We start from the raw sequence: 114397 nt of genomic DNA, 5'->3' as shown, positions 1-114397 counted from the left end.
CGGCGCCTGATTGAAGCCAATCTGCCATTGACACCCGAGGAGGCCGCCCGCTTTTGGCCCATATACGACCAATACTGGAAAGAACTCTCGGCGCTGACGGCACGGCGGGAGGCCTATTACGTCGAACTGGGCAACAACTTCGACTCGATGACGGATGAACATGCGAAAAGAATCGTGCTGGAGCACATCAGCCTCGAAGAAGAGCGTTACCGCTTGCTGAGAACGTTTTTCCCGAAATTTGCAACGGCGATCCTGGCCAAGAAGGCGGCCCGTTATTACCAGATAGAAGCCAAGATCCAGGCGGCGGTCAATGCCGAAATCGCTGAACGCATTCCCCTGATCAAATAGAACCCGTGCGGAACCCTCTGATGTCACCCCTCGGAGCCGCCGGACTCGCGTTGACCGCCACGCTGGCCGCCGGATGTACCTCGCTCGGAAACCCGTCTCCCAAAACTCGGACTGGCGCGGCGACCGTAGCCACGGAAGCCCCCCGGACCGAGACAGCGACCGTGGTCGCTGCCGATGCGACCTTCGCATCTTCGTACGCGGCGTTCCGGACCTTCGCCAAACAACACGTAGCGGCGATGGAAGCCCGCCGGCGAAACGCCGACCCGGGAACGAAAACGGGTCGAGGGAATCCCGCTCCTGCCGAAGCCGAAGCTCCGGCGGCTTTTGCCCGCCCCCCCTCCTACGAACCCTTCGAGACTTATGGCAGCCAACGTGCCGAGGCAGTGACCGAAGCGTTTTTCAAAGGCCGCTACAACCGTTCCCGCGCCCGCTTGCCCGAAAACGTCGAGAAATGGCGCTCGCAACCCGACATCGACAACCCCGGCCCGGACCTGGCCAACTTTCCCAACAGCGCATTCACCCTTCCAGCCGGACACGCCTATGTGGAATTCGTGCCTTTCACCTACTACGGCACTTCCCGGTCGAACCCTGCGCAGTACAACACGGAATTCCTGCTGCGCTACGGCCTGACCGACGAAATCGAGCTTCGCCTGTTCGGCAATGGTGTCACCTGGCAGGGCGGCGGCAATTCTGCCTGGGGCTTTGCACCCATCGCCTTCGACACCAAGATCAATGTCTGGTTGGAAAAGCCGGATTATTTCCTGCCGGCTCTGGGGATAGAGGCCTACCTCCAGACCCAGTGGCTGGGCTCCGCACCCTTCGATTCGGGCACCCAGCCTTCGATCAGCTTCAATTTCGACCAGTCGCTGCCGTTCGACATCGACCTGGAATACAACCTGGGTGTGACGCGCACCCAGCAAACGCCGGGTCAGGACGAATGGGAATTCGTGTTCCAGTGGGCCTTGCAACGCGACCTCTTCGACAAGGATTTCGCCGTCTTCATCCATGGCTACTACAATGCCATGACCCTGCCGCGGCTCCCCAGCTCACAGGCCGCCGTGACCGACGACCAGACCCAGGATGCCGTGGGCGCCGGCCTGATCTGGACGGTCGACAGCCGTTTCGCGATGTGGGCACAGAGCGCCGCCGGCACCACCCGGAACTCCCCCTCCCTGATCAGCTCGGTGGGCCTCGCCCTCACCTTCTGACTCCTGAAGCCAGGCCGGGCAGTGCGGCCAGTTTCGACCGGACCCTGCCGGCCTGCCCAGCACGGCCGGTGTCGAAGTCGCATTCTGATGGCGGTCTGACATGCCCAGGGAGAACGGGGAAAACCTCGGTGATGGCGCAGGCTGGCTTTGATCGTCCCCCTCAGGCGACCCGACCCCTGAGCTGGTAGCCAAACTCCCGGCCAACCGTGCCGCCCTTGCGCACCCGCACCGCGCAGTATTTGAGCTCGGCGATCTTGGCGTAAGGGTCCAGCGCCTGATTGGTGAGACGGTTGGCGGCGGCTTCGTAGTAACAGAAGGGGATGAACACGCTGCCCCGGGGGATGCCTTCGTCGGCCCGGGCGAACAGGGCGATCCGGCCGCGCCGCGACTCCACGGTCAGCACATCGCCGGCCTCGGCGCCGATACCCTCCAAGTCGAGCGGATGGACACTGACGGTGGGCACCGGCTCGATGGCATCCAACACCGAAGCGCGCCGCGTCATCGAGCCGGTATGCCAGTGTTCCAGCTGGCGGCCGGTGATGAGCACCAGAGGATAGTCCGCGTCCGGCCGTTCATCGGCCGGGATGATGTCGGCCGGCACGATCCTGGCCCGTCCGGAAAGAGTGGGGAACCGTTCGGTGAAGATCACCGGCTGGCCCGGATCCGTCTCGCTGGCACAGGGATAGGTGACATGGCCTTCCCGCTCCAGACGCTCCCAGCTGATGCCCGCAATCGACGGCATGGCCGAGCGCATCTCCTCGAACACCTCCCGGGGCCCCTGATAGTTCCAGTCCAGCCCCAGACGGCGGGCGATTTCCTGGATGATCCACAGATCCTGGCGGGCCTCGCCCGGCGGCGTCACGGCCTGACGGCCGATCTGCACGATGCGGTCGGTATTGGTGAAGGTGCCGGTCTTTTCCGCATAGGCCGAGGCCGGCAGGATGACGTCGGCAAAATAGGCCGTCTCGGTCATGAACAGGTCCTGGACGATCAGGTGCTCCAGGCTCGCCAGACCCTCCCGGGCATGGTTGCTGTTGGGATCGGACATCGCCGGATTCTCGCCCTCGATGTACATGCCCTTGATCCGGCCGGCACAGGCCGCGTCGATGATCTCCACCACCGTCAGGCCGGGCTGGCCGTCCAGGGGCACGCCCCACAGTCTTTCGAACTTCGCCCGCGCCGCCTCGTCGTCCACCCGCAAATAATCCGGGAAACACATGGGGATGAGGCCGACGTCGGAAGCGCCCTGGACGTTGTTCTGGCCGCGCAGCGGATGCAGGCCGGTGCCCGGCCGGCCGATCTGGCCGGTGACCATGGCCAGGGCGATCAGGCAGCGCACGTTGTCGGTGCCATGGACATGCTGGGAGACCCCCATGCCCCAGAGGATCATGGAGGCCCTGGATCGGGCGTAGAGACGGGCCACCTCGCACAGGGTCCGGGCATCGATGCCGCAGATGGGCGCCATGGCCTCCGGCGAATAGGCGAGGACGTTCTGCTTGAGCGCCTCATAGTTCTCGGTGCGCAATCGGACGAAGTCCTCGTCCACCAGACCTTCCGTGACGATGACGTGCAGCAGGGCATTGAGCATGGCCACGTCGCTGTCCGGCCGGAACGGCAGGTGATAGGCCGCATGGCGCGCCAGTTCGGTGCGGCGCGGGTCCATGAGGATCAGCTGGGTGGTGCCTTTCTTCACCGCGTTCTTGATGAAGGTCGCGGCCACCGGATGGTTGACGATGGGATTGGAGCCGATGACGACCACCACTTCGGCGTGCTGCACGTCCGCTACCGGATTGGACACCGCCCCCGATCCGACCCCTTCCAGCAGGGCGACCACCGAGGAGGCATGGCACAGCCGGGTGCAGTGATCGACGTTGTTGGTGCCGAAGCCGGTGCGGACCAGCTTCTGGAACAGATAGGCCTCCTCGTTGCTCCCCTTGGCCGAGCCGAAACCGGCCAGGGCATGTTTGCCGTGTTCGGCGATGATGCGCTTGAGGCCGTCGGCGGCGAAGTCCAGCGCCTCCTCCCAGCTCGCGGGACGGAATGCGGCCAGCGGGTCGGCCGGGTCCAGTTCGCCCCGGGGGTCCTTGGCGACACCCGGTTTGCGGATCAGGGGCTGGGTCAGGCGCTGGCGGTGGGCCGGATAATCGAAGCCGTAGCGCCCCTTGACGCACAGCCTTCCGTGATTGGCGGGGCCGTCGCGGCCGGTCACCTTGACGATCTTGCCGTCCTTGACGTGGTAGGTGAGCTGACAGCCGACGCCGCAGTAGGGACAGCCGGAATCCACCCGGCGGTCGGCCTCCAGCAGGGCGGCACCGTTGCCGGGGGCAAGCGCGCCGGTGGGGCACACCTGCACGCATTCGCCGCAGGAGACGCAGCTGGACAACCCCATGGGATCGCCCTGATCGAACACGATGCGGGCATGGCTGCCGCGGTAGGCGTAGCCGATGACGTCGTTGACCTGGGTCTCCCGGCAGGCGCGGACGCAGCGCGTGCACTGGATGCAGGCATCGAGCTGGACGGCGATGGCGGGATTGGAGCGGTCCGGCGGCGGCGCCTCCCGGCCGGGAAAGCGTGAGCCGGACACCCCCAGCCGCTCCGCCCACTGGCGCAATTCGTCGTCGCGGCTGCGGGAGATCTCGGGCTGGTCGGCGAGCAGCAGTTCCACCACCATTCTCTGCGCGGAACGGGCCCTGGGACTGTCGGACCGGACCTCCATGCCCTCGCCCGGCATCCGGCAGCAGGAGGCGGCGAGCACCCGCTCGCCCTCGATCTCCACCACGCAGGCGCGGCAATTGCCGTCGGGGCGCAAACCGTCCCGGTGGCACAGGTGCGGGATCTCGACCCCATGACGACGCGCCGCCTGGAGGATAGCCTCTCCCGGCCGGGCGCCGATCGGCCGTCCATCGAGCTTGAAGACGATCTCGTCGCTGGGGTTCATCGAAATTCCTCCGGAAAATACTTCATGGCGCAGCGCAGCGGATTGGCCGCGGCCTGGCCCAGTCCACAGATGGACGCATCGCTCATGGCGCCGGCCAGTTCCTCCAGCAATGGCCGATCCCACTGGGGCTGGGCCATGAGCGCGGCGGCCTTGGCGGTGCCGACCCGGCAAGGGGTGCACTGGCCGCAGGATTCCTCGGCGAAAAAGCGCATGGCATTGAGCGCCAGGTCGCGGGCCTTGTCCTGCGTGGAGAACACCACGACGGCGGCGGATCCTATGAAACAGCCGTAGGGGGTGAGGGTATCGAAGTCGAGGGGCAGATCGCCCAGGCTGGCGGGCAGGATGCCCCCGGAAGCCCCGCCCGGAAAGTAGCCGTAGAATTCATGCCCCTCCGCCATGCCGCCGCAATACTCGGCGATCAGTTCGCGCACACTGATGCCGGCCGGGGCCAGGTGTACGCCGGGTTTTCGCACCCGGCCGCTCACCGAGAACGAGCGCAAGCCCTTGCGATCGCGCCGCCCATGGCCGGTGAACCAGTCCGGCCCGCGTTCGACGATGTCCCGCACCCAGTACAGCGACTCCATGTTGTGTTCCAGGGTCGGCCGGCCGAACAGGCCGACCTGCGCCACGAAAGGGGGACGCAGCCGGGGCATGCCGCGCTTGCCTTCGATGGACTCGATCATGGCCGACTCCTCGCCGCAGATATAGGCTCCGGCGCCCCGCCGCAAGTGGATTTCCGGCAGCGGCCCGGGCACGGCCTCCCACAGTTGCTGCAATGCCTGCAGCAATATCTGCCGGCAGCCGGCGTATTCGTCCCGCAGATAGATGTAGATGGATTCGATGCCCACCGCCCAGGCGGCGATCAGCATGCCTTCCAGGAAGCGGTGGGGATCGCGTTCCAGATAGTGGCGGTCCTTGAAGGTGCCGGGCTCGCCCTCGTCGATATTGACCGCCATGAGGCGCGGTGCGGGCTGGGCTCTGACGATGCGCCACTTGCGTCCCACCGGGAAACCGGCCCCGCCCAGACCGCGCAGGCCGGAGCTTTCCAGCAGGGCGATGACCTCCTCGGGACTGCGGTGACCGGAACGGCAGTCCTGGTACAGCCGGTAACCGCCATCGGCCCGATAGGCGGCGTAGCTGCGGTAGGCGGCGGGCGCGGGCAGGGTTTGCCCCTGCTCCACCGCGGCGCTCACCGCCGCAGGCGTGGCCCGGTCCACGGGGTTCTGGCCCACCACCGCCACCGGCGCGTGCTGGCAGCGCCCGACGCAGGGCACCGGCTGTATCCGCACGCCCTCCCCCAGGGCGTCTTTCAGCGCCGGCATCAGGGCGTGGGCGCCGGCCATGGCGCAACTCAGGGACTCGCACACCCGGACGGTGAGCGGAGGGGGCGGCGATTCGCCTTCCGCGATCACATCGAAGTGGTGGTAGAAGGTGGCGACCTCGTAGACCTCCGCCTGGGAGAGCTTCATCTCGGAGGCCAAGGCGGCGATGTGGCGGGCGGACACATGGCCGTAGTGGTCCTGGATCTTGTGCAGGTGTTCGATCAGCAGGTCGGCGCGGCGCGGCTCCTCCCCCAGCAATCGTTGTATCTCCTCAAGCACATGGGCGTCGACGGGACGCCCCTTCGGCTTGCCCAGCCTGCGCCTCTGCTCATCCGAGGAAACGGCTTGGTATTCGGGCATAGTTCTGTCTCCCAACAATGGTTCCTGGCGACCCCTGCCAGACAAGAACGCTCAATGAGCGTGACGGAGGGATCGAATTCATGAAGAGTCCTGCTGCCGGCCCGTGGCCCGATTCCGGCCAATCCGGATGGCAGCCTCGGCGCCAACGGCCGTTCCTTCAGCGCCGCTGGCTTGACCTGGCTCGCGGCACTTTGCCTCCGCCGTGTCGAGCGCACCCTCCCGCAGCCGCACAATGCAATCGCCAAAGATCGCCGCGTCAGCCGGATCGTGGGTGATCATCACCATCGGAATCCGAAGGCGCCGCTGCAGCCCGTCGAGTTCGTTCCGCATCGTGACCCGCAGATCGGGATCCAAAGCCGAAAAGGGTTCATCGAGCAGCAGCAGCCGCGGCCCGGCGATCAGCGCCCGCGCCAGGGCGACGCGCTGTCGCTGCCCGCCGGAGAGTTCGTTCGGATACTGGTGCGCCAGATGGCCGAGCTGGAAGGTCTCGAGCCAGTAGTCGACGGCTTCGCGGCGAAATGCCACGGCTGGGTTGAACCAGCCTCTCACCAGCGCGAAGCCGACGTTCTGGCGCACCGTCAAATGGGGAAACAGGGCGTAGTCTTGAAACACATAGGCTGCTTCGCGCCGCTGCGGCGGGCAATCGATGCCGGCGCCGGCATCGAACACGGTCCGGCCATCGAGGCGGATATACCCGGCGTCGGGACGCACCAATCCGGCCATCGCCTTCAAGGTGAGGCTCTTGCCGGAGCCCGATGGCCCGAGAATCACCGTTCGTTGGCAATTCGATTGCAGACGCACATCGAGATGGAACGCCCGCTTACCGGCACGCAATGTCTTTCTGATATCGCAATCGAAGTACATGAGGCAGATTTCCGAGGGAACCGGCTAATATCCCGATCGGCCGGCACCCAGACGGCCAGCCGACAACAGGACGGCGATGCTGACCGCCGAGGTGACGAGTACCAAGCTGTCTGCGACGTGATCCTGGCCGGCCTGGACGGCCTCGTAGACTGCGACCGACAGGGTCTGGGTCTTGCCGGGAATGCTGCCGGCCACCATCAGCGTGGCGCCGAATTCGCCAAGCGCACGCGCGAAGGCCAGCAGCAGGCCAGCGAGGATGCCGCGCCACGCCAGTGGCAACGTGACCCGGAAGAAGATGGCCGGCTCGCTGATACCCAGCACCCGGGCCGCCTGTTCCAACTGGGGGTCGACGGCTTCGAACGCGGCCCGCGCCGGTTTGAACACCAGGGGAAAGGCCACGATCGAGGCCGCGATCACCGCCGCCTGCCAGGTGAAGATCAGATCGATACCGAACTGGCCGTGCAGCCAGGCCCCGAATTCACTCCGCCGTCCGATCATGACCAGGAGGTAGTAGCCCAGGACCGTAGGCGGCAACACCATCGGCAAGGCAAGGGTGGTTTCGATGAGATCCCGGCCGGGAAAACGCCCGCGCGCCAGCAGAAAACCGACGGCGACACCGAATACGAGATCGATGGCCGTGGCCCAGCCGGCAACCTTCAGGGAGAGTGCGAGTGCCGCCCACATGGCCTCCATGAGAGACGTTCCCCGTCTTAAGGTTTCGGAAAACCATGACTGGCCAGGATGGCCTGCCCGTCCGCGGACAGCACGAAGCCGGTGAAGCGCCGTGCTTCCTCGGCATGCGCCGCATCGGCCAGCGGAGCGATGGGATAACGTATGGCCACATCCAGCGGCACCTCGAAGGCGATCCGGACCCTGTCTGCCGCCTCGCCGGCATCGGTGGCGTATACGAAGCCGGCATCCACCTCGCCGCGCGACACGTAATCCAGCGACTGGCGGACGTTCTGGGTAGTGATCGCCTTGGTCGCGACCGCTTCCCACAAACCAGCCTTTTCCAGTGCACGGCGGGCGTAGCGGCCCACCGGGACGCTGTCCGGGTTGCCGATGGCGATCCGGCGCACGGCGGCCTGCGTCAACTCGGACAGATGCCCGAGTGACACGGACTGCCCCCTCGGCACCACCAAGACGAGGGTGTTGGTAGCAAAGTCACGGCGTTCATTGGCGTGTACCAGGCCAATTTTGACCGCTTCGTCCATCGTTTCCTGATCTGCGCAAGCGAACACGTCGACAGGCGCGCCTTTGGCGATCTGTTGCAACAGAACGCCAGAGGCGCCGAAATTCACAAACACCTTGGCGTCGGGATGCATCTCCTCATAGCGCCGGGCCATGTCCTTGAAAGCCTGGGTCAGGCTGGAGGCGGCAGAAACGGTCAATTCGACCGCACCCGGCTGGCCGGCCATGACCAAGCCGGCGACGGCAACGAGCAGCCGAATGATGTTGCGGTGTTCCATGTCGGGTCTCTCGATGTGAGGGTGACAGGAAATGGTTACGTAATATTCGACAGTATATATCGATGTCCGCACAATGGCACCCCCTGCAGGCGGCCGGGCAGCTGGGCTGGCTCCGTCCGGATCAGCGCCGTGCGCCCGGCCCCCGGGGCGGCGATCAAGGCATCGGCCACCCGGGTGGGAAAACAGGCGCCGCCTTCCCAAAGCACGTCCACTTGAGCCGCACGGCGACCGGCCCTGTCGGGCCGCGCCTTCCGAAGGGGAAGCAAAGCTCGAGTCCAAGAAATCCTATATTTCGGGCGCATCTTCATCAACAGGAAATTTCCATTAACTCATTGGTACAGTGTGTGAATTTCACCGGCGCAGGCAAAACGTGAAATTGCGCTTACCGCGCAAATTCTTCCACCTGTACCTGGGGGAAGTTTGCTTTCGGTTCAACCACCGCCACGAAGACCTCAAACCCTTGCTGCTCAAGCTTCTGAAGACCACCCGCATGAATCTCGTCAATCCAAAACCGGTCCGGATTCGTTAAGGAATGACCTTACAAAAACGGGTTGTGTCCCCCTGGACTCGGGACGCCGGGCTCCCATTTGACACGGTGACTCCCTGGCGCCGCTTGCCACGCCTTGCCCCGACTCGGGTCGAAATGACAGAATAGCCGGCCTGATCGCGGCAAAGCGATGAACACTCGCGCAGACCGGGACCGCCCCACGCCCTGCGCTTTCGTTGAGTCCCAAGGAAAACCATTGCCATGAACGAATTCTGGATCGCCCCCTCGATTCTCTCCGCCGACTTCGCCCGTCTCGGCGAGGAAGTGGACGACGTCCTCAAGTCGGGCGCCGACATCGTCCATTTCGACGTGATGGACAACCACTACGTCCCGAACCTGACCATCGGCCCGCTGGTGTGCGAGGCGCTGCGCAAGCACGGCGTGACCGCGCCGATCGACGTGCACCTGATGGTCAAGCCGGTCGACCGCATCATTCCCGATTTCGCCAAGGCCGGGGCCAGCTACATCACCTTCCATCCGGAGGCCTCCGAGCACATCGACCGCAGCCTGCAACTCGTCAAGGACTCCGGCTGCAAGACCGGGCTGGTGTTCAATCCGGCCACACCGCTCAACTATCTGGATCACGTCATGGACAAGCTCGACATGATCCTGCTGATGTCGGTCAACCCCGGCTTCGGCGGCCAATCCTTCATCCCCTACGTGCTCGACAAGGTCCGCGAATGCCGCCGCCGCATCGATGCCAGCGGCCGCAACATCCGCCTGGAGATCGACGGCGGCGTCAACGCCAGGAACATCCGCGAGATCGCCGCCGCGGGCTGCGACACCTTCGTCGCCGGCTCGGCGGTGTTCGGCGCGGGCAAGGCCGAAGATCCGAACCGCTACGACTCCATCATCCGCGCCCTGCGCGACGAACTGGCCCAGGCCCGCGCATGATCGGATTCCGGCCCGAGCTGATCGCCTTCGACCTCGACGGCACGCTGGTCGACAGCGCGCCCGACCTGGCTTGGGCGGTGGACGCCATGCTCGAGTCGCTGGGCCGCGCCCCCGTCGGACTGGAGCGGGCGCGCGGCTGGATCGGCAACGGTGCGGACATGCTGATCAAGCGGGCCATGACGGGAGAGATGTGGCCGGAATCGGAACCCGAGGAATTCCAGGAAGGCATGCGCCTGTTCCTGGAATTCCACGAGGCGCATCTGTGCGAACGGGGCGGCCTGTTTCCCGGCGTGCTGGCAGGGCTCCAGGGCCTGAAGGCCGCAGGCTATGCCACGGCGGTCATCACCAACAAACTGGCCCGCTTCACCGAACCGCTGCTGGAACGGCTCGGCATCGCGGGGTATCTGGACTTCATCGGCTCGGGCGACCAGTTCGAGCGCATCAAACCGGACCCGCTGCCGCTGCTGAAGACGGCGGAGCGGTTCGGCGCCCGGCCCGAACGCTGCCTGATGGTGGGCGATTCCGGCAATGACGTGCGGGCCGCCCGCGCCGCCGGTTATGCGATACTGTGCGTTCCTTACGGCTACCGGGGGGAAGTCGCCACGCCGGAACAACTGGGTGCGGACGGCATCCTGGACTCCATCGGCGAGCTCCCCGCCCTTTTGAAACGACTGACATGACGGCCTTATTCCGATTCGATCCGCAGAAACGATGGCGCAGCGCGGCCTGAAGCACTGAAACCCCGACCGCTACGGCCCCAGGCCGTGCATCGTTTCGCATCGAACCTCCCGAGCTCTCATGACCCCCGAACGATTCCAGGCCTTCGCCGCCCGAGGCTATAACCGCGTCCCGCTGGCGCGGCGCGTCCTCGCCGACCTCGACACCCCTTTGAGCGCCTATCTCAAGCTCGCCGATGGGCCGTATTCCTACCTGTTCGAATCCGTCCACGGCGGCGAGCAGTGGGGCCGCTATTCCATCATCGGCCTGCCCTGCCGGACCTGCATCGAAGTCCGCGACCATGAGGTCACCGTGCTGAAGGATGGCGCCCGCACCGAGACCCTGACGGTCGAAAACCCGCTGGCATGGATCAAGGCTTTCGGCAGCCGTTTCAAGGTGCCGGACCTCGAAGGTCTGCCGCGCTTCACCGGGGGCCTGGTCGGCTATTTCGGCTACGAGACCATGGGCTACATCGAGCCGCGCCTGGCCAAAACCAAACCGGACCCGATCGGCTCGCCCGATATCCTGTTGATGGTGTCGGAAGAAGTGCTGGTGTTCGACAAACTCACCGGCAAGCTGCTGGTCGTCGTCCACGCCGATCCCAACGAAGCCGGCGCCTACGCCAAGGCCCAGACCCGGCTGGACGAGCTGGTGCGTGAACTGCGCAGCCGCCAGCTCCCGCCCGCACCGCCGCGCTCACCGCGCACGGTGGACGAGGCCGATTTCATCTCCGGCTTCACCCGGGAAGGCTTCGAGGCCGCGGTGCGGCGGGTCAAGGAGTACATCGTCGAGGGCGACGTGATGCAGGTGGTGCTGTCGCAGCGGCTGAGCATTCCCTACGCCGCCTCGCCCCTGGACCTCTACCGCGCCCTGCGCTGCCTCAACCCCTCGCCTTACATGTACCAGCTCAACCTGGGGGATTTCCACGTGGTCGGCTCGTCGCCGGAAATCCTGGTGCGGCTGGAGGACGGCACTGTGACGGTGCGCCCCATCGCCGGCACCCGCCGCCGCGGCCGCAGCCCCGAAGAGGATCAGGCGCTGGAGCGGGAGCTCCTGGCCGACCCCAAGGAACTCGCCGAGCATCTGATGCTGATCGACCTGGGCCGCAACGACACCGGCCGGATTTCCGAGACCGGCAGCGTGCGGCTCACCGAGAAGATGGTGGTGGAGCGCTATTCCCACGTCATGCACATCGTCTCCAACGTGACCGGCAAACTCCAGGCCGGCAAGGACGCCTACGACGTACTGGCGGCGACCTTCCCCGCCGGCACCGTCAGCGGGGCACCGAAGATCCGGGCCATGGAGATCATCGCCGAGCTGGAGCCGGTGAAACGTGGGGTCTATTCCGGCGCGGTGGGCTACATCGGCTGGTCCGGCAACATGGACACGGCGATCGCCATCCGCACCGCCGTCATCAAGGACGGGCGGCTCCACATCCAGGCCGGCGCCGGCGTCGTCTACGACTCGGTACCGCGCAGCGAGTGGGAGGAAACGATGAACAAGGCACGGGCCATTTTCCGGGCGGTCGCCCTGGCCGAAGCCGGCGTCGAAGGAGGCGAGAACGCATGAGCACCCGCGTCCTGATGATCGACAACTACGATTCGTTCACCTACAACCTGGTGCAGTATCTGGCCGAACTGGGCGCGGACGTCCAGGTGGTGCGGAACGACCAGATCGCAGCGGAAGAAATCGAGCGTCTCCATCCCGACAAGATCGTGATTTCGCCCGGCCCCTGCACGCCGAAGGAGGCCGGCATCTCGGTGGAGACGATCCACCGCTACGCCGGACGCTATCCCATCCTCGGGGTCTGCCTCGGCCACCAGAGCATCGGCCATGCCTTCGGCGGCAACATCGTCCATGCCAAGCGCATCATGCACGGCAAGGTGTCGATGGTGCGCCACCGCGACGTCGGCGTGTTCCACGGCCTGAGCAACCCGTTCCAGGCCACCCGCTACCATTCGCTGGTGATCGAGCAATCCACCCTGCCCGAGTGCCTGGAAGTCACCGCCTGGACCGAGGACGACAACGGTGGTATGGAGGAAATCATGGGCGTGCGCCACAAGACCCTGGACGTCGAAGGCGTCCAGTTCCACCCCGAATCGATCATGACCGAGCAGGGCCACGACCTGCTCCGCAACTTCCTGCACCGGTAGGCGCCCATGGAAATCCCCGAAGTCCTGGAAACCCTGCTGGCCGGCAAGGACCTGAGCCCCAGCGCGATGCGCGAGACGATGCGCAAGATCATGAGCGGCGGTGCGACCCCGGCCCAGATCGGTGCCTTCCTGATCGCCCTCCGTTGCAAGGGCGAGACCGTCGAGGAGGTGGCCGCCGCGGCCCAGGTGCTGCGGGAAATGGCGACCAAGGTTCCGGTATCGGGCCCCCATCTGCTCGACACCTGCGGCACCGGAGGCGACGCCAGCAAGACCTTCAACATCTCCACCACCGCGGCCTTCGTGGTCGCGGCGGCGGGCGGACGGGTCGCCAAGCACGGCAGCCGCTCGGTGTCCGGCCGCTCGGGCAGTGCCGACGTGCTGGAGGCCGCCGGCATCAACATCGAGCTCACCCCGGACCAGGTCAAGACCTGCATCGAAACGCTCGGCGTCGGCTTTCTGTTCGCCCAGCGCCACCACGGTGCGATGAAATACGCCATCGGGCCACGCCGGGAACTCGGCGTCCGCACCCTGTTCAACCTCTTGGGCCCCCTGACCAACCCTGCCGGCGCGCCGAACCAGCTGGTCGGCGTGTACACCGACCCATGGGTGGAAGGCCTCGCGCGGGTGCTGCAGCAATTGGGCAGCTCACACGTCCTGGTCGTGCATGCCGAGGACGGGCTGGACGAAATCAGCATCGCCGCGCCCACCCATGTCGCCGAGCTGAAGAACGGCCTGATCACCAACTATTACGTACGGCCGGAGCAGTTCGGCTTCAGGCGCGCCGCCTTGAGCGAACTCGCCATCGACACCGTCGCCGCCAGCCTGAAGATGATGCGGGGCGTGCTGGACAACGTGCCGGGCCCCGCCCGCGACATCGTCGCCTTGAACGCCGGCGCCGCCATCTATGCCGCCGACCTGACCGACTCGCTGGAAGCCGGCATCCGCCGTGCCGAGGCCGTCATCGCCGACGGCTCGGCCCGCGCCAAGCTCGAAGCGCTGGCCGCCCTTTCCCGCCAATTCGCCGCGAGCTGAACGCCATGAGCGACACCCCCGACATCCTGAAAAAGATCCTGGCGCGCAAGGCCGAGGAGATCGCCGACCGAACGAAGGTGCTGCCGCTGTCCGAAATGCGCGCGAAGGCCGAACAGGCCGATCCGGTGCGCGGCTTCGTCCGCTCCCTCCGGGCCAAGATCGAAGCCGGACAGGCCGGGGTGATCGCCGAAATCAAGAAGGCCTCGCCCAGCAAGGGGGTGATCCGGGAGGATTTCCAGCCCGAAGCGATCGCCCGCAGCTACGCCGCGGGCGGCGCAGCCTGCTTGTCGGTACTGACCGACCGGGACTTCTTCCAGGGCAGCGAGGACTACCTGCAGCAGGCCCGCGCCGCCTGCGCCCTGCCGGTGCTGCGCAAGGACTTCACCATCGACCCTTACCAGGTCTACGAGGCGCGGGCGATCGGCGCGGACTGCATCCTGCTCATCGCCGCTGCGCTGGACGACGCGCTGATGCGCGATCTGGCCCGGCTCGCCACCTCGCTCGGCATGGACGTGCTGGTGGAAGTGCACGACCGGAGCGAACTGGAACGCTCGCTGCCGCTGGAGCTGCCGCTGGTCGGCATCAACAACCGGAACCTGCGCACCTTCGACGTCAGCCTCCAGACCACGCTGGACCTGCTGCCGCTGATTCCGGAAGGCCGCACGGTGGTCACCGAAAGCGGCATCCTGGCGCCGCCGGACGTCGCCCTGATGCGCGGTCACGGGGTCCACGCCTTCCTGGTCGGCGAGGTCTTCATGCGCGCGTCCGAGCCCGGCGTCGAGCTGCAACGGCTATTCGCTTAGCCCCCCTCACCCCGAACTTTCCGGCCATCGAAGAGGGCTCGCCATGCATGTCACCGTTTCGGAAATCCTCGAACGCTTCCAGCCGGAAGGGCTGATCACGGACCACATCGGCCCCGACGCCGTGATTACCCGGATCGCGCCGATCGAAGACTGCGCCCCCGGCGACCTGGTGTTCATCGACAAGCCCAAATACGTCGGCGACGTACTCCAGCGCAAACCGGCCGCCGTCCTCACCACCCCGGCCATCGCCGCCGAATTCGGCGAATCGCCGGCACTGGCCATCCTGATCGCGCCCAACGTCCGCCTTGCCATTGCGCTGATCAAGCAAGCCTACGCCGACCGCGACGTGCGCGACACCGAATGGCCACGCATTCATCCTTCCGCCGTGATCCACGCCAGCGTGGAAGTGCCCGCCGATGCCATCATCGGCCCCGGCGTGGTCATCGGCGCCGATGTCGTGCTGGGCCGCGGCGTGGTGTTGATGGCCAACGTGGTGATCGAGCGCGGCTCCCGGATCGGCGCGGAAACCGTGCTGCATCCCGGCGTAACCGTCTGCATCGACTGCGAAATCGGCGCCGGCTGCATCCTCAAACCCGGCTGCGTGATCGGCTCGGAAGGCTTCGGGTTCGCCCAGGACGCCCAGCGCCGCAACTACCGCATTCCGCACACCGGCAAGGTCATCATCGAAGACCGCGTGGTGATCGGCGCCAACACCACCATCGACCGCGCCACCTACGGCGCGACCGTCGTCCGCAGCGGCACCATCATCGACGCGCTGGTGCACCTGGGCCATAACGTCGAGATCGGCGAGGACTGCATCCTTTGCGCCCATACCGGGCTGTCCGGCTCCACCCGCTTCGGCAAGCGCGTCATCGCCACCGGCCAGACCGGTACCATCGACCACATCACCGTCGCCGACGACAGCGTGCTGCTGCACCGCGCCGGCCTCAACACCAGTATCAAACAGTCCGGCATGTATGCCGGCGGCCCCGCCCAGCCCTTGCAGCAATACCTCAAGAACATGGCGGTGATGCCGCGCCTGCACGAAATCTGGAGCCGGTTGAAGAAGCTGGAAAAAGCCGTCGCCCAACTCGGTTCCGCCGAATAAAAAAATCCCCGCCGCAGAGGACGGGGATTGGCTCCGGAAGTTTTCCCCGCGGAACGGTCGACTGGCCGCTCCGAAGGATCACGCACATCAAGCCGGATTTACGGCTTGGAGATCGTGATGTTGACCCAGCAGCCCTTGGCCGGCACTTCCCAGACTTCGCCGGTGGTGGTGAGCTTGCCGTCCGCGTCGACGCTCCAGTCGTCCACTTCCAGGACGTTGGCGACGTACAGCATGTAATAGCCCGTCTTCGGCAGGGTGATGGACTTGGTGAACGCCCCGGCGGTGCCGTCGTTCAGGGCCAGCCCTTTGAACGCCGTGGGGTGCATGATGAGCTTCTTCGATGCCACGTACTTGTCGGCATCGTAGCCGGAGTCGACGTAGTACATGGTGTAGCTGTCCGGCTTCATGGGATAGAGCTCGGTATCCACGCCCGCGGGTGCGGTATGGTCGGCCTTGGGCGGCAAGCCCTGCAGGGTCCAGTCGGCGTGCTGAACGATCACGTGGCCGATAACGGTGTCGGAGTCGGCGGGCAGCGCGGTCTGGCCCTCGTCGAGATCCTGGGTGCCGGCCCAGAACAGCGGACCGCCCTCGGGCCGCCAGAACAGGATGAAGCCCGGATGGGCGCCTTTCAGGCTGGCTTCCTGCGCATCACGCTGTACGCTGAGGGTGATCTTGTCGCCGGCCTTGCCGTTGAAGAACGACCACTTGCCGGTATGGGTCCAGCCGCGCCAGATGTCCTGACCATCACTGACCGGCGTGATGGTGTCGTCGTTCCACTTGGTGCCAGTGGTCGGATCGTAGTACGAGGTCTTGCCGATCGCCAGCGAGTAGCTCTTGTTGTAACCGGAGAAATCACGCGGCGGCCCGTAGATGGGCGTTCCCGGCCCCGGCGGCGAAGCGATCTTGAAGTTGATGACCGGGCTGGAGTAGGTGCCCGGATTCTTGAAGGTCTCGACGACTTCCGCCACGCCGGAGTCGCGCCCGTCGCAGTTGGAATCCACGCCGTCCAGCGTCGCTTCGGCGGCGCCCGGATGGATGGTGGGCGCGAAGTCGTTGCAATCGACGTCGGCCGTGGAGCCGTCGCCGTCCCGGTCCAGCGTGTCCAGGCCCGCGGAGTTCGCTGTGCCTTTCAAGGCGATCTTGGACAGCATGGTGCCGTTCTTGGTCGTGGCCTTCGCCTGGCCGGTGACCGGAACGTTGAAGTAGCCGTGCAGACTGCCGATCGCGATGTCGACCGGGAATTGCGGCAGATTGATGCTGGTGTTCTGGTCCTTGTACAGCCGCGCCAAGGCCGGCTCGCCGGTCCATTTCAGCTTGAGCATGATGGCCTTGGCGTTCCAGGTGAATTTGAGCGTACCGCCGCCGGGCACGTTGATCACCGCCATGCCGCCCTTGGCGCCGAACTTCTTCTTGGTGGCGTCGCCCAGGGTGCCCGTTGCCAGGGTCTGGCCCTGCACGACGGCCGACCAGGTCGTGTCCGGGGTGATGTCACCCATGCCGACGTGTTCGTTGAATTCGAAGCGTCCGTCCAGCACCAGCAGCTCGGTGCCAACTTCCTGACCCTTCTTGAGCTTTTCCGAATAGGCTTCCGAATAGCTCAGGTGGGCGACCGCGGTGACGTCGTGAGTGCCTCCGTGGGCGGCTGCGAGTTGCGGCACGGCGGCGATGAGGCCGGCGGCCAGTAAGGAGTAGCAATGCTTTTCGTTCATGGTGTCTCTCATATGGTGTTGCAACGATCCTCAAGATATCAAGGCGTACCCTCGGATCCCTCGATGCTTCCCTGCAGGGCCTGAATCGGCCCCAGCCCCTGGGCGGTGCGGCCTTTCCTGCCCACCGCCGGGATTTCCAGAAATTCGTCGTCGGCCAAGCCGTCCCCGTCGGCATCGCTGACGGACCGATGGTCGCCGGCGTGGCCGTTCGGCACCCGGAGCGCCGGATGGTCGAAAGGCGCCGCCTCGTCCCGCACCCGCTCGTCGGTGAGCGACTTGAGGAAGGCGATGATGTCGTCCTTCGGACCTTGCTCGTTGCCGATGATGTCGCTCAACGTGGGCATCTCGACCGCCTTGTCGCGGCTGGCGTAGTTGCCGACCCTGATATAGAAGTCGATGACCTGATTCAGGGTGAGAACGGAACCGTTGTGGAAATACGGCGCCGTCAGCTCCACGTTGCGCAGCGTGGGAATCTTGAACGTACCCTGGACACCCGCCCGCAGCAGGCTGCTGCTCCCGGCCTCGGCCTTGGCCACTTCCGCGGCGGCCGCCGCCGGGGTCGGGATCATGGCCAGCTTGGACAGAACACAGCCCTCGCTGCCCAGCGGATCGGGCTGCAGCTGGTCATCCGGGAAGCCGTACGGGTCGGACTTCGATTTCTTCACGAATGGCACGGTGAACAGGCACGGCCGGACCTTGAGTTCGTCGAAAACGCCGCCGCCGTTCCCCACCAGCTCCGCCAGATACTGCTGGGCAAACGACAGCGGCTGCGAGGGATTGCTTGCGCTGTTGTTCCCCAGCCCCGGATCGAACGAATAATGGGTGACGCCGGTGTTGACGAAACCCACGTCCATCAGCCGCGTATTGCCCAGCGGATCGTTGGTGCGGTCCACCAGGGTATAGCCGTTCGGGTTGACCTTGACCGCCTTGCCATTCACCAGCCTCACGATCTCCGGGCTGACCGCCGTCGATGCCAGCGGTCCAGTGTGGCAGATGATGCAGTGGGCATTGATGAAATGCTGTAGACCCCGGAGCTGGGCCGCGGTCATGGCCTGCGGGGCATCGATCAGATAGTCGGAATTGGGACAGCCCGTCACTGGCTGCAGTTCATGGCCATCGAAACAGACCCGGACCTTTTCGGAATCCACGGGGGCCTGATCGGAAATCAGCGTACGCATGTAGGCCTGCACCGCCACGCCGAAATACAGGGCGAAGTTGGCTTCCATCAGGGTGTACGGCTCGGCAGACCCGGCCGGCTTGCCGAAGATCGCCCGGTTCTTGGGGGGCGCCTTTCCCGACCAATAGGCGCTGCGGAAAGCCTTCTTGACCAGTTCGGCGTAGGTCTGCGCCAGACCCTGACCGCGCTCCGAGCGGTAGCCGGCGAGCACGCTGTCTTCGGCATGGACTTCCTGGCGCTCCAGTGCCCGGCGCTGCAACAGTTTGCGGCCGACGTCCGGGAAGGTACGGCCGTTGCAGGACATTTCCTGGTTGTTGACAGGCGGCCCTACGGCCTGGGAGGCGAGCGAGGAGTTCTCCAGCCGGAACGGCTTCTTCTTCGGCTTGCCGTTCACCACCACCCAGACGCCGGCACCGCTATCGCGGAGGCCGTCGCCGTTGACGCCGTTGAACACGCTGTTGGCCCGGCCGTCCCAGAACTGGCGGTGAAACAATGCCGCATTGATGACGGTCGGCGTATTGCGCGGCTCGACCTGCCGGGTGCGGATGCCACCGACGTGATAGACGCCGTCGTGCCCGGCCCGGTCGCAGTCGTCCAGCGCATCCCCGGTCCTGTGCACGGCTCGGAATTCGCCCGCATAAGTGCCGGAAGAGGACATGACGTTGTCGGTCTCCGCCGTGAAGCCGGCATCGGCGTCGTTGGGATCGGCCAAGCGGACGAAGGGGAAGTCATTGGCGGTAAGTTCGTAGTTCGGCCCGCCCGCTCCGCCCGAAGCGGTGGGTTTGAAGCCTGCGGCCAGGCCGGGATAAAGCGGATTGCCGCCGGCGTCGGTCAAATGCCGCTTGCCGCCCGGATTCAGCGCGTTTTTCGTCCGCACGTCCGCGCCTGCGTGGAAATGGCAGCTGGCACAGGCCATGCCATCGCTGCCGACGTTCATGTCCCAGAACAGCGCCTTGCCGAGCACCAACAGCGCCTTTTCGTTCTTCACGATCTTGCCCAGCCCCGGAATGGGCGGCGGCCGGACGTTCTTCAAGGAAAAGGGGAAAACCAGCGCTCCGTGGGCGAACACGACCGCCGGGCAGAGAGCAGCAGCCAGGAGCAGGGTCAAAAGGCACGCCGGCCCGATGGCCAGAAGCCTCGAAGAACCGGAGCGCATGGGACGATGGCGTAAAAGTTTGAACATGCCTCGCTCTAAGGCAAATTCGATACCACCTCAAAAAAATATTCATAAACAGCAAGTTAAATTGGATCGGCAAGAAAACGGAGGGACCGATTGCGGAATTTCACACAATTACCGCGTCATCTTGCTCAGCAGGCACTTGCCCCCCGTGCCGAGCCGCCCCAGGCGGACCGGAGAAGGCACAGGATTCTCGGCATTCAAGGAGTGAGTCTCCGTCGTCCGGATTCACCGGCCCGGACACCCGCGCGACCGCGGGCACCGCGCCGATGATCTGGCCTGTCCAAGCAAGGGATGACGTCCTTGCCGCCGCAACGCCCGCGCATCCCAAACCCCCAGCGCGACTCGGCGGGATCGTAGTGCCCCCCCGGGATGTGGCCGCCAGCGGTAGGGATCGAAAAGAAGGTCCCGATCAGTCCGGCCTCGCTAGAGTCGTCCAAAGGCGATCCAGTGCCGGTCACTGATGACCGAGACCCGGCAGGAACCCAGCCCCGCGTGCTCCAGCTGCGCCTTCACTTCGTCCGGGCGGTAGGCGGCGAGCAGGGAATTGCGGAAATCCCGCTGCAATACGGACGGAGCATCGGCCGCATGGCGCCGTACGAGTTCGTCGAGGCGTGCCGGGGTATCGGGCCGCAACAGGTCCATCACGAACAAGGCCGCGCCCGGCCGCCCGTGGCGTTTCGCGGTCTCCCACAGAACCGACGGCACCGCCAGATGATGCAGCAGTGAATTGGAGATGACGGCGTCGTAGTCCCGGCCGGGCAGCTCGGCGCCGGGGAGGTAACCGTGAATCAGCCGGACACGGTCTTGCAGGTGTGCGGCGCCCACCGCGCGCTCCGCCAGCGCCAGCATCGCCGGGGCTCCGTCCACGCCGTCGAGCCGGCAGGCGGGGTGGGCCCTGGCGAACCGCACCAGCACGTCGGCTGGCCCGCAGCCGAGGTCGAGGCAAACGCCGGAACCCGGCTCGCCGGGAAAGCATTCGGTGAACAGGGCGACGAAACGGTCGTGCGCTTCGGAAAAATCCGCTTGCGCATAAGCCAATGCCTGCGCTTCGTCGTCCATCAGTTCGGGTTCCGGCTTTCGATCCATGAGGGCTCCTGTGCGTCTGGCCGCAGTTTGGACGATGTCTTATTCTTGCGCTCCCTGCTGAAGATTTACCATGTTGACCGAAACCTTCAAGCGCTTGGTGCCGGAGACTCCGGCCTTCGTCTACGACCAGACCGCCATCGACCGGACCCTCTCGACCTTTGAAGAAGCGGCCGCAGGGTCCGGCCCCCGTCTGCTTTATTCGGTCAAGTCGTTCCCATTCCTGCCGCTGTTGCGGCGGATCGCGCCACGCGTCGACGGCCTCTCGGCCAGCTCGCTGTTCGAGGCGAGGCTCTGCGCCGAGGCACTGGCGGGGCGGGGCGGTCTGCACATCACGACGCCGGGATTTCGGCCCGGCGAGATCGATGAAATCGGCAGGCTCTGCGATTTCGTGAGTTTCAACTCGCTGGAACAGTTCGACCGCTGGTCGGCCCGAATGGAAGGCACGGCCAGCGTGGGACTGCGAGTGAATCCCCAGCTGTCCTTCGCCCCCGATCCCCGTTATGACCCCTGCCGCCCGCATTCGAAACTCGGAGTTCCCTTCGACAGGCTGGTACCGGCCGAAGTCGGGCGGCTGAAGCGGCTGGAAGGCATTCATTTCCATACCGTCTTCGACTGCGCAAGTTTCGAGCCCCTCGCCGAAATCCTGGCCAAGCTGGAAAACAAGCTGGGGGAACGTCTGAAACGGCTGCGGTGGCTGAACTTGGGCGGCGGTTACCGGCTGGAAGGAGACCTGGGACGGCTGGCCGGGTTTTCCACCCGGCTGCAGCGCGATTATGGCCTGGAGGTCTATTTCGAGCCGGGCAAAGCGGTGATCGGGTCCGCCGGCTATCTGGTCGCCAGCGTCATCGACGTGTTCAACAGCGGCGGAAAGACGGTGGCCGTCCTGGACAGCTGCATCAACCACCATCCGGAAGTGTTCGAATACCAGCGCAGCCCGCGCCTGGCCGAGGTCTGCGAGGAAGGGAGGGAAACGGCGATCCTGGCCGGCGGCACCTGCCTGGCCGGGGACCTGTTCGGCGAGTACGCCCTCCCGACGCGCCCCCGGATCGGGGACCGCCTGGTTTTCGAGGATGTCGGAGCCTACACCCTGGTCAAGGCCAACCGCTTCAACGGCCACAACCTCCCCTCGATCTACCGTTGGGACGGGGAAGCATTGCACCTCGAACAAAGCTACGGCTACGAAGACTACCGGAGGCAGTGGGGGGGCGAGCCCGCCGCTCAGTAAAAGTCCACCGGGTCGACGTCCAGCGACCAGCGCACGCGCCGCTCCGGCGTTTCCTGCAGCCGCGCCAGGGCATCGGTCAAAACGGCGTGCAGCTCCTCGCGCCGGGCGCTCTTGAGCCAGAGCTGGGCCCGGTAACGCCCCGCCTGACGCGGCATCGGCGCGGGCGCCGGCCCGAGCCAATGCACAGCGCCATTCTTTCCATCGGCCTCTTCGCGCAGGCGCGCGAGGAAGTCCATCGACAGCGCGAGCTCCTTCGACTCCGCCCGCCACAGGGCCTGATACCCGAAGGGCGGCAGGCAGGCCGACTCGCGCTCGGCGAGTTCGGCGGCGGCGAAGCCGGGATAGCCGTCGCGCAGCAGCCGCTGAAGCAAGGGATGATCCGGATGCCGGGTCTGGAGCAGCACCGTGCCGGGCTTTTCGCCCCGCCCGGCACGTCCGGCCACCTGCACGATCAACTGGGCGGTATGCTCCGCCGCACGGAAATCGGTGCTGTAGAATCCGGCGTCCACGTCGAGTATCCCGACCAGGGTCACGCCAGGAAAGTGATGTCCCTTGGCCAGCATCTGGGTCCCCAGCAGGATCCCCACTTCGCCCTGCTGCACACGCTCCAGCATCCGCTCCAGGCTGCGGCGACCGCGGGTGCTGTCGCGGTCGATCCGCGCCACGCCGACCTCGGGGAACAGCCGCCGTAAAGCCTCGTCGACCCTTTCGGTACCGACCCCCAAGGGCCGCAGGTCCTCCTGGCCGCAGGACGGACAGCACCCCGGCAGGCCATGCTCGGCGGCGCAGTGATGGCAGCGCAGCCGGCTTTCCCTGGCATGCAGCACCAGGTTGGCGTCGCAGCGCCTGCATCGCGCGACCCAGCCGCAGCCGTGACAAACCAATGCCGGAGCGAAACCGCGGCGGTTGAGGAACAGCAGTACCTGATCACCCGCCGCCAGGGTATCGTGCATCGCCGCGATCAGCCCTTCCGACAAGCCGTCCTGCAAACGGCGCGCGCGGATGTCGAGCACACGGTAGCGCGGAGCGACCGCGGCGCCGGCCCGCGCCGGCAAAACCAGCCGAACGTAGCGCCCTCGCTGAACATTGCGGATCGACTCCAGCGAAGGCGTAGCAGATCCCGCGACCAGCGGAATGTCCGCCATGCGGGCGCGCATCACGGCCACGTCCCGCGCCGAAAAACGGAATCCCTCCTGCTGCTTGAACGAGCGATCGTGTTCCTCGTCCAGGATGATGACTCCCGGCCACCGCATCGGGGCGAACACCGCGGAACGGGTGCCGAGCAGCACCCCGACCTCCCCCTTCTGAAAACCCAGCCAGGCGGCGGCGCGTTCGGTTTCGCTCAAGCCGGAATGGAACACGGCCAGCGGCGCCTCGATGCGCTCGCACAACCTCCGCTCCAGCTGCGGCGTGAGGCTGATCTCGGGCACCAGGACCAGCGCCTGCTCGCCGCGAGTGATGACCCGCCGGATCACCTCGATATAGACCTCGGTCTTGCCGCTCCCGGTCACTCCCTCGAGCAGGAAGACGCCGTACCGGCCGAGATTCGCAGATATCTCGTCGACGGCGCCAAGCTGGGCCGGGTTGAGCTGCAGAGGCGACCCGACAACGGCGGGAATCCGGCGGTCCTGCAAATCCACCCACTCCGCCCAACCGCGCTCGACCAGACGCCGGGCGGCATCCCGCACCGTCCGGCCCGAACCCGCCAGTTCCGCCAGACGCGATGCCGGCAGCGGCCGTTCCCGACCATGCAAGATCTCGAACAGCCTGCGCTGAACCGGCGCGCGCCTGAACGTCGCCGGATCCAGGGCAGCGCCGGCCGGCGTGAGGACCAGCCCGCTCGGGCGGGCCAGCTCAGCCCCCCGCCCTTCCCGTAGATGCACCGGAAACGCCGACTGGATGACCTCCCCGAGCGGATGATGGTAATAGCGCGCGGCCCATCGCAGCAGCTTCAGGTCGGTCTCGGACAGCAGCGGCTCTGCGTCCAGCACCGCCCCCGCCGGGCGCAGACGCTCGACCTCGCAACCGGGCGTTTCCACAACCGCGATGAGATAACCCACGCGGATGCGGTTGCCGAAGGGAACGCTCAACCGGACGCCAGGGAGCAAACTTTCGAGGGGGACGCCCGCCGGCGCGAGATAGTCGAAACAGCGGTAAGCCGGGATGGGAACGGCGACTCTGACGACTGTCTCCATACGCCCTTCCGTCATGATCCGCCGTTAGGCTTGCAACCGGCCATGGTTCACGACCGAAACGGACTTATCCACAAATCCTGTGGATAAGTCTGTGCAAGGGAGCCGGGATAAGCCCGCGAGCCCGCAATTTTTCTGGGGTGATGTCAACCTGTCGAGGTCTTGACCAGCCGGGCACAGCCATCGCAAAAACAAAGGGTTGGATGAATCCCGAGCGAGCTTGCGCGGGCGATCGGCCAGGCGATTTCAACTTCACCGGGCATTTCTGTACACTGTGCATAAGTCGTTGCAGAAACACCCTGATCAGGACCCGATTTGTCAAGATTCATGAACAATTTTTGAAAGCACCAGAGTCGCAGGAGAAGCCATGCACCACCGCCACCTTCAGGTACTGCGCACGGACGCCTCGGGAATGCCTCTCGAATGGATAGGCTACCAGGAAGCCGCCAAGCTCTACTATCTGGAACAGGTCGCCTACGGCTGCGGCAGCATCCTGTTCCGGCTGCGCGGTGGCATCAACGCCAAGACGGGGCAGCGCAGCCGCATCGAGGTGAATTCGATCGTGGCGACCTTCGGCCATGCCAACAGCGGCTACAAGGTCGACATGGGCTACGTGCCGCCGCTCAACAATGCCGCCCTGTTCCGGCGCGACGGCCACATCTGTCTCTATTGCGGCAATCTGTTCCGCCACAGCGAGCTGTCCCGCGACCACATCCAGCCCACCAGTCGCGGCGGTTCGGACACCTGGAACAACGTGGTGACCGCCTGCAAACGCTGCAACAACCACAAAGCGGGGAGGACGCCGGAGGAGGCGAAGATGCAGCTGCTCGCCATCCCCTTCACGCCGACCCATGCCGAATACATCTACCTGCAGGGCCGCCGGGTACTCGCCGACCAGATGGAGTTCCTCAAGGCGCATTTCCCCCGCAAGAGCCCGCTGCACCAACGGCTGAGCTGAAACCGCCCAAGACTCAAGGCGCGGCGGCGATGACGTCGCTGATGCGCGATATCTTCAAGGCGTTGGTGCCACCGGTGCGGCCGGTCAAATCACCTTTGGTCATGATGACCAGATCGTCCATCTTCACCAGATTGCGTTTGAGGAATTCTTCGGCGATCGCCCGGTTCAGCACGTGGTGATCCGAGATGGCGCGCTCGTTGAAAAAAATCGGATACACCCCCCGGAACAGCGTCACCCGCCGACACACCGCCTCATGCGGCGTGAGGGCGAAGATCGGGATGCCGGAACTGATGCGCGACATCCACAGGGGCGTCGACCCCGATTCCGTCAGGGCACCGATGGCCCGGACCGGCAGGTGGTTGGCGATATACATCGCCGACATGGCGATGGCCTCGTCGATGCGGTGGAATTTCTCGTCCATGCGGTGGCTCGATTGGCGCGTCCGCGGGTATTTTTCCGCTTCCTTGCAAACCCGCACCATCGCCGCCACGGTACGGTCCGGAAACTTCCCCGTGGCGGTTTCGGCGGACAGCATCACGGCATCGGTGCCGTCGATCACGGCGTTGGCCACGTCCGAAACCTCGGCCCGCGTCGGCAAAGGATTCTCGATCATCGACTCCATCATCTGGGTGGCCGTGATGACGACCTTGTTGCGGCTGCGTGCCAAGCGGATCAGCCTCTTCTGCTCATGCGGCAGACGGGCGTCGCCGATCTCCACGCCCAGGTCGCCGCGCGCCACCATGATGGCGTCGGAAGCGTCGATGATCCCTTCGATCACACCGTCCTTGATGGCTTCCGCACGCTCGACCTTGGCCACCAGCCCCATGTGGCTGCCGGCCCGGTGCAACAGTTCGCGGGCTTCCAGCATGTCTTCCTTCGAACGCGGAAAGGAAATCGCCAGATAGTCGGCCCCGATCTCCACGGCAGTCTTCAGATCCGCCTTGTCCTTTTCGGTCAGGGCCGGCGCCGAGAGACCGCCGCCGAGCTTGTTGATGCCTTTGTGGTTGGACAGCACGCCGCCGACGGTGACGACGCATCTGACGCGGGTTCCTTCGACCGATTTGACCTTGAGCTCGATCAGACCATCGTTGAGCAGCAAGGTGTCGCCCGCTTCGACGTCCGTCGGAAGCGCCTCATAGGCGCAGCCGACCTGGGTTTCATCGCCCTGATCCGGCGGAAAGGCGGTGTCCAGGTCGAAAGGCTGGCCTTCCTCCAGCACGACCTGGCGGTCACCCTTGAAGCGGGCGATGCGGATCTTGGGTCCCTGCAGATCGGCCAGGATGGCCACATAACGCTGCATGCGCCGGCTGATTTCCCGCACCCGCTCGGCGCGGATGCGGTGTTCCTCCGCCGTACCATGGGAGAAATTCAGCCGGACCACGTCGGCCCCGGCTTTCAGGATTCTCTCGAGCATCTCCGGAGACTCGGAAGCCGGCCCCAGCGTGGCGATGATCTTGGTACGGCGAATTCCCCTCGTCATCGGGCGTTCATCAGGGCGACCGTGGTGTCCAGCATGCGGTTGCTGAAACCCCACTCGTTGTCGTACCAGCTCAGCACCTTCACCAGGTTGCCGACCACCTTGGTCTGGGTCGAGTCGAAATTGGAGGAAGTCGTCGTATGATTGAAATCGCTCGAGACCAGCGGCTGGTCGTTGTAGCCGAGGATACCCTTCAGCTCGCTTTCGGAAGCGGCCTTGAGGATGGCGTTGATCTCGTCCTTGTCGGTTTCCCGGGCCGCGATGAAGGTCAGGTCCACGACCGATACATTGGCGGTCGGCACCCGGATGGCGAAACCGGACAGTTTGCCGTCCAGCTCCGGCAGCACCAGCCCCACGGCCTGCGCCGCGCCGGTCTTGGTCGGGATCATGTTCAGCGCCGCCGCCCGTGCCCGGTACAGATCCTTGTGATAAACGTCGGTGAGCACCTGGTCGTTGGTGTAGGAATGCACGGTGGTCATGAGGCCGGACACGATCCCGATTTTTCCCAGCAGTGGCTTGACCAGCGGCGCCAGGCAGTTGGTGGTGCAGGATGCATTCGAGATGACGGTGTGGGCGGCTTTCAGCGTATGCTCATTGACCCCGTAGACGATGGTCGCGTCGCACTCGTTCTTGTCGGCCGGAGCCGAAATGATCACCTTCTTGGCGCCGGCATCGAGATGCGGCTGGCATTTGGCCTTGGTGCGGAACACCCCGGTGCACTCATGCACGACGTCCACGCCCAAAGCCCCCCAGGGCAGCTTGGAAGGATCCTTCTCGGAAAAAACCCTGATGCGGTCGCCGTTGACGATGATTTCGCCCTCGCCGACCTCCACGGTCCCCCGGAACGGCCCGTGCACGGTGTCATGGCGGGTGAGATGGGCGTTGATCTGGGCATCCCCCAGGTCATTGATGGCGACGATCTCCACATCCTTGCGCCCGGTTTCGTAAATCGCCCGCAGGATGTTGCGGCCGATGCGCCCATATCCATTGATTGCAATCTTAATCGTCATTGCCCTGCTCCAGAAATGCTGAAATAAAGTGAGGATGGGGTCATGCGCGAGAGCCCTCGCACCCTTGGCGACCGGCGGAGTGGGGTGGGGAGAGCAGTCGAGGCCGTCCCGGCCGGACGCCTGCGGGCCTTCGGCGAGGGAGAATCGGGCATTCTCCGGGGAATCTGTCAATACAAAGCGCGGCCAATATAGCAAAGCGCCGCGCCGAGCGTCCAGTTCTTGCCCTTCGCGCACCAAGGCTGATAGCTTAAACCGGGAACCAGCAAGCGACGCCATCCACATGCAGGAAACCTTCCATCGTTCGCGCGAACTCCGACGCGAGACACGCCTGCTCGGCGCCGCAACCTACAACCTCAGCCGGGTACTGCTCGGCCGCCGGCGCCCCGACCCACTGTTCGTCCCCATTCGCAACATGCTCTATCTGGCGGTGGCCGACGACCTCGAGATCGTGTTCGTCGACGGCGCCGGTCCCCGCCACATCCAGATGGCCTGGCAAGCGTTCCGTCCCGGCCGTCGGAGCAGCCTGGACGCTCCGGTGCCCTTCGAGGTGGTGTACTACACGGCCGAGTCGCTCCAAGTACTCCCGCGCCTGCAGAGTGAATTCCAGCGCGCGCTGGCCCACCTGAAAGATCGGGACGACCGGGGACGGCGGAGTGCGGAAGTCGTGCCCCTGGCCATCCACCGCTGATTTCCCCGGCCCGCTTCTTCCGCCGACCGCCATGTCCCGCCCCCCAGCCGCGCTGCCTGCCGCCGCCCTGAATACCGTCATTTCGCCGGACGACCTTCCCTTCGACTCGACCGCCGAACTGGAGCCGCTCGACCACATCCTGGGCCAGCAACGGGCGCAGGAGGCCATCGACGTCGGCCTGGCCATGCGCCGCCCCGGCTACAATCTCTATGTCATGGGCGATCCAGGCACCGGCCGCCTGTCGCTGGTGAAACGGCTGCTGGAACGCCGGGCTGCCGGACAGCCCGCCCCCAATGACTGGCTGTACCTCAACCGGTTCGACAATCCGCGGGAACCGGTCGCCATTTCCCTTCCCGCCGGCATGGCTCGCCGCTTCGCCGCCGACGTCGAGACCTTCGTCGACAGTCTGCTGGCAACCTTTCCGGCAGCATTCGACAACCCGGCCTACCAGCGCCGCCGCACGGCGATCGACCGGGAGTTTTCCCGACGCTTCGATGAAGCCGTGGAAGCGGTAGGCAGGAAGGCGGAGCAACGGGGCATCCTGCTGTTCCGCGACGGCGACGACATTTCCTTCGCGCCGAGGGGAGACGGCGCACCGCTCGACGAAGCGGCTTTCGCCGCCCTCCCGGAAGCAAAGAAGGCGCAGTTCCACGCCCAGGTACGGGAACTCGAGGACGACCTGCACGAAGCACTGCTGGAACTCCCCCAGTGGAAACGGGAGGCCTCTGAATCCCTGCGGGCGTTGAACCGGGAGACCATCGAGCAGGCGGCGGCGCCCTTGCTGGCGCGCCTGAGCGCGCCCTACGCCGGCTGCGCGGCCCTCCTCGCCCATATCTCCGTCCTGGGCGAGCACCTGGACCGCACCGTGACGGAATACCTGCTCGACGACCGCGGCCAGGATCCGCGTGAGGAGGCGATCCGCCGCAACCGGTTGCTGGACCGCTATGCCCCTTGCGTCCTCGTCAGCCACGACCCGGAGGGCGGAACGCCGGTGCTGTTCGCGCCCAACCCGAGCTATCCCAACCTGTTCGGCCGGATCGAACCGCCTGGCGAGCAGGACGCCTCACACGCCCACGCACGGCTGATTTTTCCCGGCCTCCTGCATCAGGCCAACGGTGGCTGTCTGATCGTGGAAGCCGAACAACTGGTCGGAGACGCGGAAGCCTGGCCGGCACTCAAGCGGGCGTTCAAGAGTGGCCAGCTCCGCATCGAACCGCGCCCGGCCGATGCGGCCGGCGGGACGCGGGCGCAGACCCTACTGCCAGCCCCGATTCCGCTCGAAGTCAAACTGGCCCTGGTGGGTACGCGGGATTTGTATTACCTGCTGGAAACGGCCGATCCCGATTTCAAGGAGCTGTTCCGGCTCCCCGTGGACTTCGACGATCACTTTCCCCTCACCCCGGCGTCGATGCTGGCCTTCGCTCGTCTCATCAAGAGCCAGGCGGCGCAAGCTGGTCACGCGGACGTTTCCGCCTGCGGCATCGCCGCTTTGCTGGAATACGGCGCCCGTCTGGCCGAGCACCAGAACCGGCTGTCGGCGCGGATGGGTGACGTCTGCGAAGTCCTGGCCGAAGCCGATCTGGAGCGGCGCCGGGAAGCCGCCGTCACCGTCCGGGCCGAACATGTGCGTCGCGCTCTGGCGGCGCGTGAACGGCGTCTGGACCGGCTGAACCAGGAACTGCTCGATGACGTGATGGAAGGCGTCCTGCTCATCGCGACAGAGGGCGAGAAGGTCGGCTGCGTCAACGGGCTGACCGTACTGGAAGCGGGCGAAACCTGCTTCGCCACGCCGGCCCGCATCACCGCCACGGTCTCCCCCGGCGAACGCGGCGTGGTGGACATCGAACGCGAGGCCGAGCTGGGCCAGGCCATCCATTCCAAGGGCGTACTGATCCTCTCCGGCTGTCTCGCCTTCCGCTATGCGCACGACTTCCCGCTCGCGCTCTCGGCTCATCTCGCCATCGAACAGTCTTACGGCTACATCGACGGCGACAGCGCATCATTGGGTGAGTTCTGCGCCCTGGTGTCGGCGCTGACGGGCATCCCGATCCGGCAGACCCTGGCGGTCACCGGCTCGATGAATCAGCACGGCGAAGTGCAGGCGGTGGGCGGCGTCAACGAGAAGATCGAGGGCTTTTTCCGGCTTTGCCGGGCGCGCGGCTTCACCGGCGACCAGGGCGTCATCATTCCGACCGCCAACGTCCGTAATCTGATGCTCAAGGCCGAGGTGGCCGACGCCGTGAGCGAAGGAAAGTTCGCGGTGTACGCGGTTCACACCGTGGACGAAGCCCTCGAACTGATGACCGGCAAGGCGGCGCGCACCGTGAACCGGCTGGCGGTTTCCCGCCTCAAAGCCTTTGCCGACTGTTCGGAAAAGAAAACCTGAAACATCGTCAGGCCGCCTGCCTCGCCTCGCCGATGTGGGCCAACGCGTCAGGCAGTACCACTTCCATCGATACCGGCAGATGGTCGGAGCAGGCGAAGTCGATCACTTCCAGCCGGTTGACGCGCAGCGAGGGCGTCACCAGGATGTGGTCGAGCATCTTGTGCGGCCGCCAGCTCGGAAAAGTCTTCAGACGGCAGACCGGGTCGTTCAGGTGGGTCGCATCCAGCAGCAGGTCGAGTTCCGGGGTATTCGGCTCGCAGTTGAGGTCACCCATCATCACCACGTAAGGCAGATGGCCGATGAGATCGCTGATGAAGCGCAACTGTTTGAGGCGCGCCCGGCGGCTCAAGGCCAGATGCGCCACGCAGACGTAGAGTGCATTGCGGGGATCACGGCCGAAACGGGCCAGCAGGGCACCGCGCCCCGGCATACCCGGCAGCGGGTAGTCGTGAACGAAGTCGGGACGGATCCGGCTGAGCAGGCCGTTGCTGTGCAGCGCCAGCCGGCCGATCCGGCGGTTGACCTGATTGTGCCAGTAGGCGAAACCCGCATGCTCGGCCAGGTACTGGGTCTGGACGATGTTGTGGCTGCGCATTCCGCCCCCGTCCACCTCCTGCAGGCCGGCGATGTCGAACGGCTCGAGAAGCTGGGCGATGCGGTTCAGGTTAGGGAGGCGCTTGGTCGATGGCCACACGTGCCTCCAGCCTCCCGTGATGTAATCGCGGTAGCTGGAAGTGGAAATTCCGGTCTGGATATTGAAGCTGGCCAGACGGAGCACGACCGGCGCCGTATCCGCGTTCGCCGGTCTGGGAAGCGCCTCCCCGACACGTTCCCGGACTGCCAGAGCCCCCCCCATGGACATCCCCCTTATTTCGCCGGCTTGCCGCTTTCTTTGGCGATCAGGTAGTTGGTGATGGCGATCATATTGGGGTAGGACTTGGCAAGCGAACCGGACACGCGGTACTTGCCGTTCACCACCAGCGTCGGCGTGCCGCTGATGCCGTAACGCGCCCCCATGCCCTCGGCCTGGCGCATCTTGGCGTCCACTGCGAACGACTTGTAGGCCTTCTGGAATGCATCCTTGGTGACGCCGTGTTCGGTAAAGAATTTGGCCTGCTCGTCTTCGCTGGCCAGCGCCAGTTTCTTGACCTGAATGGCCTCATAGAACTGCGGATGCAGCTTGTCCAGGACGCCCAATGCTTCCGCCGTGTAGAACATCTTGGCGTGCGCCGCCCAGCGCTCGTTGAAAACCGCCGGCTGGCGGATGAATACCACGTTGTCCGGCTTGGTCTTCAGCCAGGCGTTCAAGTCCGGCTCGAAGTGATAGCAATGCGGACAACCGTACCAGAAGAATTCGAGGACTTCGACCTTGGAAGGATCCGTGGTCGGCTGCGGCGGATTGATCACCTCGTAGTCCTTGCCCGCGGTGTACTCTTGGGTTTCCGCGGGCGCGGGAGCCGCGGACAGCAGTGAGGAAAACAGCGCCAGAAACGCCACTCCCAGACCGGTGCGCAACATGTGGATGCCTGTATTCACGAATCCTCCTCTGAATCGGGCCGCCCCGCGGCCCGAAGCCCATACGATCGAAAAAGCCCGAAAAGGCCCGGCGATGCCGACCTTCGCTGTCATTTCAGAACCGAAACGAAATCCGAAACCGCGCCGATATCCTCATCGCTCAGTTTTCCCGCGATGTCGCGCATCATCTGGTTCCGATCGTTATGCCGCTCGCCGGTCTTGAACTCGCGCAAGGCCTTGGCGACATAGGCCGAGTACTGGCCGCGCACGGCGGGAAAACCGGCTTCTCCATTGCCCTCGCCATGCGGCCCATGGCACGCCGAACAGGCGGGAATGCCCTTCCCCAGGTCGCCGCTACGGTAGAGGCGTTCGCCGGCTGAATAGTCGCCCTCCTCCTCTTCGATGTGCACGGTGCCCTTGGCGAACCAGGCGCTGAGGTCGGCGATGTCCTCGTCGCTCAGCGGCTCGGCAATGGCCGCCATGGTCGATTCGCCCCGGCTCTGGGATCTGAACTCCTGCAACTGCTTGGTCAGATAGGCGGCATGCTGACCGGCAAGCTTGGGAAAAATCGGCGCATTGCTGTTGCCGTCCTCGCCGTGGCAGCCCGAACAGGTCTCGGCCTTCTTCCTGCCCGCGGCGGGATTTCCCTCCGCGTGCGCCCAGGATCCCGCCCCCAGCGCCAGCACGCCGAAACCGAACGCCAGCGCCTTGATCGTCATTGTTTTCATCAGCGAATTATCTCAAAAAAATGGCGGGCCATGATCGGCCGGCCGCACTCATGACAAAACAGGCGCATCAAATAGGGATCGCCCCGAAAAGTCAACACCGTGCCCCATCATGGCAACCGCAGTGTAGAATGGCCCGATTACGATCGTCCTCTCCCTCGTGAAAATCCCTCCCGTATCCATACGCTACCTGCGCAGCATCCTCGAATTGAAGGACGCCCCGCCGGATCAGGGCTGCGAAGTCGCGTTCGCGGGCCGATCCAACGCCGGCAAGTCCAGTGCAATCAACACCCTGGCCAATGTCGGCGGGCTGGCCCGGGTCAGCAAGACGCCGGGACGAACCCGGATGATCAACTTCTTCTCCATCGACGACGGGCGGCGGCTGGTCGATCTGCCCGGTTACGGCTACGCCAAGGTGCCCGGCGAAATCCACCGGCGCTGGGAAGCGGCGCTGGAGCAGTATCTGCGCTACCGGCAGTCGCTGCGCGGCGTGTTCCTGCTGATGGACGTCCGCCACCCGTTCACCGAGATGGACGAAGTCATGATCGAATGGTGCGCTCACCGGAGCATCGCCCTGCACGTCGCGCTGACCAAGAGCGACAAACTGAGCCGGGGCGCGGCGATGAATGCCCGGCTCATGGCGAAAACCCGCCTTGCGGGCTACGGTTCGCCGGATTTCAGCGTTCAGCTTTTTTCCTCGCTCAAGAAGAGCGGCACCGAGGAGGCATGGGAAGTGTTGGGTCGATGGCTCGACCTGCCGAGGGAGGACCAAGAAAAAACCCCCGGAGCTTAAGAGGGGGGACACTCCGGAGGGCGTGATGACCCGGCCAGGGGGAGCCGGGGTTGCATAGGCTACTCACAAGGGAGACGATGAGTAGAGTTCGCGTCGAATCCAGACGACTTGCTTGTATTGATCACGGCGAAGCGAAAAAGTTCACTCCGTTCCAGTCACCAGGACCCGCCCCATGCCGGGAGCGAGTTCGAACTCGAACTGCACCGGAACGTAATCCAGCCGCCACTCCGGTGAAAGGTCGCGCAACGGCGTCCTTCCCTGAACGTACTGGTAAATGTCGTCGACACGAAAGCACTGACGGTTCCAGGGATCCTTGTTGAACACCAGCAGCGCCTCCTCCCCAGGCTTCCGCCCGGCCTTCCACATCAGCAGGATCGCCGGATTCGGGTACGGCAGGGGCTGCGTGACGCTGTCCTCCTGGAACACCGGACAGCGGGCCTTGACCTCATTGACCGCCCGGATGAAACCGGTGAGATCGCAGGCCGGCGGCTCCCAGTCCTCGGGCCGGGTTGCGACCACGTGCAGCGGCCGCCGGAATCCGAATTCGTAGCCGACCGGCATCATCACCCCGCCGGAGAACAGAGCGGTGAACAGGTATCGCTGCTTCAAGACGTCCACGTTGCCGTGCGCCTCCTCCATGAGCCTGGGCGTGTCGTGGCTCTCGGGAAAACCGATCGAAAGCGCGACCTCACGGGTGAGCTGGTACTGTTCCAGCAGCCAGGGACTGGAGAAATCCCACCACTTGGAGCTGTTGAAAATGGCATCGAAACCGGCCTGGGCGGTCCGCCGCGTCTGGTCCGGGGAGCACCCCAGGGTCTCGGCGACGAACACGGTATCCGGCCATTCCCGCTTGATCTCCCGGATCAGGTACTCCCAGACTTCCGGCGGCAATTGGTAAGCCGCATCGCAACGGAACCCGTTGAAGCCCAGCCGGCACAGGAAGCGCACGATTTCGAGGCAATAGGCCACCAACGCCTCACGCTCGGCCCCCGCCCGAAAATCGAACTGGGCCAAATCCTCCCACACCACCCGGTGGCCGTCCTGGTTGCAGGAGGGATGGGCGATTCGTCCGTTCTCCCTGACGAACCACTCCGGGTGGGCGCCGAGCAGGGGCGAGTCGTAGGCGCAGTGATTGATGACCAGGTCCACCATCACCCTCATGCCAAGCCCGTTCGCGGCCCGGACCATTGCCTGCACCTGCTGTTCCCCGGAAGGCTGCGCCTCGAGAAAAGCCGGATCGATGCCGAAATAGTCCTTGATCGAATACAGGCTGCCCGAACGGCCGGTCTGCTGGATCGGGTTGATGAATATCCAGTCGAAACCCATGGCCGCGGCCCGTTCGAAATGCGGCGTCCATCGGCTGAAGCGACCCGCCAGCCGGGGAAAGAGATTGTAAATCCTCATGGCCGGCTATTTGTCCCGGATATAGTGGTAAATGTTGAGATAGTCCTGCCCCGGATGGTTCCAGGAATAGTCGTAGCGCATGGCATTCTTCATCAGCTCGCGGAAGTGGTCCGGATACTGATAGTAGCAGGCGATCGCCCGGCCCAGCGCCGATTCCAGTCCGCGCTCATCGTAATCGCGGAATACGTAACCGTTGCGCTCATGCAACGGGCGGTGCGAGAAATCCTTGTCGATCACGGTATCCGCCAGACCGCCGATTTCGCGCACCACCGGAATGGTGCCATAGCGCATGGCGATCAGCTGGGTCAGTCCGCAGGGCTCAAAGCGACTGGGCACCACCATCACGTCCGAGCCAGCATAGACCAGATGCGCCAGCTCTTCGTTGTAGCCGATTTCCAGGTGGCAGTCCGGATTGTCGTTGAACTGCCGCTTCAGGCTCCAGAAATAGCCGTTGATCGCCCCGTCGGGACTGGAGCCGAGCAGGACGAACTGGCCGCCTTGCCCTAACGTATAGAACAAGGCGTGGCGGATCAGCTCGATGCCCTTCTGCGGGTCGAGCCGGCCGACGAAGGACACGATGGGTTTCTCGTTGTCGGCGAGCAGCAGCCGGTCGCGCAGCGCCTTCTTGTCGGCATATTTGCCTTCGATCGTGTCCACACTGAAGTGCACGGGGATGTGCGGGTCGATCTCCGGATTCCAGACGTCGTAGTCGATGCCATTCACCACCCCGCCGTACTTCATGTGATGGATGTGCAGGGTCGGCTCGAGTCCGAAACCCTGGCCCTGATCCTTGGCCTCCATCGCATAGCGCGGCGAAACCGTGGTCACGAAATTGGCATAGACGATGCCGCCCTTCATCAGATTGATGGCGTGGGGATTATGGTTGTCGCGAAGGCGGTCATAGTGGAAATAGTATTCCGGCCGGTCGAGTCCGGAGGCGTGCAGCACCTGCGCCCCGGTAACGCCCTGATGCTTGAAATTGTGGATGGTGAAGCAGACCCGGGGATGCCTCATCCCCATCGGCTGATAGATTTCGTACAGATAGACCGGCACCAGTGCCGTCTGCCAATCATGGCAATGAATGATGTCGGGGTTCTTGCCGGCCTTCCAGAGGAACTCCATCGCCGCCCGCGAAAAGAACGCGAAACGGAAAATGTCGTCATGGAAGCCGTACACCGCACCGCGGTTGAAGAAATTGTCCTGGGAGTGCGGCTCGATGAAAAAGCACTTGCGCCCGTGGACGAAGCCGAAATAGACAGAGCAGTGGATGGCTCCACCATACCAGGGCACCCACAAGTCATCGAAGGTGCGCTGCAGACCCCAGATTTGGTCGTAGCGCATGCAGTCGTACTTGGGCAAAATGATTTCGACGTGATTGCCGCGGATCTCCAGCTCCCGCCCGAGTCCGAACACGACGTCCGCCAGCCCGCCGACCTTCGCCACCGGCGCCAGTTCCGGCGTGACATGGACCACGAACAGGGCGGGCCGGTGCTGGATGTGAGGCGGGGGCGACGGCTCCGGCGCAACCTCGGCCCGGCTTTCCGGCATCTCCGCAGCAACCGGAGGCGACCATTCGGGCGCATGGGGGAGTTCGGGCGAATCGTCGCCGGCCGCATCCGCCTCACTCGGGGGAAGCGGGATTCCGGTTTCCACGACAGGGGGTTCGAGAGGGCCGTCCGCGACCGTTCCCGTCGCTTCCGGTACCTCCGCCGCCTCCGGGACCGTTTCCTCGGGCGCCGGTGTACCGGCTGCTGCCGGCGGCGGTGACGGAATTGCGGCGGCCCCGCCTTCCGGCGAAGCGCCCCCGCTGCCGGCGTCTGCCTTGTCGCCCGCCGCGGCATCGGTAGCGGCGGCCCGCGGTTCCGGCTCGGCCGGTCGCTCCGGTACCGGCGGCGGACCCGGGACCGGCCTGCCTACCTGGGGGGATGCTTTCGTCGCCCCGGACTGGGGGGCTCTTGGCGCTTTGGGTTTGCGAGCCATGTGGTCCTCCGGATGGCCTCTGTAGAATTCACTCGGGCAGACGTGGGTCCAGTACCGCCGACACCTACCTCGACCGCTGGTCGACTGTGCATAATACGCTGCCCTCCGCCGAACCTTCACCGGCTTCCTGGAGTACCCGGGCGAATGGACAGTCAACCAAGGAAACACACCATGCCCTCTCGCAAGCTCACCGTCGTCCTGACTTGGTCCGCCGTCGCGCTGCTCGGCGCCTCCGCACTGGGAGGAATCGCGCTAAACCGCGGTGAGTCGGTCAACAGCCTCTGGTTCGTGACCGCGGCGGTCTGCGTCTACGCCCTGGGTTATAGATTCTACAGTGCCTTTGTTGCAACCCGCGTGCTGCTGCTGGACGCCGGCCGCGCCACACCCGCCGAACGCTTCAACGACGGCCGCGACTTCGTACCCACCCACCGGTGGGTCGTGTTCGGCCACCACTTCGCCGCGATCGCCGGCCCCGGGCCGCTGATCGGCCCGACCCTGGCGGCCCAGTTCGGCTATCTGCCCGGCACGCTTTGGATATTGATCGGCGCTGTGTTCGGCGGCTGCGTGCAGGACTTCGTGGTGCTGGTGTGCTCTATCCGCCGCGACGGCCGTTCGCTCGGCCAGATGGCCCGCGACGAGTTGGGCCCCATCGGCGGCTCGGCGGCGCTCGTCGGTGTGATGGCGATCATGATCATCCTGATCGCGGTGCTCGGCCTGGTCGTGGTCAACGCCATGAAGCACAGCCCCTGGGCGACTTCGACGGTGGCGGCGACGATTCCCATCGCGGTGCTGATCGGCCTGTACATGCGCGAGATCCGCCCCGGCCGGGTGATCGAGGCGACGCTGATCGGCGTCACCCTGCTGATCATCTCGGTCGCCGGCGGCGGCTGGATCGACCACCATCCGGCCCTGCGCACCTGGTTCGACTACGACGCCCCCACCCTGGCGCTGATGATCATCGCCTATGGTTTCGCCGCTGCCGTATTGCCGGTGTGGCTGCTGCTGGCGCCGCGGGACTACCTCTCTACCTTCATGAAACTGGGCACCATCACGGCCCTGGCCGTCGCCATCCTGATCCTGCATCCCGACATCAGTATGCCGGCGCTCACCGCCTTCATCGACGGTACCGGGCCGATCTTCGGCGGCAAACTGTTTCCGTTCGTGTTCATCACCATCGCCTGCGGCGCGATCTCCGGTTTCCACGCCCTGATCTCCTCCGGCACCACGCCCAAGCTTCTGGCCAACGAGGCCGACGCCCGCTTCATCGGCTATGGGGCGATGATGATGGAATCCTTCGTGGCCATCATGGCCATGATCGCGGCGACCGTGCTCGACCCCGGCGTCTATTTCGCCATCAACAGCCCGGCCGGCGTGGTCGGCAAGGAAGCGGCCGACGCGGTGGCGACGATCTCGTCCTGGGGCTTCCCGGTCGACGTCGGGCAAATGGCGGCCCTGGCCCGGGAGATGGGCGAGGCGAGCCTGTTCGCCCGCACCGGCGGCGCCCCTTCGCTGGCCGTGGGCATGGCATCCTTGTTCGCCAGCGCGTTCGGCGACGGCCTGCTGGCGCTGTGGTACCACTTCGCCATCATGTTCGAGGCACTGTTCATCCTGACGACGCTGGACGCCGGCACCCGCGTCGCCCGCTTCATGCTGCAGGATATGCTGGGCAACTGGCATCCCGTGCTGGGACGGACCGGCTGGTATCCCGGCGTACTGTTCTCCTCGGCGCTGGTCGTCGCCGGCTGGGGCTATTTCCTGTACATGGGCACCATCGACCCGCTGGGCGGCATCAACAGCCTGTGGCCGCTGTTCGGCATCGCCAACCAGATGCTGGCCGCCATCGCCCTGTGCGTCGCCACCACCATCCTGGTCAAGACCGGCAAGGCTTCCTACGCCTGGATCACCGCCCTGCCGCTGTCCTGGCTGATCGTGGTCACCAGCAGCGCGGCCTGGGAAAAACTGTTCAGCCCCGAACTGCGCGTGGGCTTCCTGGCGCATGCCCGCGACCTGGGCGACAAGCTGGCGGCCGGCCTGCTTTCGGCGGACCAGGCCGCCAAGGCGCCGCAGCTGATCTTCAACGACTATCTGGATGCCACCCTGACCGCGGTTTTCATGGGGCTGAGCTGGATCCTGGCGGCGGACACGACGAGGGTCTGCTACTGCGTGCTCGCCGGGCGCCCGCATCCGCCCAGCAGCGAGTCGCCCCGCATCCCGAGCCGGCTGACGGAAAACTGGGTCAGAGACTGACCGGGCACGGTACGTGCTTGGCGCCCAGCATGGGACATGCAAGCTCACGGTAACGATGACTCGAATCCGCTCGAATAAATTCCGCCTCGTCTTTTCCCTGTTTCTGCTGATGGCCGCGGTGTTCGCCTCCGCCTCTGCCCAGGAACCGGCGGGCGAGAAGCCGCTGGCCTCCCAGGTCAAGGACTGGCAGGCGTTGCTCGACCGCTACGAGAAAACCCTCGCCAAAGGTGAGGTGGATGACGACCGGCTGGTCGAAATCCGGGCCGAACTGGCTTCCCTGCGCCTGGAAGTCCGTTCAGCCGCCGATCTGGCCCGGCCCCTCGTGCAATCCGCCCGAGACGAGCTGGCGGCGCTCGGACCGCCGCCCGGCGAGGGGGAACCACCGGAGGCTGCGGGCATCGCCGCCAAGCGCAAAGCCATTGCCGAACGCCTGGCGAACATGGAAGGCAGCCTGAAAGAAGCCGACCTGGTCATTACCCGCGCCGAAGGCATGACCCAACGGCTCCAAGCCCTGCGACGCACGCGCTTCACCGAACGGGTGCTGAGCCGCGGTCCCTCACCGCTCTCCCCCGCCGTATGGCGCAAGGGAATTCAGGAAATGGCGGAAGGCGCCGCGTCGCTGCGCCAGGACTTCGCAGCATGGCTGACCGGCGAAGGCGCAGCCGCCCAACTCGGCCAAATGCGCTGGCGATTGCCTCTGGCGGTCCTGACGGCCGTGGTCATCGCCTGGCCGCTGCGACTCTGGTTCGTCCGGCGCTTCGGCTACGTCGAGCTTACCGCCGAACCGAGCTATGGTCAGCGGCTCCGCACCGCGCTGGTCACCGGCGTCATCCGCACACTGATCCCCTCGGTGGCCGTCCTGGCGCTCTATCTGGGATTCACTGCCGGCGATCTGGTGTCGGACCGCGTTCAGCGCATCATCGAGCCGTTGGCGGCGATGCTGGTGACGTTCTTCTTCGTCGTGGCATTCTGCCGGGCGGCACTGGCGCCCGGCGAACCGCTGTGGCGACTGGTGGCACTCGGTGACCCCGGCGCCAAGGTCATCGCCCGCATCGTTACGGCCATGACGGCGGTATTCGCCATCGATGCCGTCGTCAACGTCTGGGGCGAGCGGTTCGAGTGGTCCGTGGAACTCATGGCCTTGCACAACTTCGTGACCGGCCTGTCGATCGCACTGCTGCTGCTGGTGCTCCTGCGGCGGCGGATTTGGGAATCCGAGCTCGGCACCGCGCGCTGGCCAGGTCTGCGCTACGCGCTGACTCTGCTCGTCTATGCCATTCCGATCGCCGCTTTGCCGGGTTACGTGGTGCTGTCGCGCCTGCTCGCCATCCAGCTCGTGCTATCGATCGGGCTCTACGTGTTGGTCACCGTGCTGACCAAGATCGGCGACGAGTTCGTCAACCATACGCTGAGCGAACACGCCATCGTCGGCAGGCATCTGCGCAGCAATCTGGAAGTCTCGCCCGAAGGCATCGATGCCCTGAATTTGTGGCTCACCGGGCTGGTCCGGCTGGGCATCGGCCTGGCTGGCATCTTGGCGCTGTTGGTTTTGTGGGGGGCAGGCGGCAGCGACCTCAGCAGCTGGCTGTACGAAGCGGTATTCGGTTTCAAGATCGGGAACATCACCGTGTCCCTGGCCGACCTGGCATTCGGCCTGCTCCTGTTCGGGGGAACGCTGATTCTGACCCGCTTTGTCCAGCGGACCCTGGAACACCGCATCCTGCCCCGCACCCGCATCGATCCGGGCGTGCAGCACAGCATCCGCACTGCCGTCGGCTACCTGGGATTCACCCTGGCCCTGATCACTCTGGTCTCGGCAGCCGGCTTCGATCTGTCGCAGCTTGCCATCATTGCCGGCGCGCTGTCGGTCGGCATCGGCCTGGGCCTTCAGAACGTGGTCAACAATTTCGTGTCCGGCCTGATCCTGCTAGCCGAGCGGCCGGTCAAGGTGGGCGACTGGATCGTGGTGGGGGAGATTCAGGGCTATGTGAAGAAGATCAGCGTACGCGCCACCGAAGTGCTCACCTTCGACAGCGCCTCGGTGTTCATCCCCAACTCCGAGCTCATCGCCCACCCGGTCACGAACCGTACCTATGCCGACAAGGTAGGGCGGATCGTGGTCCCGGTAAGCTTCACCTACGGCACCGACGCGCGGAAGGTCTGCGAAACCTTGATGCGGGTCGCCGCGGCCCACCCCAAAGTGCTGCGTCAACCCGGTCCTTCCGTGTTCTTCAAGGAGTTCGGGTCGAGTTCCATGAACTTCGAAGTCGTCGCCTTCGTCGCCGACGTCGATACCATGAAGTCGGTGACCAGTGAACTCTGCATCGAGATCGACGCCGCCTGCCGCCGCGAGGGTCTGTCCATGCCCTACCCGCAGCGCGACGTGCACCTGGACTTCGACCCGGAGCAATTGTCCTGGCTGCTGGCCAGGCTGGGTGCGCCGCCGCTCAGCCCGGACGCCCCCGGAGCGCCTCGGTCAAATGGGGTCTGATGGCTTCCAGCATGCACTCATGCAGACGCGGACTGGCGGTCAGTACATTGCCGCTCTCCATGTAGCCGTCGCCGCCGGCGAGATCGGTGACGATCCCGCCGGCTTCCTTGATCAGCAGGACGCCGGCCGCGATATCCCATTTCTGCAGTCCCAGTTCCCAGAAACCGTCGAGACGGCCAGCCGCTACGTAGGCGAGATCCAGCGCCGCCGAACCGGCCCGGCGGATGCCAGCGGTGTCACGGATCAACGCCTTCAGCATGCCCAGATAGGCGTCGAGATGGGTCTGATCCTTGAAAGGAATGCCCGTGCCGAGCAAGGCGCCGGTCAGACCGTTCAACTTGGTCACCCGGATGCGCCGGTTGTTCAGGGTGGCGCCGCCGCCACGTTTGGCGGTGAAGAGATCCTGCCGCATGGGATCGTAAATCACCCCGGCTTCAGGAACGCCGCGGTACAGCAAAGCGATGGAGACGGCGAACTGGGGGAAGCCATGCAGGAAGTTGGTGGTACCGTCGAGCGGATCGATGACCCAGACGTATTCGTTGCCCACGCCGCCCTGCCAGCCGCCTTCCTCGCCCAGGAAGACATGGCCGGGATAGGCTTTGCGCAGAATCTGCAGGATTTCCTGCTCGGCCTGGCGGTCCACTTCGCTGACGAAATCGTTCCGGCTCTTGGGCGAGATCTTCAGCGTATCGACCCGGTCGACGTAGCGGACGATCAAATCGCCGGCGGCGCGCGCCGCGCGAATGGCGATGTTCAGCATGGGATCCATAGCGAGCTGCCCTAGTTCTGTCGAAAAGCCCGATAGCCTACCAAAATTCTGATACCATTTTCCGTTCTCCCAGGCAGCCCGAGCGCAAAAACTCGACCGTGCTCTCCGATATCCGCATCGTACTGGTCGAAACCACCCATCCCGGCAACATCGGCGGCGTCGCCCGCGCCATGAAAAACATGGGCCTGAGCGATCTGGCCCTGGTTTCGCCGAAAATCTTCCCCAGCGAACAGGCCACCGCCCGCGCCTCCGGTGCCGACGACCTGCTGGCGGCCGCTCGGCTGTTCGGTTCGCTGAAAGACGCCATCGCAGACTGCCAGCTCGTCATCGGCGCCAGCGCACGCCTCAGAACCATCGCCTGGCCGGAACTCGACCCCAGAACGGCCGCGGCGGAGATCGCCGGCCTGCCGGAGGGAACCCGCAGCGCCATCGTGTTCGGGCGCGAGCATTCGGGGCTCACCAACGGGGAACTGGAGCAGTGCCACTTCCTCCTGCACATCGCTTCCAACCCGGAATTCAGTTCGCTCAATCTCGCCTGTGCGGTCCAGGTCGTCGCCTACGAGCTCTACCTCGCCGCCGGCCAGGGCGGTTCCGGCCGTCGCAGCCCCCCCCTTGCGGACGGCGAACAGATGGCCTCGTTCTTCGACCATCTGGAACGGACACTGTATGACATAAGATTCCTGCACGCGCGCAGGTCATCCCCCTCCATCATGCGCAGGCTGCGCCGCATCTTCAACAGTGCGCGGATCGAAGCCCAGGAGATCCATTTGCTGCGTGGCATCCTGACCGCTGCCCAGCTCAGCGCCGCCGGCGCCGGAACCCCCCATGCTGAAGAAAATTAGAGAAGAGTTCGGTTGCATATTCGCCCGGGACCCCGCGGCCCAGTCGTTTTTCGAGATACTGACCGTCTATCCCGGCGTCCACGCCGTGCTGATCCACCGCTTCAGCCACTGGCTCTGGAACCACGGCCTGCACTGGCCCGCGAGGGTCCTGTCCTATCTCGCGCGCTGGGCGACCGGCATCGAGATCCACCCCGGAGCGACGCTGGGCCGGAGGCTGTTCATCGACCATGGCATGGGCGTCGTCATCGGAGAGACCGCGGTAATCGGGGACGATTGCACGCTATACCACGGCGTGACCCTGGGCGGCACCAGCTGGCAGAAGGGCAAACGCCATCCGACGCTGGGCAACGGCGTGGTGGTCGGCGCCGGCGCCAAGGTACTCGGCCCCATCACGGTGGGCGACGGCGCCCGCATCGGCTCCAATTCGGTCGTGCTGCGCACCGTCCCCGCGGGCGCCACGGTGGTCGGCATTCCGGGCCACATCATCAATCCGGATCGCAGGGCGCAGGAAGCGCAGCGCCTGGCCATCGCCAGCAGACTCGGCTTCGACGCCTACGGCATGACGCCGGACATGCCGGACCCGGTCGCCCACGCCATCAATCACATGCTCGACCATATCCAGGCATTGGACCAGCAAGTCGCGAAGCTCAAGGAAGTGCTGCGGGAACGAGGAATCGACCTGGAAGAAGCCCCTCTGCCCGATCTGGACGACTGCCAACTCGACCCCGGCGAGCCGCAGGTGACCGTCAACAGTTCCCGCACGGGCTGAGCTTGTGCCCCTCGGCACTCCAGACCTGCAAGCCCTTCTCCAGATGGTAGACACGCTCGTAGCCCAGCTCCTGCGTGAGCATCTTCCCGACCATGGCGGTGCGGTTGCCTGAACGGCAGACCAGCACCACCGGCCGGGCGACATCGGGAGCGATGGCCTTGAACCGCCGCAACCAGTCGGCCGCATCGTAAGCCCCTTTGGAATCGAAGAATGTCAACGGCTTGCTTCCTTCGATCAGGCCTGTCTTGCGCCACTCCTCGGGCGTCCGGACATCCACCACCGGCACGCCTTGGACTTTCAGCGTCTCCAATTCATCGGGGGTGATACCGATGAGCTCACCGCCGAGAACCGGGGCGGCCGGTAACGTCAGCGCCAAGATTGCGGCTCGCAGCCATTTGCTCATGTTTGCCTCTAGGGTTTTCAAGGGTCTCTGGCCGAATCAGTTCGGCAGAAGCGAATCACGAATTCCTGTTCTTCCAAGCTGTGGACAAAATGCATTTTTGCGGACCGGCCGGGCGAACGACCCGTTGAGGCCGGCACCCGCCACACGCCAGGAAACGATGCCTATGATCGCCCACAACCATGCGCCAGGAAAACACATCATGCTGTTCCAAAGGGATTTTCTGCTCGATCGATGCCGGTCCATACCCGCCCGACGCCGGGAAATCAAGGTCTTGACGGGCACAGAAGCCGATGCCGACCCAGCCTATGATATCCACAGAATCTGTGGATAACCTTGTGAGCCATTTGTCGGTGACCAACTGCAGCGCGGACTGTTCAACCCGTCCGGCGATTTGCGAAAATCTCGATCAAGCCTCTGTCACACAGCCTTGTCTGAACCCTTTCGATGTCCGACTCCCCTTTTGATTTCGACCGCGACGTCATCGAGACCAGCTTCACCATCCCGGTGCTGGTGGATTTCTGGGCGCCCTGGTGCGCGCCCTGCCGCGCCCTCACACCCGTGCTGGAAGCCGTCGCCGGGCGGCTGGCCGGCCGCTTCGAACTGGTCAAGGTGAACACCGAGGAACACCCCGAGATCGCCCGGCGGTACGGCGTGCGCGGGATTCCCAACGTCAAGCTTTTCGTCGACGGTACCGTCGCCGACGAATTCACCGGCACCTTGCCCGAATCGGCCTTGGAAGACTGGCTGCAGCGCGCATTGCCCAGTCCTTACCAGGCTCGGTTGGAACAGGCCGAGGCACTGATCAGCGCCGGCCGGGCGGCAGAAGCCGAACCGGTGCTGCGCCAGATCCTTGCGGCCGAGCCGGCCTATGACCCGGCCGCCGTGCTGCTGGCCCGAGTGCTCCTCGACACCGACCCGGACCAGGCACTGGAAACGCTCAAGCCCATCGGACCGGACTCCGATCAGAGTGAAGCCGCCGAAGCCCTGCGCACCCTGGCCCGGCTGTTCGGCCTGCTGGAACACCCGGAACGGCTGGCCGAAGCCCCGGCCAAATCGGCCTACCTGGACGCGATCCGGAAGATTCGGGAAGAACGTTACGAGCCGGCACTGGCTCAGTTGATCGAACTCGTGCGCAAGGCCCGCGACTACGACGAAGGGGGTGCCCGCAAAGCCTGTGTCGCCATTTTCCGGCTGCTGGGCAATGGTCATGAACTCACCCGCCGCTACCGGGGCCAGCTTTCCAACGCCCTCTATGTCTAGGTTCGGGACCGGATTCATGACCACCGTGATGCTGATGAGTGCCGCGGTCACGGCAGCCCCGTTACAGCCCCCCGTGGAAACCGGTCCGTTCCGGCCGCCGGAACTGGTAGAGGTCACGCGGCTCGATCCCACGATCCAGCTGGACGTGCGGTATGCCACCTCCAACAACTTCGTCCACAAGCCGGTTTACACCGAACCCCGGGTCTTCCTGCAACGGCCGGCGGCCGAAGCCGTGGTCAGAGTCAACGCCCGGCTAAAACCGCTGGGCTATGGCTTGATCCTGTTTGATGGCTATCGCCCCTGGTCGGTGACACGGACATTCTGGGAGTCGACCAGCGGCATCCAGCGGATGTTCGTGGCCGATCCCCGCGAAGGCTCGCGTCACAATCGCGGCTGTGCCGTCGACTTGAGCCTCTACGATCTGGAAACCGGGCAGGCGGTGACCATGCCGTCCGATTACGACGAGATGACCGAGCGCGCGTACCCCACCTATGAAGGCGGTGCGGCGGCAGCCCGCGAACACCGCGACCGGCTGCGTGCCGCAATGGAAGCCGAAGGCTTCAGCGTTCATCCGCGGGAATGGTGGCATTATGACTATGCCTTGTGGCGGGAATATGCCATCCTCGACGTACCGTTTTCCGCCCTCGGGCACTGAACATTCCTAGCGCCCTGCCGCCCGATCCCAGCGGGGGACCGGACCCGATGCGGCCGCGGCCGGGCGCCGACCATCACTCGAACCGACCCAGGGGACAGCCATGTTTCCGTTGCGTGACATCAACCCGGCCCTGCACCGCCCCATCGCCGTCATGCTGATCCTGCTGGTCAACGCCGGCGCCTGGACGCTGGTACAGGGATTCGGACAGGATCTGCCGCTGGCTCGATCGCTTTGCGAGTACGCGCTCATTCCCGGAGAATTGCTCGGGCTGGCGCCGGTCGGCACCGTGATCCCGGTCAGCCCGAATTTCGCCTGTCAGCTCGAAGGCGATGCATCGGCTTGGACCCTGGTCACCCATATGTTCCTGCACGGCGGCTGGTTCCACATCATCGGCAACATGTGGTTTCTGTGGGTGTTCGGCGACAACGTGGAAGACGCGATGGGACCGCTGCGCTTCGTCGCCTTTTATGTGCTGTGCGGCCTGGCGGCGGCGGCGGCGCAGATCGCCTCCGACCCGGGCGCCGCCGTGCCGATGGTTGGCGCTTCCGGCGCCATCGGCGGCGTCATGGGCGCCTACGCCCGCCTCTACCCCCGCACCCAGGTCATCACGCTGATTTTCCTGGGCTTCTACTGGACTACCGTCGCCATCCCGGCCTTCGCCATGCTCGGCTACTGGTTTCTCATCCAGCTCATCAGCGGCCTGCCCGCCCTCGGCAGCACCAGCGGCGGGGTGGCGTTCTGGGCCCATGTCGGCGGTTTCCTGGCCGGCGTCCTTCTCATCGGCCCCATGCACCGGCCGGATTATCTCATCCGGCGGGCTCAGCAGATGGAACGCAGATTTTTCGACTCAAGGCATTTCTGAAACCCCTGGGAGCGCGCCGAAGCGCCCCTGGTGAACGCAGGGCAGAACCCGGTTTCAGATACCCATATTGCTCAGTGTCACCATCAGGTCGTTGAGTATGCCGGTCAGCCGCGGATGCTCGACTTCGAAGTGCGCGATCGCCTCTTTGAGCTCCGCCACCAGAGGGCCATGGTGCGCTTCGCTACCCTCCCCTTGCAGCCGCTGCTCCAGCGTTCCGATCAACGACTCCAGACGCGCTTTGGAAGATCCGTCGGCCTCCAGCGCCGCCACCTGCGCCCGCAACTGCTCCAAGGTCTCCAAGAGGTCTTTCTCGCTCATTTCCGTCTCCAGCTCCATGATGAGGTGCACGATGCCAGGCTAGTTTACGGGTGCCATGTCCCTTCCGCCAAGGGGACGAACCCCCGTTCGGGCATTGGCGGCTGTATTTACAACAGACGGAGGTGTTGGGTATTCTGAAACACGCTCTTTGGCAGCAAACAGCCGGGATTTTTTCCCTAGGCAGAACTGCCGGCGGACTGTCATCCTATCCGCTGCCGTCCCTGCCAAGGCAGACGATGAAACTTCCCGGTCAATACCCGAAAACAGATAACAGAGAAACGCAATGGATCACAAGAAGACGTCTATCCGGACAACCGCTCTGGCCGCACTGGTGCTCGGCGCCGTGGCCGCTCCCGCCTTCTCGGCTCCCGTCGACCAGGCCACCTACAATGGCTTCAAGATCTACAAGCAGCAGCGTTGCGAAACCTGCCACGGCGCCACCGGCGAAGGCAGCGCGGCATTCCCCAACCTGCTGAACAGCCTCAAGAACCTGAGCAAGGATCAGTTCAAGGAAGTGGTTCTTAAAGGGCGCAACGCCATGCCGCCGTTCGAAGCCAACAAGAAGGTGGCAGAGGGCATCGATGACCTGTACACCTACATCAAAGGCCGCTCGGACGGCACCGTGCCGGCAGGCGAACTCGAGAAACCGCAGTAAGACCGCTCCTTCATCGCCTGCTCCACCCAGCTGCGCCCCGCACGTCGGGGCGCAGCCCGTTCAGACGTCGCTCCCCCCGTCTGCGTCAACGCCTGAACTTGACCGAAGTCCGCGAAGATCGGAGGCGCGCCGGGAGCGATTTCGCCTCGACCGGCTTGCGTTTGGCGTGCGTGGACATCCCCTTCTGCGTCCCAGGGGAAGGGCGCGCAGCCACGACTCTGGCACGATGTCCGTTCGTCTTGCCGGCGGCCGCCCGCCGGGCTTTCTTCGGAACGGCGGAAACCCGGCTCTCTCCTGGACGTATCAGCAAACGGGGCACGTATCCCTGGTCGAAACCGGCGAACCGCACGCTGGATTCCCGCCCTTCGATCTGGGCGAACCCGTCGTCGAGAATGTCGCGCATGTGGGCATCCCGGCGGAATGACGAATTGCCGCCGAACACCACGCCCACCAGCCGGATGCCGTTACGGCGGGCCGATGCCACCAGGTTGAAGCCCGAGGCATTGACGAACCCGGTCTTGATGCCGTCCGCGCCGTAGTAGTTCTCGAGCAGATGATTGTGATTGTGGAAACTCCGCCCCCGATACTGGAAGCGCGAAGTGGAGAAATACGGATAGTACTGGGGAAAATGCTTCAGCAGCGCCTTTCCGAGTCGGTACATGTCGCGCGCCGTCGTGACCTGTTCGGGATCCGGCAGCCCCGAGGCGTTGCGGAACACGGTCTGACTCATGCCCAGCTCGCGCGCTTTTCGCGTCATCATCGCGGCAAACGCAGGCTCCGAGCCGGCCAAGCCTTCGCCCAGCGTGGCGGCGGCGTCATTGGCGGAGCAGGTGACCAGGGCCAGGATGCCTTCTTCCACCGTCAGCGGATCACCCGGCCTGAGTCCGATACGGGACGGGGACCGGGATGCGGCGTAGCTGGAGGCATAGAAGGTGTCATACAAGGAAATTCTGCCCTGTACAAGCGCCTCGAACACCAGGTAGAGGGTCATCATCTTGGTCAGGGAAGCGGGATGCCTGATCTCGTCAGCGTTCCGCTCGTACAGCACCCGATCCGATTCGACCTCCATGACCAGCGCCGAATAGGGAGCGGCGACGGCTTCGCCGGCGACCCACCCCACTGCAACAGCCACTACGACTATCCCTACGAAACGACAAAGACGGCGCGACATCACTCGAGATTTCCAATAAACTGACAAAACGATCCTTTTTCCATTGTCTCCCCTGCCAAGAAAAGGGCAAGACCCGAACGGGAGGGTCAACCCCGCCGCATGACCCTCTGTTTCTCCCGCTCCCAGTCGCGCTCCTTCTCGGCAGCACGCTTGTCATGTTGTTTCTTTCCGCGCGCCAGGCCGATTTCCAGCTTCGCGCGGCCCTGTTTCCAGTACAGCGACAACGGCACGAGGGTATAACCCTTGCGCTCCACCTGTCCGATCAGACGGCTGAGTTCCTCTGCATGCAAGAGCAGCTTACGGCTGCGGGTGGGATCGGGCTGGACGTGGGTGGAAGCCGATGGCAAGGGAGAGAAATGCGCGCCGAACAGCCATGCTTCGCCGTTCTTCAGTATTACAAAGCTTTCCTTGAGTTGCGCCTTGCCCGCCCGCAGACTCTTGACTTCCCAGCCCTCCAGCACCAAACCCGCTTCAAGGCGCTCCTCGATGAAATATTCATGGGTGGCCTGGCGGTTCTGGGCGATGTTGGCGCTTCCTGGGGCGCTTTTCTTGCTGCTCATGACGGTGGGATTCTTCGGTTCGATTCGGTTTGCTATCCTGTGAGGATTTTACCCCACCGGCGCCCATGCTCCGACCCCGAACGAGCGTGTTTCCGCCCGGCCGAGCACTACCAGCAGGAGGATAACCATGACCGATCAACGATTCGTGCACGTGCAATGGTCTTCGCGACTGGCTTTCGTCCTGGCTGCGAGCGGTTCGGCCATCGGCCTGGGCAACATCTGGAAATTTCCCTATCTCACCGGCGAACACGGCGGCGGTGCCTTCGTGCTGGTGTATCTGCTGTGCGTCGCCGCCATCGGCATCCCGATCATGATCGCCGAAACCCTGCTCGGACGGCGAGGGCGGCAGAGCCCGATCAATGCCATGCGGAGCCTGGCCGAGGCAGCCAAGGTCAGCCCGGCCTGGCAGTATGCGGGCTGGCTCGGCGTGATATCGGGTTTCCTGATTCTGTCCTATTACAGCGTCATCGCCGGCTGGGCATTGGCTTACGTCTTCAAGATGAACAGTGCGCTGTTCAGCCATATCACCCCCGAAACCGCGGCACGCTATTTCGACGAATTCCGCACCGATCCGCAGATACAGGTGATCTGGCATACCCTGTTCATGGTAGCCACCGTGGCCATCGTGAGTCGGGGCGTAAACGGTGGCCTGGAGAAAGGCACGCGCTACCTGATGCCGGCGTTGGCGGTCATGCTGGTCGTCCTGGTCCTCTATGCCGTCGGTACCGAAGGACTGGGCCGGGCCGTCGCCTTCCTGTTCCTGCCCGATTTCTCCCGGCTGAGCGGAGAAAGCGTGCTGACCGCCATGGGACAGGCCTTCTTCTCGCTGGGACTGGGCATGGGCTCGATCATGGTCTACGGTTCCTACCTCCCCAGCCACGTTTCCATCGCCCGCTCGACGATCGTGGTAGCAGCCGCCGATACCGCGGTCGCACTGTTTGCGGGCCTGGCTATCTTCCCCATCGTGTTCAGCAATCACCTGGAACCCGGCATGGGACCGGGCCTGATTTTCCAGACCCTGCCGATCGCATTCGGCGCCATGCCGGGAGGCTCTTTCTTCGGTGCCCTGTTCTTCGTCCTCGTGTTTTTTGCCGCCTTGACTTCATCCATCGCCATGATCGAACCGGCGGTCGCCTGGCTGACCGAAAATCGGGGGCTGAGCCGGGAAGCCGCGAGCGCCTGGAGCGGCTTGGCCTGCTGGGGGCTGGGCCTGGGCACCCTGCTGTCTTTCAGTTCCTGGTCGGACGTCCGGTTGTTCGGCAGGAACTTGTTCGAACTGCTCGATTTCCTGACCGCCGACGTCATGCTTCCAATCGGTGGCTTCCTGGTCGCGGTGTTCGCCGGCTGGGTGCTGAGCCGCCGGGATACCGAAGAGGAACTCGAAATGGCCGATTCCCGCGCCTACGAGGCCTGGCGGTTCCTGGTGCGCTACGTCGCCCCCAGCGGGATGGGTATCATTTTCCTCAAGGCGATGGAGCTGATCTGATGACCGACACGCGCCGGCCGATCCGAGTGGAAGTGGCTTATGCCCGACCCGACGTTCAGGTCATCATACCGGTCAAGGTCACAGAGGGCGTCTCCGCGGCGGCGGCCATCCAGACCTCCCGAGTGCTGGAGAAATTCCCGGAAATCGATCTGGCGGTCAACAAGATCGGCATCTTCGGCAAGGTCTGCGGACTCGACCAGATTTTGCGGCCGGGCGACCGGGTGGAAATCTACCGCCCCTTGATCGCCGACCCCAAAGAATCGCGCCGCCAGCGGGCAGCCAGGAAGGACGAAGGAAAAGCCTAGCCGTTGCCGAACCAGCTCTTGATGTGTCCCCACAAACTCTGGTCGCGCTCGATCTTGGGGATGTCGACGTTGACGTCCTTGCTGGCATCCAGGGATGGCAGCTCACCCGGCTTGAAATCCCCCTGCAGCCCCACCAGCTCGTCGTGATCAAACAGAAGCGATATCCGGCGCTGCACGCGCTCCTCTCCACCCGGCTGGTTGGAATAGACGTAGTCCCAGCGGTCATCATGGAACGGGCTCACCGTGAGTGGCGACCCCATGATGAAGGTCACCTGGCGCCTGTTCATACCCGGCTTTAGCTGGTCTACCATTTCCTGCGAGACGATGTTCCCCTGATGAATGTCCAGGTGGTACAGGAAGGGGATCCGGTCGACATAGGTGCAGGCGGCCAGCGGGAGAGTGGCGATCAGGGAGAGTATGGTACGATGTGGGGGCATGACGGAATGAAATCGCAGCCGGGTTCGAGCGGCACCGTGCCGCATCATACCCGATCGAGGATTTTGAAGACATAGCGCGCTCGAACCCCATGGAAACGCAAGACATACGCAACGCCGGCCTCAAGGTCACCCTCCCCCGGATCAAGATCCTGGAAATGCTTGAGGAGCAATCTGACCAGGATCGGCATCTGACCGCGGAGGACGTGTATAAGCGGCTGATCCAGCAGGGCGAGGAAATCGGGCTGGCGACGGTGTACCGGGTGCTGACCCAGTTCGAGGCTGCCGGCCTCGTCAAGCGCCATCATTTCGAAGGCGGCAATTCGATCTTCGAGTTCAACCGCGGCGAGCACCACGACCACATCGTCTGCGTCAAATGCGGGCGGGTCGAGGAGTTCAGTGACGAGGTGATCGAAAGCCGGCAAAAGGAAATCGCGAAAAATCTCGACTTTTCCCTGACCGACCATTCACTCTGCCTCTACGGCATCTGCGCGCATTGCCGCACGGCCGCCACCTCTCCCTGACCTTTCCCAAATTTCCCCCGCCGTGTTCAAGCCGCTCGTCCTCTACATCGGCCTGCGCTATACGCGCGCGAAACGGCGCACCCGTTTCATTTCCTTCATCACGCTGACCTCGGTACTGGGCATCGCGCTGGGGGTCACGGCGCTGATCACCGTGCTTTCGGTCATGAACGGTTTCGAGGCGGAGTTACGCGAACGCATCCTCGGCATGACCTCGCATGCGTCCATTTCCGGCCCGGGCGGTACACTGGGCGACTGGCGGGTCTTGGAACCTGCACTTTCGGAAGACAAGCGCATCCTGGGATGGGCGCCCTACATCGAGGGGCAGGCCATGCTGAGCTCCGAACGGCGCGCCAGCGGCGCGATGCTGCGGGGCATACTGCCGGAGTACGAGCCGCGGGTCTCGGACGTGGCGCACCACATGCAGCTCGGCAAACTCGGCGACCTGGCGCCCGGCCAGTTCGGCATCATCCTGGGCGCCGAGCTGGCGGCCTATCTCGGTGTATCCAGCGGAGACAAGGTCACGGTCATCACGCCCCAGGTCACCGCGACACCGGCGGGCATCCTCCCTCGGCTCAAGCGCTTCACGGTCATCGGCACGTTCCAGGTCGGCATGTTCGAGTACGACCGGAACCTCGCCCTGATCCAGCTCGAAGACGCGGCCCGCCTGCTGCACATGGAGGGCGAGATCAGCGGCCTGCGGCTCAAGCTCGACGACCTGTTCAACGCCCACCGCATCGCCCGCGATCTCGGGCCGAAGCTGCCGGGCGACTACTACGTCACCGACTGGACCCAGGCCCATACCAACTTCTTCCGCGCCATCAAGACGGAGAAGCGGGTGATGTTCATGATCCTCCTGCTGATCGTCGCCGTGGCGGCGTTCAACATCGTTTCGACCCTGGTCATGGTGGTGACGGACAAGCGTGCCGACATCGCCATTCTCCGCACCCAGGGCATGACGCCCGCCAGCGTGATGGGCATCTTCATGGTGCTCGGCACCGTGATCGGCGCCGTCGGCACCGTGATCGGCGGCCTCGGCGGCGTGCTCCTGGCCCTGAACGTCTCCGAGATCGTGCACTGGATCGAAAGCCAGCTCAGTATGAAATTCCTGTCCGCCGACGTGTACTACATCAGCGACCTGCCGTCCAAGCTGAACTGGACGGACGTGTTCCAGATTACCGGCATGGCCTTCCTGCTGTCCTTGCTGGCCACGATCTATCCGGCCTGGCAGGCCTCGCGGGTGCGTCCGGCAGAGGAACTGCGGTATGAATGAACCGGTCCTGGAATGCCGCGCCCTGCACAAGCGCTTCGTCCAGGGCATCCTCGACGTCGAGGTCCTGCACGGGGTGGACCTGCGCATACGGCGGGGCCAGCGCTTGGCCATCATGGGCGCCTCCGGCTCCGGCAAGAGCACACTCCTGCATCTCTTGGGCGGCCTGGACACTCCCACCAGCGGGAAGGTTCTGATGGACGGGATCGATCTGGCCGCTCTGAATGAACGCCGCCGGGCGGAGCTGCGCAACAAGACCTTGGGCTTTGTCTACCAATTCCATCATCTGCTGGGTGAATTCACGGTGCTGGAGAACGTCGCCATGCCGCTCTTGATAGGCGGCGCCTCCGTCGCCAGGGCAAGGGACGCCGCCGCGACGCTGCTGCGCCGGGTGGGTTTGGGAAAACGCATCGAACACAAGCCGGGGGAGCTTTCCGGCGGCGAGCGGCAGCGGGCGGCGATCGCCCGGGCGCTGGTGACGCGTCCGAAATGCGTCCTGGCGGACGAACCTACCGGCAACCTGGACAGCAAGACGGCGGAGCAGGTCTATCAGCTCATGCTGGAGCTCAATCAGGAATTCGGTGTGAGCTTCCTCATCGTTACCCACGACGCGTCATTGGCCCACAAGATGGATGAGGTCCTCCACATGGAGGATGGGCGGCTGGTCTAACCCCGGGCGGGCTTAGAGCTTGTCGGCGTGATGGAGGTGCAACAGCTTCCAGTAGGCGCGGCAGCTCAGGTTCACCAGATAATGGCTGTTCAGCGGCTTGGACCGCAGTTTGCGGAACTCCCAATGCTGCCGCACCGAGCGTCGCCAAAGCCAGCGAATGGAAAAATAGCCCAGTACGGCCCCCAGATTCATGAGCGTGAAACAACCGACCAGCAGCGGCGCCCCCAGGCTCCAGGCGGTTTCGATGCTGAAGAACGCAGAAAACTCGGTGAAGGTGAATGAATCCAGCCCCAGCACCCAGGTCCCGACCAAGTAGGCGAAATAGTACATCGGCACCCAGGTGAGGGGATTGGTGATCCATACCAGCGCCACTGCGACTGGTACATTGGCGTCGAAATAGATGGACAGGATCGCGGCGATGACCATCTGCCAGGGCAGCGGCGGGGTGTACATCGCCCACAGCCCCACGGCGAAAGCCCGCGACACCGAACGCCGGTTCAAATGCCAAAGATTCGGGGCATGCAGTCTTTCCCCGAGGAACTCGAGACTTTTGATCTCCCTGATCCGTTGCCGGTCCGGCATGTAACGCTTGAGAATCTTCTTGGGCATGAGGCGTCTGGTACTGATGAGGTTGTCGGCCGGGGCGGCTATTGTACGTGCTCCGTTGGCAAAGATGAACGCGGGCCGCGGCGGCATGGCGGCGCTGCTGGGCTTCGTCAGTGGCGTGATCGCCGTGCAGACGCTGCCGGAACTGCCGTCGCCGATGCTGCTGGCCGGCTTCGCCATCGCCGCAGCGATCCTCTTCTTCTGCCGCTGGTTTCTCGGTTGCGCGCTGCTGCTGGGCTTTGTCTGGGCCTCGGCGTTCGCCCTACTCCGCCTGCATGACGACCTGCCCCACGAGCTCGAAGGCCGGGACATCCACATCGAAGGCACCGTCGCCAGCCTGCCGGAGCCGAATGAACGGAGCGTGCGCTTCGAATTCGACGTCGACCGGATCCTCGGTCCGGAAGACTCCCGAGTTCCCAGACATCTCCGTCTGACCTGGTACGACGCCGGCCGCACCATCCACGCGGGCGAGCACTGGCGTCTGACCGTCCGGCTCAAACGGCCACACGGCATGCTCAATCCCGGAGGGATGGACTACGAACTCTGGCTGTTCTCCCGGAACATCCGCGCCCTCGGCTATGTGCGCGAGTCCACCGGCAACGTGCTGCTGAAGCCGGCGAACCCATGGCTGCCGGGCGCGTGGCGCCAGTTCTTGTCGGATCGCATCCATGATACCCAGGCCGGAAGCCCTTTTGACGGCGTGATCCGTGCGCTGGTCTTGGGCGCGGAAGACGCCATCGCCCCGCCCCAGTGGGAGGTGCTGCGGCGCACCGGCACCGCCCATCTGATCGCGATTTCCGGCTCCCATATCGGCCTGATCGCCTTCCTGGCTTACGCCGTCACGGCAAGAGCCACCACCCAGCTGCACGTGATGCGCTGCCCACCGTCGGCCCTGGCGGCCAGCGCGGCCATCACCGCGGCAGCCGCCTATTCCGCCCTCACCGGCTTCGCGATACCGACACGGCGGGCGCTGCTCATGATCGCGATCGCCATGGGCGGCATCATCGCCCAGCGCCACCTGCGCCCCGCCCGTACCCTTGCACTGGCGCTCGCCGCCGTCGTCCTGCTCGACCCGCTGGCCGTGACCTCGCCGGGGTTCTGGCTGTCCTTCCTGGCAGTCGCATTCATCCTCTATCTGCTGACCGGCCGCCTGCATCGCCCCGGTCTCGTCGGCGGGCTGGCCTGGACCAACTGGGCTACCAGCCTCGGCCTCGCGCCGGCGCTGTTGTTCTTCTTCGGCCAGATCTCCTTGGTCTCGCCCTTGGCGAACCTGTTCGCCGTACCGGTGCTGGGCCTGGCGATCACACCTCTGGCGCTGTTCAGCGCCCTGGTGCTCCTGGTGTGGCCCGCAGTGGGGGAGGTCTTGATGGGATTCACGGAAACGCTCGTCGCCTGGAGCTGGAAAGCGCTCGAATGGCTCTCCGCCCTATCCTGGGCTCAATGGCAGCATGCCGCCCCGCCGTTTCCGATGGCGCTACTCGCGGCCTTAGGCGTAGCGGTGCTGATGGTCCCGCGCGGCATTCCGGGACGCTGGCTGGGCCTGTTCCTGCTGCTGCCGGCCGCGACCCATGCCCCCGCTCCACCTTCGGAGGGCAGCTATCGGCTCACCGTGCTGGACGTCGGCCAGGCACTGGCCAGCGTCGTGGAAACCCATGCCCATACCCTTGTGTTCGACACCGGCGCACGGCTGAGCGACAGCTTCGACATAGGCACGGCAGTACTGGAGCCTTATCTTCGCAGCCGCGACATCTCGGCCATCGATACCCTGGTGGTCAGTCATGGCGACAACGACCACATCGGAGGAGCCGCCGCCCTGCTACGGCGCTTCCCGGTCACCGTGGCCCTGAGCAGCGCACCGGACAAACTTTTCCATCCCGGCGCAAGAGCCTGCCACGCGGGGCAAAACTGGGAATGGGACGGAGTGCGGTTCGAGATGCTGTGGCCGCCCGCCCCGGGGAGCGCCGAGGGAGCAAACCCGGGCGGCAAGGAAAACGACATCTCCTGCGTGATGAAGATCAGCGCCGCCCAGGGCAGCGCCCTGTTGACCGGCGACATCGAGCGCGACGCCGAATCCGCTCTGGTGAGGCGCCACGGCACCGCGCTGGCGAGCGAGGTACTGCTCGCGCCGCATCACGGCAGCAAGACCTCGTCCAGCCCGGAATTCCTGAGCGAAGTACGGCCATCCACCGTTCTGGTTTCGGCCGGCTACCGCAACCGCTGGGGATTCCCGAGTCCCCAGGTGATGGAACGTTACCGGCGCTTCGGCATCCGGGTGTTCGACACCGCCAGCGGCGGCGCACTGACCGTTCTGCCCGCTGCCGAGGGTCCAGGGACCGAGATCCTTCCCTACCGTCTGCGCCACCGCCGCTACTGGCACGACACCGCGATCAGGACAGAACGCCCTGCCGGCGCAGCTCCTCGATGAGGTCGGCCACATCCCGTCCCTCCACCGACAGCACCAGCCGTCCCTCGCCCGCACCGAAATCGGCATGCATCAGCGGGCACAAACAGATCAGCCCGGCGTGGTTGACGAGTTGCGCCGCCCGGATCAGCTCGGCACCGAAACCTTCGTCCTCGAGCACCGTCGCCGGATGGCCGATGTCGAACAGGGCCCGCTCGAGCCGATAGGCCATCTCATGACGCTGGGGTCCGGTGAGCCAGACAGTGAGGGCCTTCTGGCCGAAGCGGGCGGCGCGCTCCTCGGCGGTGACCTTGCGGAAGCCGGTTTCGCCCTGGACCGGACCTGAAATCATGCCGGCGCCGACGGTGACGTTGGTCAGCCGGTCGATGACGATGAAGGCGCCGGTATCCTTGCAGCGGGCATAGGCGTCGAATGCCAGCGGAACGCTCAATGCCAGCTCGCACAAACCGATCTCGTTGAGATTGAGCTGACCGGCCGGGTGCTGTTCCAAGGTGTTGACGTCGATCCGGTGGCGGATGGCGGCCACCGAGCCGGTGAGGGTCCGGGTGGCGTGCTTGAGGAGGTATTGCTTCCCCGGAATCAGCGGTGCTTCGGTCATCCACACCAGATGCGCCTCGAAGCGGCTGTCGAGGTGCGGCAGGCGGTCCGGATGCACCAGGAGGTCGCCGCGGCTGACGTCGATCTCGTCCTCCAGGGTGAGGGTGACGGCCTGGGGCGGGAAGGCTGCCTCCAGTTCGCCGTCGTAGGTGACGATGGACTGGATCCGGCTGGTCGTCTTGGCCGGCAGCACCAGGACCGGGTCGCCCGGTTTGAACACCCCGGCGGCGACGGTGCCGCTGTAGCCGCGGAAGTCGAGGTGGGGCCGGTTGACGTACTGCACCGGGAAGCGCGGGTCGTCGAAGTTCCGGTCCTGGGCGATCTCGAGAGTGTTGAGCAGATCGATCAGGGACGGCCCGCCGTACCAGGGCATGGCCGCGCTCTTGTGCACCACGTTGTCGCCGTTCAAGGCGGAGATCGGGATGAAGCGCACGTCGTGCAGCTCGAGCTTGTCGGCGAAGGCGAGGTAGTCGGCGCGGATACGGTCGAACACGGCTTCGCTATGGTCCACCAGATCCATCTTGTTGATGGCGACCAGGACATGCCTGATCCCCAGGAGCGACACGATGTAGCTGTGGCGGCGGGTCTGCACTTGCACTCCGTGGCGGGCGTCGATCAGGATGATGGCCAGGTCACAGGTGGAGGCGCCGGTGGCCATGTTGCGGGTGTACTGCTCGTGGCCAGGGGTGTCGGCGATGATGAACTTGCGCTGGGTCGTGGAGAAGTAGCGGTAGGCGACGTCGATGGTGATGCCCTGCTCGCGCTCGGCCTGCAGGCCGTCGACCAACAGGGCCAAGTCGAGTTCGCCGCCGGTGGTGCCGGATTTGACGCTGTCTCGCCGCACCGCACTGAGCTGGTCCTCGTAGATCATCTGGGAATCGTGCAGCAGCCGCCCGATCAGGGTGCTCTTGCCGTCGTCGACGCTGCCACAGGTGAGGAGCCGCAAGAGCTCCTTCCGCTCGTGCTGGGCCAGGTATGCGTGGATGTCGGTGCCGATGAGGTCGGATTGGTGTGACATGGGCGTGATCAAAAGTCGCGGAGCGAATGCCGAATCGCCCTCTCCCTTGGGGAGAGGGCCGGGGCGAGGGAAACCGTCATTGCCATCGGAATCTGCAACGGCATGGGGCACCGATGGTCAGAAATACCCTTCCTTCTTCTTTTCTTCCATGGACCCGGCCTGGTCGTGGTCGATGAGCCGGCCCTGGCGCTCGGAGGTCCTGGTCAGCAGCATTTCCTGGATGATCTCCGGCAACGTGGCGGCGTCGGATTCGATGGCGCCGGTCAAGGGGTAGCAGCCCAGGGTGCGGAACCGCACTTTCTTCCGCATCGGCACTTCGCCGGGCAACAGCGGCATGCGCTCATCATCCACCATGATCAGCATGCCATCGCGCTCGACCACCGGCCGCTCGGCGGCGAAGTACAGCGGGACGATGGGGATGTCTTCCAGGTAGATGTACTGCCAGACGTCGAGTTCGGTCCAGTTGGACAGGGGGAACACACGGATGCTCTCACCCTTGTTGATCTTGCCGTTGTACAGGTTCCACAGCTCGGGGCGCTGGTTCTTGGGGTCCCAGCGGTGATGCCTGTCGCGGAACGAGTACACCCGCTCCTTGGCGCGGGATTTCTCCTCGTCCCGGCGGGCCCCGCCGAAGGCGGCGTCGAAGCGGTACTTGTCCAGGGCCTGTTTGAGCCCTTCGGTCTTCATGATGTCGGTGTGCTTCTTGCTGCCGTGGACGAAGGGATTGATGCCCTGGCGCACGCCCTCTTCGTTGACGTGGATGATGAGGTCCAGCCCCAGCTCCTGCGCCCGCCGGTCGCGGAAGGCGATCATGTCGCGGAACTTCCAGGTCGTGTCCACGTGCATCAGCGGAAACGGCGGCTTGCCCGGGTAAAACGCCTTCATCGCCAGATGCAGCATCACCGCCGAGTCCTTTCCGATCGAGTACAGCATCACCGGCCGCTCAAACTCGCTCACCACTTCCCGAAATATGTGGATGCTCTCCGACTCCAGCTGCTTCAGGTGGGTCAATTTGTGTGCGTTCATGCGGTACGGCCGAGAGAAAAATAGGGTTCGGTGAAACCTGCAAAGAATACCACAACGTGCCTCCGGCTCATGACCGAGCATTGCCGCCGCACGCAACAGGACCATTGACTCCTTCCCGCCGAAGCGCTATATGGCCGCTTGCGGAGCCGGATTTCGACGTCGCGGCCCGATGACAATCACCCTGATATTTTTGGTGCACCAAAGCAAAATATGCCGAGGCGACCTACAGCACGGAGGATGGCATCATGAAAAATTTCGAACAGGTCAGGGATGTTCTGGATCATGGCAAAGAACTCCACGATCAAATACGAGCCTACTACGAAACCTTGAAAAAACAGACGGATCAGTCGGAAATCCGGTTGAAGATGGCTCTCGACTATCTGAGCCGGCACGAAGACGAACAGAAGGAAATGCTGGAGCGTTTCGAGGAAAACGCCCGCAGTGCCCTTCTCAATACCTGGCTGCAGTTCGCCCCCAGCGACCATGTCGAAGAGCTGCTGGCAAAGACCAAACCCCGTCCCGGCATGAGCGTGGACGAAGTGGTGCAAATCGCCTGCGCCTTCGACGACGCCCTCGTGACCCTGTACAAGGAAGCAGCGGCGGAAATGGACGATCCCAAGGCCCGGAACGTCTTCAACAATCTGGCCGAGGCGAGCGAGAAGGAAAAACAGCGCATCGTCCGCGACACACAGCAGATGCTCCACGAAATATGATGCCACGCGCGGAGGGGCCTGCCCCTCCGCCCAAGCCCACGGTTTTTTCTGGTATGATGGGTTCAGATCGGCCGTCAGGGAAACTTTCATTGAACCGCGCGGTCTGACTTGTCAACCCGGGGGCGACATGGCTTCGACGTGGATCGCGAAACCTGAGGTGCATGCCGAGGTGCAGATAACCTCGTAAATCCATCTGCAAACCAAATAAACGCCAACGACGACGTTTACGCACTGGCCGCTTAAGCCGGCCGGCCTCTGATCAGCAGCTCGCTTACAAGCGGCTGGTTGGGGGTAACCCAATTGTAAGCTCGCGCTGAAGTCTGTCCGGGGCCGAAGCGCTAAAACCCAACGGAATCGCCGTCCGTCTTCCCTGCCACTCGGGTAGCGTCCGGCTAAATCAATAGAGTGGATATGCATGTAGAACCGATGGCAGAGGATTTGCGGACGCGGGTTCAATTCCCGCCGCCTCCACCAATATCAAAACCCCAACCGTTCTCGGTTGGGGTTTTTTCTTGCCTGATCGCGCCGGTTCCCGCGTGTTGTTGAGGGTTCCTGCGGAAGCCTGCGGACTTCGCCGGTCAGCCCGTCAGCCAGTTTCGCGCCGTATTCCACTCTCTCCTTGGCATTCCTCGCTCCGACCTCGCTCCCTGAAACTGGCCCGAAGTCCGCAAAGGCCCCAACGCGGCCCCACACAGATCAAAGAGTTACGCGCGGACGAATCAAGCGGTTGGATTGCAGCATTGGCTGCCAGAGGGAACCACGCGCACCCCAGCTAGCTATCGCACTTGCAGTTTGTCAGAAACTCGCATATATTTTCGTACATGAACACGACGACCAAGACTGCCGAGCTGATTCGCGCGCGCATTGAGGCGATGCCGATTGGGGAGCCTTTCACCCCGACGGCATTCCTTGAGTGCGGCACGCGTGCGTCCGTCGATCAGACCCTCTCCCGCCTCGTCAAGGCAGGGTCGATCGAGCGCGTGACGCGCGGTGTCTTTGTGCGTCCCGAGGTTAGCCGTTTCGTCGGCAAGGTTAGCCCCTCGCCGCTGAAGGTGGCCGAGACCGTCGCCAAGACGACGGGTGCCGTCGTCCAGGTTCACGGTGCCGAAGCGGCGCGTCGGCTCGAACTAACCACGCAGGTTCCGACCCAGTCGGTATTCGTGACATCCGGCCCGTCGAAGCGCATCCGCGTGGGGAAGATGGAGATCCGTCTGCAGCACGTCTGTCAGCGCAAGTTGGCCCTGGCGGGTCGACCCGCCGGGCTCGCGCTGGCGGCGATGTGGTATCTCGGCAAGAAGGAAGTGACTCCAGCTCTCGTCGAGAAGATTCGGCGCAAGCTGGGATCGAGCGAGTTCGAGGTGCTGAAGTCAGCCACCAGCTCGATGCCTGCGTGGATGAGCGACGCCATCTTCCGAAACGAGCGGATGGCAGCTCATGCCTGAGTCCTTCCTGCATCTCGAACGAGAAGAGCAGTCCCAAATTTACCGGGCGCTTGCTCCGCAGCTTGCACGCTCACCTGTTGTACTGGAAAAAGATGTATGGGTCTGCTGGGTGCTACAGACCCTGTTCACCATGCCCGATCGACTTCCGATGGCCTTCAAGGGCGGCACCTCACTATCCAAAGTTTTCGGAGCCATCGCACGCTTCTCCGAGGACGTAGACATCACCCTCGACTATCGAGTACTGGACGGAACCTTCGACCCATTTGCCGAAGGGGTCTCGCGCAATCGGCTGAAGAAGTTCAGCGAGGATCTCAAGTCCTTCGTGCGCGACCATGCTCACGGTGTCGTGGCGCCGCACTTCAAGAAGATGCTGGCCACCGAGTTCAGCGCCGACGCATTCCGTCTTGAAATCAACGATGACGGCGAGCAGTTGCGAGTGCACTACCCGACCGTGCTCGAGAAATCCGGAGACTACGTCGGTAACAGCGTCCTGATCGAGTTCGGTGGCCGCAACATCACCGAGCCGAATGAGGAGCATGTGGTGCGGCCCGACATTGCGGAACATGTCGCTGAACTCGAATTCCCGCAGCCGACGGTCAGTGTGCTGTCGCCGGCACGTACCTTCTGGGAGAAGGCGACGTTGATGCACGTCGAATGTCAGCGCGAAGAGTTCCGCACAGGCGCTGAACGTCTGTCACGCCATTGGTACGACTTGGCGATGTTGGCCGACATTGAACATGGGCAAGCCGCTATGGTCGATCGCGCTCTGCTCGCAGACGTCGTCAAGCACAAGAAGGTCTTCTACAACGCGAGCTACGCCAACTACGACGCATGCCTGGCCGGGCAGCTCAAACTGATTCCGGAAGACACCGCACTAGCCGCGTTGCGCGATGACTTCCAGCGCATGATCGGTGCCGGCATGTTCATCGGCGAGCCTCCCACTTTCGATGCCATCGTCGATCGTCTACGCGCGCTGGAAACAGCGATCAATGGGTGCAGCAATGGTTGAGGCAGGCGTCGCTGTTAAAGCTCTGCTGCAAGGCGCCGCGCCCGAACGCAAACAAGAAATTGAGGACCTATGGAATCGCTATACACCCAAGGTCTGCGTAGTCGAAGACGCTCGAGGCGTGAACATCAGCGCCGGCAATGGTCGCATCCAGTTTGACCACAAGACACTCGAAGCAATCTGGCTGCTTGGTTTCAACGGCTGGAGATCGATCGAGACCTACTCTCCAGCGATCATTCTGGCCGGCATCACTGGCGGGGCCCTTGAAGACATACTGCGCGCCGATGACGAGCTTGCTGCTTTCGAGATGGATTACAGGTCTCGTGCAAATTCAGCTCGATCAATTATCGAAGAACAAAGTTCGATTCACGTCACTTGGCCGCAGGATGTGCCGCGTCCTGAATCAGAACGGAACGCTCTCAACAACCATCAAGAAATGGCGGCCTTCGATCTGGTCTGTCTGGCGACCGCCTACGTCTTTCTTCATGAGTTGCGGCACGTGAAATTTCTCAGCGACGGCGACTGCCCCACCGATCGGCGCGAAGAAGAAATTGCGTGCGATGTCTGGGCGCGGTCATTTCTAACCGACAAGGTTGGAAGTTATGCCCAGTCTGTTGGCCAGGCTTTCAGCAGGGTGCTGGATAAGCGATCGATGGGAATCGCCCTCGGTGCAATGATCTTGCACGAAATAACTCCGGAGAGCGCTCGGTGGGGAACAGCGGAATATCCGCCCATTACAGTGCGCATCCAGGCAATGATATCCGGTAGCACGCTCGCCAAAGAGTCACACTTCTGGCTCTTCACGGCGTGCTTGCTGGTCGGGATATTTCGACAAGCACACCGACAGCTCCCGATGTATGCGCCGAGCACGCACGAGCTGGTGGAACAGCTGATAACTGACCTGCAGCCGTAGCATCAACCACCCACTGTCACCGACAATTCAGTCGCGAACTGTAAGTCGAGATCGCTGCTCATCCCACAGCGCTGGCGGATCAACCGCCAGATCAAACAGCGTGATGTGATTCGGCAATGCGTCGTCCAGGATGGCCGCCACGATATCGGGCGCCAGCGTCGTCAGGTTGACCATGCGGCTGACGTAGCTGTTGTCGATTCCTTCCCGCGTGGCGATCTCCTTCAAGGACTTCGCTTCCCCCGATTCCAGCATGGCCAGCCAGCAGTGCCCCCTGGCCAGCGCCAGTTGAATGGAGGTCGGCGCCACGTCCCACGGTCTGACCGGGGCGGTTTCGCCATTCGGCAAGGCGACCAGTTTGCGACCACTGCGGCGTTTGATCTGGATCGGCAGGGACAGGGTCAGTCGGCCATCACTTGCCTCGACGATTTCCGGCTCGCCGGTCTTCTGGATGCGGATGTCGCTCATACCAGCGCCTCCGCTTGTTGCTCGACGGGCTCGGGACGCAGCTCCAGCACCAGCCGTTCGATGCCGTTGGCGCGCAGTCGCACTTCGAGGTCGTTGGGCGACACGATCACCTTCTCCACCAGCAGTTTCACGATCCGGGTCTGCTCCGCCGGGAACAGTTGATCCCAAATCGCGTCGAGTCGGGTCATGGCCACGGTGATCTTGGCTTCGTCCAAGGTCGGGTCGAGCTTGATCGCTTGCGGCAGCATGTCGCCGAGCAGATTCGGCGCACGCAGGATCGCGCGCAGTTGGTCAAGCACCGCCGATTCGAGTTCCGCGGCCGGCAATCGCGACAACCCCGAGGCGCCCGCGTGTTCCTTGGCGTCGCGCTGGGGTACGTAGTAACGGTAGCGCCGGCCATTCTTCTTGGTGGTGTGCCACGGGGACAGTGCACGGCCGTCATTGCCGAACACGATGCCCCTGAGCAGATAGGGAACCTTGGCCCGCGTCGTGTTGCCCCGCACCCGGCCATTCGTCTCCAGGATCGCGTGGACGCTGTCCCACAGTTCGCGGCTGATGATGGGCGGATGCTCGCCTGCATACCACTGATCGCGATGGCGGATCTCGCCCAGGTAGACCCGGTTGTTGAGCAGCTTGTAGACGAGGCTCTTGTCTATGGGCTTGCCCTCGCGCACCCGCCCGTCCTAGGTAGTCCAGGCCTTGGAGGTCACGCCGTCGAGGCGCAGCTCCTTCACGAGCAGGGTCGAGGACCCGAGTTCGACGAAGCGCTGAAAGATGTGCCGGATCAGCTTGGCCTCGCGCTCGTTGGGCACCAATCGCCGGTTCTCGACGTCGTAGCCGAGCGGCGGCAGCCGCCCATCCACATGCCCTTGCGCTTGCTGGCGGCGATCTTGTCGCGGATGCGCTCGCCAGTGACCTCGCGCTCGAACTGGGCGAAAGACAGCAGGATGTTCAGCATCAGCCTGCCCATGGAGGTCGTCGTGTTGAACTGCTGGGTGACCGACACGAATGACACACCGTAGCGCTCGAACACTTCGACCATCTTGGAGAAGTCCGCGAGGCTACGTGTCAGGCGGTCGATCTTGTAGATGACGACCACGTCGATTTTGCCGGCTTCAATGTCCGCCATCATTCGCTGGAGCGCCGGTCGTTCCATGTTGCCGCCGGAATAGGCGGGATCATCGTAATCGTCGGCGACCGGTATCCAGCCTTCGGCGCGCTGGCTGGCGATGTAGGCGTGACCGGCGTCGCGCTGGGCGTCGATGGAGTTGTACTCCTGGTCGAGCCCCTCGTCGGTGGACTTCCGAGTGTAGACGGCGCAGCGCAGGCGGCGCTTCAGGGCTTCGCTCATCGCCGACCTCCCTGCTTCTTCGGATTCTTCTGCTTGGCCGGCGCCTTCAGGCCGAAGAAGAGCGGCCCGGACCAGCGGGTGCCGGTGATCTCGCGGGCGATCATGGACAGGCTCGGGTAGCGCCTGCCCTCGAACTCATACTGCCCGTCCTGGGCGACCGCCACCCGGTGCTCGACCCCCCTGGTACTCGCGGGTGAGCACGGTGCCGGGCATCAGCCGGATGTCGCGATCGAGCTTGCGCGCCTTGCCGGTCTCCACCAGGGCCTTGATGCGCCGCTTGTTGCGCTCCAGCAGGTTGGGATCGACCTTGCGGAACTCGATCTCCTGCAGCTTGTAGGCGATCCGCCGCTCCATGAACTGGCGGTTGGGTGTCGGGTTCTCGCTGCCGAAGAGTTCTCGCCAAAGCGCCCTCATTTCCTCTATCGAGAGATCCGGGAGCCCGGCGATCCGGGCGGCGACGCTCGGCGGGGTGGGTGGGACGGTGCTTGCCTTCATGGAGCCTCCTCCAAAGTGTTGTTGACGGGGTGGCTATGAAGGCGCTGGTGGCCGGAGAAGCCAAGCTCAAACTCGCTCTCCGCGGGGCCGCCTGCGGACTGAGCGAACACGGCCTCGCGCAGTCGGACCAGGCCGTGCGCCAGCAAGGATGCGACTTCGCGCCGGCGCTGCTCCGGCGTCATCCGCTCGGGTGGTAGGTGGTTGATCGTGCACATCGGGATCGGTCCTGAAACGTCCAACTCGCTCGATGACGAGATTGTCCGGACAGGCCGTGACCTCGGCCATCAGGGAGTTTCGGGCCAGTGCGGACCGATGGGGGCTGCTGCCAAGGAGGACGCGGGATCGGGTCGCGGCAAGCCACTAGAATCGCTGTTGTTTACAAAATAAATACCCATCCGTAAACTGTAAACAAAAGAGGATGCCCCCATGTTCGGCGAAAGATTGAAACTGGCCCGCAAGCGCTCCGGCCTGTCCCTGCGGGGACTGGCGGAAGCGATCGACCACGCAGTCAGCGCCCAGGCAATCGGCCGCTACGAACGCGGCGAGATGCTGCCCGGTTCGGCGACCGCCCTGAAGCTCGCCAAGGCCCTCGGCGTCCCGCTGAGCTACCTGTTCAGCCCCTCGGAGATCCGCCTCGAGGGGGTGGAGTTTCGCAAGACCGCTGCGACCCGGGCCCAGGAGCGCGCCATGGTGGAAGCCGCCGTCCTGGACAGCCTCGACCGCTACCTGCTCGTCGAGGACTTGCTGGAGATCGGCAGCCACGTGTGGGACAAGCCCGAAGGGGCTCCCTTCAAGGTCGCCACGTTCGACGACGCGGAAAACGCGGCCGAACGGGTCCGCAAGGCATGGAACCTGGGGGGCGACGCGATCCCGAACATGACCGAGCTGCTCGAAGAGCACGGCATCAAGGTGCTCAAGCTCGACTTCCCCCTCTCGGTCGACGGCCTGACTTGCCGGGTGGCGCGACCGGACCAGGAGAAGGTACCGGTCATCGTGGGCTCGGTGGCGAAATCGGTGGAACGCCGCCGCTTCACCCTGGCCCACGAGCTCGGCCATATGGTCATGGCCATCGACGGTGACCTGGACGAGGAGAAAGCGTGCCAGCGCTTCGCCAGCGCCCTGCTGATGCCGCGAAAGGACTTGCTGTTCGAGGTCGGCCAGCGCCGCCACGCCTTCGGCTACGCCGAGATCATCGAGATCAAGCGCATGTACGGCGTCAGCGCCGCCGCCTTGATCGTCCGGCTGCGCGACCTCGGTGTCATCACCGAGGGCACCTTGCAGACCGTTTTTCGCGGCGTCGGCCGGACCTGGCGCAAGGCCGAGCCCGAGCCGCTCCCGGAGAACGAGGAACCCCGGCGCTTCCAGCGCCTGGTGCTCCGCGCCCTAGCAGAGGACGTCATCTCGCTTCCCAAAGCCGCAGAGCTGCTGCGCAAGAGCACGGGCGAGGTGAGTCGGATCATGTCGGGGCCCGCGGAGTGACCTATCGTGCGGGTATTGGTGAGCGATGCCTCCGTTCTGATCGAGCTGGCTAAATGGTCCCTCCTGGAGGCGCTCTTCAAGCTGCCGTTTGAGTTCGCGGTACCCGACGCCCTGTACGAGGACGAGCTCATCGATCTCGGTGAGGTCGACCGCGAGCAGCTCAAGGGCTTGGGCCTGCGGGTCGAGCCCCTGGATGCGGAAGGCATGGCTCGGGCCGTCTCCTACCAGACGGCCCGGCCAAAGCTCACCCTCCACGACTGCCTTGCCGTCACCCTGGCCGTGACGAACGACTGGCCCTTGCTGACGGGCGACAAGCGCATGCGCGCGCTCGCCATTGATGAGCACCTCGAAGCGCACGGCGTCTTGTGGGTCATCGACCGGTTTGCCGAGCACCGCATCGTGCGCAAGCCCACGCTCGCCAAGGCGCTGCGCGGCATGCTGGACGACCCGCGGACACGGCTGCCGCATGCCGAGATCAACAAGCGACTCGCCCTGCTCACCACGAAGCAAGGTTGAGCTACAGGCGTTGACGCGGGAAAGGAATTCTTCGTCACATGGGAGAACAAGAACGAATGAACGATGCTGAAAACCTGGCCAAGCTGCTCGGGCACCTGAAGCCCGAGCGGTTCCACGCCTTCATGGCGGAGGAGTTCGGGCTCGTCATGCCGGAGCTCGAAAAGAAGAAGACCAAGACGGAACATCGCCAAGTCATGGAGTCTGTGCTGGCCGCCTTACCCGTACTGGAGCGGCAGAGGATCGAGGAGGTCGCCGAGAAGATCATCCTGTTGACTGACGGTGCGGGTCAGGATGTCGTCGCATAAAAGACAAAGGCCGCTGATTCGCTACGCGGGTTCAGCGGCCGAGACCTCGATAGGTTCAAAGCCGATAGGCAGTGAACTCAGCGCAAGAGTCTATCCCAAGCGGCATTTTTGTCAAGCCTGCTTTGGCTTGACTCAAAGCCGGGCCTATCTGCCCGCCTGGCGCCAAACCGCCGCACCAAACACCGCTCCCGAACATGCCCTAGCGAGGATGACTCACGAACAGAATAGGTGGCCTCGATGACTGGGACGACCCAAATCATGACCGAAGCCGACACCTGCCGCGAGTTCGTCACGCCCCGCCTCGTCGAGGCAGGATGGGGCACGGCTCCGCACGCCATCGGCGAGCAGCACAGCTTCACCCATGGCCGCATCATCGTCGCGGGCGGCAAGGTGCGGCGCGGCAAGCAAAAGCGCGCCGACTACCTGCTCTATTACCGTCGAGACTTTCCTCTTGCCGTGGTGGAGGCCAAGGAGATCGGTCTGCCCGCCGAGACCGGCGTGCAGCAGGCCAAAGAGTACGCCGAGATGCTCGGTCTCAAGTTCGCCTATGCCACCAACGGCCACCGCATCATCGAGGTCGACTACACCACCGGCACCGAGCGCGAGGTCGACCGTTATGCCACGCCCGATGAGTTGTTTGCCCGCCTGACCGCCGCGGCGCATCTCCCCCAGGAAGTTGCGTCACACCTGCTGGAACCGTTCAACCTGGTGTCTGGCAAAGTGCCACGCTACTACCAGCAAATCGCCATCCATCGGGTGATCGAAGCCATCCTGCGCGGCCAGAAGCGCATCCTCGCCACCCTGGCCACCGGCACCGGCAAGACCTGCGTGGCGTTTCAGGTGTGCTGGAAGCTGTGGAATAGCCGCTGGAACCGCGAAGGCGCTTACCGCCGGCCCAAGATCCTGTTCCTGGCCGACCGCAACATCCTGGTCGATGACCCTATGGCCAAGATGTTCGCGCCCTTTGGCGATGCCCGGCACAAGATCGCAGGCGGCGACGCGAGCCAGAGCCGGGACATGTACTTCGGCATCTATCAGGCGCTCTCCACCGCCAGCACCGATGTCTTCCGGCAGTACCGCCCTGACTTCTTCGACTTGATCATCATCGACGAATGCCACCGCGGCTCCAGCCGCATTGATTCCGCCTGGCGCGCCGTGCTCGACTACTTTGCGCCCGCCGTGCAGTTCGGCATGACCGCCACGCCCTTGCGCGAAGAGTCGCGCGACAGCTACGCATACTTCGGCAATCCGGTCTACACCTACAGCTTGCGCCAAGGCATCGAGGACGGCTTCCTCGCACCCTACCGCGTGCATCGGGTCATCACCACCGTCGACGCGGCCGGCTGGCGGCCGAGCAAGGACGAGCTGGACCGCTACGGCCGCGAGGTGCCGGACGACGAGTACCAGACCAAGGACTTCGAGCGCGTGGTAGCGCTGCGCGCCCGTACCCGAGCCATCGCGCGGCACCTGACGGATTTTCTCAAAGGCACCGACCGCTTCGCCAAGACGCTGGTGTTTTGCGTCGATCAGGAACACGCCGCCGAGATGCGCCAGGAGTTAATCAACCTCAACAGCGATCTCGTCAAGCAGTACCCCGACTACGTCTGTCGCGTCACCGCCGATGAAGGCGCCCTGGGGCTTACCCATCTGGCGCACTTTCAGGACGTGGACAAACCCACGCCCGTCATCCTCACCACCTCGCAGCTCCTGACCACCGGCGTCGATGCCGAGATGGTGAAGAACGTGGTGCTGGCCCGTGTCGTGGGCTCGCGCGCCGAGTTCAAGCAGATCGTCGGGCGCGGCACGCGGCTGAAGGTCGACTATGGCAAGGAGTACTTCAACATCATCGACTTCACCGGCACGGCCACCCGCCACTTTGCCGACCCGGACTTCGATGGCGAGCCTGCGCTCATCGAGGAAGTGATGGTCGACGAGTCGGGCGAGCAGGTCAGCGTCACCGAGACCGCTCCCCCAGCATCACCGGATGCGCCGCCCGAAGCCCCGCCTCTCGACTACGAGGTGCCCGAAGAACAGATTGGTCCGGGCGCAGGCGGCGTGCTCATCAACGAACCGCCGCGCGAGCCGCGCAAGTACTACATCGATGGCGGCGAAGTCGAAGTCATCGGCCACCTGGTGTACGACCTGGACCCGGAGGGCAAGAAACTGCAAGTGGTGAAGTACAGCGAGTACGCCGGCCGCGCGGTGCGCACCCTGTATCCGACCCGCGCAGCCCTGCAATCGGCCTGGGGACACCCGGACACCCGCAGCGAAGTACTGCGCGAGCTCACCGAGCGCGGCATCAGTTTCGAGGCGCTGGCCGCGGCGAGCGACCAGCCCGAAGCCGACCCCTTCGACCTCTTGTGCCATTTGGCCTGGAACGCGCCACTGCTCACGCGCCGCCAGCGCGCCGAGCGGGCGAAAAAGGCGGCGCAAGACCTGTTCGGCCAGTACGGCGACACCGCACGAGAAATCCTCACGCTGCTGCTCGAGCGCTACGTCGAGCGCGGCATCCTGCAATTTCATGCGCTATCCGAGCTGATGAAGGTTCAGCCCTTCGACCGCTACGGCAGCCCGGCCGAAATCGCCACCCGCTACTTCGGCAGCGTGCGCGGCATGAAAGAGGCCGTCGCCCGGCTGCAAAGCGCGCTCTATCAATAACCCCAAGACGCACAAAACCCCGAACCGATGCCCCATTCCAAACACCCCGCGGCCACCGCCGAAGCCCCTGTCCCAAACAAGCCCCGCGCCGCGCGCAAGGCCAAAGCGCCGCTCACCACCCGTGAAAATCTTTCCGCGCTAATTGGCAGCGCGCGCAAGATTCTGCGCAAGGACAAAGGGCTCAACGGCGACGTGGACCGCCTGCCGCTGCTCACCTGGGTGATGTTCCTCAAGTTCCTCGACGATCTCGAAATCGTCCACGAGCAGGAGGCCGAGCTCGACGGCCAGCCTTACCAGCCCATCATCGAGCCGCCGTACCGCTGGCGCGACTGGGCCCGCGAGGACGGCCTCACCGGCGACGAACTGCTGGCCTTCATCAACCAGGACGAAGCCCACCGCCCCGACGGTCGCCGCGGCCCCGGCCTTTTTGCCTACCTGCGCGCACTGGCCGGCAGCGGCGAGAAAGGCAGCCAGCGCGAAGTCATCGCCAACGTGTTCAAGGGCGTGCAGAACCGCATGGTCAGCGGCTACCTGCTGCGCGACATCGTGAACAAGATCAACGGCATCCACTTCAGCAGCAGCGAGGAGATCCACACCCTCTCGCACCTGTACGAGTCGATGCTGCGCGAAATGCGCGACGCCGCGGGCGATGCCGGCGAGTTCTACACCCCGCGCCCGGTGGTGCGCTTCATGGTGCAGGTCACCGATCCGCGTCTCTCCGAAACCGTGCTCGACCCGGCCTGTGGCACCGGCGGCTTTCTGGTCGAGGCCTATGACCACCTCGCGCCGCAAGTCAGCACGCCGGAGCAGCGCCGCACCTTGCAACGCGAGACGCTCTACGGCCAGGAAGCCAAGCCGCTGCCCTACATGCTGGCGCAGATGAACCTGCTGCTGCACGGGCTGGAAGCGCCGCAGATCGCCTACGGCAACACGCTCGAGCGCCGGATCAACGAGATCGGCCATGGCGAGCGGGTGGACGTCATCCTCACCAACCCGCCGTTTGGTGGCGAGGAAGAGGCCGGCATCAAGGCCAACTTCCCGCCCAACATGCAAACGGCGGAAACCGCCTTGCTGTTCCTGCAGTACATCATGCGCAAGCTGCGCGTGGCCGGCGCGCCCATCCCCGGCGGAAAGAGCGCCGAGCGCGGCGGCCGCGCCGCCGCGGTGGTGCCCAACGGCACGCTGTTTGGCGATGGCGTGTGCGCCGTCATCAAGGAGGAACTGCTCAAAGAGTTCAAGCTCCACACCATCGTCCGCCTGCCTCAAGGCGTGTTCGCGCCTTACACCGACATCCCCGCCAACCTGCTGTTCTTCGAGCGCGGCGGCCCGACCGACACCATCTGGTACTACGAACTACCCTTGCCCGAAGGGCGCAAGAAGTACAGCAAGACCGCGCCCCTGCAGTTCGAGGAATTCGCCCCGGTGCTGGCCTGGTGGAACAACCGGGAAGAAGGCCCGCAGGCCTGGAAGGTGGATTTCGCGGCCAAACGCGCTGCCGCCATCGAAGCCGCCACGCCGCACTGGCAGCGAGCCGAAGCCGAGCGCAACGCGGCACTTGCGCTCAGCAAACCCATCCGCGAGCTGGAGCAGGCCGTGCAGAACGCCGCCAACGGCGACAAAGCCGCCTTGCAGGATAAGCTGCGTGCCTTGAAAGCCGAGCAACAGGCGCACGAGCAGGCCGCCAAGGCGGCCCAGGCCGAGGGCGATGCCCTCTACTGGCCCATCTACAACCTGGACCTGAAAAACCCCCATGCCAAGGCCGGGCTGGAGCACGCCGACCCGAAGGAACTGATCGCCTCGATGCGCTGCCACGAAGCCGAAGTGATGCGGCTGCTTGCCGAGATCGAAGCCTTGGTGACCGAGGTGCAGGCATGACCGACCGTACCCCGCCAGCCATTTCGGACCTAGCCGACTACGCCGCCGTTCATGCCGACATCGTCGCGCTGCTGGAAGCCGCACGCCGCGCCGCCGCACGCAGCGTCAATGCGGTGATGACGGCGACTTACTGGGCGATTGGACGGCGCATCGTCGAAGGCGAACAAGGCGGGCAGGCGCGGGCGGCCTATGGCGAAGCCTTGATCAAACGGCTTGGCGCTGATTTGAGTCGCCAGTTCGGGCGCGGCTTTGGTTGGCGCAATCTAGCCCAGATGCGTGCCTTCTATCTTGCCTGGCCTGCCGACCCGATTTCGCAGAGATCATCTGCAAAATCACCCGCTCTCCAGATTTTGCAGAGGCCGTCTGCAAAATCTCCTGCCGAGGCAATTCGCCCGATGGCGTCTGGCGAATCTCTCGACCTATCCGCCCTGGCCCAGGACTTCCCCTTGCCCTGGTCGGCCTACGTGCGCCTGCTCTCGGTCAAGAACCCGCAGGCCCGCGCCTTTTACGAAACCGAGGCGCTGCGCGGCGGCTGGACCATTGCCCAACTCAACCGCCAGATCAGCAGCCAGTTCTACGAGCGCACCGCCCTGTCCACCAACAAGGCCGCCATGCTGGAAAAGGGCGAGGTGGCCGAACCCGGCGATGAGATCACCCCCGAGCAGGCCATCAAAGACCCCTTCGTACTGGAGTTCCTCGGCCTCAAGGACGAGTATTCCGAATCCGACCTCGAAGACGCGCTGCTCCAGCACCTCGCCGACTTCCTGCTGGAACTGGGCGACGACTTCGCCTTCGTCGGCCGCCAGCGCCGGCTGCGCATCGATGACAGCTGGTTTCGCGTCGATCTCTTGTTCTTCCACCGCCGCTTGAAGTGCCTGCTGGTCATCGACCTCAAGGTCGGCAAGTTCGGCTATGCCGACGCCGGCCAGATGCACCTCTACCTCAACTATGCCCGCGCGCACTGGATGAAGCCGGGCGAGAACCCGCCCGTGGGCCTGATCCTGTGCGCCGAGAAGGGCGCGGCCGAAGCCCACTACGCGCTGGAAGGCCTATCCAACACCGTGCTCGCCGCCGAATACCAGACCGTGCTGCCGGATGAAAAGCTGCTGGCCGAGGAGCTCGACAAGACACGGCGGGAGCTGGAAGCGCGACGGATCGCGCGTGGCAGGGATGGGGAGGGCGGGAAATGAAGGCATGGCCTGTTGTTCCTCTGGCGGAGGTTTTGCGCCACCGCAAGGAATTCATCACGATTAATGACACGCAGCAGTACAAACGCTGCCGTGTTCAGTTGCACGCCAAGGGTATCTTGCTGCGAGACATCGTATCTGGCGCTGACATCAAGACCAAAAAGCAGCAGGTTTGCCGGGCTGGCGAGTTTTTGGTCGCTGAGATCGACGCAAAAATGGGTGGCTTCGGGCTTGTACCCGCAGAACTCCACGGCGCGGTAGTCAGCAGCCACTACTTTCTGTTCGAGCTCGACGAGTCGTGCCTCGATGCACGCTATCTCGATCACTATTGCCGTACCGAACGGTTCAGAACGCAGGTTGAGGCACAAGGGTCAACAAACTACGCTGCGATTCGGCCTGCTGACGTGTTGGGATACACAATCCCGCTCCCGCCGCTGGCCGAACAACAAGCCCTCGTCGCCCGCCTCGACGCGCTGGCCGAGAAAACCCGGCAGGTGGAGGCGCATCTGGAGGCCGCCGAGCGCGATGCCGAGCGCTTGCTCAGAGCATACATCTTTCACCCTCCGGGTGAGCAGCCGGCGAAGCGACCGATGTCAGAATTGGTCTCACAACGTCAGCCAGATGTGATAGTGGATCGAACGGCTCAATACCGTTTTGCTGGCGTGTATTCGTTCGGGCGTGGCGTATTCCCAAGCGTCGTCAAGACAGGTAGTGAGTTTGCCTACGAACGGCTGTCGACTGTCCGGGCTGGTGACTTCACATATCCCAAGTTGATGGCTTGGGAAGGTGCCTTGGGTGTCGTGCCGCCGGAGTGCGACGGAATGGTGGTCTCTCCAGAATTCCCGGTGTTTTCCATCAACACTGACGAAGTTCTGCCTGAGCTGCTGGATATCTACTTCCGCACGCCTGAGGTCTGGCCTGAGCTGGCCGAACTTAGCGGCGGCACCAACGTCCGCCGTCGCCGCCTACAACCTTCGGCATTTCTGACCTACGAAATACCTGTTCCGTCGATGGCAACGCAACTGAAGTTGCGCGAGGTATTCAGACGCACACAAGCCCTCAAGGCCAAGCACGCCGCCATTCGCCAGGCCAACGCCGCTCTTCTGCCTGCGACGCTAGAGCGGCTCTTCGCCGGGAGTGCGTAGTGCAGTTCGTCACCCACGGCCCTGACATTCCCGATGCGCTGTTGCAGGCGCACGAGGACGGCCGCGTGGTGTTCTTCTGCGGTGCCGGCATCTCCTACCCGGCCGGTCTCCCAGGCTTTGAAGGTTTGGTCCGAGGGGTGATGCAGCGAAATGGAGAGCCTCCGGACGCTACTGAAGATGACCTGCTGAGGCATGAGCAGTTCGACCGCGCGCTTGGTCTTTACGAGCACCGGTTGCAAGGAGGGCGGTCAGCTGTGCGACGCTGGCTGCCAGATGTACTGACGCCTGATCTGACCCGACCGCGAGCCCTTACAACTCACGTCGCCCTGCTGGCGCTTGCCCGGAACAGGCGGGGCGGGATCAAGCTGGTAACGACCAACTTCGATCGCCTGTTCGAAGTCGCTGCAGATCGGCAGCGACTGCCATCGTTCACGGTTTATCCCGACCCGCCCGCACGCGCTCGGTGGGAGGGGCTCGTCCATCTGCACGGCCGAATGCCTGCAGACCCGTCGCGTGATGACCTCGATCGCCTCGTGCTGTCAGATGGCGATTTCGGCCAAGCGTACTTGACTCACGGCTGGGCTGCCCGATTCGTTGCAGGGCTGTTTCGCGACTACGCGCTGTGCTTCGTCGGCTACAGCATCAGCGATCCGGTACTTCGCTACATGACCGCGGCCCAGGCTCTCGATGGCGAAGCTCAGCTGTACGCCTTTGCGCCAGTTGACGCCTCAAACGCCGAGTCCGCTGAGCGTGCGTGGAGAACGAAGCACGTAACCCCCATTACTTACAGCACTGCTCACGGCCACAGGGCGCTTCACAGGACGCTCCAAGTCTGGGCCTCCATTTATCGGGATGGGGTGCGCGGTAAGGAACGCATCGTCGCCCGATATGTGCATCGCGCACCCAACGGAGCTAAGCCGGGAGACAACTTCGTCAGCCGGATGCTGTGGGCCTTGTCGGACCCGTCCGGCCTGCCGGCCCGACGGTTTGCAGAGTTCAACCCGGTACCGTCGCTGGACTGGCTGCTGGATGCATTCGCCGCAGACCGCTACGGGCCCAGCGACCTGGCCCGATTCGGTGTGCCGCCGCGTGACAACGCCGTCCCCGATCTGCGGTTCAGCCTGATCCATCGCCCGGCGCCATACCCGCTGGCCCCGCCAATGCACTTGGTTGCCGATGGAATCGCAGCCACGCAGTGGGACGATGTGATGTTCCAGCTTGCGCGCTGGCTGGTTCGACACCTGAATGACCCGCGGCTGGTTTTGTGGATCGCAGAACGGGGCGGGCAACTGCACCGCCAATGGAGCCGGCAGATCGAACAGCGGTTGGACGAACTCGCCCGGCTGGAACGCGACGGCAAGACGTCCGAGCTGGAGGACATTCGCGCCCACGCCCCCAACGCCGTCCCCGGGCCGCTGATGCGGACGCTGTGGCGTCTGTTGCTCGGCGGGCGAGTGAAGTCGCCGGGGCGCGAACCCGACTTCTACCAGTGGCAGAGCCGGCTGCAGCGCGAAGGCTTGACGGCGACCCTGCGGCTGGAGCTGCGCGAACTGCTGTCGCCCAAGGTGCGCCTGCTCAAGCTGTTCTACTGGGACGAGGAGCCCGCGAGCGCCGACGAGCTCTCGCACCTGCGGCAACTGGTGTATTGGGAGCCGGTGCTGACCGCCGATCATGCGTACCCGGCCTTGCGCCACATGGCTGACGCACAGTGGCAAGCGGCCTTGCCGGCGTTGCTGGAGGACATGCAGCTACTGCTGCGCGATGCGCTGGATCTCCTGCGCGAACTGGGTGAGGCCGACGAGCACGGCGACCGCTCCCATCGCGATCTGCCCTCGATCAGCCCGCACTGGCAGAACCGGGGAGTCCACAAGTGGGTAGCGTTGATCGAGTTGCTGCGGGATGCGTGGTTGGCGGTGCGCAGTGCCGATGGGGCCCGCGCGGCGCGGATAGCGGCGGCGTGGTTCGAACTTCCGTACCCGACGTTCAAGCGCCTTGCCCTGTTCGCTGCGACTCAGGACGGATGCATTGCTCCCGAGCAATGGGTGGAGTGGTTGCTGGCAGATGGTGCCTGGTGGCTGTGGGCCGTCGATACGCAGAGGGAGGTGTTGCGGCTGCTGGTGCTGCAGGGGCACCGCTTGACGCCGGAATCACAGGAACGGCTGGAGTCGGCCATCCTGGCGGGACCGCCGCGTGAGATGTACCGCGACGATCTCGAACCCGATCAGTGGCAGGAGCTGGTGGCGCATTCGGTCTGGCTTCGTTTGGCCAAGCTGAATGCATCCGGCCTGGCCCTCGGGGCGGCCGGCGCGGCGCGCTTGGCAGAGCTGTCGCGCCTGCATCCGCAATGGCAGTTGGCCGCCAACGAGCGCGACGAGTTCTCGCATTGGGCGAGCTGCACCGGCGATCCGGATTACGAGGAGCGGTGCCAAGTCGACATCGCCCCCCGCAAGCGTCGCGACCTCGTGCAATGGCTCGTCAAACCCCAGACCAAACTGCACCCGCTTTATGAGGACACGTGGCGCGACGTCTGTCGAGCGCGCTTCTTTCACAGCCTGTTCGCGTTGTGTGATTTGGCACAGGATGGCGTGTGGCCCGCTGGCCGGTGGCACGAGGCCCTGCAGACCTGGGCCGAAGAAGGCTTGGTATTGCGCTCCTGGCGATACGCCGCACCGCTGGTACAGACCATGCCCGACACGGTACTCCAGAAGATTGCCCACGGCGTTACATGGTGGATGGAGGCTGCATCCAAGCCCATCAACCGCCACGAGGGCATCCTGGTGGAGTTGTGCCGCCGTATGCTGGCGCTGCCACTGGAAGTTCGTTCAGGTACTCGCATCATCCGAAACGGAGTTGAAACCTATGACCCCGTTGGATCTGCGATTAGCCACCCCATCGGGCATGTCACGCAGGCACTGATCAATCTGTGGTTCAAACGGAACCCGAACGACAACGATCTGCTTCCAGCTGACATCCAGCCCATGTTCACCGCACTGTGCGACGTGCAGGTCGAGCGATTCCGCCACGGTCGGGTACTTCTGGGATCGCGACTGATTGCGTTCTTCCGTGTGGACCGCCCTTGGACCGAACGGCACCTGGTGCCGTTGTTCAGCTGGAGTAATCCCGTCGAAGCAAAAGCCGTGTGGGGAGGCTTCCTCTGGTCGCCGCGTTTGTACCAGCCGCTGTTGTCAGCCTTCAAGTCGCAGTTCCTGGATAGTGCGAACCACTATGCCGACCTTGGCGAATACCGCCAGCGGTTCGCGGCCTTCCTGACATATGCAGCGTTGGGGCCGGTCGACGGCTACACGGCGGAGGAGTGGCGCACCGCGATCGCGGCGCTTCCGCTGGAGGGCTTGCAGGAGTCGGCACAGGCGCTGGTGCAGGCGCTCGAAGGGGCCGCAGATCAGCGAGAGGAATACTGGAAGAACCGCATCCAGCCGTTCTGGCAGAACGTTTGGCCGAAATCGCGCGATCTCGCCACGCCCAAGATATCCGAATCTCTCGCGCGACTCTGCATCGCGGCCGGCTCCGAGTTCCCTGCTGCGCTGAGCGCGGTCCTGAACTGGCTGCAACCCATCGAGCACCCGTACTACGTCATCCTTCCCCTGCGCGAGTCAGGGCTGTGTGGCCGATTCCCGGTCCACGCCTTGCGACTGCTGGCGGCGATCGTCACGGATCAGCCTTGGGGCGCGCCCGAAGTGGGAAAATGCCTGGATCTCATCGTGCAGGCGGATGCTGGCCTTGCCCAAGATCCTAACTACCAGAGCCTGCGCGAGTACGCCAGAAGGCGGGGAGGATGAGGACCAGTCCCGATGCCGGGCGCCACGACGCGTCTCGTCTCACGCCCGAGGAGCCGGCCGTCCATGACGACCTCAGGTTCGATCGACACCAGCCACGGCTGTGACTGGAACAGGAGCGTGTGGGCTTTTGCTGGCTGTGCGATCGACCGGCGCGTTTTCCCGCGGGAGCCCCAGTGGCCCCGCCCCCTCGCTCGTAAGCTCGGGAGCCGCTTTTCCGCTGGGTAAACCACCCGCCACCCATCACCCAAGGCCAACCCTTGTCGGTTGGCCTTGGCCGAGGCGCTGTCGCGATGTCCGGTTTGCCCGAGGATCCCAGCGCCCGCCTGCGACGGACGCGCCTGATCCTCGTAGCCGCCGGGCCACTCTCCTTCATCCTCTACCTGTACGACATCGTCGCTTCCTGCATGGCCCGACGCATCACTTGGCGGGGTATCGTTTGCGAGAGGGTATATCCATCGGGATCAAGGCAATCGGACCGTCGAGTCCGGCAGGGCGCCCCTTCCGGTCCGATCGAGACCGGCCGTTTCAAAACGGCACGTCGTCGTCGAACCCTTCGTCGAACTGGCTGCTTCCGGCACCGCTCCCGCCGGTACTGCCACCGCCATGACCGCCACCCGAACTGCGCGGCCGGGAGCCGCCCCCCGCAGGCGGCGCATCCCAGTCGGGTTCGCCCACGCCCATGCCGCCGCCCATCCCTCCCCCGGCACGGTCGAGCATCTGCATCTCATTACCGATGATTTCCGTGGCGTAGCGGTCCTGGCCGGTGTTCTTGTCCTGCCATTTGCGGGTCCGGAGGCTGCCTTCGATATAGACCTTGCTGCCTTTCTTGAGATATTCGCCGGCGATTTCCGCCAGCCGGCGGTACAACACCACGCTGTGCCATTCGGTACGCTCCTGGGTCTGACCGGTCTGCTGATCTTTCCAGGACTCGCTAGTGGCAATGCGCAGATTGGCGACCGCGCCGCCGTTCGGCATGTAACGCACTTCCGGATCTGCGCCCAGATTGCCGATGAGTATGACTTTGTTGACGCCTCGACTGGCCATGCTTGATTCTCCGTTGGATACCTTGTGCGGGCGGCTAGGCGCCCGCCGTTTCGTTGAGCAGTGCTTCGAGTCGGCTCCGGTCCAGCCGCTCGCGTTCGACCTTGAGATAGGCCACCCCCTCGTCGGGAACGACCACGGCGTCGGCAATGCCGGGAACGCCACGCAGCCGGGCTGAAAGATCGGCCGCCGCAGAGGCGCTGATTTCGCCGAGATTGACCATGAGGCTGCTCAGATGCCGCGGCTTCTGCATGCCGAAGGCCACCGCCAGCCACAGCAGGGCGATGCCGGCGCAGAACAGGAACACGGCCGGAATGCCATGATGCCCCTGAATCCAGCCCGCGCCGGCACCACCCACGAAGGCTCCGAGAAACTGGGTGGTGGAATAAATCCCCATGGCCGTTCCCTTAAGATCGGCCGGCGCCACTTTGGAAACCATCGAAGGCAAGGTGGCTTCCAGCAGGTTGAAGGCGGTGAAGAACAGGTAAAGCAGCAGGCCGATACCCAGCGTCGTCGGAGTGAAACCGGCGAGGATCACATCAACGGCGGCGGTCAGCAGGATGAAAGAGAGGAACACCGGTTTCATCTGCCGCTTCTTCTCGGCCACGATCACGAAGGGCACCATGCTGACCATCGACAGCACGAACACCGGCAAATAGATTTTCCAGTGCTCCGGCGTATCCATATGCAGTTCGTCGCGCAGGACCAGCGGCAGGACCACGAAGGTCGCGGTCAGAATGGCGTGCAAGGCGAAGATGCCGAAATCCAGACGCACCAGTTCGGGATTGGTCAGCACGCTGGAAAAACGCGCGGGCTGAGCCTCGGTGTCGCGGTGAAAACGGACCCGCCGCGGTGTCGGAACGACGGAATAAAGGACGGCGATGCCGAGCAGAGCCAAGCCGGCCACGCTCCAGAAGATGCCCCTGACGCCGATCCATCCGGACAGCACCGGCCCCGCCACCATCGAAAATGCGAACGAAATCCCGATGCTGACACCGATCAGCGCCATCGCCTTGGTGCGGTGCTCCTCCTGGGTGAGGTCGGCGGCCAGCGCCATGATGACCCCGGCGACGGCGCCCGCCCCCTGCAGGGCGCGGCCCGCAACAATACCGTAGATCGAATCGGCCACCGCCGCCATGACGCTGCCGCCCGCGAACATCAGGAGACCGATGACGATGAGCGGTTTACGCCCGAAGCGGTCCGACCAAATGCCGAAGGGAATCTGGAACACCGCCTGGGTCAGGCCATAAGCGCTGATGGCCAAACCGATCAGGACCGGTGTCGCACCGGGCAGGTCTCGCGCATAAATCGAGAACACCGGCAGGATCATGAACAAACCCAGCATGCGGAACATGTAGATCGCCGCAAGCGAAGTGGCGGCCCGGATTTCGGTGCGGGTCATCGGGCTGTCGATATCGATGGTGTGGCGCACGAGTTGCGTCTCCTTGAGGGGCGCTTCCAAACTTCCAATGGTACCAGCTTCACCGTCCCCTGGGCGTCCCTGCCGGCGGACTTCGGCACCTACATCAGAACTCCTTTCACCGCATCGAGCGGTGCCGGGACCTCGGCTTCGCCGAGCTGCTGCCGGAGGTCGATCTCGATGGTGCGGCACAAGGCCGACATGGGAGTGTCGTTGACATGATTCTCGAACGGATCGCGCAGTTCCGAGCCCAGCCGCTCGATGGTGACGAACACGAAAGCCAGCAGCGTCTCCATGATGATGGCCACTGCGTCGAAGCGCTGGTCGGTCTGGATCAGACTGAAAGGGATCAGGCTGGCGACCAGCCAGACGAAGGCATGCGTGTGAAACCGGAAACGATCGGGGAAGGCGGTGCGTTTGATGCGCTCGCAGCCGCCCTGGACGTCATAGAACAGATTGAGAGAGTCGTCAATCTGCAGCAGGATTTGCTGCTCGGCCCAGTCGCTGCCGACGATTTCGGCGAGCCTTTGAGCCTGGCGTTGGATCAACTGTGTCGGCACATTGCGCGCATGCTGCAGGCGTTCGATTTCATCGTCACCGAGCCAGTCCTTCAAGATCCGCCAGCCTTCCTCACCCACGCTGCCGCCCGAGCGCAAGCCGATGCGCAAAGCATTGGCGTAGGCGATCTGCCGGTGTATCAACTCCCGGTGCAGCGCCGTCGCCTGCGCTTCGTCGGCGAGTGCCGCGATACGCTTGGGCGTCAGCAGGGTCGTCACTTGGCGGCCGAACGACCGGCTCACGTTGACCAGTTGTCCCCACAGCCGCCGCGCCTCCCACCAGCGCTCGTAACACTGATTGATCTGGAATCCGAGGAAGATCGACATGCCGGTGATCAAAACACTCACCGGCAACATGGGGAGCGCCGTGTGTTCCAGGTGGGTGTACTCGTAGATGAACTCCGCCAGGAGCGACAACGCCAGGAAATAGAGCAGAGCGGGCCAGTCGCTGCGCAAAGCCCGCCACAGGGTGGTGCCGCTTCGAATGATCATGACGGTCTCCTGGCTCGGGAAAGGCACCGGTGAGAGGGTCGATCCAGACTGACCGCCCCCAAAAACAGGCTTCCGTCTGCCCGCAACGGCAGCCCCTTGTCCCTCCGCCGGCAGCCGGCCCGCTGGACTGCCGCCCTTGAACCGGGCGTCAGCGCCTGGGCATCGATGCCCAAGAACTCAGGAGTGGATTCGTTCCCAACGGCATGGCGGGGATGCGGATTCAGTTCGCCCATGACCTTCCTCCGGGGAGGCGCGCAGCGCCGGATCGGATGTCGCGATGGTACACCAAGTTCCGGACGTCTGTCTGGCGGCCCCGGCCGGCTCCGGGGAGCCATTGCGCCGCTTTGCCAAAGCGTCACCAAAACCCTTATATTCAGGCGTTTGACCACGCGGCGAGCGCATGGACCTCATCAGCATCCGGGGCGCCAGAACCCACAATCTCAAGAACATCGACCTCGATCTTCCCCGCGACAAGCTGATCGTGATCACGGGGCTGTCGGGCTCGGGCAAGTCCTCGCTGGCCTTCGATACGATCTACGCGGAAGGCCAGCGGCGCTACGTGGAATCGCTGTCGGCCTATGCCCGCCAGTTCTTGTCGATGATGGAAAAGCCGGACGTCGACCACATCGAGGGGCTGTCGCCGGCGATCTCCATCGAGCAGAAATCGACCTCGCACAATCCGCGCTCCACCGTCGGCACCATCACCGAGATTTACGACTACCTGCGCCTGTTGTTCGCGCGCGCCGGGATTCCACGCTGCCCGGAACACGGGGTCTCGCTGGAGGCACAGACCATCAGCCAGATGGTGGACCACATCCTGGCCCAGCCGGAAGGATCACGCTGGATGCTGCTGGCGCCGGTGGTGAGCGAACGTAAAGGCGAGCACGTGCAGGTGCTGGAAGATCTGCGCGGGCGCGGCTTCATCCGGGCGCGGATCGACGGCTCGGTGTACGAACTGGACGAACCGCCCAAGCTCGATCTGCGCAAGAAGCACAGCATCGAGGTGATCGTGGACCGCTTCAAGGTGCGCGCCGATCTGGCGCAGCGCATGGCCGAGTCGTTCGAGACCGCGCTCAAACTGGCCGATGGCATCGCCATCGCGGCTTCCATGGACGACGAATCCCGGGAAATCGTCTATTCGGACAAATACGCCTGCCCGCACTGTGGCTATTCGCTGAGCGAACTCGAACCACGGATCTTCTCGTTCAACAACCCGCGCGGTGCCTGCCCCGAGTGCGACGGCCTGGGCGTCAAGCAGTATTTCGATCCCGCCCTGATCGTCCACAATCCGGAACTGAGCCTGGCCGGCGGCGCGGTGCGTGGCTGGGACCGCCGTAACGCCTATTACTACGGCATGATCCAGTCGCTGGCCGAGCACTACGGCTTCGATCCGGAGGAGCCGTTTTCCGGTCTGCCCCCGCATGTGCGGGAGGTGATCCTCCACGGCAGCGGCAGCGAGGTGATTCCGTTCAAGGTGCTGTCGCCGAAGGGAACCGTCCTGGTGCAGCGCTACACCTTCGAAGGCGTGATCCCGGTGATGGAGCGGCGCTACCGCGAGACCGATTCCACCCTGGTGCGCGAAGAGCTGGCCAAGTACCTGTCGAGCAAGCCCTGTCCCGCCTGTGAAGGCACCCGTCTCAATCGGGGCGCCCGCCACGTCTTCATCGGCGACACCAACTTGCCGGACCTGACCCATTTGCCGGTCCGGCGCGTGCTGGAGTTCTTCGACGGGCTCGAGATGGGCGGCCGGCGCGGCGAGGTGGCGGCCAAGATCGTCAAGGAGATCCGCGCCCGGCTCCAGTTCCTCATCAATGTCGGTCTGGACTACCTCAGCCTGGACCGCAGCGCCGATACGCTCTCCGGCGGCGAAGCCCAGCGCATCCGCCTGGCCAGTCAGGTCGGCGCCGGCCTGGTCGGTGTCATGTACGTGCTGGACGAGCCATCCATCGGCCTGCACCAGCGCGACAACCAAAGGCTGCTGGACACGCTGATCCGGCTGCGCGACATCGGCAACACCGTGATCGTGGTCGAACACGACGAGGACGCGATCCGCCTGGCCGACCACGTGGTCGACATCGGTCCCGGCGCCGGCGTGCACGGCGGCCAGGTCATCGCCCAGGGCACGCCGGAAGACGTGATGGCCACGCCGGAATCGCTCACCGGCCAGTATCTCTCCGGCCAACGCCGGATCGCCTTGCCGGCTCGGCGCAACCCGCCCGATCCCGAACGCCGGCTGACGGTGCGCGGCGCCAGCGCCAACAACCTCAAATCGCTCGACGTGTCGATCCCGGTCGGACTGCTGGTCTGCGTCACCGGCGTGTCGGGCTCGGGCAAGTCCACCCTGGTCAATGACACCCTCTATCCCGCCGCCGCCCGCGAACTCAACGGCGCCTCGCTGACGCCCGCAGCCTGTTCCGGGATAGAAGGACTGGAACACTTCGACAAAGTGGTGGACATCGATCAGAGCCCGATCGGCCGCACGCCCCGCTCCAATCCGGCCACCTACACCGGCTTGTTCACCCCCATCCGCGAGCTGTTCGCGGCGACCCCGGAGGCGCGCGCGCGCGGCTACATCCCTGGCCGTTTCAGCTTCAACGTCAAGGGCGGGCGCTGCGAAGCCTGCGCGGGCGATGGCGTCATCAAGGTGGAAATGCACTTCCTGCCCGACGTGTTCGTGCACTGTGACGTCTGCAAGGGCCAGCGCTACAACCGCGAAACCCTGGACATCCGCTTCAAGGGCAAGACCATCCACGAAGTGCTGGAGATGACCGTGGAAGAGGCGGCCGGCTTCTTCTCCGCCATCCCGGCGGTGGCGCGCAAGCTCCAGATGCTGATGGAAGTCGGTCTCTCCTACGTCACCCTCGGCCAGAACGCCGTCACCCTCTCCGGCGGCGAAGCCCAGCGCGTCAAGCTGGCCCGCGAGCTGTCCCGGCGCGACACCGGCAAGACCCTCTACATCCTCGACGAACCCACCACCGGCCTGCATTTCCACGACATCCAGCAGCTCCTCAACGTCCTGCACGAACTGCGCGACCGCGGCAACACCGTCATCGTCATCGAGCACAACCTGGACGTCATCAAGACCGCCGACTGGATCATCGACCTCGGCCCCGAAGGCGGCGAAGGCGGCGGACGCCTGGTGGCGGAAGGCACGCCGGAACAGGTCGCGGCGAATCCGGATTCGCATACCGGGAGGTTTTTGGCGCCGTTGTTGGAGCGGGGGCGCTGAGGAGGCGTCACGCGATACGGTATCTTACGGCTCGTATAGATCCAATCAGCGCGGCGTGACCGGACGAATGGCTGGCATCAGGCGATAACGCTTAAGCGCTACGGCAACGACCCATTGGACCGCGGGACCGGTTGTCACGCGAGGCGGTGAGGCGGGTGCGTTCGCGTCACCCGTTTCGAATCGAGGCCTGGTTGGTACTGCCGGATCACCTGCATTGCGTGGGGAACCTGCCACCCGATGACGGCGATTTCAGCAGGCGATGGCGATTGATCAAGAGCGGCCTCTCGCGTGCATTGCCCAAGACCGAACGCCGGTCGGATAGCCGCAAAGCCGCCGGGGAGCGCGGAATCTGGCAGCGTCATTAGTGGGAGCATTTGATCCGAGACGATGCCGACTATCAACGGCATGGGGATGATGTGCACGTGAATCCGCTGAAACATGGCGACGTCCTGCGTATACGGGATCGGTCCTATTCCACCTTTCCCCGGTACGTCGCGATGGGAACTTATCCGGCAGACCGGTGCGGCGACATATCGGACCTACGCGCACTGACGGCGGCGCAGGCCGGGGCATGGCCAAGAACGCCGCCCGGGCGTTTACCCGCATGGGGTCGCCCCATCTCTACCTGAAGCGCTACGCATCGATGGGCTGACGGGCGAGGTGCGTCCGGCATCCGCCACGAGGGCGTATCCGGACGGGAATCGCCAATGTAAACAAGGGGTTGCGTTACCCTTTTCACCCATTTTCAAGACCTGATTGTCGCCGGGATGTGTTTTTGCCGGCCGAATCGGGTTCGTTCAGAGGTTCCCCAACGCTTCTTTCATGGCTCTTGGCAATCGGCGAAGGTATCATGGCGTCATGCCAGCTCGTAAAGCCTTCGCAATAGGCGACGCATTGTGAAGCCATCCCCCGCCAATTCAAGAACCCGCCTGAGCGCCACGGTCGACCTCCAGGCCCAGCGCCTGCGCCGGGCCGAGCGCGAGCGCCGCGGGGTGCTGGCGCAGACGGCCTATCTCGGCACGCTGGGGCTGGTGTTCATGTTGCCGCTGGTGGCGGGGGCCTATCTGGGACGATGGCTGGACCAGCACAGCGCGGGCTACTCGATCCGCTGGACCCTGAGCCTGTTGTTCCTCGGCCTGGTCGTCGGCGCCTGGAACGCCTGGCAGCTGATCAAACGGCATGATGATTGAACGGCGATGGAACAAATCGATTTTTTCGCCCGAGTCCTCGGCCACCTCGGCCCGGTGACGGTCAGTGACAGCCTCCTCACTTCCGTGCTGGTCGCGGGCTTGCTCTCGGCGGCTTCGGCGGTCCTGACCCGACGCCGAACGGCGCTGCCGGACCGCGTCCAGGTAGTACTGGAGGGCATCGTGTCGGCTTGCGAAAACGCGGTCCGCGACGTGATCCCGACCGCCTACCGCGAGGTGACGCCGTTCATCATGAGCCTGTGGCTGTTCCTGGCAACGGCCAATCTGATCAGCCTCGTCCCCGGCTTCGACTCGCCGACGCGCGATCTGTCGGTGACTTCCGCGCTGGCAGTGCTGGTGTTCTTCTCCGTGCACTGGTTCGGCATCCGCCAACAGGGCTTGTCCGCCTACCTGAAGCACTACTTGACGCCCAACCCCGTCCTGCTGCCCTTCCATCTGATCGGCGAGATCACCCGCACGCTGGCGCTGGCGATCCGGCTGTTCGGCAACATGATGAGCATGGAGCTGATCGGGCTGCTGCTCCTGATCATCGGCGGGCTGTTCGTGCCGGTGCCGGTCCTGCTCCTGCACGTCGTCGAGGGCTTGGTGCAGGCGTATATTTTCGGCATTCTGGCACTGGTCTACATCGCCGGCGGCATACAGTCCGGCCCGCAACAGGAGAACCATTCCCCATGAACGACATGTCCGGGTTCGTCAGTCTCTCCACCGTGGCCGCGGTGGCCGGCATCGCCGTAGCGGTGATGATGCCTGCGCTCGCCATGGGCCGCGCCATTGCCACGGCCTTGGAGGCCCTCGCGCGCCAGCCGGAGGCGGAAAAGTCCATCATGCGCACGCTGTTCATCGGACTGGCGATGATCGAGTCGCTGGCCATCTATGCACTGGTCATCGTACTGATCGTGCTGTTCCGCAATCCGCTGATCGAATACCTCGGCCGCTGACCGTGGATCTGAACCCTTCCACCTTCGTTCTGGAAATCGTCAACTTTCTGGTCCTGGTGTGGCTGCTCAAGCGTTTTCTGTACCAGCCGGTGAGCGCGGCCATCGAGGAACGGCGCCGGCAGATCGCCCGGACGGTGGCCGAGGCGCGCGATACCCAGACGGCGGCGGAGACCTTGCGGATGCAGTACGAGTCGCGACTGGCCGACTGGGAAAGCGAAAAACGGCAGGCGCGCGAAGCTTTCAAACAGGAGATCGAAGCGGAACGCCAGCGCGCCCTGGACGAGCTGGAAAAGGCGCTGGATGCCGAACGGGAAAAAGCCCGGGTACTGATCGAGCGCCAGCGCCGCGACATGGAATCGGACCTCGAGCGCCAGGCCCTGCGTCTGAGCCGGCAGTTCGCCAGCCGTTTCCTTGAGCGGCTGGCCGGGCCGGAGATGGAAGCCGCCCTGCTCCGGATGTTCGGCGAGGACCTCGCCGCCATGAGTCCGGAACAATGGCAGGCGCTGACCCGCGCGCTGGAGGAACAGGAGCATCCCGAGGCCGAAATCGCCAGCGCATTTCCCTTGAAGCCGGAATCCTGCGCCGAGCTGACGGAGATGATCGAAGCCCGCACCGGCCGGGCCGTCGCCTGGCGTTTCCGCGAGGACCCGGCCCTCATTTGCGGCATCCGGCTGCGGGCGGGCCATCGGGTGCTCGCAGCCAACGTCGGGGAGGAACTGAAGTTTTTCGCGGACGGTGCGGAGAACTCCCTCGGCGGCGGGTGACCCCCGGCCGCTCCCGAGTCACTGCAGGCACTGCACGGCCTCGACGACCGCACGGGCGTCGACGATACCCGCGCCGCACGCGCCCAGAAGATCGGGCGCGCACCGGGTCTCCTCCAGGAACGGACGAGCCGTCGCCGTGAGGATGTCCCTGACGCGGCCAGGGCGACTCATCCTCCGAAGTCGCTGCAGTCGGCCAGGTCGCCATCGGGGCGGACCGAGGCCACGGCGATGACGCCATGGCCATTTGCCGGCTCCTCGTGGAAAGAACCGGATCGCCCCTCGACCCCGACCACCGGCTCGCTGCCGATCGGCCACGGTCTGGCATCGGCGGGGGTCGAACGGTGGGAGGCGCGTCTGCCCAAGCTCGGCGAGATCCGAATGTGGCCGATCGGGTGAAGGGCAGCGTCGGAAGGCGTGGGGCCGGCACGGGTGGTCCCTCTGCCGGCGGGGTCGCGCCCGGACAGTGGCTTCGGCAGTGGTTTCGACGGAAGGACGACAGGCCACGAACCCTTGCCTGCCAGGCCCGACATTCCGCCCGACCCACTTGAAGCAGGTTTTCCGCGCTCACTTGTCAATCCCGAGAGCCCGAAAATCCACGGATGACCGATTTTATGAAGGTATTGATCTCGGTGTTGCCGACGCGCGCATAGACGGTGGGTCGGTCTGCACACCCCTCCCCCCAGCTGACGACGCCGACTTGAATGACCTTTCCCGAGACCCTTCGGAACAACGGACCACCGCTGTCGCCTTGACAGGCGCCCTTGGCACGAACGGCGGCACACAGTTGAACAGTGCCGTCGAACTTGGAACCGTAGGCCGTGATATCGCAAAGCGCATCTTCCATGACGGGCATGGAAACTTGGCGCATTTCTGCCGGGAAATAGGGGGGTGGAACGTGATCGTCGTTCCAATACCAGGCGACGATACTGCCCCATCCCGCGACCGTGACCCATGTGTTGGCGCTGTCCTGCCCTGCGGTCGCCAGCCGGACGGTCTTGGCGCGCGCCACCTTGCGATCGAGTTCGAGCACGGCGACATCATAAGGAAGCCTGACATCCCCGGGTTCCCTGTATTTCGGATGCACATGAATCGCCGAAACGCGCCGTGCTCGTCCTTGATGCCTTCCGTAGGTCGTCATACCGACCATGGCCGTATAATCCGACGGATCGTTGACGACATAACCGCCATCATCAAAATTCTCAGTGACACAGTGGGCGGCCGTCAAAACATGACGAGAGGAAATCATACTCCCTCCGCACACATGACCGTACGGATCGGACTCGGATCTTCGCGACTCCCGCTGAAGCGCCACGACGAAGCCATAACGCCCTTCAACCACCGGATCACCATTGACCACCTCAGGTCTCATCGCCAGATTCCAGTCGGTCTCCGCCGCCTCGGAACCGGCGCCCATGAGAGACATGCACGACACAACGATCGACCATCCGCCACACCACGGCAGCCTCATTGAATCACCCTCATGGATTCAGGAGTCATCGGACTGGCACGCCAAAAGCGGGAAGGCGCCTCGGCATCATTGCGCACGGGGGCCGAGCACCCGGACGGGTTCGATGCGGGCACGCCGATACCGTTGTCGGTGACGGCGCCGATGATGCCGGCGACGTGGCTGCCGTGCCATTCGGCAGGCTTGAACTCCGAAGGCACGGGTCTTCCATCCTCTTTCCCGCACCAGCCCACCGTCTCCCAGTCGCCCTCGTCCTTCGGCTTTTTGTCGCGGGCATTGCCGTCCCGCGCGAATCTCGGATTCCGGATCATGTCCCAGCCGACGATCACGGTTTTCTCCGCATTCCGGTATGCCAGCCGGTTTTCGAGGTCGGGATGGGTCGGGGCGAACAGGACGCCGCTGTCCAGCACGGCAACCGTGATTTCGGGCGCCCCCCCGGATGAGCGACCAGGCGGCCTGCACATTGGCCGAGCCGGCAACCGCCCCGGGACCGCTCTGAAGATGCCACTGCTGGGGGAAATATTCGTCGCTGGGCGTGACCGGCTCGGCAGTCGCCTGTGCCTTCATGCGCGTCACCGGATCGGCATAGCGCACCTCCGGCAGGGCTTCGAGGCGCCGCTCGATCTCTCCCGCCTCCGTCAGGCTCACCGGACGAAGGAGGCGGTACACCTGCGCCGCGCCTACGGTTTCCGGTGTCGGGACCAGACCTGCGCCGGCGACGGCCGAGAGTTTCGCGGCATCCAGCGGCAACGAGCCAGCCCCGCGTTTGAATCTGATGATGAATTCCTCGATGCCGGCAACGGCGGGCAAGGCCGACCGGGCATATACCGTGCCCTGCCCGGCTTCGACGGCAGCCCACAGCACACCCTCCATGACACCGATCCTTCGTGCCAGGGCCGTCGCCTCATCTCGGGTCAACGCAGCGGGCGTCCGGAAAATCCTCGCGTTGGTCCGGGTATTCCCCACCCATTCGAAATCCAAACCGGTGTCCGCCTGCAGCCGACCAAGCTCGGCGGCGCTCACCGCCCCGAGCTCATCCCGGTCGACATCGCTTTCGAACATGACGACGATCGAAACCGGCGCATCCGCCGCCCCACTCGAGATGGCCGCTGCAGCCAGCAGCAACGATGCCATGGAAACCGCCGACAGCCTTTTCATCGCAACTCCCGTTTTCCCGAAAGGTGGTACCCCGTTGACCTTGCCGCTGGCACTTTGGCGTTTCGTGAAATCCGGTGTGATTCAGTGCGTTCGAGGACCAATATCGCATCCGGGCCAACATCATAGATAAAATCGGGACGCCGGATCGTTCTCTGCGTCCACGATTTCTTGCCTTCGCGTCCAGGACGCCAGCGGTTCGTCTTCCCGTCGCTGCCACGGCGAGCGGATACGCGATCACCGGACCCTCGACAAAGCCGAAGAAGGCAACGAAATGGGGAATAGCTCCGAACAGCTTCAGGACAAGGTGCCGATCGCCCGCTTCGATCTGGGCAGTCTTCCAGCAGAGGACCGCTATTCGATCTGGAAGGAGAGCATCTCCGTCATTTTCGACGTGGAGCGGGAAGTCGAGACAGGCTCTGCACCCTTTGCCGCAACGCTGACGACCTGTCATCTCGGGTCCATGCTACTGGCGGATACGGCCAGCGTCGGACAGTGCTTTCAGCGCAAATCGCCACTGATCGCGCGCGACGGCTTGGATCATTGCATCATCCAGGTCTACCAATACGGCACGACCCGCGGCCGATGGGGCGAGAGACACAGTACCGTGCAGCCGGGTGACGTCTTCCTGCTCGACCTGACCCAACCGCTGGATTCCTGCGCCAGCGATTTCCGCAATCTGACACTGATGCTGCCGCGTGATCTGCTGGCACCTCATCTTGGCGCACCCGAGCGACTGCATGGCCGGTCACTGCCCCGAGACTCGGCCTGCGGACGCCTGCTGAGCCAGCACATCGCTACGCTGTGGGAGGTCGCGACGACCCTGAGTTCCGACGAGGCCCAATGCATAGCTCGGGGACTGGTCCATCTGATCGGCGCCTATTTCGGCGGCGGCCGTGTCGAGGAAGACCGTCCGGAAACCGGGGCCGTCTTGCTGGAAACGGTACGCCGCCACATCGGGAATCATCTGGGCGATCCCCGGCTGACGCCGGAATCCCTGGCGGCGGACTTCCGCGTGTCGCGTTCCTACCTCTATTCCCTGTTCCAGCCACTGGGGGGAATCACCCGTTACATCCAGCAGCAACGGCTGCGGCGCGCTTTCCTGGAACTGACCCGACCGGCCTCCCGGCCAAGGCGTGTCAGCGAGATCGCTTACCGGGTGGGTTACCGCAACGAGGCCCATTTCAGCAGGAGCTTCCGTCGTGCCTTCGGCATGAGTCCGAGCGAGGCGCGGTTCATCGGCCTGCAGGCCGTCCGCTATACTGCCAAGGGTCATGACCAACCCATCGATCGCAGCTATGAACGCTGGGTCAGAGAACTCAACGCCCCGGATTTCTGAGCCGGCTTCCCCGCTCGCGCAAGCGGTCCACATCGGCGACTACCGGCCCCGCCTGCGCATCGGCGAATACGGCACAGTGGCTTCCGTCGGGGACGGCATCGCCTGGGTGACCGGCCTGCCCTCGGCGGCGATGGACGATGTGCTGATGTTCGAGGACGGGAGCTGGGCCGTGGTGTTCGCCCTGACCAAGAAGCGCATCGGCGCCGTGCTGCTGCACCAGAGCGAAAACCTGACCGCCGGCACCCCGGCCCGGCTGGCCGGGAGGACGCTCGACGTGCCGGTCGGCGAGACTCTGCTCGGGCGGGTGATCGACCCGATCGGCAATCCGCTGGACGGCGGGCGTCCCCTGGAAACCCGCAACCGTCGCCCGCTCGACAGCCCTTCGCCCCCCATCATTGCGCGCGACTTCGTGCAGCAGCCGCTCTACACCGGTACCCGGCTGGTCGACACCCTGGTGCCGATCGGCAAGGGCCAGCGCCAGCTGATCATCGGCGACGAGGGAACGGGGCGCAGCAGCTTGGCGATCGACGCGGTCCTGAACCAGAAAGGCCGAGAGGTACGCTGTGTCTACGTACTGATCGGCCAGAAGCGATCCACCGTGGTCGGCACCATCGAACTGCTGCGCAACTACGGAGCACTCGCTTACACCACGGTGGTGGTGGGCGAAGCCGGCTCTTTGCCGGGCCTCAAGTACCTGGCCCCGTTCGCCGGCTGCGCCATCGCCGAAGACTGGATGGCGCGCGGGCACGACACACTGGTGGTCTACGACGACCTGAGCACGCACGCCCAGACCTACCGCGAACTGTCGTTGCTGCTGCGGCGCCCGCCAGGGCGGGAGGCCTACCCCGGCGACATCTTTTATCTCCACGCCCGGCTGCTGGAGCGCGCCACGGCGCTGAACCCCGCCAACGGCGGCGGCAGCATGACGGCCCTGCCCATCGTGGAAACCCGTTTGGGGGAAATCGAGGCCTATATCCCCACCAACCTGATTTCGATCACGGACGGCCAGATCTACCTGGACTCCGACCTCTTCGCCGCTGGCTTCAAGCCAGCAATAGACGTCACCCGCTCGGTCTCCCGCATCGGCGGCAAGGCCCAGCATCCGCGCATCAAGGAGGAAGCCGGACGGATGAAGCTGGACTACCTGCAATTTCTGGAGCTCGAGATCTTCACCCGGTTCGGGGCGCGGCTGGAAAGCGGGATGGAAGCCCGGATCAGACGCGGCCGGCTGCTGCGGGAGATCCTCAGGCAGGAGCGCCTGCAACCGCTGCCGCCGGAATTCCAGCTCGCCTGGATGACCGCCTACAACGAAGGGCTTTTGGACGCCATGCCTCCCGGCAGTGTTCAACACGCCTTGAACGAACTGAACTCCGCCCTCCGGAACGGATCGCCGCCGCTGGAAGCCTCGCGCACCGACTGGCTGACGTGGCTGAGGCAGAACCTGCCGGAACCGGCGCGAGGCGAAGCATGAGCCGCCGCCACGTCCTCCGGCGGCGGATGAAGACGCTCGGCGAAATCGCCGGCATCCTCGATTCGATGCGCATGCTGGCCGTGATCGAAAGCCGCCGGCTGACGCGTTCCGTGGAATGTCAGCGTCAGTTGGAAGCGGCGCTGCGAGGCCTCGGTCGGGAGCTGATGAGCCATCATCCGGCACTCGCGCCCGTCGAGCCGCCGAATACGGCATGGCTGGTGGTGGGCTCCGAGCGGGGTTTCTGCGGTGACTTCAACACCCGTCTGCGCGCCGCACTGGAACAGCGACGATCTCCCGGGGAACCGGTGATCGTCATAGGCAGCCGGATCGGCGCCGAACTTTCCCAGCAGACTGTTTGCGAGAGCCAACTGCCCGGTCCGCTCACGGCGGATGAAACCGCCGAACGGCTCCCGGCCCTGATCGACGCCGTCAACCAGCTCCTCGAAAACCTCGGCCCGCTGCGGATCATCGCTCTCCACCATGCCGACGATGCGGAAGCGGTGCTGGAAACACGGATCGTTCCGCCTTTCGGCAAGGCCTCCGCCGCACCCGGCAATCCGTTTCCGCCATTGCTGTACCAGCCGCCGGAAGCGGTATTCCACCACCTCGTCGAACATTATCTGTTCGCCTTGCTGCACTGGCTGCTGGATCGCTCCCTTTTGAGCGAACACCAGTACCGCATCCGCCACCTCGACGGGGCCACCCGCCGCATCGAAGACACTCTGAATGCCTTGCGCTCGGGCAACAACCGCCTGCGCCAGGAGGAGATCACCGAGGAACTGCAGGTCATCCTCCTCGGCGCCGAAGCCCTGGATCCGGCTTGAAACGCACCGGCCTGTTGCGCAAACTGGCCAAGCCGTCCCGGTTTCTTGCCACCCTGGATATGTCCGCCTCTTTCGGATGCGTCAGGGCCGAACCGCCGGAAGACACACCGCCAACGCCGACGGGAAGCCGCCTGCGAAATCGGGCACGAACCGGCTCGAGCAAACCGTCCGAAGCATGAACCGAAGCGTCCGCCTGATCACGATCGCCCTGTTGCTCGCCGCTCTGGCCAGCCTGACCTATGCCGTGGTGCGGCCTTTCCTGGTTTCGATCGGCTGGGCGGTCTTCGTTTCCTACGTCGCCTGGCCGCTCCATGCCTGGAGCCAGCGGCGGTTCGAGGGCCGGAAGACCCTTTCGGCCCTGGTGACGACGGCGCTGCTGGGGTCCGTGGTATTGGCGCCCTTGATCTGGCTCGCCGTATTGCTGCAAGGCGAGGTCTCGGAACTGATCCGCTCGCTCCCGGACTGGCTGGAACAAAAGCCCAGGCTGCCCGATTTCGTCTCGCACATTCCCTATTTCGGAAACGAACTCCAGGCCGTGGTCGACCAGTTCGAAGACCTCCACGGCCTGCTGAAACGGCATGCGCCCGAGTGGGTCCGACGCCTCGGCTCCCCGGTGCTCGGAATCATGACCACCCTGGTGCAGAACGCCGCCGTGTTGTTCATGACACTGTTCACCCTGTTCTTCCTGTTCCGCGACGGCTTGCAATTGGCTTCGGATGTCCGGAAGGTGTTTACCCGAGTGCTCGGTGAACGGCTGAAAGGGTATTTCGCCACGATCGAAGCAACGGTCAAGGCCGTCCTCTACGGCATCGTCCTGACCGCCCTCGCGCAGGGTTTCCTCGCCGGCCTGGGCTACTGGATAGTCGGCGTGAAAGCGCCGATCGTGCTCGGGATCGCGACGACCCTGATCGCAATGATCCCGTTCGGGACGCCGTTCGCCTGGGGCTCCGTCAGTATCTGGCTCTTATTGCAGGGCGAAACCTGGGCCGGCGTCTCTCTGGCCCTTTGGGGCACGCTGGTGATCAGCTGGATCGACAACATCATCCGTCCCCTGGTGATCAGCAGCGCCACGCACATACCGTTCGTGCTGGTGATGTTCGGCGTGCTGGGCGGGCTCGCCAGCTTCGGCTTCATCGGCCTGGTCCTGGGGCCGGTGATCCTGGCGATGGCGCTGGCGGTGTGGCGGGAATGGCTGCAGCAGGTGCGGGAGGCGGGACTGCGGGGCGAAGACGGGAGCGGCACCGGGCCGGGGGAGCGCCGCTAGCTTCGGAATCGCCATCCGGACGGAATGCTTGAAATCACCCCTTCGATGCATTACCGTGAGCGGTCCGTAAGGCTGGGGGTGCCTGGCGAATGGCCGGGCTGAGAGACACCCTTCGAACCTGATCCGGCTGATACCGGCGTAGGGAAGCTGAGCTTTCGAGCCGTTCGAAGAACCCGATCGACATCCTCCCCCGCGCGCCTTATCCGTGTCCAACCAGGAGCCAACGATGAGCGCGATCCCCCAAGAAATCCTGCACGAGGCCGTCACCGCCAAGAAAGCCTCGATCCAGCCGTTCGCGGCCTCGGAAAAAGTCTACCTCCAGGGCAGCCGCCCGGACCTGCGCGTCCCAATGCGCAAGATCAGCCAGTCGGACACACCCACCAACACGGGCCGGGAAAAGAACCCGCCGGTCTATGTCTACGACACCTCCGGCCCCTATACCGACCCCACCGTATCGGTCGACCTGAGACTGGGCCTGCCGCCCTTGCGCGAGCCCTGGATCGAGGAACGCGGGGACACCGAGCTGCTGAAGGGGCCCTCGTCATCCTACGGCCTTCAGCGCCAGCGCGATCCGGCTCTGGCGTCCCTGCGCTTCGAGCATATCCGCGCGCCCCGCCGGGCGAAGGGCGGCGCCAACGTCACCCAGATGCACTACGCCAGGCAGGGCATCATCACGCCGGAGATGGAGTTCGTCGCCATCCGCGAGAACCAGAAACTGGAAGCGCTGGCGGAGACATACAAGTTCCAGCATCCGGGAGAAGCCTTCGGCGCGGCCATCCCCCAGGTCATCACCCCCGAATTCGTCCGCGACGAAGTCGCCCGCGGCCGGGCCATCATCCCCAGCAACATCAACCACCCGGAATCGGAGCCGATGATCATCGGCCGCAACTTTCTGGTGAAGATCAACTGCAACCTCGGCAATTCCGCCGTCAGCTCTTCGATAGAAGAGGAAGTGGAAAAGATGCTGTGGGCGATCCGCTGGGGCGGCGACACGGTGATGGACCTGTCCACGGGCAAGAACATCCACGAGACCCGCGAATGGATCATCCGCAATTCCCCGGTGCCCATCGGCACCGTGCCGATCTACCAGGCGCTGGAAAAGGTGGACGGCAAGGCCGAGGAGCTGACCTGGGAAATCTTCCGTGACACGCTGATCGAGCAGGCCGAGCAGGGGGTGGACTATTTCACCATCCATGCCGGCATCCGCCTGCCCTTCATCCCGCTGACCGCCAAGCGCACCACCGGCATCGTGTCCCGGGGCGGCTCCATCATGGCCAAATGGTGCCTGGCCCACCACAAGGAGAGCTTCCTCTACACCCATTTCGAGGACATCTGCGAGATCATGAAGGCCTACGACGTGGCCTTCTCCCTGGGTGACGGCCTGCGCCCCGGTTCCATCGCCGACGCCAACGACGAAGCCCAGTTCGCGGAGCTGCGCACCCTCGGCGAGCTGACCCAGATCGCCTGGAAGCACGACGTGCAGGTGATGATCGAAGGCCCCGGCCACGTGCCCATGCACATGATCAAGGCCAACATGGAGGAGCAGCTCAAGCATTGCCACGAGGCGCCCTTCTACACCCTGGGACCCTTGACCACCGACATCGCGCCGGGCTATGACCACATCACCTCGGCCATCGGCGCCGCCATGATCGGCTGGTACGGCACGGCCATGCTGTGCTACGTCACGCCCAAGGAGCATCTGGGCCTGCCGAACAAGCAGGACGTGCGCGACGGCATCATCGCCTACAAGATCGCCGCCCACGCGGCGGATCTGGCCAAGGGCCACCCCGGCGCCCAGGCGCGCGACAACGCCCTGTCCAAGGCGCGCTTCGAGTTCCGCTGGCAGGATCAGTTCAACCTGTCGCTGGACCCGGAGAAGGCGTTGGAATTCCACGACGAGACACTGCCCCAGGAAGGGGCGAAACAGGCGCATTTCTGCTCCATGTGCGGCCCGCATTTCTGCTCGATGAAGATCACCCAGGACGTGCGCGACTATGCCCGCGAACACGGTCTGGACGAGGCGCAAGCCCTGGCGAAAGGCATGGAAGAAAAATCGGACGAGTTCGTGAGGTCCGGGGCCGAGGTCTACCAGCGCACCTGACCGCGACGATGAGCCATCCCCCTTCGAACACACCGCCGGTCAAGCCGGGCGGCCTGCCTTTGCTGGGCCATATCCTGGAATTCGGCAAGAACCCCCATGCATTCCTGATGGCCCTGCGGCACGAGTTCGGGGACGTCGCCGAGTTCCGGATGTTCCACCAGCGCATGGTGCTGCTCACCGGCAGCCGGGCCAGCGAGGCCTTCTACCGGGCCCCGGACGAAGTGCTCGACCAGGGGCCAGCCTACCGGATCATGACACCGATCTTTGGCCGCGGCGTGGTGTTCGACGCCCGGATCGAGCGCAAGAACCAGCAGTTGCAGATGCTGATGCCGGCGCTGCGCGACAAGCCGATGCGCACCTACTCCGAGATCATCGTCGCCGAAGTCGAGGCCATGCTCCGGGACTGGAAGGATGCCGGCACCATCGACCTGCTGGAGCTCACCAAGGAACTCACGATCTACACCTCCAGCCACTGCCTGCTGGGCGCGGAGTTCCGCCACGAGCTGAACACCGAATTCGCCGGCATCTACCGCGACCTGGAAATGGGCATCCAGCCGATCGCCTATGTCTTCCCCAACCTGCCGCTGCCGGTGTTCAAACGCCGCGACCAGGCGCGGGTAAGGCTGCAGGAACTGGTGACCCAGATCATGGAGCGGCGCGCCCGCTCGCAGGAGCGCAGCACCAATGTGTTCCAGATGCTGATCGACGCCAGCTACGACGACGGCAGCAAGCTGACGCCCCATGAAATCACCGGGATGCTGATCGCGACCATCTTCGCCGGCCACCACACCAGTTCGGGGACCACCGCCTGGGTGCTGATCGAGCTGCTGCGGCGCCCGGAATACCTGCGCCGGGTGCGGGCGGAGATCGACGCCCTGTTCGAGACCCACGGTCGGGTGACTTTCGAATCGCTCCGGCAGATGCCGCAGCTGGAGAACGTCATCAAGGAAGTGCTGCGGCTGCATCCGCCGCTGATCCTGCTGATGCGCAAGGTGATGAAGGATTTCGAGGTCCAGGGGATGCGCATCGAGGCCGGCAAGTTCGTTTGCGCCGCACCTTCGGTCACGCACCGGATTCCCGAGCTGTTCCCCAACCCCGAACTGTTCGATCCCGACCGCTACACCCCGGGACGGGCCGAGGACAAGGACCTGTACGGTTGGCAGGCCTTCGGCGGCGGCCGCCACAAATGCTCGGGCAACGCCTTCGCGATGTTCCAGATCAAGGCCATCGTCTGCGTCCTGCTGCGGAACTACGAATTCGAGCTGGCCGCGGCGCCCGAATCCTACCGGGACGACTACAGGAAAATGGTGGTCGAACCGGCCTCGCCCTGCCTGATCCGCTACCGCAGGCGCGACGCGCCGGCTGCCGTGGATGCAAAGGCGAGTGCCGGTGAGGCGCCTGCCGAAACGCTGCGGGGCGCCTTCCGGGTGACCGTCGACCGGGACCTGTGCAAGGGCCACGGCAACTGCATGGCCGAAGCACCGGAGATTTTCCGGGTCGACGAAGATGGCCGACTGACGCTGCTCAGCGAGACGCCCGATCCCGTCCTGGCCGGAGCCGCCCTGGCTGCGGAAAGATTCTGCCCGGCACGGGCGATCAAAATCCTGCCTCAGCGCGATCCCGCCACGCGGGATCGCTCCCTCTCGCCTTCGGGCGAGGATTAGGGTGAGGGTGTCGAAAAAATTTTCTTCCAGTCTCAATCGCTAGCAAGATGCTGCTCTCGCTCCGCTACAACTTCCTGTTCGTCCATATCGCCAAGACCGGCGGAACCAGCGTGCGGGACTCGCTGTGGCGCTACAAATGGACCGATCCTGCCCGTATCCCGCAGTTCCTGTGCAGCAAGCTCAGTGCGCTCACCGGCCACGAGATCGGCGCCAAGTTCCCGCGCCACGCCAAGGCCATCGCCGCCATGGAGATGCTGCCGCGCGAGTTGTATCAGAAGCTGTTCAAGTTCGCCTTCGTGCGCAATCCCTGGGATCTGCAGGTCAGCTCCTACCATCACATCCGGCGCGAACGGCCCGATCTGCTGGAAGGCCGCGACGACTTCGAGGCATTCCTGTGCTGGAAACTCGACCCCGAGCGCGCACCGCAGTATCACGCCGACATGTCGATCGAACTGCAGACGGACTATCTGGTCGACCTGCATGGCAACCTCATCGTCGATTTCGTCGGCCGTTACGAACGCCTCGCCGAGGACTTCGAGGAAGCCTGCCGCCGCATCGGCATCGCCTGCCCCAAACTGCTGCACAGCCGCAAGGCCACCGACCGCAACAAGGACTACCGGCGCTATTACAACGACACCACCGCCGAACTGATCGAAGCGCACTACCGCCCCGACATCGAGCGCTTTGGCTACCGCTTCGACGAGCCATTCCCGTGACGGACCGCCCCGGCTCCATCCTCATCGTCCGGCTCGGCGCCATCGGTGACATCGTCTTCGCTTCCGCCCTGATTCCGGTGCTGCGGCAGACGTTTCCCCAGGCCCGGCTGGTCTGGCTGGCCGACGAAGCCAACCAGGATCTGCTGAGGCACAATCCACGGCTGGACCGGGTCGCGATCTGGCCGCGCGCCCGCTGGGCCAGGCTGCGTAAGGAAGGGCATTACGGCGCCCTGCTCGAGGAGTTCCGCAACTTGGTACGGAGCCTGCGGGAAGAGCGCTTCGACTGGGTCCTGGACCTGCAGGGACTCCTGAAGAGCGGCGTGTGGGCGGCTTTGGCCGGCGGTAAGACCCGCATCGGCCTCGGCTCACGCGAAGGCAGCCAATTCCTGATGACGAAGCGCATCGACCGCCGCACCGAGTCCAACGCCATCGGCAACGACTACCTCAAACTGGCCATCGAACTTGGACTCGACACCGAGTCCTTCGCCATGGATTTCGCGCCGGGAGACGAGGCCATGGCGGAGGCCGCAAAGATCCTGGATTCGCTCGGGATCACCGGCCCTTATGCGGCGATCTTCCCCTTCACCACCCGTCCCCAGAAGCACTGGATCGACGGGAACTGGTCGACCCTGGCCGATGAGATCAGCGCCCGTTACGGCTGGCCCGTCGTGATGCTGGGCGGGCCGGGCGACACTGAACGGGCCGAAAGAATACGGAGCCGCTGCCGATCGGACCTCGAGAATCTCACGGGAAGAACCGGACTGGCCGTCAGCGGCGCATTGATCCGGCGCGCCGGTTTAGGCGTCGGCGTGGATACAGGTCTGACCCATATGAGCATCGCCCTCGGGCGCCCCACTGTCGCCCTGTTCGGCTCCACCGCCCCCTATCTGGAAACGGGGAGGGAAGATGCAGTGGTGCTGTACGAAGCCCTGCCCTGCTCGCCCTGCGAACGCCGCCCCACCTGCGGCGGAGCCTTCACCTGCATGGCGCGACTCACGGTCGAGAAGGCCCTCGCCGCAATCGACGGCATCCTGCACCGGCCTTGAGCCCTCAAACCAGAGCCCGCCCCGTCAGCCGCTCCAGTATCCTGAGCGGGGACGTGGCGGGATCGCGCAGGGCTTCGACCGGCACATAGAAGGTCTGCTCCAGCAGGTACTGGCCGGACATCACGGCATGCGAGGCCTGGTCGGTGAACACCAGCCAGGTTGTCGAAGGAGGAAAATCGAACGACACCTGATCCACCTCCGCCTGATAAGCCATGTCCGCCTTCATTCTGTCATGCAGTTGCAGCATGTAGTGGTCGTAGTTACTGCGGCGGCTCTTGGTCAGCCCCAGCCACTGCAGGAGGGGAGCACTGCCGGGAAACGGCGCCGGAATGGAGGGCAGGAAGCGCCTGGCCATGGGCTCGAACGGCTCGCCCAGCCGCCAGCAGCGGGGGCGGCCTTCCGGGTTCACGTTGCTGAACACGCGCAGGAGCCTTCTCCCCTGCACGGGGGACGACGGAAAGGCGTCGACATGCAGCCGGGTGTCGTCCTTGCGCCAGGAACTCGCGCGGCCGGCGGCTTCCACCGGCCGGAAGCTGGTGCGGCCCTGCACCAGGGCGGCGCTGTATTCCGGCAGCAGTCTCGCCACCAAGCCGGCGGCCCGGCCGGCGAACCGCGCCATCATGCTCCGCAGCGCCTCCACATCGGCCACCGCCGGGCCGATACCGTGCAGGTCGCCAGTCGCGGCATCGAAGCTGACGTTCTTGCTCCTGCCCACCGTCTCCGGTGAAAGGAAGGTCTTCTCGTGCTCCTCGATCGCGAATCCGAGTCGGGGGAAGTACAGGATCTTGCCCTGCTCGATTTCATTCAATGCGTCGGCACGCTCCTTCGCGGAAAAAGACGCCTCCCAGTCGGCGCCGCCGAACTCGAATATTCTGCTCATATGCTGTACCTCTCTCCTGATGCCTTGTCGTTATCCGGATTCGTCCGCCCCTACGGCACGCCATAAGGCTGGGCCGGCACGATCGGCGGACGGCCGAGAATCAGGTCGGCCACGAGCCGGGCCGAGGCGGGGGCCATGGTCAGGCCGTTGCGGAAATGGCCGCAGCTCAGATACAGATTGGCGAACGACGGTACCGGACCGATGAACGGAATGCCTTCGGGCGATCCCGGACGCAGCCCGGCCCAATGGCCGACGACCTCCGCGTCCGCCAGCGCCGACAGCCAGCGGCAGGCGAATTCCAGCAAGATCCGCCGCCCTTCGACATCCGGAACCTTGTCGAACTGGCGCCGTTCCACGGTGCTGCCGCACAGCACTATCCCATCCCGCCGCGGAATGAGGTAACGATCTCCTGCCAGCACGATGTGCTCGACGAGCCCGCCCGACGCCTGGAACGCCAGCATCTGCCCCTTGACCGGAACGACGGGCAGGTTCGGGAGCAAAGCCCCGAGCACTTCCGCGGACCAGGCACCGGCCGTGACGAGATAGGTTTCTGCCACGAACACCCCCTTCGCGGTCGCCACCCTCGAGACCCTCCCGTCCCGCGCTTCGATAGCGGTCACCGCAGCGTCTTCCTCGATGGCGATGCCGAGTCGGCGGACATCGGCCAGGATCGCGCGCAACAGCCGGGGATTGCGCACCTGCGCGACCCCGGGCAGACGGATCGCCGGCCGGGAGGACGGCGCTAGCCGGGGTTCCAGCGAGGCCAGGGCGGCGGGCTCGATCCACTCGCGCCGGACCCCGTGCGCGGCGCACCAGGCATCGATTGCCGCAGGTTCCTCCGGATCCAGTATCAACAGCCCGCTTTGCCGCCATTCGGGATCCAGACCAGTCGATTCCAGCAACTCTTCCACGAGGCCGGGATAGCACTGCTGGCTCCAGGCACAGAGCGCAGTGACGGCTTCCGGCATGCGCCAGGGACGAAGCGGCGACAGAATGCCTCCCCCCGCCCAGGAGGACTCGCGTCCGGCCGGCCCCTTGTCCACGATCCTAACCGACCGGCCCGCCGCGGCTAGTTCACGCGCCGCCAGGAGGCCGCTGATCCCAGCACCGATGATGAGAACGTCGGTCGACTTCACTGCCTACGGTGTCCCTGACGCGAGTGACGCGAACATCCGCCTCACATGGGATGCATGCCGGGGGAGTCGCGCACCGGGGACACCGGCACGATCCCTCTCGCCTTCTGCAAAGCGATGAGCCGCTCTTCCAGCTTGTTCAGCGCCGCCTCCAGAGAGGTCTCCATCACCACGATGTCTCCCATCGACAAGATCACCCGCGCGAGCTCCGGAATCTTGACGCTGCTGGTGGACTCGATGTAGACCGGTTGCACGTACAACAGCGATCGCCCGATGGGCACGATGATGATGCGGCCGCGGGTGAGATGCGAGCCCTTTTGATCCCATAGGGCGAACTCTTTGGCGATTTCGGCATCCTGATCGATCATCGCGCTCACCTGCGCCGGACCGTCGACCTGGACGTCCTTACTGTACTTGTAGAGGACGATAGACTTCGAGTAAGGCATGCCGCAGGCGTCTGGGCGCAATGCACCGCCGATCGCCAGCACGCTCATGTTGTTGCGCCCGATCGGCGTCATCGGATTGATCAGCACGAAATTCTGCATGTTTTCGCAGCCATCGAGCTGAGTCGTGAAATAGTAGGGTGCCACCGTCCGCATCACGGTCCGGCCATCGCGCAGCCGGACGCCGACCTTGGCGAAATCCCAGGTCTCCGCCTGCTGATAGAACAGTTCCGGCTGGGTTTGGTGGTATTTGGCGTACATCCGCATCTGGATCTCGAAGAAGTCATGCGGGAACCGGAGCTGGTCGCGGATCAGCGGCGGCATGGCGCTGGCATCCTGGAACAGACCGGGATAGGCCTTGATATAGCCTTTCAGCACCGGATCGTCGTGATCCACGACGTAATAATCCAGCGACCCGTCGAAAGCATCGACCACGATCTTGACCGAGTTGCGAATGTAATTGAATTCGCGCTCTTCGGTGTCGCCGCGGAACTTGTAGCGCATGCGCTTGGAAACCGGATAGGAATTGAGCGTGGTATAGGCATCGACGATCCAGAAAATCCGCTGTGGGGTCACCACGATGTAGGGATCGCGATCCAGCGCCAGGAATGGCGTGACCGTGTTGATACGCTCGATGATGTTGCGATGGAACAGCGCCTGGCTGCTCTCGGTGATGTTGAGCGAGAAAAACAGCCGCTCATCACGGAAATAGATGGACAGAAGCAGACGCCTGAGGAGGGAGGAAATCGGCACGCCGCCATTGCCCGAATAGTTTTGGCTGGACCCCTGATCGAAACTGGCGATGTCGACGATGTTGAGCCGGTTGGGAACGATCGCGTAATCCAGGTTTTCCAGGCCGAAATAGATGTCGGGCTTCTCGGTGGTCAAACCGACGTCCGAATGCATGTTCAGATCCCTGAGCCACCACTGCATCGGCTGGTCGCCCGACTGCGCCGCCGGCGTGATCACCGCACCGTAGCCATGGGTATAGCGCAGATGGATGTTCTCCCAGTTCCTGGCCTCCTCGGGCAGCTTGGCAAGGTTGATTTCGCGGGCCGCCAGATTGACCTGTTCGATCTGCCCGTTGACGAGATAGCGCGCGGTGTCGACCTCCGTGAAACTGTAGTACGGCCGTATGCCCTGAAGCTGCTGGTACACGTCATCCAGGTATTCCGGATCCCAGACCGGGATGTTGTGCAGATGCTCGCGGACATGCGGATCGATGGTTTCGGACCCCTCTGGCGCCGCCGTGATGTCGATGGTCCGGATTTCGTCGAGGTCGAATGCCGCCAGCGTCGCCTCGATGTTGTACTTGATGAATTCGCGCTCGGTTTTCACCGGATTCGGCTTGACTACGAAGCGGTCGATCAGCTGCGGCACCACGTCGATCTTGCGAAGTGCGGCAGCGGAAACCCATACCAGCGCGCAGGTCAGTGCCAGCTTGAGACCGCGATGACGCTGAGCGAACCACAGCGCAGCAACGACGCCGACGACGAGGGAGACGATCTCGACCCAGATGAGGGGCAAATGGTAGCGGAGCTCGATCAGACCGGGGCCGAAAAACACGGGCTCATGGGCGTCGACGTAAAGCAGTTCATCCCGCTGCAGCACGTACCCCCAGGCCGCCACCACGGCAACCAGCACCACCAGCAGATTCAAATGAATGCGGGCGCCCCGGGGCCACGGCCGCCGGTGGGCCGGCGAGAATTCGTGCTCCACCCAGTAGAGTGCCGCCACCATGACGGCCAGCACACTGGCACACACCAGTAACTCTGACTGGATCAGGACCAGGATCGGGATCCGGAACATGTGAAATCCGGCGTCCTCCCCAAACACCGGCTCGGTGACACCGGCAGCGGGGGCGAAAAAGAACAGGAGACCGGCCTCCCACTCGTGGTAGAACGGCAGTGCGACCAGCACCGCCAAAAACACCGACAGGGGCAGATAGACCGGCAGCGCTCCTGTCTGAAACATGCGCAGCCAGCGCCGGTAGCGCGATTCTTCCGACCCCGCGGCATAAATTGCCTGATCGACCCCCAGATACTGGGATGCAGCCCAGAAATTCAAGAAAAAGATCAGGAAGAAGAAAAGGGTCACCCCCCCGGACAAGATGTAGCGGTAAAGGAAGCGCAGCCAGAAATATGCACCGAGGTCCAGCGACTTGAACCACCACCACTCGACCAGGAAATGCGTGGCCGCTAGCACGATCGCCAGCAACAGTCCCGCCAACACCACCATGACCACGGCTGCGGACGTCAGCAGTCGTTTCCAGTTTCCCATATCGTCCTCGTTCGGCGTCTTGTCACTCTTACTTGGAAGGGCTTGCAGGAGGATGGAGCGCAGGCGGCAGGCGCATGCTATGGCGCGAGCAGCCTTGTTCGCGCGGGCGTGCCAAGCCCCTAGATGATACCTGACTGCCCCGCAATCCGGTAGGCGACGCCGGACGGAGCCGGCATGCGCCGGGCGGGCGATTTCGGGTATACTTGAAACACTGTGGAAGCGATCGCAAGCTTCCCCGAAACTGCCGAGACGGCTGCTCAACGCCTGCGGAATGGGGTTCCCTTCTTTGAATCGACACACCCGACTCCTCACGCTGTGTGTCCTGGTACTGATCCAGGTGTGGGCACCTTTGGTCCATGCCCATCCGGCCGACGGCGAACCCTGGGGCAAATTCCATGTGCCCGGTCTCGAGTTTCTCGAGCGCACGCCGGGGGAAGGATGGCACGTCCCGGATGCGGGGGCCGAGACTTCCGTCGTGGTGGCGATGCAGGGCGGCATCCTGGAACCCTCTCGTGTCTCATCCCCCCGCTGGACGCACGAGCAGACGCCGGACCATCCTCCCTGCCACCACGACACCGCCCCAGTGACACTGGAGCGCGCGGCAGAGTTCCCCCGTGATCCATTCATCCCGCTTCCTTACGGCTTCCCGGTAGTCCAGCCGCATTCGGCACGCGCCCCGCCGGCCGACGCCTGATCTTCGCATCGCGGCTTCCCCGCACATAACGGCGCCCACCGACGCTCCCTCGAAACCGAGACGGCGGCGGGCATGCTGACACCATGAATCCGGTACTGCCGATGATCCCCCTTCATGGACTCCTCGGTGTTCTCCTCGTGATCGCTTCGGCTTCCGCCCGCGGCGAGGAGGACGCCATGGCTGAGCCTGCCGGGCTGCTGCCTTTCGACCCACGGCTCAGTCTACACAGCGTGGTGCAAACCACTTTCGAAAACTATCCGCAAACGGCGATGATCGACGCCATGCGCCTGGAAACCAGCGCTCTGCAGCAGCGCAGTGACAGCTGGATTCCTGGCTACCCGATGGTCTACATCCAGAACAACCAGAACATCGCCGGCGACGGCGAGGGCATGACGCAATGGGGCTACCAGGTCCCCCTCTGGCGCTGGGGACAGCGGGATGCGAGCCTGGCAGTCACCGACCGGGCGGCCGAAAGCACCGAACGGTTCGGCCTGGGACTCAAACACGAGGTCGCGGGCCTGGTCCGGGAGAGTCTGTGGAATCTCAAGATGATGCAAAACCGTCATCAGTTCACCAGGACGGTGTACGAGGTGTCGCTGAAACTGGTCGAAACGGTCAAACGTCGGGTCGAGCTCGGCGATCTCGCCCAGGCCGACCTGCTGCTGGCACAAAGTGACTCTTTGGAAAAGAAGACCGCGCTCACCCAGGCTGCCGTCGACCTTCAGCATGCCCACCAAGCTTTCGCTAACCTGACCCGAATGCCGGCGGCACCTGACAAATTCGATGAAGAGCTCTCCAGGCTGACTGCCATCACCGAGGAACACCCCCAGCTGGCCGCCCTGAATGCCATGATCGAGCGCGCCCAGGCCGATGTGGAATTCGTCCGGCAATGGAAGCAAGGTACCCAGCCCACCGTCCTGATCGGCGCCCAGCATCGCGCCTTCATCAACAAAAACCTGCAGAACGACACCAACGTGGTCCTCCAGATACCGATCGGGGGCGATGCTTATAATGAACCCTTCGTCGCCCAGGCGAATCTCGCGCTGACTCAGAAGATCACGGAACGCGACAACCTGATCCGCCTGCTCCAGCGATCGCTCAAGCAGGCGCAGCAAACCCTGGAGGCGGACCGCAAGGCCCTGGACATCGCCAGGAACCGGCGCCAGATGGCCGAGACACTGATCCGGATGAACCGCATCGCACTCGAAACAGGGGAAATCCAGATGATCGACTTTCTGAAGGTCCAGACCACGGCACAGGCGGCCATCTGGGACGCGATGCAGAAGGAAATCCAGTTGAAGCGGGACATCGCCGCTTATAACCAGGTGGTGGGGGTGACACCATGAAGCTTGCGCTTTTCCCCGCCGTGATCAGTCTCCTGACGGCGCCAGCCCTCGCGGCCGACACCCTCGTCAAGATGGACGCCCAGCAGATCGAGCATCTCGACGTGCGTGTCGCAAAACCCGAAATCGTCAATGCCTTGCCCCTGGCGTGGGCACCGGCGCGCGTCGTCATTCCGCCGGACCGGGAATTCATCGTCAGCGCACCGCAGGCCGGTGTCATCACCCGGATCGACGTGGCGCTGGGATCCTCGGTGGCACCGGGACAGGTCGTCGCGGAAATGCAAAGCCCGGACCTGCTGACCCTCCAAAGAGATCTCCTCAATGCCGCCACCGAATACGAGCTCGCCGGCTCCAAGCTGAATCGGGACCAGAAGCTGCTCGACGAAGGGGTCATCTCGAAGCTGCGCTGGCAGGAGACCCGTAGCACCTTCGACAAGGCCCAGGCCAATCTGCGCCAGGCCGAGCAGGTGCTCGATGCCAGCGGGATGTCGGCGAAGGACATAGCAGAACTCAAACGGACACGCAGCATCAGCAATACCCTGTTGCTGCGCACACCGATCCGTGGCGTGCTGCTGGAACGCCTGGCCACCGTGGGTCAGCGGGTCAGCATGCTGGCGCCACTGTTCCGCATTGGCAATGTCGACCAGTTGTGGCTGGAAATCGACATGCCGCAGGAGCGACTGAGTGAAATCCGGCTGAAAGACCGGGTCGAACTGGATTCACCGCGAATCCGGGCGACGATCATAGAAGTCAGCCAGAACGTACGGCCAGACAGCCAGACAGCCCTGGTGCGCGCGGTCATCGACGAGCACGACGACAGTGTCCGAGCCGGCCAGAACGTCAACGTCCAGGTCATGCACGCTAGTACCGATTTCATCTGCCGGGTACCGCTCGCCGCGATCATCAGCCAGGACGGGCGGCAATACGTGTTCGTCCGGACATCCGACGGCTTCGCGGTACGACCGGTGAAGGTCGCCGCCGTGGACGGGCGTCAAGCCATCATTCACGAAGGCTTGACGGCCGACGACCGGGTCGCCGTCCAGGGCGTCGCGGCGCTGAAGGGCGCCTGGACCGGTCTCGGAGGAGGTGACGAATGAGCCGGCTGATCCAGTTCGCTCTGACGCAGCGCCTGTTGGTCGTCCTTCTCACCGCACTGCTGGCGGGTGCCGGTTATGTCGCCACACTGCGGATCCCCATCGACGCTTTCCCCGATGTCTCACCCACCCAGGTCAAGGTCATCGTAAAAGCCCCCGGCATGACACCGGAGGAGGTCGAAACCCGCATCACTGCCCCCATCGAGTTGGAACTGCTCGGCATTCCGAAGCAGACCATGCTGCGATCCATCGCCAAATATGCACTGACCGACATCACCATCGACTTCGAAGAAGGCACCGACATCTACTGGGCGCGACAGCAGGTCGCCGAACGGCTGAACGGCGTCTGGGGCAACCTGCCCGACGGGATCGAAGGCGGCATGGCGCCCATGACAACCCCGCTGGGTGAAATGTTCATGTTCACCGTCGAAGGTGGCGACCTCACTTTGATGGAGCGGCGGAACCTGCTGGACTGGGTCATCCGTCCGGCGCTTCGCACGGTGCCCGGCGTGGCCGACGTCAACACCCTGGGCGGGACGGTGCGAAGTTTCGAGGTGATCCCGAACAACGCGGGCATGTCCTCGCGCGGCATCACCATGGAAGCCTTGATCGGAGCGCTCAAGCTCAACAACCGTAACGACGGCGCAGGCCGCCTGCCGGAGGGAGAAGAAGCGTTGCTCGTCCGCGCCGAAGGCCAGATCCGGGATCTGGACGATGTCCGATCCATCGTCATCGCCAACCAGAACGGTGTCACCATCACCATCGGCGATGTAGCCGAAGTACGGATCGGCGCCCTGACCCGCTACGGCGCGGTCAGCCGGGACGGCCGGGACGAGGCCGTGGAGGGGCTCGTGCTGGGACTGCGCGGCGCCAACGCGCGGGAGGTGGTCCAGGGCGTCAAACGGAAACTCGAGGAAATCCGTCCCGCTCTCCCTGAAGGCGTCGTGCTCGATGTGTTTTACGACCGCAGTGATTTGGTGAACCGTGCCACCCATACCGTCGTCCGCGCCCTGGTGGAAGCCATCGTGCTCGTCGTCATCCTCCTCCTCCTGTTCCTCGGCGATCTGCGCGCCGCCTTGACCGTGGCTTGCATACTGCCACTTTCAGCGCTTTTCACCTTCCTGCTGATGCACCAGTTCGGCCTTTCGGCCAACCTGATGAGCCTCGGCGGTCTGGCCATCGCCATCGGCAAACTGGTCGATCCGGCCGTCGTGGTCGTGGAGAACATCACGACCCATCTGGCCGATCCCAGAATGCAAGGCAAACTGCCGCGGCTACACCTCATCTACCGGGCCATGCGAGAGGTCACCGCCCCAGTGGTGTCGGGCGCCCTCATCATCGCCATCGTCTTCGTACCCCTCCTGTCGTTGCAGGGACTCGAAGGGAAGCTGTTCAAGCCCGTGGCCTTCACCAACGTATTCGCCATGGGCGGCTCGCTGTTCATGTCGCTGCTGGTCATCCCGGTCCTGGCGTCGTGGCTGATGCGTAGGGTCAAACACGAGGAACCGTGGCTCGCCCGCAAGCTCCATGAATACTATGAACCGGTGCTACGGTGGGCGCTCGACCACAGCCGCCCGGTGATCGTCATCGCCGCCATCCTGCTCGCGCTGACAGGGGTGATCTATACCCAGATCGGCAAGACCTTCATGCCGACGCTGGATGAAGGCAGCATCATCGTCCAGGTGGAAAAACTGCCCTCGATCAATCTGGAACAATCGGTCCGGCTGGATCAACAGCTCCAGAAAGCGCTGCTCGACCACATTCCCGAGATCGAGCGGGTCATATCGCGTGTGGGCTCGGATGAAATCGGACTGGACCCGATGGGACTGAACGAAACCGACAACTTCGTCGTTCTCAAGCCCACCGATCAATGGAACGGCAAAACCCGCGAAGCACTGGTGGAAGACATCCGGAAAGTCCTGGAAACCCTGCCTGGTATCGCTTTCGGCTTCACTCAGCCGATCCAGATGCGGGTCACGGAGATGCTCACGGGAGTACGCGGTGACGTAGCCGTCAAGCTCTACGGTCCCGACATCGCGGTACTCAACGAAAAGGCCGAAACCATCGCCGAGGTGATCCGGTCAGTGGAGGGCGCCTCCGACGTGTTCACGATGCGCAATGCTGGCATGCAATACCTCCGGGTTCGGATCGACCGCCTCGCGACAGGACGCCTGGGACTCGACGGCGACACCCTGGAACGCATGCTGCGCGCCCAGATCGAGGGACTCAAGCTGGGCATCGTGCAGGAAGGCGTCAAGCGGACCCCTTTACTGCTCCGTGCGGCCGCCGACCCCGAGCAACTCGCGTTGCTGCAGGTGACCCTCCCCGACGGTCGCCGCGTGCCACTATCCGCCGTCGCCCGCGTCGAGCGTACCGAGGGACTGGTTGCCATCACCCGAGAGCGCGGTCAGCGGTTCTCGGTGGTCCGAACCAACGTCCAGGGCCGTGACCTGGTCGGCTTCGTGGAAGAAGCACGCAAGGCGGTGGGCGAACGAATCTCCCTCCCCAGCGGCTATTACCTCACCTGGGGCGGACAGTTCGAGAACCAGCAGCGTGCGGCGCAACGCCTGTCCATCGTCATTCCCATATCGGTCGGTTTGATCTTTCTGTTACTGTTCACCACCTTCGGATCGGTCCGGCAGGCAATACTGGTCCTCACCAATGTCCCCTTCTCGCTGGTCGGCGGGGTCACCAGCCTCTGGTTGTCCGGCGAATACCTGTCCGTTTCCGCTTCCGTGGGATTCATTTCCCTCTTGGGCATCGCCGTCCTCAACGGCGTGGTGATGGTGACCTACTTCAATCAGCTTCGGGCCATCGGCCTTCCCCTGGATGAAGTCGTCCGCCTAGGCGCATCACGGCGGCTGCGACCTGTGCTCATGACCGCCAGTATCGCAGCATTCGGGCTCATTCCCCTCCTGTTCGCTACCGGCCCCGGATCGGAAATCCAGCGACCGCTGGCCATCGTGGGGGTGGGAGGATTGGTCACATCGACGCTTTTAACCCTCGTTCTGCTCCCCATCCTCTACCGCCGCTATGGCGAAGGGAAATGACCCATGTCCGATCTCGTACTGCTGACGCTTCTGGCCCCCCCGCAGCTTGAAGACCCTCTGGTGGACTGGCTGCTGAGCACTCCAGCCATACAAGGATTCAGCAGCCAGGCGGCCTCCAGCCATTCGAGCCGAACCGAAGGCATGAGCCTGAACGAGCAGGTCGCTGGACGGACCCGGCGCATCCGCTTTGAGGCCCAGCTTTCCGCCGACGGCTTGAGAGACACCCTAAATGTGTTACGTACGGATTTCCGAGGCAGTGGCATCCACTACTGGGTGACACCGGTACTCGATGTTGGCGGTTTATGACCGCGCCGGCGCCGAACTGGCCCTAAATAAAAACCCCGAGTTCCTGTGGAGGGACTCGGGGTTGATTGGGATGAGAGCCTGGCAGTTCCCTACTTTCGCACAGGTATTCTGCACTATCATCGGCGCTAAGCGGTTTCACTTCCGAGGTCGGGATGGGATCGGGTGGTTCCCGCTCGCTCTGGCCGCCAGGCAAAACTGGTTGTCGAGCTCGAGCTCTGAGGAATCTGGTCAACGTACACTTGCGTCCACGGTCTGTCCCGGACACACCCAAACGCCTTGGGTGTTATATGGTCAAGCCTCACGGGCCATTAGTATCGGTTAGCTTCACCCATTACTGGGCTTCCACACCCGACCTATCAACCTGGTGGTCTTCCAGGGCCCTTCAGGGGACTCACGGTCCCAGGGAGATCTCATCTTGGGAGGGGCTTCCCGCTTAGATGCTTTCAGCGGTTATCCTGTCCGAACATAGCTACCCGGCAATGCCATTGGCATGACAACCGGAACACCA

General features: G+C 64.2%; 103 protein-coding genes, 2 rRNA genes, 1 other RNA gene, 1 pseudogene and 1 riboswitch (2 of these 108 only partly in view). Of the genes and pseudogenes, 63 read left to right on the top strand and 44 right to left on the bottom strand.

What is annotated here, in order from left to right:
• On the top strand, positions 1-348 hold the 3' portion of the coding sequence (locus H156_RS0105085; RefSeq protein WP_010961790.1) for a hypothetical protein. 93 nt of this gene lie to the left of the window's left edge; the window shows 348 of its 441 coding nt (coding positions 94-441); its start codon lies beyond the left edge, outside the window; it ends in the stop codon at positions 346-348.
• 161 nt (positions 349-509) lie between these two features.
• Positions 510-1556, top strand: a complete 1047-nt coding sequence (locus H156_RS0105080) for a transporter (RefSeq protein WP_017366224.1) — start codon at positions 510-512, stop codon at positions 1554-1556.
• A gap of 160 nt (positions 1557-1716) precedes the next feature.
• Here H156_RS0105080 and fdhF read toward each other — a convergent pair whose 3' ends face one another.
• The 5 genes from fdhF to modA form a co-directional block, all read right to left on the bottom strand.
• On the bottom strand, positions 1717-4494 hold the full coding sequence (gene fdhF, locus H156_RS0105075; RefSeq protein ID WP_017366225.1) for a formate dehydrogenase subunit alpha: 2778 nt from the start codon (positions 4492-4494) through the stop codon (positions 1717-1719).
• Entirely contained in the window at positions 4491-6176 is a 1686-nt protein-coding gene (locus H156_RS0105070) for an NAD(P)H-dependent oxidoreductase subunit E (RefSeq protein ID WP_017366226.1), read from the bottom strand. The genes fdhF and H156_RS0105070 overlap by 4 nt, the downstream gene beginning before the upstream one ends.
• 78 nt (positions 6177-6254) lie before the next feature.
• Positions 6255-7040 (bottom strand): ABC transporter ATP-binding protein, encoded by a 786-nt coding sequence (locus H156_RS0105065; protein WP_017366227.1) that lies wholly within the window; start codon positions 7038-7040, stop codon positions 6255-6257.
• Positions 7041-7064: 24 nt separating this feature from the next.
• Positions 7065-7733, bottom strand: a complete 669-nt coding sequence (gene modB, locus H156_RS0105060) for a molybdate ABC transporter permease subunit (RefSeq protein WP_017366228.1) — start codon at positions 7731-7733, stop codon at positions 7065-7067.
• Positions 7734-7750: 17 nt separating this feature from the next.
• The gene (modA, locus tag H156_RS0105055; RefSeq protein ID WP_010961796.1) at positions 7751-8509 is read right to left on the bottom strand and encodes a molybdate ABC transporter substrate-binding protein; all 759 of its coding nucleotides are present in this window, start codon (positions 8507-8509) and stop codon (positions 7751-7753) included.
• Positions 8510-8879: 370 nt separating this feature from the next.
• Between modA and H156_RS17210 the strand changes: the two genes are divergently transcribed.
• The 8 genes from H156_RS17210 (at position 8880) to lpxD (ending at position 15763) form a co-directional block, all read left to right on the top strand.
• On the top strand, positions 8880-9038 hold the full coding sequence (locus H156_RS17210) for a hypothetical protein (RefSeq protein WP_154656665.1): 159 nt from the start codon (positions 8880-8882) through the stop codon (positions 9036-9038).
• 219 nt (positions 9039-9257) lie between these two features.
• Positions 9258-9950: a ribulose-phosphate 3-epimerase gene (gene rpe / locus H156_RS0105045; protein ID WP_017366231.1), complete on the top strand. Its 693-nt coding sequence runs from the start codon at positions 9258-9260 to the stop codon at positions 9948-9950.
• Entirely contained in the window at positions 9947-10630 is a 684-nt protein-coding gene (locus H156_RS0105040) for a phosphoglycolate phosphatase (RefSeq protein WP_010961798.1), read from the top strand. The genes rpe and H156_RS0105040 overlap by 4 nt, the downstream gene beginning before the upstream one ends.
• 118 nt (positions 10631-10748) lie before the next feature.
• Positions 10749-12236, top strand: coding sequence for an anthranilate synthase component I (gene trpE, locus H156_RS0105035; protein ID WP_017366232.1), 1488 nt, complete (start codon positions 10749-10751; stop codon positions 12234-12236).
• Positions 12233-12820: an anthranilate synthase component II gene (locus H156_RS0105030; protein WP_010961800.1), complete on the top strand. Its 588-nt coding sequence runs from the start codon at positions 12233-12235 to the stop codon at positions 12818-12820. The genes trpE and H156_RS0105030 overlap by 4 nt, the downstream gene beginning before the upstream one ends.
• Positions 12821-12826: 6 nt before the next feature.
• Complete coding sequence (trpD, locus tag H156_RS0105025; RefSeq protein ID WP_017366233.1) at positions 12827-13852, top strand: anthranilate phosphoribosyltransferase; 1026 nt, start codon at positions 12827-12829, stop codon at positions 13850-13852.
• Positions 13853-13857: 5 nt separating this feature from the next.
• Complete coding sequence (gene trpC, locus H156_RS0105020) at positions 13858-14655, top strand: indole-3-glycerol phosphate synthase TrpC (RefSeq protein ID WP_017366234.1); 798 nt, start codon at positions 13858-13860, stop codon at positions 14653-14655.
• 43 nt (positions 14656-14698) lie between these two features.
• On the top strand, positions 14699-15763 hold the full coding sequence (lpxD, locus tag H156_RS0105015; RefSeq protein ID WP_017366235.1) for a UDP-3-O-(3-hydroxymyristoyl)glucosamine N-acyltransferase: 1065 nt from the start codon (positions 14699-14701) through the stop codon (positions 15761-15763).
• A 98-nt stretch (positions 15764-15861) separates the two neighbouring features.
• On the opposite strand, the gene mopE is transcribed toward lpxD, so the two are convergent.
• The 3 genes from mopE to H156_RS0105000 all read right to left on the bottom strand — a co-directional run bounded on the left by mopE (position 15862) and on the right by H156_RS0105000 (position 20915).
• A complete protein-coding gene (gene mopE, locus H156_RS0105010; protein ID WP_017366236.1) occupies positions 15862-17472 on the bottom strand; it encodes a copper-binding surface/secreted protein MopE in 1611 nt (536 codons plus the stop codon).
• A 38-nt stretch (positions 17473-17510) separates the two neighbouring features.
• Positions 17511-19832, bottom strand: coding sequence for a cytochrome-c peroxidase (locus tag H156_RS0105005; protein ID WP_026046062.1), 2322 nt, complete (start codon positions 19830-19832; stop codon positions 17511-17513).
• Positions 19833-20252: 420 nt separating this feature from the next.
• On the bottom strand, positions 20253-20915 hold the full coding sequence (locus H156_RS0105000; protein ID WP_017366238.1) for a class I SAM-dependent methyltransferase: 663 nt from the start codon (positions 20913-20915) through the stop codon (positions 20253-20255).
• Positions 20916-20985: 70 nt separating this feature from the next.
• Here H156_RS0105000 and H156_RS0104995 point away from each other — a divergent pair, with 70 nt between their 5' ends.
• Entirely contained in the window at positions 20986-22140 is a 1155-nt protein-coding gene (locus tag H156_RS0104995) for a type III PLP-dependent enzyme domain-containing protein (RefSeq protein WP_017366239.1), read from the top strand.
• On the opposite strand, the gene H156_RS0104990 is transcribed toward H156_RS0104995, so the two are convergent.
• The gene (locus tag H156_RS0104990; protein WP_017366240.1) at positions 22134-24335 is read right to left on the bottom strand and encodes a primosomal protein N'; all 2202 of its coding nucleotides are present in this window, start codon (positions 24333-24335) and stop codon (positions 22134-22136) included. The genes H156_RS0104995 and H156_RS0104990 overlap by 7 nt on opposite strands.
• 364 nt (positions 24336-24699) lie before the next feature.
• Here H156_RS0104990 and H156_RS0104985 point away from each other — a divergent pair, with 364 nt between their 5' ends.
• Positions 24700-25290, top strand: coding sequence for an HNH endonuclease (locus tag H156_RS0104985; RefSeq protein ID WP_010961810.1), 591 nt, complete (start codon positions 24700-24702; stop codon positions 25288-25290).
• Between the two features lie 13 nt (positions 25291-25303).
• Here the strand turns inward: H156_RS0104985 and pyk are convergent, their stop codons facing one another.
• Complete coding sequence (gene pyk, locus H156_RS0104980) at positions 25304-26770, bottom strand: pyruvate kinase (protein WP_010961811.1); 1467 nt, start codon at positions 26768-26770, stop codon at positions 25304-25306.
• Complete coding sequence (gene gap / locus H156_RS0104975) at positions 26767-27777, bottom strand: type I glyceraldehyde-3-phosphate dehydrogenase (RefSeq protein ID WP_010961812.1); 1011 nt, start codon at positions 27775-27777, stop codon at positions 26767-26769. The genes pyk and gap overlap by 4 nt, the downstream gene beginning before the upstream one ends.
• 280 nt (positions 27778-28057) lie before the next feature.
• Here gap and H156_RS0104970 point away from each other — a divergent pair, with 280 nt between their 5' ends.
• Positions 28058-28465 (top strand): hypothetical protein, encoded by a 408-nt coding sequence (locus H156_RS0104970; protein WP_017366241.1) that lies wholly within the window; start codon positions 28058-28060, stop codon positions 28463-28465.
• 31 nt (positions 28466-28496) lie between these two features.
• Positions 28497-30851, top strand: a complete 2355-nt coding sequence (locus tag H156_RS0104965; protein ID WP_017366242.1) for a Lon protease family protein — start codon at positions 28497-28499, stop codon at positions 30849-30851.
• A 7-nt stretch (positions 30852-30858) separates the two neighbouring features.
• On the opposite strand, the gene H156_RS0104960 is transcribed toward H156_RS0104965, so the two are convergent.
• From H156_RS0104960 to H156_RS0104950, 3 genes are all read right to left on the bottom strand, one after another.
• Positions 30859-31707, bottom strand: coding sequence for an endonuclease/exonuclease/phosphatase family protein (locus tag H156_RS0104960; protein WP_010961815.1), 849 nt, complete (start codon positions 31705-31707; stop codon positions 30859-30861).
• 11 nt (positions 31708-31718) lie between these two features.
• Entirely contained in the window at positions 31719-32387 is a 669-nt protein-coding gene (locus H156_RS0104955) for a thiol:disulfide interchange protein DsbA/DsbL (protein ID WP_228370204.1), read from the bottom strand.
• Between the two features lie 89 nt (positions 32388-32476).
• Positions 32477-33094, bottom strand: a complete 618-nt coding sequence (locus H156_RS0104950; RefSeq protein WP_238536908.1) for a c-type cytochrome — start codon at positions 33092-33094, stop codon at positions 32477-32479.
• 157 nt (positions 33095-33251) lie between these two features.
• On the opposite strand from H156_RS0104950, the gene yihA reads away from it, so the two are divergent.
• Entirely contained in the window at positions 33252-33884 is a 633-nt protein-coding gene (gene yihA, locus H156_RS0104945; protein WP_010961818.1) for a ribosome biogenesis GTP-binding protein YihA/YsxC, read from the top strand.
• Between the two features lie 141 nt (positions 33885-34025).
• Here yihA and H156_RS0104940 read toward each other — a convergent pair whose 3' ends face one another.
• Positions 34026-35288 (bottom strand): alpha-amylase family glycosyl hydrolase, encoded by a 1263-nt coding sequence (locus H156_RS0104940; protein WP_017366246.1) that lies wholly within the window; start codon positions 35286-35288, stop codon positions 34026-34028.
• Positions 35289-35294: 6 nt separating this feature from the next.
• A complete protein-coding gene (locus tag H156_RS0104935; RefSeq protein ID WP_248617051.1) occupies positions 35295-37268 on the bottom strand; it encodes a glycogen synthase in 1974 nt (657 codons plus the stop codon).
• Positions 37269-37439: 171 nt separating this feature from the next.
• On the opposite strand from H156_RS0104935, the gene H156_RS0104930 reads away from it, so the two are divergent.
• Together H156_RS0104930 and H156_RS0104925 are read left to right on the top strand one after the other, a co-directional pair.
• Positions 37440-39515, top strand: a complete 2076-nt coding sequence (locus H156_RS0104930; RefSeq protein ID WP_036246100.1) for a carbon starvation CstA family protein — start codon at positions 37440-37442, stop codon at positions 39513-39515.
• Between the two features lie 55 nt (positions 39516-39570).
• Entirely contained in the window at positions 39571-42006 is a 2436-nt protein-coding gene (locus H156_RS0104925; RefSeq protein ID WP_238536786.1) for a DUF3772 domain-containing protein, read from the top strand.
• On the opposite strand, the gene H156_RS0104920 is transcribed toward H156_RS0104925, so the two are convergent.
• Positions 41963-42775 (bottom strand): inositol monophosphatase family protein, encoded by an 813-nt coding sequence (locus H156_RS0104920; RefSeq protein ID WP_017364249.1) that lies wholly within the window; start codon positions 42773-42775, stop codon positions 41963-41965. The genes H156_RS0104925 and H156_RS0104920 overlap by 44 nt on opposite strands.
• 98 nt (positions 42776-42873) lie before the next feature.
• Here H156_RS0104920 and H156_RS0104915 point away from each other — a divergent pair, with 98 nt between their 5' ends.
• Positions 42874-43617: an RNA methyltransferase gene (locus H156_RS0104915; RefSeq protein ID WP_010961824.1), complete on the top strand. Its 744-nt coding sequence runs from the start codon at positions 42874-42876 to the stop codon at positions 43615-43617.
• Entirely contained in the window at positions 43601-44386 is a 786-nt protein-coding gene (cysE, locus tag H156_RS0104910) for a serine O-acetyltransferase (RefSeq protein ID WP_010961825.1), read from the top strand. The genes H156_RS0104915 and cysE overlap by 17 nt, the downstream gene beginning before the upstream one ends.
• Here cysE and H156_RS0104905 read toward each other — a convergent pair.
• On the bottom strand, positions 44364-44789 hold the full coding sequence (locus H156_RS0104905) for a rhodanese-like domain-containing protein (RefSeq protein ID WP_010961826.1): 426 nt from the start codon (positions 44787-44789) through the stop codon (positions 44364-44366). The genes cysE and H156_RS0104905 overlap by 23 nt on opposite strands.
• 444 nt (positions 44790-45233) lie before the next feature.
• Between H156_RS0104905 and H156_RS0104900 the strand changes: the two genes are divergently transcribed.
• The 3 genes from H156_RS0104900 to H156_RS0104890 all read left to right on the top strand — a co-directional run bounded on the left by H156_RS0104900 (position 45234) and on the right by H156_RS0104890 (position 47566).
• Complete coding sequence (locus tag H156_RS0104900) at positions 45234-46049, top strand: tetratricopeptide repeat protein (RefSeq protein WP_017364251.1); 816 nt, start codon at positions 45234-45236, stop codon at positions 46047-46049.
• Positions 46050-46065: 16 nt separating this feature from the next.
• Complete coding sequence (locus tag H156_RS0104895; RefSeq protein ID WP_017364252.1) at positions 46066-46704, top strand: M15 family metallopeptidase; 639 nt, start codon at positions 46066-46068, stop codon at positions 46702-46704.
• Between the two features lie 100 nt (positions 46705-46804).
• Positions 46805-47566: a rhomboid family intramembrane serine protease gene (locus tag H156_RS0104890; RefSeq protein WP_017364253.1), complete on the top strand. Its 762-nt coding sequence runs from the start codon at positions 46805-46807 to the stop codon at positions 47564-47566.
• 54 nt (positions 47567-47620) lie between these two features.
• On the opposite strand, the gene H156_RS0104885 is transcribed toward H156_RS0104890, so the two are convergent.
• Positions 47621-47884: a DUF4404 family protein gene (locus H156_RS0104885; protein ID WP_228370208.1), complete on the bottom strand. Its 264-nt coding sequence runs from the start codon at positions 47882-47884 to the stop codon at positions 47621-47623.
• Between the two features lie 283 nt (positions 47885-48167).
• Between H156_RS0104885 and H156_RS0104880 the strand changes: the two genes are divergently transcribed.
• Complete coding sequence (locus tag H156_RS0104880; RefSeq protein ID WP_010961831.1) at positions 48168-48539, top strand: c-type cytochrome; 372 nt, start codon at positions 48168-48170, stop codon at positions 48537-48539.
• Positions 48540-48624: 85 nt separating this feature from the next.
• Here the strand turns inward: H156_RS0104880 and H156_RS15820 are convergent, their stop codons facing one another.
• Both H156_RS15820 and smpB read right to left on the bottom strand, forming a co-directional pair.
• On the bottom strand, positions 48625-49710 hold the full coding sequence (locus H156_RS15820; RefSeq protein ID WP_238536787.1) for a D-alanyl-D-alanine carboxypeptidase family protein: 1086 nt from the start codon (positions 49708-49710) through the stop codon (positions 48625-48627).
• An 86-nt stretch (positions 49711-49796) separates the two neighbouring features.
• Entirely contained in the window at positions 49797-50270 is a 474-nt protein-coding gene (smpB, locus tag H156_RS0104870) for an SsrA-binding protein SmpB (protein ID WP_017364255.1), read from the bottom strand.
• Positions 50271-50397: 127 nt separating this feature from the next.
• Here smpB and H156_RS0104865 point away from each other — a divergent pair, with 127 nt between their 5' ends.
• Both H156_RS0104865 and H156_RS0104860 read left to right on the top strand, forming a co-directional pair.
• Complete coding sequence (locus H156_RS0104865) at positions 50398-51756, top strand: sodium-dependent transporter (protein ID WP_017364256.1); 1359 nt, start codon at positions 50398-50400, stop codon at positions 51754-51756.
• Positions 51756-52061 (top strand): RnfH family protein, encoded by a 306-nt coding sequence (locus H156_RS0104860; RefSeq protein WP_017364257.1) that lies wholly within the window; start codon positions 51756-51758, stop codon positions 52059-52061. Before H156_RS0104865 ends, H156_RS0104860 begins: the two co-directional genes overlap by 1 nt.
• On the opposite strand, the gene H156_RS0104855 is transcribed toward H156_RS0104860, so the two are convergent.
• Positions 52058-52498, bottom strand: coding sequence for an outer membrane protein assembly factor BamE (locus H156_RS0104855; protein WP_238536788.1), 441 nt, complete (start codon positions 52496-52498; stop codon positions 52058-52060). The two genes, H156_RS0104860 and H156_RS0104855, sit on opposite strands and share 4 nt — an antisense overlap.
• Positions 52499-52587: 89 nt before the next feature.
• On the opposite strand from H156_RS0104855, the gene fur reads away from it, so the two are divergent.
• From fur to lolD, 3 genes are read left to right on the top strand one after another with little or no spacing between them, the layout of a single operon-like run.
• The gene (gene fur, locus H156_RS0104850; protein WP_010961836.1) at positions 52588-53019 is read left to right on the top strand and encodes a ferric iron uptake transcriptional regulator; all 432 of its coding nucleotides are present in this window, start codon (positions 52588-52590) and stop codon (positions 53017-53019) included.
• Between the two features lie 22 nt (positions 53020-53041).
• A complete protein-coding gene (locus H156_RS0104845; RefSeq protein ID WP_017364259.1) occupies positions 53042-54289 on the top strand; it encodes a lipoprotein-releasing ABC transporter permease subunit in 1248 nt (415 codons plus the stop codon).
• The gene (gene lolD / locus H156_RS0104840; protein WP_017364260.1) at positions 54282-54956 is read left to right on the top strand and encodes a lipoprotein-releasing ABC transporter ATP-binding protein LolD; all 675 of its coding nucleotides are present in this window, start codon (positions 54282-54284) and stop codon (positions 54954-54956) included. Before H156_RS0104845 ends, lolD begins: the two co-directional genes overlap by 8 nt.
• Positions 54957-54968: 12 nt before the next feature.
• Here the strand turns inward: lolD and H156_RS0104835 are convergent, their stop codons facing one another.
• Complete coding sequence (locus H156_RS0104835) at positions 54969-55565, bottom strand: DUF2062 domain-containing protein (RefSeq protein WP_010961839.1); 597 nt, start codon at positions 55563-55565, stop codon at positions 54969-54971.
• Between the two features lie 64 nt (positions 55566-55629).
• Between H156_RS0104835 and H156_RS0104830 the strand changes: the two genes are divergently transcribed.
• Complete coding sequence (locus H156_RS0104830; protein ID WP_238536789.1) at positions 55630-57987, top strand: DNA internalization-related competence protein ComEC/Rec2; 2358 nt, start codon at positions 55630-55632, stop codon at positions 57985-57987.
• Here the strand turns inward: H156_RS0104830 and cysN are convergent.
• Positions 57950-59599, bottom strand: coding sequence for a sulfate adenylyltransferase subunit CysN (gene cysN / locus H156_RS0104825; RefSeq protein ID WP_026597584.1), 1650 nt, complete (start codon positions 59597-59599; stop codon positions 57950-57952). The two genes, H156_RS0104830 and cysN, sit on opposite strands and share 38 nt — an antisense overlap.
• A gap of 117 nt (positions 59600-59716) precedes the next feature.
• On the bottom strand, positions 59717-60625 hold the full coding sequence (gene cysD, locus H156_RS0104820) for a sulfate adenylyltransferase subunit CysD (RefSeq protein ID WP_010961842.1): 909 nt from the start codon (positions 60623-60625) through the stop codon (positions 59717-59719).
• 245 nt (positions 60626-60870) lie between these two features.
• Here cysD and H156_RS0104815 point away from each other — a divergent pair, with 245 nt between their 5' ends.
• From H156_RS0104815 to H156_RS0104800, 5 genes are all read left to right on the top strand, one after another.
• Entirely contained in the window at positions 60871-61338 is a 468-nt protein-coding gene (locus tag H156_RS0104815) for a ferritin family protein (RefSeq protein ID WP_017364127.1), read from the top strand.
• A gap of 118 nt (positions 61339-61456) precedes the next feature.
• Positions 61457-61812: a transfer-messenger RNA gene (ssrA, locus tag H156_RS16650) on the top strand.
• A gap of 347 nt (positions 61813-62159) precedes the next feature.
• Positions 62160-62780, top strand: a complete 621-nt coding sequence (locus H156_RS0104810) for a DUF6088 family protein (RefSeq protein ID WP_026045774.1) — start codon at positions 62160-62162, stop codon at positions 62778-62780.
• A complete protein-coding gene (locus H156_RS0104805; RefSeq protein ID WP_026045773.1) occupies positions 62773-63789 on the top strand; it encodes a nucleotidyl transferase AbiEii/AbiGii toxin family protein in 1017 nt (338 codons plus the stop codon). Before H156_RS0104810 ends, H156_RS0104805 begins: the two co-directional genes overlap by 8 nt.
• Entirely contained in the window at positions 63770-64699 is a 930-nt protein-coding gene (locus tag H156_RS0104800) for a phage exclusion protein Lit family protein (protein ID WP_036246095.1), read from the top strand. Before H156_RS0104805 ends, H156_RS0104800 begins: the two co-directional genes overlap by 20 nt.
• A 27-nt stretch (positions 64700-64726) precedes the next feature.
• Here H156_RS0104800 and H156_RS0104795 read toward each other — a convergent pair whose 3' ends face one another.
• From H156_RS0104795 to H156_RS15810, 7 genes and pseudogenes are all read right to left on the bottom strand, one after another.
• Positions 64727-65164 (bottom strand): hypothetical protein, encoded by a 438-nt coding sequence (locus tag H156_RS0104795; RefSeq protein WP_017364123.1) that lies wholly within the window; start codon positions 65162-65164, stop codon positions 64727-64729.
• On the bottom strand, positions 65161-65838 hold the full coding sequence (locus H156_RS17485; protein WP_017364122.1) for a recombinase family protein: 678 nt from the start codon (positions 65836-65838) through the stop codon (positions 65161-65163). The genes H156_RS0104795 and H156_RS17485 overlap by 4 nt, the downstream gene beginning before the upstream one ends.
• A gap of 9 nt (positions 65839-65847) precedes the next feature.
• Complete coding sequence (locus H156_RS17480) at positions 65848-65976, bottom strand: recombinase family protein (RefSeq protein ID WP_248617047.1); 129 nt, start codon at positions 65974-65976, stop codon at positions 65848-65850.
• A complete protein-coding gene (locus H156_RS17475) occupies positions 65949-66515 on the bottom strand; it encodes a recombinase family protein (protein ID WP_248617045.1) in 567 nt (188 codons plus the stop codon). The genes H156_RS17480 and H156_RS17475 overlap by 28 nt, the downstream gene beginning before the upstream one ends.
• Positions 66512-66619, bottom strand: a complete 108-nt coding sequence (locus tag H156_RS17470) for a DUF2924 domain-containing protein (protein ID WP_248617043.1) — start codon at positions 66617-66619, stop codon at positions 66512-66514. The genes H156_RS17475 and H156_RS17470 overlap by 4 nt, the downstream gene beginning before the upstream one ends.
• Positions 66620-66679 (bottom strand): annotated as a pseudogene (locus H156_RS17765) (hypothetical protein); the annotation flags it as partial. It lies immediately after the preceding gene.
• Entirely contained in the window at positions 66651-67010 is a 360-nt protein-coding gene (locus H156_RS15810) for a DUF2924 domain-containing protein (protein ID WP_211221989.1), read from the bottom strand. The gene H156_RS15810 and the pseudogene H156_RS17765, both read right to left, overlap by 29 nt.
• A 35-nt stretch (positions 67011-67045) precedes the next feature.
• Between H156_RS15810 and H156_RS17310 the strand changes: the two genes are divergently transcribed.
• The 9 genes from H156_RS17310 (at position 67046) to dsr1 (ending at position 79972) form a co-directional block, all read left to right on the top strand.
• On the top strand, positions 67046-67207 hold the full coding sequence (locus tag H156_RS17310) for a hypothetical protein (protein ID WP_154656664.1): 162 nt from the start codon (positions 67046-67048) through the stop codon (positions 67205-67207).
• 229 nt (positions 67208-67436) lie between these two features.
• Entirely contained in the window at positions 67437-68489 is a 1053-nt protein-coding gene (locus H156_RS0104775) for a helix-turn-helix domain-containing protein (RefSeq protein WP_017364631.1), read from the top strand.
• Between the two features lie 6 nt (positions 68490-68495).
• On the top strand, positions 68496-69005 hold the full coding sequence (locus H156_RS0104770; protein WP_017364632.1) for a PIN domain-containing protein: 510 nt from the start codon (positions 68496-68498) through the stop codon (positions 69003-69005).
• Between the two features lie 56 nt (positions 69006-69061).
• Positions 69062-69310, top strand: coding sequence for a hypothetical protein (locus tag H156_RS0104765; RefSeq protein ID WP_017364633.1), 249 nt, complete (start codon positions 69062-69064; stop codon positions 69308-69310).
• A 258-nt stretch (positions 69311-69568) separates the two neighbouring features.
• Positions 69569-71968 (top strand): EcoAI/FtnUII family type I restriction enzme subunit R, encoded by a 2400-nt coding sequence (gene hsdR, locus H156_RS0104760; protein ID WP_017364634.1) that lies wholly within the window; start codon positions 69569-69571, stop codon positions 71966-71968.
• A gap of 27 nt (positions 71969-71995) precedes the next feature.
• On the top strand, positions 71996-73843 hold the full coding sequence (locus H156_RS0104755) for a class I SAM-dependent DNA methyltransferase (protein ID WP_017364635.1): 1848 nt from the start codon (positions 71996-71998) through the stop codon (positions 73841-73843).
• Positions 73840-75033: a PDDEXK nuclease domain-containing protein gene (locus H156_RS0104750; RefSeq protein WP_017364636.1), complete on the top strand. Its 1194-nt coding sequence runs from the start codon at positions 73840-73842 to the stop codon at positions 75031-75033. Before H156_RS0104755 ends, H156_RS0104750 begins: the two co-directional genes overlap by 4 nt.
• Complete coding sequence (locus H156_RS0104745) at positions 75030-76175, top strand: restriction endonuclease subunit S (RefSeq protein WP_017364637.1); 1146 nt, start codon at positions 75030-75032, stop codon at positions 76173-76175. The genes H156_RS0104750 and H156_RS0104745 overlap by 4 nt, the downstream gene beginning before the upstream one ends.
• Entirely contained in the window at positions 76175-79972 is a 3798-nt protein-coding gene (gene dsr1 / locus H156_RS0104740) for an anti-phage defense-associated sirtuin Dsr1 (protein ID WP_026045853.1), read from the top strand. Before H156_RS0104745 ends, dsr1 begins: the two co-directional genes overlap by 1 nt.
• Before the next feature lie 525 nt (positions 79973-80497).
• Here the strand turns inward: dsr1 and ssb are convergent.
• From ssb to H156_RS0104725, 3 genes are all read right to left on the bottom strand, one after another.
• Positions 80498-81016 (bottom strand): single-stranded DNA-binding protein, encoded by a 519-nt coding sequence (gene ssb, locus H156_RS0104735; RefSeq protein WP_010961902.1) that lies wholly within the window; start codon positions 81014-81016, stop codon positions 80498-80500.
• Between the two features lie 34 nt (positions 81017-81050).
• Entirely contained in the window at positions 81051-82415 is a 1365-nt protein-coding gene (locus H156_RS0104730) for an MFS transporter (RefSeq protein WP_050998151.1), read from the bottom strand.
• Positions 82416-82534: 119 nt separating this feature from the next.
• A complete protein-coding gene (locus H156_RS0104725) occupies positions 82535-83482 on the bottom strand; it encodes a bestrophin family protein (RefSeq protein WP_017364640.1) in 948 nt (315 codons plus the stop codon).
• Positions 83483-83882: 400 nt separating this feature from the next.
• Between H156_RS0104725 and uvrA the strand changes: the two genes are divergently transcribed.
• From uvrA to H156_RS0104695, 6 genes are all read left to right on the top strand, one after another.
• Positions 83883-86711 (top strand): excinuclease ABC subunit UvrA, encoded by a 2829-nt coding sequence (uvrA, locus tag H156_RS0104720; protein WP_017364641.1) that lies wholly within the window; start codon positions 83883-83885, stop codon positions 86709-86711.
• 131 nt (positions 86712-86842) lie between these two features.
• A complete protein-coding gene (locus H156_RS17760; RefSeq protein WP_420795062.1) occupies positions 86843-87076 on the top strand; it encodes an REP-associated tyrosine transposase in 234 nt (77 codons plus the stop codon).
• 531 nt (positions 87077-87607) lie between these two features.
• Complete coding sequence (locus H156_RS0104710; RefSeq protein WP_010961909.1) at positions 87608-87901, top strand: AtpZ/AtpI family protein; 294 nt, start codon at positions 87608-87610, stop codon at positions 87899-87901.
• A gap of 6 nt (positions 87902-87907) precedes the next feature.
• Positions 87908-88594, top strand: a complete 687-nt coding sequence (locus H156_RS0104705) for a F0F1 ATP synthase subunit A (RefSeq protein ID WP_010961910.1) — start codon at positions 87908-87910, stop codon at positions 88592-88594.
• Positions 88591-88857 (top strand): ATP synthase F0 subunit C, encoded by a 267-nt coding sequence (gene atpE / locus H156_RS0104700; protein WP_010961911.1) that lies wholly within the window; start codon positions 88591-88593, stop codon positions 88855-88857. The genes H156_RS0104705 and atpE overlap by 4 nt, the downstream gene beginning before the upstream one ends.
• Positions 88858-88859: 2 nt before the next feature.
• Entirely contained in the window at positions 88860-89621 is a 762-nt protein-coding gene (locus H156_RS0104695) for a F0F1 ATP synthase subunit delta (protein ID WP_010961912.1), read from the top strand.
• Positions 89622-89639: 18 nt separating this feature from the next.
• Here H156_RS0104695 and H156_RS16975 read toward each other — a convergent pair whose 3' ends face one another.
• The 4 genes from H156_RS16975 to H156_RS17755 all read right to left on the bottom strand — a co-directional run bounded on the left by H156_RS16975 (position 89640) and on the right by H156_RS17755 (position 91550).
• A complete protein-coding gene (locus H156_RS16975; RefSeq protein ID WP_017364643.1) occupies positions 89640-89792 on the bottom strand; it encodes a hypothetical protein in 153 nt (50 codons plus the stop codon).
• Positions 89789-89983: a hypothetical protein gene (locus H156_RS16970; RefSeq protein WP_154656663.1), complete on the bottom strand. Its 195-nt coding sequence runs from the start codon at positions 89981-89983 to the stop codon at positions 89789-89791. Before H156_RS16970 ends, H156_RS16975 begins: the two co-directional genes overlap by 4 nt.
• Positions 89984-90192: 209 nt before the next feature.
• Positions 90193-91035 carry a S1 family peptidase gene (locus H156_RS0104680; protein ID WP_017364645.1) on the bottom strand — a complete coding sequence of 281 codons (843 nt, stop codon included), beginning with the start codon at positions 91033-91035 and terminating at the stop codon, positions 90193-90195.
• 50 nt (positions 91036-91085) lie between these two features.
• Positions 91086-91550: a S8 family serine peptidase gene (locus tag H156_RS17755; protein WP_154656662.1), complete on the bottom strand. Its 465-nt coding sequence runs from the start codon at positions 91548-91550 to the stop codon at positions 91086-91088.
• Positions 91551-91587: 37 nt separating this feature from the next.
• Between H156_RS17755 and H156_RS17750 the strand changes: the two genes are divergently transcribed.
• From H156_RS17750 to H156_RS0104635, 9 genes are all read left to right on the top strand, one after another.
• Positions 91588-92370, top strand: coding sequence for a hypothetical protein (locus H156_RS17750; RefSeq protein ID WP_154656661.1), 783 nt, complete (start codon positions 91588-91590; stop codon positions 92368-92370).
• Between the two features lie 145 nt (positions 92371-92515).
• Positions 92516-93580: a helix-turn-helix domain-containing protein gene (locus tag H156_RS0104670; protein ID WP_017364647.1), complete on the top strand. Its 1065-nt coding sequence runs from the start codon at positions 92516-92518 to the stop codon at positions 93578-93580.
• Positions 93540-95051, top strand: a complete 1512-nt coding sequence (locus H156_RS0104665) for a F0F1 ATP synthase subunit alpha (RefSeq protein ID WP_010961916.1) — start codon at positions 93540-93542, stop codon at positions 95049-95051. The genes H156_RS0104670 and H156_RS0104665 overlap by 41 nt, the downstream gene beginning before the upstream one ends.
• Positions 95048-95875, top strand: coding sequence for a F0F1 ATP synthase subunit gamma (locus H156_RS0104660; RefSeq protein WP_017364648.1), 828 nt, complete (start codon positions 95048-95050; stop codon positions 95873-95875). Before H156_RS0104665 ends, H156_RS0104660 begins: the two co-directional genes overlap by 4 nt.
• A 175-nt stretch (positions 95876-96050) precedes the next feature.
• Positions 96051-97139, top strand: coding sequence for an AI-2E family transporter (locus tag H156_RS0104655; protein WP_036246134.1), 1089 nt, complete (start codon positions 96051-96053; stop codon positions 97137-97139).
• Between the two features lie 64 nt (positions 97140-97203).
• Positions 97204-97301: riboswitch (TPP riboswitch) on the top strand.
• Between the two features lie 64 nt (positions 97302-97365).
• Complete coding sequence (gene thiC, locus H156_RS0104650; RefSeq protein WP_017364650.1) at positions 97366-99240, top strand: phosphomethylpyrimidine synthase ThiC; 1875 nt, start codon at positions 97366-97368, stop codon at positions 99238-99240.
• Positions 99241-99248: 8 nt separating this feature from the next.
• Positions 99249-100904 carry a cytochrome P450 gene (locus H156_RS0104645; RefSeq protein ID WP_017364651.1) on the top strand — a complete coding sequence of 552 codons (1656 nt, stop codon included), beginning with the start codon at positions 99249-99251 and terminating at the stop codon, positions 100902-100904.
• A gap of 47 nt (positions 100905-100951) precedes the next feature.
• The gene (locus H156_RS0104640) at positions 100952-101620 is read left to right on the top strand and encodes a sulfotransferase family 2 domain-containing protein (RefSeq protein ID WP_010961921.1); all 669 of its coding nucleotides are present in this window, start codon (positions 100952-100954) and stop codon (positions 101618-101620) included.
• Positions 101617-102666, top strand: a complete 1050-nt coding sequence (locus H156_RS0104635; protein WP_017364652.1) for a glycosyltransferase family 9 protein — start codon at positions 101617-101619, stop codon at positions 102664-102666. The genes H156_RS0104640 and H156_RS0104635 overlap by 4 nt, the downstream gene beginning before the upstream one ends.
• A gap of 4 nt (positions 102667-102670) precedes the next feature.
• On the opposite strand, the gene kdoO is transcribed toward H156_RS0104635, so the two are convergent.
• Genes kdoO through H156_RS0104620 form a run of 3 tightly spaced genes read right to left on the bottom strand, consistent with a single transcriptional unit; the run spans position 102671 to position 107402 of the window.
• Positions 102671-103546: a Kdo hydroxylase KdoO gene (kdoO, locus tag H156_RS0104630; protein ID WP_017364653.1), complete on the bottom strand. Its 876-nt coding sequence runs from the start codon at positions 103544-103546 to the stop codon at positions 102671-102673.
• A gap of 50 nt (positions 103547-103596) precedes the next feature.
• The gene (thiO, locus tag H156_RS0104625; protein ID WP_017364654.1) at positions 103597-104682 is read right to left on the bottom strand and encodes a glycine oxidase ThiO; all 1086 of its coding nucleotides are present in this window, start codon (positions 104680-104682) and stop codon (positions 103597-103599) included.
• A gap of 41 nt (positions 104683-104723) precedes the next feature.
• A complete protein-coding gene (locus tag H156_RS0104620) occupies positions 104724-107402 on the bottom strand; it encodes a UPF0182 family protein (protein WP_238536815.1) in 2679 nt (892 codons plus the stop codon).
• A 286-nt stretch (positions 107403-107688) separates the two neighbouring features.
• Between H156_RS0104620 and H156_RS0104615 the strand changes: the two genes are divergently transcribed.
• The 5 genes from H156_RS0104615 (at position 107689) to H156_RS0104595 (ending at position 113889) form a co-directional block, all read left to right on the top strand.
• Positions 107689-108096 carry a hypothetical protein gene (locus H156_RS0104615; RefSeq protein WP_010961926.1) on the top strand — a complete coding sequence of 136 codons (408 nt, stop codon included), beginning with the start codon at positions 107689-107691 and terminating at the stop codon, positions 108094-108096.
• Between the two features lie 176 nt (positions 108097-108272).
• Positions 108273-109442 (top strand): TolC family protein, encoded by a 1170-nt coding sequence (locus tag H156_RS0104610; protein WP_036246132.1) that lies wholly within the window; start codon positions 108273-108275, stop codon positions 109440-109442.
• Positions 109439-110536, top strand: a complete 1098-nt coding sequence (locus tag H156_RS0104605; protein ID WP_010961928.1) for an efflux RND transporter periplasmic adaptor subunit — start codon at positions 109439-109441, stop codon at positions 110534-110536. The genes H156_RS0104610 and H156_RS0104605 overlap by 4 nt, the downstream gene beginning before the upstream one ends.
• Positions 110533-113583 (top strand): efflux RND transporter permease subunit, encoded by a 3051-nt coding sequence (locus H156_RS0104600; RefSeq protein ID WP_017364658.1) that lies wholly within the window; start codon positions 110533-110535, stop codon positions 113581-113583. Before H156_RS0104605 ends, H156_RS0104600 begins: the two co-directional genes overlap by 4 nt.
• A 3-nt stretch (positions 113584-113586) precedes the next feature.
• Entirely contained in the window at positions 113587-113889 is a 303-nt protein-coding gene (locus H156_RS0104595) for a DUF3240 family protein (RefSeq protein ID WP_017364659.1), read from the top strand.
• Between the two features lie 76 nt (positions 113890-113965).
• Here H156_RS0104595 and rrf read toward each other — a convergent pair.
• Both rrf and H156_RS0104585 read right to left on the bottom strand, forming a co-directional pair.
• Positions 113966-114079 (bottom strand): 5S ribosomal RNA (gene rrf / locus H156_RS0104590).
• Between the two features lie 97 nt (positions 114080-114176).
• A 23S ribosomal RNA gene (locus H156_RS0104585) occupies positions 114177-114397 on the bottom strand (it continues 2674 nt past the right edge of the window).

The sequence above is a fragment of the Methylococcus capsulatus str. Texas = ATCC 19069 genome, assembly GCF_000424685.1.
Lineage (GTDB): Bacteria > Pseudomonadota > Gammaproteobacteria > Methylococcales > Methylococcaceae > Methylococcus > Methylococcus capsulatus.
Note: the sequence above shows the minus strand (reverse complement) of the source record. Positions and strands in the feature narration are given on the sequence as shown.

Excerpts from the sequence above, each read along its gene's own strand:
- fdhF (WP_017366225.1), bottom strand. The coding sequence starts at position 4,494 with ATGAACCCCAGCGACGAGATCGTCTTCAAGCTCGATGGACGGCCGATC.
- H156_RS0105070 (WP_017366226.1), bottom strand. The coding sequence starts at position 6,176 with ATGCCCGAATACCAAGCCGTTTCCTCGGATGAGCAGAGGCGCAGGCTG.
- H156_RS0105065 (WP_017366227.1), bottom strand. The coding sequence starts at position 7,040 with ATGTACTTCGATTGCGATATCAGAAAGACATTGCGTGCCGGTAAGCGG.
- modB (WP_017366228.1), bottom strand. The coding sequence starts at position 7,733 with ATGGAGGCCATGTGGGCGGCACTCGCACTCTCCCTGAAGGTTGCCGGC.
- modA (WP_010961796.1), bottom strand. The coding sequence starts at position 8,509 with ATGGAACACCGCAACATCATTCGGCTGCTCGTTGCCGTCGCCGGCTTG.
- rpe (WP_017366231.1), top strand. The coding sequence starts at position 9,258 with ATGAACGAATTCTGGATCGCCCCCTCGATTCTCTCCGCCGACTTCGCC.
- H156_RS0105040 (WP_010961798.1), top strand. The coding sequence starts at position 9,947 with ATGATCGGATTCCGGCCCGAGCTGATCGCCTTCGACCTCGACGGCACG.
- trpE (WP_017366232.1), top strand. The coding sequence starts at position 10,749 with ATGACCCCCGAACGATTCCAGGCCTTCGCCGCCCGAGGCTATAACCGC.
- H156_RS0105030 (WP_010961800.1), top strand. The coding sequence starts at position 12,233 with ATGAGCACCCGCGTCCTGATGATCGACAACTACGATTCGTTCACCTAC.
- trpD (WP_017366233.1), top strand. The coding sequence starts at position 12,827 with ATGGAAATCCCCGAAGTCCTGGAAACCCTGCTGGCCGGCAAGGACCTG.
- trpC (WP_017366234.1), top strand. The coding sequence starts at position 13,858 with ATGAGCGACACCCCCGACATCCTGAAAAAGATCCTGGCGCGCAAGGCC.
- lpxD (WP_017366235.1), top strand. The coding sequence starts at position 14,699 with ATGCATGTCACCGTTTCGGAAATCCTCGAACGCTTCCAGCCGGAAGGG.
- mopE (WP_017366236.1), bottom strand. The coding sequence starts at position 17,472 with ATGAACGAAAAGCATTGCTACTCCTTACTGGCCGCCGGCCTCATCGCC.
- H156_RS0105005 (WP_026046062.1), bottom strand. The coding sequence starts at position 19,832 with ATGTTCAAACTTTTACGCCATCGTCCCATGCGCTCCGGTTCTTCGAGG.
- H156_RS0105000 (WP_017366238.1), bottom strand. The coding sequence starts at position 20,915 with ATGGATCGAAAGCCGGAACCCGAACTGATGGACGACGAAGCGCAGGCA.
- H156_RS0104995 (WP_017366239.1), top strand. The coding sequence starts at position 20,986 with ATGTTGACCGAAACCTTCAAGCGCTTGGTGCCGGAGACTCCGGCCTTC.
- H156_RS0104990 (WP_017366240.1), bottom strand. The coding sequence starts at position 24,335 with ATGGAGACAGTCGTCAGAGTCGCCGTTCCCATCCCGGCTTACCGCTGT.
- H156_RS0104985 (WP_010961810.1), top strand. The coding sequence starts at position 24,700 with ATGCACCACCGCCACCTTCAGGTACTGCGCACGGACGCCTCGGGAATG.
- pyk (WP_010961811.1), bottom strand. The coding sequence starts at position 26,770 with ATGACGAGGGGAATTCGCCGTACCAAGATCATCGCCACGCTGGGGCCG.
- gap (WP_010961812.1), bottom strand. The coding sequence starts at position 27,777 with ATGACGATTAAGATTGCAATCAATGGATATGGGCGCATCGGCCGCAAC.
- H156_RS0104970 (WP_017366241.1), top strand. The coding sequence starts at position 28,058 with ATGCAGGAAACCTTCCATCGTTCGCGCGAACTCCGACGCGAGACACGC.
- H156_RS0104965 (WP_017366242.1), top strand. The coding sequence starts at position 28,497 with ATGTCCCGCCCCCCAGCCGCGCTGCCTGCCGCCGCCCTGAATACCGTC.
- H156_RS0104960 (WP_010961815.1), bottom strand. The coding sequence starts at position 31,707 with ATGGGGGGGGCTCTGGCAGTCCGGGAACGTGTCGGGGAGGCGCTTCCC.
- H156_RS0104950 (WP_238536908.1), bottom strand. The coding sequence starts at position 33,094 with ATGAAAACAATGACGATCAAGGCGCTGGCGTTCGGTTTCGGCGTGCTG.
- H156_RS0104940 (WP_017366246.1), bottom strand. The coding sequence starts at position 35,288 with ATGAGGATTTACAATCTCTTTCCCCGGCTGGCGGGTCGCTTCAGCCGA.
- H156_RS0104935 (WP_248617051.1), bottom strand. The coding sequence starts at position 37,268 with ATGGCTCGCAAACCCAAAGCGCCAAGAGCCCCCCAGTCCGGGGCGACG.
- H156_RS0104930 (WP_036246100.1), top strand. The coding sequence starts at position 37,440 with ATGCCCTCTCGCAAGCTCACCGTCGTCCTGACTTGGTCCGCCGTCGCG.
- H156_RS0104925 (WP_238536786.1), top strand. The coding sequence starts at position 39,571 with ATGACTCGAATCCGCTCGAATAAATTCCGCCTCGTCTTTTCCCTGTTT.
- H156_RS0104920 (WP_017364249.1), bottom strand. The coding sequence starts at position 42,775 with ATGGATCCCATGCTGAACATCGCCATTCGCGCGGCGCGCGCCGCCGGC.
- cysE (WP_010961825.1), top strand. The coding sequence starts at position 43,601 with ATGCTGAAGAAAATTAGAGAAGAGTTCGGTTGCATATTCGCCCGGGAC.
- H156_RS0104905 (WP_010961826.1), bottom strand. The coding sequence starts at position 44,789 with ATGAGCAAATGGCTGCGAGCCGCAATCTTGGCGCTGACGTTACCGGCC.
- H156_RS0104900 (WP_017364251.1), top strand. The coding sequence starts at position 45,234 with ATGTCCGACTCCCCTTTTGATTTCGACCGCGACGTCATCGAGACCAGC.
- H156_RS0104895 (WP_017364252.1), top strand. The coding sequence starts at position 46,066 with ATGACCACCGTGATGCTGATGAGTGCCGCGGTCACGGCAGCCCCGTTA.
- H156_RS0104890 (WP_017364253.1), top strand. The coding sequence starts at position 46,805 with ATGTTTCCGTTGCGTGACATCAACCCGGCCCTGCACCGCCCCATCGCC.
- H156_RS0104885 (WP_228370208.1), bottom strand. The coding sequence starts at position 47,884 with ATGAGCGAGAAAGACCTCTTGGAGACCTTGGAGCAGTTGCGGGCGCAG.
- H156_RS0104880 (WP_010961831.1), top strand. The coding sequence starts at position 48,168 with ATGGATCACAAGAAGACGTCTATCCGGACAACCGCTCTGGCCGCACTG.
- H156_RS15820 (WP_238536787.1), bottom strand. The coding sequence starts at position 49,710 with ATGTCGCGCCGTCTTTGTCGTTTCGTAGGGATAGTCGTAGTGGCTGTT.
- smpB (WP_017364255.1), bottom strand. The coding sequence starts at position 50,270 with ATGAGCAGCAAGAAAAGCGCCCCAGGAAGCGCCAACATCGCCCAGAAC.
- H156_RS0104865 (WP_017364256.1), top strand. The coding sequence starts at position 50,398 with ATGACCGATCAACGATTCGTGCACGTGCAATGGTCTTCGCGACTGGCT.
- H156_RS0104860 (WP_017364257.1), top strand. The coding sequence starts at position 51,756 with ATGACCGACACGCGCCGGCCGATCCGAGTGGAAGTGGCTTATGCCCGA.
- H156_RS0104855 (WP_238536788.1), bottom strand. The coding sequence starts at position 52,498 with ATGCCCCCACATCGTACCATACTCTCCCTGATCGCCACTCTCCCGCTG.
- fur (WP_010961836.1), top strand. The coding sequence starts at position 52,588 with ATGGAAACGCAAGACATACGCAACGCCGGCCTCAAGGTCACCCTCCCC.
- lolD (WP_017364260.1), top strand. The coding sequence starts at position 54,282 with ATGAATGAACCGGTCCTGGAATGCCGCGCCCTGCACAAGCGCTTCGTC.
- H156_RS0104835 (WP_010961839.1), bottom strand. The coding sequence starts at position 55,565 with ATGCCCAAGAAGATTCTCAAGCGTTACATGCCGGACCGGCAACGGATC.
- H156_RS0104830 (WP_238536789.1), top strand. The coding sequence starts at position 55,630 with ATGAACGCGGGCCGCGGCGGCATGGCGGCGCTGCTGGGCTTCGTCAGT.
- cysN (WP_026597584.1), bottom strand. The coding sequence starts at position 59,599 with ATGTCACACCAATCCGACCTCATCGGCACCGACATCCACGCATACCTG.
- cysD (WP_010961842.1), bottom strand. The coding sequence starts at position 60,625 with ATGAACGCACACAAATTGACCCACCTGAAGCAGCTGGAGTCGGAGAGC.
- H156_RS0104815 (WP_017364127.1), top strand. The coding sequence starts at position 60,871 with ATGAAAAATTTCGAACAGGTCAGGGATGTTCTGGATCATGGCAAAGAA.
- H156_RS0104810 (WP_026045774.1), top strand. The coding sequence starts at position 62,160 with ATGAACACGACGACCAAGACTGCCGAGCTGATTCGCGCGCGCATTGAG.
- H156_RS0104805 (WP_026045773.1), top strand. The coding sequence starts at position 62,773 with ATGCCTGAGTCCTTCCTGCATCTCGAACGAGAAGAGCAGTCCCAAATT.
- H156_RS0104800 (WP_036246095.1), top strand. The coding sequence starts at position 63,770 with ATGGGTGCAGCAATGGTTGAGGCAGGCGTCGCTGTTAAAGCTCTGCTG.
- H156_RS0104795 (WP_017364123.1), bottom strand. The coding sequence starts at position 65,164 with ATGAGCGACATCCGCATCCAGAAGACCGGCGAGCCGGAAATCGTCGAG.
- H156_RS17475 (WP_248617045.1), bottom strand. The coding sequence starts at position 66,515 with ATGAGCGAAGCCCTGAAGCGCCGCCTGCGCTGCGCCGTCTACACTCGG.
- H156_RS17470 (WP_248617043.1), bottom strand. The coding sequence starts at position 66,619 with ATGATCGCCCGCGAGATCACCGGCACCCGCTGGTCCGGGCCGCTCTTC.
- H156_RS15810 (WP_211221989.1), bottom strand. The coding sequence starts at position 67,010 with ATGAAGGCAAGCACCGTCCCACCCACCCCGCCGAGCGTCGCCGCCCGG.
- H156_RS17310 (WP_154656664.1), top strand. The coding sequence starts at position 67,046 with ATGAAGGCGCTGGTGGCCGGAGAAGCCAAGCTCAAACTCGCTCTCCGC.
- H156_RS0104775 (WP_017364631.1), top strand. The coding sequence starts at position 67,437 with ATGTTCGGCGAAAGATTGAAACTGGCCCGCAAGCGCTCCGGCCTGTCC.
- H156_RS0104765 (WP_017364633.1), top strand. The coding sequence starts at position 69,062 with ATGAACGATGCTGAAAACCTGGCCAAGCTGCTCGGGCACCTGAAGCCC.
- hsdR (WP_017364634.1), top strand. The coding sequence starts at position 69,569 with ATGACCGAAGCCGACACCTGCCGCGAGTTCGTCACGCCCCGCCTCGTC.
- H156_RS0104755 (WP_017364635.1), top strand. The coding sequence starts at position 71,996 with ATGCCCCATTCCAAACACCCCGCGGCCACCGCCGAAGCCCCTGTCCCA.
- H156_RS0104750 (WP_017364636.1), top strand. The coding sequence starts at position 73,840 with ATGACCGACCGTACCCCGCCAGCCATTTCGGACCTAGCCGACTACGCC.
- H156_RS0104745 (WP_017364637.1), top strand. The coding sequence starts at position 75,030 with ATGAAGGCATGGCCTGTTGTTCCTCTGGCGGAGGTTTTGCGCCACCGC.
- ssb (WP_010961902.1), bottom strand. The coding sequence starts at position 81,016 with ATGGCCAGTCGAGGCGTCAACAAAGTCATACTCATCGGCAATCTGGGC.
- H156_RS0104730 (WP_050998151.1), bottom strand. The coding sequence starts at position 82,415 with ATGACCCGCACCGAAATCCGGGCCGCCACTTCGCTTGCGGCGATCTAC.
- H156_RS0104725 (WP_017364640.1), bottom strand. The coding sequence starts at position 83,482 with ATGATCATTCGAAGCGGCACCACCCTGTGGCGGGCTTTGCGCAGCGAC.
- uvrA (WP_017364641.1), top strand. The coding sequence starts at position 83,883 with ATGGACCTCATCAGCATCCGGGGCGCCAGAACCCACAATCTCAAGAAC.
- H156_RS0104705 (WP_010961910.1), top strand. The coding sequence starts at position 87,908 with ATGGAACAAATCGATTTTTTCGCCCGAGTCCTCGGCCACCTCGGCCCG.
- atpE (WP_010961911.1), top strand. The coding sequence starts at position 88,591 with ATGAACGACATGTCCGGGTTCGTCAGTCTCTCCACCGTGGCCGCGGTG.
- H156_RS16975 (WP_017364643.1), bottom strand. The coding sequence starts at position 89,792 with ATGAGTCGCCCTGGCCGCGTCAGGGACATCCTCACGGCGACGGCTCGT.
- H156_RS0104680 (WP_017364645.1), bottom strand. The coding sequence starts at position 91,035 with ATGGGCGCCGGTTCCGAGGCGGCGGAGACCGACTGGAATCTGGCGATG.
- H156_RS17755 (WP_154656662.1), bottom strand. The coding sequence starts at position 91,550 with ATGTGCAGGCCGCCTGGTCGCTCATCCGGGGGGGCGCCCGAAATCACG.
- H156_RS17750 (WP_154656661.1), top strand. The coding sequence starts at position 91,588 with ATGCCACTGCTGGGGGAAATATTCGTCGCTGGGCGTGACCGGCTCGGC.
- H156_RS0104670 (WP_017364647.1), top strand. The coding sequence starts at position 92,516 with ATGGGGAATAGCTCCGAACAGCTTCAGGACAAGGTGCCGATCGCCCGC.
- H156_RS0104665 (WP_010961916.1), top strand. The coding sequence starts at position 93,540 with ATGAACGCTGGGTCAGAGAACTCAACGCCCCGGATTTCTGAGCCGGCT.
- H156_RS0104660 (WP_017364648.1), top strand. The coding sequence starts at position 95,048 with ATGAGCCGCCGCCACGTCCTCCGGCGGCGGATGAAGACGCTCGGCGAA.
- H156_RS0104655 (WP_036246134.1), top strand. The coding sequence starts at position 96,051 with ATGAACCGAAGCGTCCGCCTGATCACGATCGCCCTGTTGCTCGCCGCT.
- thiC (WP_017364650.1), top strand. The coding sequence starts at position 97,366 with ATGAGCGCGATCCCCCAAGAAATCCTGCACGAGGCCGTCACCGCCAAG.
- H156_RS0104645 (WP_017364651.1), top strand. The coding sequence starts at position 99,249 with ATGAGCCATCCCCCTTCGAACACACCGCCGGTCAAGCCGGGCGGCCTG.
- H156_RS0104640 (WP_010961921.1), top strand. The coding sequence starts at position 100,952 with ATGCTGCTCTCGCTCCGCTACAACTTCCTGTTCGTCCATATCGCCAAG.
- kdoO (WP_017364653.1), bottom strand. The coding sequence starts at position 103,546 with ATGAGCAGAATATTCGAGTTCGGCGGCGCCGACTGGGAGGCGTCTTTT.
- H156_RS0104620 (WP_238536815.1), bottom strand. The coding sequence starts at position 107,402 with ATGGGAAACTGGAAACGACTGCTGACGTCCGCAGCCGTGGTCATGGTG.
- H156_RS0104610 (WP_036246132.1), top strand. The coding sequence starts at position 108,273 with ATGGCTGAGCCTGCCGGGCTGCTGCCTTTCGACCCACGGCTCAGTCTA.
- H156_RS0104605 (WP_010961928.1), top strand. The coding sequence starts at position 109,439 with ATGAAGCTTGCGCTTTTCCCCGCCGTGATCAGTCTCCTGACGGCGCCA.
- H156_RS0104600 (WP_017364658.1), top strand. The coding sequence starts at position 110,533 with ATGAGCCGGCTGATCCAGTTCGCTCTGACGCAGCGCCTGTTGGTCGTC.
- H156_RS0104595 (WP_017364659.1), top strand. The coding sequence starts at position 113,587 with ATGTCCGATCTCGTACTGCTGACGCTTCTGGCCCCCCCGCAGCTTGAA.